Raw genomic sequence first — 113,032 nt, forward strand, 5'->3', positions numbered from 1 at the left:
GCTTGCCCGCGAAGCAAGCACCGCGCCGAGTGACACGGGCTTCGCCCGTGTTCGCGGGTAAACCCGCTCCCACAGGAATTGCGCCGGTCTTCAGATTTTCAACAAGACAGTTGCTCCTACACAGAGCGCGTTGCTCCGGAAAGGCCTGGGCGGTACAGCACGAGGTAGTAACACGCCAAGCCGATCAACCAGCAGAACACCGCCGTCCAGGCATTGTGCGAAAAGAAATGCGCGCCCTGCAGCATCCGCCCAAGCGACAGCACGCTGCCGAGGGTAAACGCCAGCAGCAAAGCGCCTCGGGCCAACCGCGGTCGGCGATCACGCAACGCAAAAAACAACGCAAACAGGCTGAAACCGGTCGCCGCATGGCCTCCGGGCCAGCAGCGTCCGGGTTTGTCGGTTTGTGGCCTGGCTTCGAGCAATTTGCTGTAGGTCTGCTCACCGCCAAATTGGCTCAGGCTCCACGGGCATTGCACTGCCGTGGCAACCTTGAGCGGGGTGACAAAGCTGGTCGACAGGGCCAGCGACAGTACCAGGCAGCCAAGCTCTCTGCGCCAGGCAAACAGCCGCGGCCAGAACAGGCTGGCAAAAAACGCCAGCACCGCCACCAGTGCCAAGCCAATGACCACTTGCTTGACGCCATCGTGGAGGACGTTTTCCAGAACATAGCTGTGCCTGCCGATGAACTGCCCGGCGCCCGGATCGAAGGCGAGGGCGGCCAGGGACATGTCCAGTGATGTCGATTCGAGCAACAGCAGTGCGAGTGCGCAGCCCAGGGGAATTCCCAGGTACAACCACAGATTGAGCGGACGCGGGCGGACGGCGGGGGGCATGGTGACTCCAGGCGCAGGAAAAGGCGGCGATTGTCTGCCTGGGGCTATATTTGCGCTGTGAAGTTTTGGTGAAAAATATGTCAGCAGCAGTGATCAGCCGGCAAGGCTGGCGCCGCGCCAGCGATGCCCGTAAGCTGCGCCTGCCGCGCACTGCGAAAGCGCCGCACAGGAGAAACCGATGCGCATTCTTTTGGTTGAAGACAACCGCGATATCCTCGCCAACCTGGCTGACTATCTAGGTATGAAAGGCTACACGGTCGATTGCGCCCAGGACGGTCTGTCCGGTTTGCACCTGGCCGCAACTGAGCACTATGACCTGATTGTGCTCGACATCATGCTGCCCGGCATCGATGGCTACACCCTGTGCAAGCGCTTGCGCGAAGATGCCCGGCGCGATACCCCGGTGATCATGCTCACGGCTCGCGATCAGCTCGATGATCGTTTGCAGGGGTTTCGCTCGGGCGCCGACGACTACCTGCTCAAACCGTTCGCGCTGTCGGAGCTGGCTGCGCGCATCGAAGCGGTCCTGCGCCGCGCGCAGGGCGGTGGCAGGCGCACGCTGCAGGTGGCCGACCTCAGTTACGACCTCGACACCCTTGAGGTCACACGCGAGGGCAAGCTGCTCAAACTCAACCCGGTCGGCCTCAAGCTGCTCGCGGTACTGATGCAGAAGAGCCCCCACGTACTGCGCCGGGAAGTTCTCGAAGAAGCTCTGTGGGGCGATGACTGTCCCGACAGCGACAGCCTGCGCAGCCATGTGCACCAGTTGCGCCAAGTGATCGACAAACCGTTTGAAAAGCCCCTGCTGCACACCGTGCATGGCGTTGGCTACCGCCTCGCTGAGGGTCGCGATGGAGTTTAAGCAAAGCCTCGCCCAGCGCATCATTATCGCTTTTGCCTTGATGAGCGCATTGGTCGCAGGCGCTTTCGCCATCGGCATCGTTTCGACGGTGCACCTGGTCGAAGAACGGCTGATTTCAACCGTGCTCGGTGGTGATCTGCAGCGCCTGTTGCGCATGGACAGCGTCAGTGACTGGAGCCACAGGCCGCGGCCCGATCAGCTGTTCTATTTCAGCGGCGGGCGCGATGACTTCGAGCTACCCAAGGATCTGCATCACCTCTCGCCTGGTTTTCATGAAGTTTTTCGCGACCAGCTTTCGTACCACGCGATGGTCGAGGTAGTAGACGGACGCCGTTACGTACTGCTGCAGGACCAGAGCGATTTTGAAGAGCGCGAACGGCTACTGTTTGCGGTGGTGGTGGTGGGTTTTGTGCTCAGCCTGGTACTGGCAGTATTCCTCGGCTGGCTGCTGGCACGCCGGGTGATGGCGCCGGTCATCCGCCTGGCACGGCAGGTGCGCCATCGTGACCAGTTGCTGGGTCTGGCTCCGCCGTTGGCGCCGGACTACGCCGCCGATGAGGTAGGGCAGCTGGCAGTGGCGTTCGACGACACCCTTGGCCGTCTGCGCGATGCCCTCAACCGCGAGCGGTTGTTCACCAGTGACGTCAGCCATGAGTTGCGCACGCCCTTGATGGTGTTGGCGACGTCCTGCGAACTGTTGATCGAGAACCCCAGCCTGGACACCCGTTCGCGGGCCCAGGTCGAACGGATTGCTCGCGCCACCGAAGAGATGCAGGAGCTGGTCAAGACCTTCCTCATGCTCGCCCGGGCGCAGCATGACGAGGGCGCCGTGGCCTCACGGGCCAGCCTGCGTGAAGTTGGCGATGACTTGATCGGTGTCTGGCGCGACACCATCGAGCAAAAGGGCCTGACCCTGCACTACGACGGCCGCGCCAACGCCAGCCCGGTGCTGTACAACGCCACCTTCCTGCAATCGGTGATGGGTAACCTGCTGCGCAACGCAGCGCACTACACCGATTCGGGTTACATCCGCTTGACCCTCGATGCCCAGGGCTTCAGCGTCGAGGACAGTGGTGTCGGCATCCCCGAAGAGCAGCGTGCAGAGATGTTCAAGCCCTTCGTGCGTGGCGGTGAGCGTCGCGGTGAGGGCTTGGGGCTAGGCCTGTCGCTGGTGCAGCGCATTTGTGATGATCAGGGCTGGCGGGTGACGCTGACTGCAACAGCGCCACACGGCTGCCGCTTCCAGGTCGACCTCAGCCCCAGTGCTGCGCAGACGCCGCCCGACGACAGTGCCTGATATCGGTAATCGCTTGTAATGATGTAGGAAAAGGCTTACAAGTTTTTCACATCTGCATCACCTGAGCCCGACGCGCGTCTTTCTAAATTGCGCGCATCAGCTCAGGAGATGCCCGATGCGCAGCCCGATAAAACTTGAATTTTCCGAAAAGTACGATCAGCAACACGCACAGGATTACTTCCACAAGCATCAGAATGGTCTCGCCCGGCGGCTGTCCCATCTGCGCGATGAGCAATTGGCTCGGCGCGCGTTGGCACTGGCTGGCGACCCTGGCCTGGTGTTGGATCTGCCGAGTGGGGCGGGGCGCTTCTGGCCGCTGCTGGCGGAAAAGGCCAACCGGGTGATCATCGGCGCAGATAACTCCAAGGCGATGATCGAGACAGCCTGTGCCGCGCAACCGCCAGCCGTAGTGGCACGGGTACGGCCCTTGCAGACCTCTGCTTTCGCCATTGATCTGCCGGACAATGCAGTAGATAGCATTTTTTGCATGCGGCTGTTTCACCACATCGGTGAAGCCAGCCATCGGCGCACGATTCTCTCGGAGTTTCATCGGGTTAGTCGCGACAGCGTGATCGTTTCATTGTGGGTGGATGGCAACTTCAAGGCCTGGCGGCGCAAAAAGCTGGAAAAGCGCCGCAACAACCGGGCCGACAAGGACAGTTACCAGAATCGTTTCGTGTTACCTGCTGACACAGTTGAGCAGGAATTTGTTGCGGCCGGCTTTCGTATCCAGGAGCGCCTGGATTTCCTGCCGCTCTACGCCATGTGGCGGGTCTACGTGTTACGCAAGGGGTAGAGAATATGGTAGTGACTCAGGGCCGTGAATCGCAGTTCGATTTCTACTGGCAACAGCAGGGCGAGTGGGTCGAAGAGCCCAATCAGCGCCGCGGTGGCGAAAGCGGCGTGCAGCGGCTGAACGCCCCCAGCGGCCAACTGCTGTATGCCAAGCGCCAGATCGGCCATACCTACCGCAGCCTGCTGCACCCGTTTGGCCGGCCGACCGTGCTGCGTGAGCTGGATGCGCTGCACAGCTTCGAGCAGCTCGGCGTGCGCGTGCCACGCATCGTCTATTGCGGTGCACAGCGCGATGCGGAGCACCAGTGGCGTGCGCTGCTGGTCAGCGAAGCGCTGGATGGCTTTGTCGACATGGAGACCTGGTACGCCAACGGCGCCCGTGAGGCGTACCCGGCTGTCCTGCATGAACGCATGCTCAAGGACCTGGCCGAGAACCTCGCGCGTATGCACCAGGGTCATTGGCAGCACGGCTGCCTGTACGGCAAACATGTATTCATCAAGGTCAGCGGTGAAGGCGAGCAGGCCACCGCCGAAGTCGCTTTGCTCGACCTGGAAAAGTGCCGGCGGCGCATCAGTCGCCAGCGCGCGGCGCTGAACGACCTCGGTCAGCTGAGGCGCCATTCGTCACTCAACGACACCGAGTGGCAAACATTGCTCTACTTTTACCAGACGGCGTTTGGCAGCGCAGTCAAAGGTTTAGGTCAATGAAACTAGAAACCGCTCGAACTCTGTTCCTGGTGTCATCGCTGTTGGTGACCAGCGTCGCGTTTGCCGCCTGGGAGCAGCCGCGACCGACGGTATTCAGCAAGTCGGATCTGCTCAGCCAATGCGCGCCACCGCGTACCGTGAAGGCTCAAGCCACGGTGCAGCCGGATCAGGACCTGTTGCTGCTGTTGTTTGGCCTGCGCCAGGGCGCGCGACCGTTCGGTTGAAGTGCACTGCGGTGTTGGTGATGTAACTGTCGCGCAGGGGAAAGGCGCACACGGGGTAGGGGTGATACGGTCTTGTCTCGAGCCCGGTTCGTCCGTGTGCCTTTCCACAACGACAGGACGACGCACTCTCTATGGAAATTCGCCTGCTGCATGGCGCGGCGATCGCGCCCTACATCGCAGAGCTTGGCCAGTTACGTCTGCAGGTTTTGCGTGAATATCCGTTTCTGTATGACGCTACGCCGCAGGATGAGGCAACCTGCCTGGGCGCCTGCCTGAGCTCCGAGCGCAGCCTGCTGGTAATGGCGCAGGATCAGGGGGGACTGGTTGGTGCGGCCCTTGGCCTGCCGCTGACGGAAGCCGCGGCGGATATACAGGCAGCTTTCAGCGCTCGCGGGCATGACCCTGCCAAGGTCTTCTACTTCGCTCAATCAGTGGTGCTGCCGGGTTATCGCGGTCAGGGCCTCGGTGTACGTTTCTTCATCGAGCGTGAGGCCTATGCGCATAAACTCGGTGATTTTGATTGCTGTGCCTTTTATGCCGTCGAGCGACCAGGCGGGCACCCACTGCGGCCCGCCGAATACAAGCCGTTGCATGGCTTCTGGCGCAACCGGGGATTTTGTGACGATCCCTCCCTACGCATGCACGCAAGCTGGCGGGATGTGCATCAGCCGGATGCAACTGTGAAGCAGGTGTCCTTCTGGCTCAAGCAACTGACAGCCTGACCCAACGTGTATGAGCCTCGCGCTTTGGCTTCAGCGCTCAAGGCTTGCGAGGCAAGAAGATATTCCACACAGGGTCAACTCGATCTTTGGGGGGTAGAGCGCTCTGCAGTTTTCCGGGCAGGCTTGAGTATGGGGTGGAAACGTTTCTGTATGGGAGGCCTTGTATCATGGCCTCCACTGCCGCATCAAAATTGCCTACGGTCAGTTCACCCATGGGCGCTATAACTCGCATGCCTAGTGTATCGCTGACCCGTTGCGCTGCACCGGATTCCCCCGCATAGCATGCCAGCAGCAGTAAAGGGCGGTCGATGTCGGTCTTGCCTGCCAATGCAAACTCCTCGATCTGCGGGGCAATTACTGTAGTTGCCAACTCTTCCGGCGATATCATCGCCCCACTCATGTCCATCAACGTCCCATCGGTACCGCCGTGGGTGACAAAGACGGGCGATCGATGACCGTCGTGATTAGGTAGGAACGCGATCTCATTGTTGACTGGCTGGGCCGGCGGTTGAGCCACTCCTCTGTTCGGCAAGCTTGTTGGACTCGTAGCCTTGGATGTGATCGATGATCCCCTGCCGATCGTTCGGCCTGCTTTGGCCGCTGCGCTCGCTGCTCTGGGCGCCAAGTGCAGTGCTGCACTCGCTACGCCCAGTCCGAACGAAACCCAGCCCAATATGCTGGCAGTTTTCGTGTCATTGAATCCTCCCTCAATGACCATGGCAGCAGCACCGGTGGCCAAGGAAGCGACTCCAAGCACAGCGCTACCAATCGCGGCGGCCCCGCTCACGGTAAGGCCGGCCAGGCCCGTGCTGGAAAGCCCCGCGATAGCTGCGCCCGCAGGCGCTCCGACGCCGAAGCTGGCGATCGTGACTGCTGCCCCGATCAGCATGCCTGCACCGGCCAGGAGCCATGCCCACCAGGCGTGTCCATCCGGGTCGATACGGTTGACCGGGTCGCCGGCACAGTAGCTATAAGGGTTGATGCCGCCTCGGCCAAACGGGCTTTGGCTATCTGCTGCGATGAACGTCATCAGCAATGGATCATAGGGCCGGTTTCCACCGGCGATGTACCATTCGGTGAGCGGCTCGCGGCGTTCTCCGGCAAATCCGTAGGGGTTGTCTTGCTCTGTGGACTGCTCTGCCCCATGGGCAGTGTAGTGACGGCTGCGCACGCCGTTATCAAGCTCGATCCGCACACTGCCTTGGGCATCGCAGCCGAGCAGGGTTGCATTGCCTTGTTGGACGCCGGCCGTAACGCGGCCAATAGCGAACAACTGGCCGGCGTCGCCCAGCAAGCGTAGTACCTCCTCACCGCTCTGCTCGTGAGTGACCTGCCCGTCGCTGTGGAAGCTTCGAGTAAGCTGATTGTCGACCGTACGATCACAAAGGTTGCCGCTGGGGTCATAACCATAGATACAGCTACTACCTTTATAGTCGACCCGGACAAGGCGATCTTGCGCGTCCCAACTCAGCGTGCGCCCGAGGCTGTCTGACTGCAGTCGTCCACAAGCGTCATAGTTGAGCTTGATCAAACGGGGCCAGCTCTCATGAGTGTGGGTTATCGAGCTGACCTGGCAGGGATCCTCGGAATTGTCATAGTTGAAGCTGGCTACGTCGTGAGTACCGTCGGCAAAGGTGCTGACTACCGTTTTGTAGCCATCGAGTACATTGAGGGAGAAAACTTGCTTAACGACCCGGTTGCCGAATGGGTCCACAGGTGCAATGGCGCTGTCGGCGGTGTAGCTACGCAAGCGGCCGAGGAGATCGTAGGTGAAGGTTTCCTCGCCTTGCCGGGTATCTTCCTCCCAGCGTCGCGTGTGGACCTGGTCGAGGTCTGTGTAGGTCAGTGTCTGGCGCTGGGTCCGGTTGACTCCGGCCAAGGTCGAGACGAAGGTGCGCGTGTGCTCTCGGTTGAGGCTGTCATAACAGATGGTCTGCACCAGCTTGCTGCCACTGCTCTTGTCTGTGGTGGTGTAGCTCGCTGGTAGGGAAAAATCATTGTAGGTAATAGCACAGCTAACCGCACCTGCCTCGATACGTACCAGGCGACCGAAGCGGTCAATATCGCGTTGGTGATCGACGTTACCACTGTCTACGAAACCCAACAGCACGCCGGCCAGGCTTTGACGCCAGGTAGTGACATGCTCTGCAGCATCGACATCCCATGTGTCGCTTATACGCAAACCACCTGTGCTGAATGTCGTACTTTTTTCGCCAAGCGGGCCTCTGGCGCTTTCGAGCACGCCTAGTTTTGGATGGTAGCTGAAGGTGTGGACCGGTTCGTTGGCCGGGCGGATTTCCCTGATCAGATCGTCCAGAGCGTGTACGTAATCGAAACTTATCTCACGACCGTCAGACAGCGTGTTGGCGCTGACGGGCAGCTGGCCGCTTACATAAGTAAAACCAGTACGGCGCCCGCATACGGTGACGCTGCGCTGACGCCCCAGACCATCGAATGTTTGTTGGCCGATCACGATGTCGCTCATGCTGTGGGCTCTCCAGTGGCGAGAATGACGAGAGGTGCGTTGAAGGCTCGATATCGCTTCTCGCCTACGAATGCGGTAGGTAGATGTTCCAAACCGCATGCACACGCAGCTCCTGGGGGCCGCCTACAGGCAGGCCCGGAGGCAGGCTGGGTTGTGTAGACAAAAAATTACTGAAAGGCACACCGGCATTTATGCCAGGAGCACCAGGCGCGCCTATTGGCACAGTCATTTTGCCGACCGGCGCTATTACAGGCATGCCCAATGTCTTGCTGAGTCGCTGAGCTGTACCAGATATGCCTGCGTAATCAGCTGCCAGTAGCAACGCACCTTCGGTATCGGTAGCGCCGGCCAAAGCATTGGCCGTGATTGACGGCTCAAGGAGCCTTTGCGCGAGTTTTTCAGGGGAGTACATTTCGCCGTCAAGGCCCATGAGCTTTCCGCTCAAGTTACTGCGTGTTAAAAACGCCGGAGTAAGCTCGGTATCGTAATTCACAAAAAATTTAGCGGAAAGATTACTCGGCAGCGGCGCAGCATTAAGCCCATAACGACTACCCTCGTTTAAGCGGTGAGTAACCACGCGAGCTGCTCTGCCAATTTTTTCGCCTACTTTTGACAGGATATGTCTCATCCCATAAACGCCGGTAACCAACCCTATGGCCCCTGAGATGTAGCCGAGTATTGCCGCTCCCTGCCACTCGCTGTCCACAAGCCTTCCAACCGACGCAGCTGCGCCAGTCGAAATTGAAACAGCGCTTAGGGCCGCAACACCAATGGCGACTGCCTGGGTGACGGTCAGGCTCGCCACGCCCACATTCGTGGCTGCAATGATGGCCGCGCCGGCCGGCGCGGCTGCGCCGAAGCTGGCCACGATTGTAGCGAACCCGCTCACTATACCGAACCCTGCTATCAGCCATGGCCACCAAGACTGGCCATCCGGGTCGATACGATTGACCGGGTCGCCGGCACAATAACTGTAAGGGTTGACGCCCCCTTGGCCGAATGGGCTTTTGCTAAGACTATCCGGGGCAATGAACATCATCAGCACCGGATCGTATGGGCGAAACCCACCAGCCATGTACCAGCCGGTCAACGGCTCTCGCCGCTCCCCGGCAAATCCGTACGGGCTGCCGGCCTGCTCTTCGGTTGGTGCGGCACCATGGGCGGTGTAATGACGAGTACGAGCGGCCAAGTCGACTTCGAGACGCACGCTGCCCTGCGCGTCACAGCCAATCAGGGTCGCATTGCCCTGACGTATCCCGGAGGACAGTCGGGCCAGGGCAAACAGTTGGCCGGCGTCGCGCAGCATGTGCACGACATCATCACCACACTGTTCATGGGTCATTACGCCGTTGTTGTGAAAACTGCGTGTGCGTTTTGTATCGACGGTGCGATCACACAGGTTACCGCTTGGATCGTAGCCGTAGGTGCAGGTCTTGCCTCGGTAATCGACCCCCTTCAGGCGACCTTGTACGTCCCAGCTCAGCCGACGGCCAAGACTGTCTGCCTGCAGGCGCCCGCAGGCATCGTAATCTAGGCTGATCGCCGCCGGCCAGCTGGGATGGCTATGGCTGATGGCGCTGACCTGGCAGGGGTCCTGCGGATTGTCGTAGCTGAAGCAGGCCTCGTCGCGGCTGCCGTCGATGAAGGTAGTGATTACCCGCTCGTAGCCATCGAACATGTTGAGGGTAAACACCTGCTCGACAATTCGGTTGCCGAATGGGTCTTCAGGGGCAATGGTGCCGTCGGCGGTGTAGGTGCGCAAGCGGCCAAGCAGGTCGTAGCTGAACGTTTCTTCGCCTTGGCGGGCGTCTTCCTTCCAGTGCCGGCTCTTGAGCTGGTCGAGGTCGGTGTAGGTCAGGGTCTGCACATAGGTCTGACTGATGCCGGCGGTGGTCGCAACGAAGCTGCGGATGTGTTCGCGGTTGAGACTGTCGTAGCTGACGGTTTGCAGCAGCTGGTTACCGCTGGCGCTGTCGATGGTGGTGTAGCTGCAAGGCAGGGAAAACTCGTTATAGCCAATCTGGCATGAAATCTCGCCCACTTCCATCCGCTCAAGGCGGCCAAACACGTCATGGTAGCGCTTGTGTTCAGCGTTGCTGCTGTCTTCATATCCCAACAGCACCCCGCCCAGGCTGTGGCGCCAGTGCGTGATGTGTTCGTCCTTGTCGACGTTCCAGATATCGGTGGCGCGCAGGCCATCTGTGCTGAAGGTCACGTTTTGGTCACCAAGTGAACCTTTAGCGTGATTTCTCACGCCCAGTTGGGGGTGGTAGTCGAAAGTCTCGACAGGTTCATCGGCTGGGCGTACTTCCTTTAGCTGGTCCTCCAGTGAATGGACATATTCGAAGCCGATCTCGCGGTTGTCAGGCAGGATGTTGGCGCTAGGCGCGAGCTGCCCGGCGACGTAGGTCGAGTGGGTAAGGCGTCCGCCTACCGTGATGCTGAGCTGGCGACCCAGCCCGTCGAAGGTTTGTTGACCGACAACGTGCGCACTCATTTGGCAGGCACCCCTGGAATGTGACTGACAGCAATGGACACCGGATGATCCGCGTCGCTGTGGGGCGCGTAGACTTTGCTTATGCGACGGGCACAGGTTGCTGATTGCTCCTGGTACCACGTGGTGCTTGTGCAGACTCGGCTATAGGCATCGTGAGTGAAGTCTTTTATCAGCCTGGCGCCATCGGCGAGTACCACGCATTCCTGCATTACACGGTCCAGACCGTCGCGTTCAAGGAAGGTCGTGCGGACCTTGCGTCCATTCTGGTCATATAATTCGGTGCGGATCGGACTGCCAGCGATGTTGCTCTGGGTCAGCGTCTTGCTGCCCGGCTTGCCGGCGGCGTCTGTCTGCCACTGCTCGGTAAGCATGAGAACGGGGTCATGGCGAGTATGTGCAGCCACGCCAGTGGGTGCCTCCTCGCGGCACAGGTTGCCCCAGTCATCGTAGGCTGAGCGCGTAGTCAGGCTGAACAGGGGAGCGCCTGCCTGCCAATCATGTGCTGTGTGTTCGGTGGTCCGCCCCTGTGCATCGTAGACAGTTTCGCTCACGGTACGGAAGGTGCCTGCACTGTGGTCAAGGTCTTCGAGCCGAACCAGCAGCACCCGCCCATGACCATCGAGCCAGGACTGTTTGCGCCGTCCCAGGGCATCAATTTCTTCCTGGCTTGCAGTGCTAGGGAGTGGCTCGGAGCCATCCCTCGTCGTTCGCAACGGCCTGTTGCTTTGAACAAACGCGTCGTCCACATGATAACTGCAGCTTCGTTCGACCGCGTAGGGCGTGCCATGAGCAATCTGGGTGAGTACGATACGCCCAAGCGCATCGTACTGGTAGTTGGTCACGGCACCCGCAGCGCTGGTTTCCTGCACCGTTAAACCCGTTACCAACGAGCGTTTCTCACTGGTTGTTGAACTGTTGACTGCATCGCCTTCGAAGCCTTGAATCCTGGTTTCGGTGGTCAACTCGGTGGGCGTCATGACATCGTCGAATAGATAACTGTAGAAGGTGCTGGTCGTGGAGTCGGCGCTGCCCACTGGCCCGAGGGTGGTCACTGCTTCCGCTATCCTGCCGTAGTGTGCAGGGTCCTTCAGATACTTCTGGGTAGTTGTCTCGACAACGGTGTCTTCGGTGTCATTGTACAATTGCTCCTGGCTGACCACGGCGTGGGGCGGTTCGCCGTCGATCAGCGACGGCAGGTCTTCGTAGTTGTAGTGAATACTCAATACGGGTGCCGCAGGCACCACTCGCACCACTCGCACCACGCTATCGGGCCCCGGCGTCACTGTTTTTGACTTCATCAGGCGGACCATTGCCGAGTTGTCTGCTGGTGATCTGCCCGGCTCTCCTTGCACGGGGAAGTACTCGAATGTCTCTGTGACGCCAGTGGGCAGGCGGGTGAAGGTGATATTGCCGTAGTCATCGTAGTGATGCTCGGTGACTTCTTCGCGCGATTGCTCGGTTGACAGGTCCGTGTAGCGGGTACGGGCGTAACGTACCAACTGGCAATAGGCTGGCTGATCTGCCCACGATTTCTGATAATCGACGTGGTACTCGCTGAGCTTTTCGGTCTGGCAATTGCCGCTTACAGTGGTCTCGGCAAGCAGCAGATGATGCCGGTCCCAGCGCCGCGTGATGGTGGCAAGCAAGCCGCTGCCATCCGACTGTTCTTCGGTAACTTGATACTCATATTGAATGCGTAGCTGGTACAGGTTATCGCGGCCCTTTTGCCAATTGAAATCATGCTGAGCGTTGCCGAACCCAAGGAAGTTACGCGTGCCCTGCCAGGTGTAGCGACGTGTAAGTACAGGCAGTGCAGCACCACTTCTGTGCTCCCACCGGGTGACTCGCGGCAGGAAACCCAGCGGCGCATCGAGCGGCAACTGATGCGAGTTTTGCGCGGTATTGCTCCAAAATATCTTGTCTTGCGCACCAAGCGGGTTGGTGCAGGCGGTCGGAAACAACAATTGCTGGTTGTTGCCCACCGATTTCGATTCGTAGGTGAAACGAAGAGGCGTAGCTACCTCGGGCAGCTGGATACGTGAAAGGCGCCCATTGGTCAGATAAAACCGATAGACGCTTTCATTTACGGAGCCAGGCTCGAGAATCAAGCGGGCGTTGCCTTGGCGCTCCAGGCGGGCCAAAGTGCGGGTTTCATCACGCACCGCCTCCAGGTAGTCGACACCGTTGGTCTGAGTCCAGTCCAGATAAACCCTGCGTCCTTCCGGGCTGCGCAGCTCCTGCAGAACATAACGTGCCCCACGGTCGTAGACCCGGCGCAGTATTTCCGATTCGCCAGATTTGTGCTCGATCTTGAATGTATTGGCGTCGACAACCGTTACGTGCATGGCCCTGAGCTTGTAGTCATGAAAGCTAAGTTTGCTGCCAACACCTGTGTCTTGTCGGGTGTCGATGGCAAATTGCTCACCGCTGGACAACTGCAAGGTCCACACGTCCTGATCCTTGATCAATTGCGAATACGTCAGGCTCCAGCCCAGGCCATAGCCGCTAGCGCTATGCGACGCCAGGCTACTGAACGCCCAGGTGATGGCGAATGTGGGGCCGGTCATGCCATTGACGGCTCCCAGCGGCACACTGAACTGCAGCGGGAATTGGCCTGTACGCGGGTCGACCGAGGCTTGCATTGACTGGAGGAAGTTATCCGCCTGGGTGTGAATTCCGCCCACATTGAGGGGCACAATAGCGTCGTTCAGCGGAGCGCCAGACATGAAGTATTCTCCTTGCTTGATACGGCCTTTGACGAGCAGCCGGAAACGACCCGTTTACCCCAGCAGCAACTGGAAGCGATTTTCTGGATCGAAGCTGATCGTCACCTCGTGCTCATTACCGAAGTTGTCATGCAGCCTAAGCACGCAGGGGCCGCCCTGCTCGAGCTCACTGGCACTGTGGTACGGGATGGTGTTTCCACCTTCGATGATCAGCGTGACGTGATCACCCACTGGCCACTGCACGGTTGGTTCGGGCCGAAAGTTAGGGCCCAATACAATGGCCGTGTTGTAAAGATAGGTGCGGGACCGAGGCGGCGCGAAGCCAACGTGCGATGCACGGCGCTCGCTCTGGTTTCTGTCGGCCCACTTGATCATCCCCGCTGGAGCCATGTTGGCCTGCACTATGCGTAATGCTGGAGCTGTTCCTCCGGCCACCGCCAAGGTGTATTCATATACCGAAAGATCGCCATTATCGCGCCTGACGTGCTCTACGAAGTCGAAGTTACCCGGCTGCAGTGGAATGGCACGTAACGTTGAAAGCTCGACCATCGAATCGAAGTCGTCACCATCCGAATAGTAGTCCCGTTCACCTTCGCCAGCGGTGAGGCCGATGGTGGCGTATAGCTCAATTTTTTGCTCGATGGCGCGGCTAGAGACGTACAAGGTTTTCCGGACACGTGGCTGGAGCAAAGAATCTGCGTGCGCTGATTGCTCTGTGAGCACGTCGATGTCGGCTGCGGGTATGAAATCGTAACCGTTGCGGTCGGTAGTGACGAACCATGGGTGCAGACCATCGTCATTAAAAGGTAGGCGGCGGTATTCGCCTCGATCATCACGCCAGCCAATGGACAAGCTGGCAGCCTCACCCTCAGTGAAGCCTTCCTCTCCTGGATGCACTTCTGCGGTCACCGTCAGTGCCACCTGCTGCAGAGCGTTGGCGTACAAGGACGGTGACGGTGACGCCAGTTCTATCTTGAACTGAAACAGGCGATCATGTTTATTTTCATCAGCGGACATGTGACACCTCGGATGTTCACGCTTAGAGAAACAAGTGATATTGGCGGCGAAGTTTTAGTGGTCACGCCGCTTGCCGAATCGCTCGACGGTTGCTGACCACACGACGCCCTTGAATACTTACAAAGTACTGGTAGAAAGGGTGAGCTTGTATAATTCCCAATAGGCAGGCTCGGTGGTTCTCTCAGAGACAAGATGCACATTCAGCGAGACCGGGTTCCCGTATACATCCAATGGCCCCGAAAAAACGCTTTGCTCGCGGGCGGTGAAAGTATCATCAACACGCGACCACGCAGAAATGAGGATTGAGTAGTCCTCTGGAGTGGGGGTGTATTTTTTAAACAGCTCGTGAGTCGCGCTGGACAGGCTTGCTGGAAGGTTTGGAATAGCCGCTTTTATCGAGTTGAAGTAAACCCCGCTCGCAACTTTATTGTGATGGGTCGAAGCAAAGTTAGTGACTGGGGCAGAAGCATACAGGCGCGCGGGCTGACCCGTAGTGGGGTGGGTCAGGGTCAACGCGACACGCTTCAGCGATCCTGTAAATCCATTCACTGTGCCTCGAAATATCTCTTGGGCAGGCGCCTCGCTAACTCTGTATTTTTGAGCAGGGACAGACTGTAGCTTGAAACTGCTGTTAAACTTTCCAGCGTCGCCACTGCCGCCATACTCTACGTCAGGATGATTGGTCCTGAACGCCAAGCCTCCCCAGGTCACTTGAACCGCGAAACGGTCACTGAGGGTGCTGGTAGTAGCATTGTTATTATAAATATAGAGCTTGAACTGCTGATTCTGCGGGTCGGGGGCAATCGCTTGTACTACGGCAGTGCGTTCGGGAAATACTTCGAAGTCAGAACTGGCGTTGGTGACTTTCCACGTTCCGGAGTAAGCACCTACGTAGGGTATCAATTCTACTTTGGCGTTGCTGGGGAGTCCCACTGCTTCGCCGTTGCTGTCGCGAGCTTGAAGGGTGACAAGCACAGTCGAGTGTTGTTTGCCGTTGGCATAGAGACTTGCAGTCGCATCGTTGTGCCCTGTGAATGCTTCACTTTCGACTAGCAGATATGAAAGCGTAACGGCCGCTTCGGCGGTGGCATGAGTGTGCATTTTCTTTTCCTCGCAGCGCAGGTAGCCTGACGGTGGCAACTAATCATGGTTCGGGAGGGTAGATGACTTTTACGCATGAAACTTTACCTGAAAGATTTCCTTTATTAAGACTTCCATATGCGTGCAGCCCCCGCGTGATCATTTCGTTACGGACGAGATTGAAGCTGGTCTCAACGCCGGTCATGGGTATCCCTTCACCCGGCAAGGGATCTCTTAATACGTATCCGGCCCATCCATCTTTTTCATGGCAATCACCATTGTTCATGATTCTGAATTCGTAGCCTTCCGATGCCTCGCTAATACTGAAATAATAGTCGTCATCATTGGTGCAGCCGCCCCGCTCGCGAAATTTATGAGAGCCAGGCTTTAAACGAAAGTTGCAGTCCGGTTTGATGCTGCCTTCCTTCTTATAGAATTGAATTAGCGGGTACGGTGGTACCGCCTTGGGTGGGTCGATTTTTACAGTGTCTCGCTGGAATGTGCAGGCGGCGAGTAGTATTGATGACAAAAAGTAGATGATGATTTTAATCTGAATGGGCATGCCAGACTCCTCCCGGTTCTATTAATTTTAAGTATCGATAAGTACCTGTGTGTTGGCAAACGCGCAGGCCGTGGTATTACGTTAGGCGGATAGGGTGATGTTGGAAACTAGCATTTTTGTCAGGTGTTGGCGTGATAGCGGCAGGGTAAACTCAGGGGCTGATCTGCCCACCTGCATATATACCCTAAAGCAAAACGCCCGGCATAAGCCGGGCGTTTTTCTAGCACGTATCTGCTTACTTCACTTCCACCGCCAAACTCTGGGCAATCTTGCTCTGCCACAACGCCGGCCCGGTGATATGCACCGACTCGCCATTGCTATCAACCGCCACCGTCACTGGCATGTCCTTGACCTCGAACTCGTAGATCGCTTCCATGCCCAGTTCGGCAAAGGCCAGCACCTGCGATTTACGAATGGCCTGAGCGACCAGGTAGGCAGCGCCACCGACGGCCATCAGGTAAACAGCCTTGTTGTCCTTGATCGCTTCGATGGCGGTCGGGCCGCGCTCGGATTTGCCGATCATGCCCAACAGGCCGGTTTGCTCGAGGATCTGCCGGGTGAACTTGTCCATCCGCGTAGCGGTAGTCGGGCCGGCTGGGCCGACCACTTCGTCGCCTACCGGGTCGACCGGGCCGACGTAGTAGATGAAGCGGCCTTTCAGATCGACCGGGAGCTCTTCGCCACGGTTGAGCATCTCGACCATGCGCTTGTGCGCAGCATCGCGGCCGGTGAGCATCTTGCCGTTGAGCAGGATGGTCTCGCCTGGCTGCCAGCTGGCGACTTCTTCCGGGGTGATGCTGTCGAGGTTGACCCGACGCGCGCTCGGGCCGGCTTCCCAGACGATTTCCGGGTAGGCATCGAGCGACGGCGCTTCAAGCTCTGCCGGGCCGGAGCCGTCGAGCACGAAGTGGGCGTGACGGGTAGCGGCGCAGTTAGGAATCATGCACACCGGCAGCGAAGCGGCGTGGGTCGGGTAATCCATGATCTTGACGTCGAGCACAGTGGTCAGGCCGCCCAGGCCCTGGGCGCCGATGCCCAGCTGGTTGACCTTGTCGAACAGCTCCAGGCGGATCTCTTCGATGCGGTTTTGCGGGCCGCGGGCCTTGAGCTCATGGATGTCGATGGATTCCATCAACACTTCCTTGGCCATCACCGCAGCTTTTTCGGCAGTACCGCCGATGCCGATGCCGAGCATGCCAGGCGGGCACCAGCCAGCGCCCATGGTCGGCACGGTCTTGAGCACCCAGTCGACGATCGAGTCGGACGGGTTGAGCATGGCCATCTTCGACTTGTTCTCGGAGCCGCCGCCCTTGGCTGCGACGTCGACTTCCAGCTTGTCGCCGGGGACTACCGAGTAGTGGATGACGGCTGGGGTGTTGTCCTTGGTGTTCTTGCGCGCACCGGCCGGGTCGGCCAGGATCGAAGCACGCAGGACGTTCTCCGGCAGGTTGTAGGCGCGGCGCACGCCCTCGTTGATCATGTCGTCGACGCTCATGGTGGCGCCATCCCAGCGCACGTCCATGCCCACGCGCACGAACACGGTGACAATACCGGTGTCCTGGCAGATCGGGCGGTGGCCGGTGGCGCACATGCGCGAGTTGATCAGGATCTGCGCAATCGAGTCACGGGCAGCCGGCGATTCTTCACGCAGGTAGGCTTCGTGCATCGCCTGGATGAAGTCAACGGGGTGGTAGTACGAAATGAATTGCAGGGCATCGGCGACGCTCTGAATCAGGTCGTCTTGCTTGATCACGGTCATGCAGCGCGCTCCTCTTGAAGACGGGAACATCGGTAAAAGGCTTTTCGACCACCCGCGTGGCGAAACGCCTGGCAACGCGGCGGCAGGTCAGGCCGACGCAAAAAAGGCGCGGCAGTATAGCGCGCATACCGGTGCGACACACCACCGCATGCGCGGGACCAAGGTCTGAAGCGGGTTGGCAGTGTTGTTGCGTGTGTTCTGTAGAATGCAGACAGAACCCTGGAGGTCTTTGACCCATGCCCGATGTCTACGTGGGCGCGCAGCGAATCAGCGTGCCTGCCAGCAGCAACTTGCTCGACGCTCTCAATGACGCAGGCTGCAACGTGCCCTACAGCTGCCGCGCCGGCAGTTGCCACGCGTGCATGGTGCGCTGTGTCGACGGTCAGCCTGATGATCGAATGCCAGAAGCATTGACCGCAGCTCAGCGCGCACAAGGCTGGCGCCTGGCCTGCCAGTGCAGGGTGCTCGGTGACCTGCAGGTAACCCTGTTCGACCCGCAGGTCGATGCTCTGCCCGCCAGCGTCTGCGCGGCAGACTGGCTGGGTGAGGTACTGCGCCTGCGCGTGCTGGCGCAACGACCGTTGCGCTATCGCGCCGGCCAGCATCTGCTGTTGTGGCTTGGCGCTGTCGCACGGCCGTACTCGCTGGCGAGCCTGCCCGGTGAGGACGACTACCTGGAGTTTCACATCGACTGTGGGCGTGCGGGAGCATTCTGCGATCAGGCCCGGCGGTTACAGGTGGGGGACAGCCTGCGCCTTGGCGAGCTACACGACGGCGCGCTGCACTACGACCCGGATTGGCAAGCGCGGCCACTCTGGTTGCTGGCATCGGGTACAGGCCTGGCGCCGCTTTGGGCGGTCGCGCGTGAAGCGCTGCGCCAGGGCCACACCGGTGAAATCAGGCTGTTGCATGTCGCGGGCAGTGGCGCCGGCCATTACCTGGCCGAGGCCGTGCAGCGCTTGCCCGGGGTTGCCGTTGAGCTGGTGCTGGCGGATCAGCTGGACAGCGTATTGGCCCAGCTGCGGCTGAGCTCGCGGCAGACTGTAGCCTTGCTGTGCGGCTCGCCGAGCAGCGTCGAGCGGTTTGCCAAACGCTTGTTCATTGCCGGCGTGCCGCGCAATCAGGTGTTGGCCGATATATTCGTCGCGCACGCCTGAGTCATTGCGGCAAGTACAGCTGCGCCGTTGCGATCCGGTAGCGCCGGGTATCGCTGAAGTCAGCCTGGCCAAACCAGCGCTGCCACAAGGGCGCCTTGAATACCGGCACGTTGGTGCTGTGCAGGGTGCCGCCCAGTGTTCGCTGCGACTGCAGCGAAGCCAGGCTCTTGACGAACAGTTTTTCACCATAGGCGTCGACTGGCCGGCCCAATACGTTGGCGATCTGTTGCGCGGCGCCGCTTTTGCCACCCCAGCATGACAGCAGCACGACCTTGCGGCCATCGGCGTAGCCCATCTGCGCCAGCCTGGGTAGCAGGATATCGCTGGCGACGTTGACCGCATCGTCAGCCAGGCCTTGCGCATTCATCAGCTTGCCCAGCAGGTTGCCGTGGGTTACCAGTGCCGCGTCACCCTCGCCAAACAAGCTTGGAACGAAAGCCACATCCTGGCCGTTCCTGCTGGTGCCATACAATACGCTGGCCGGTCGAGCAGTGCCGCCAGGGCCGAGCTTGTAGGGTTGGAAGTTGGCCATCTTGCTCGCGCTGCGGCCCGCGGCCTGGCGCATGTGCTCAACGCTTTGCGCCAGACGCGGGGCGATACTGGTCAAGGCGCTGGCAAGCCCGCTGCCCAGCGATATCCAGCCCAATACGCTGGCTGCCTGCTGATCCTTGCCGCTGGCTTGCAGGGCCATGGCGGCGATACCCGTGCCGAGCGAGACCACATTGAGGGCGGCGCTGCTGACGGCCAGTGCTGCACTGGCACTCAAGCCACCGCCGCCGAGCAGGGCCGCGATGGCGGGCAAGGCCGTACCCAGGCTGGCCAGCGTGGCGCCAATGCCCAGGCCGATACCGATACCGGCGGCGGTCCAGGTCAGCCAGCTGTGGCCGTCGGGGTCGATGCGGTTGACTGGGTCGCCGCCGCAGTAGGCGTAGCCGTTGATCCCGCCGCGGCCGAACGGGCTGTCGCTGTCTGGGGCCAGAAAACACATCAGCAGCGGGTCGTACGGGCGGTAACCGGCGGCGATGTACCAGCCGGTCAACGGCTCACGCCGCTCGCCGGTGTAGGCGAAGGGCACCTGTGGCTGCGGCTCGGCGCTGCTGCCATGGGGGCTGTAGCGGTCACTGTGCAGGTTCTCGCCGAGCTGCAGCCTGATGCTGCCCTGGCCGTCGCTGCCCAGCAGGCAGGTCTGGCGGACGCTGTCGGCGATGTGAGTCAGGGCGAACAGGGAGCCGCCATCGCCGGCCAGCGCCAACCGATTGGAGCCGTGCTGTTCGTGGGTCAGTTGCTCGGCACTGTAGAAGCTGCGCTGCACTTCACCGTTGAGCTGGCGATCGCGCAGGCGACCGCTGGCATCGTAGCGGTATTCGCAGGTTTGTCCGGCAAGCGTCACGCGGCTCAGCCGACCCTGCTCGTTCCAGGCCAGCTGCCGACCGAGGCTGTCGGCGATCAGCCGGCCACAGCCGTCGTAGTGCAACTCGATGCGCGCGGGCCAGCTGGGGTGGCTGTGGCTGATCGCGATGACCTGGGTGGGATCATTCTCGGCGTAAGCGAACGAGGCAAGGTCCTGGCTACCATCGGCGAATACGCTGAGCACTTCGCGGTAGCCGTCCAGCGCATTGAACGCAAAGCGCTGCTCGACCAGCTGATTGCCGAACGGGTCACGTATATCCGCCTCAGGGTTGACCCGGTAGTGCGTCAGGCGCTGGCGCAGGTCGTAGCTGAACTGCTCAACATGTTCTTGACCGGCCTCAGACCAGCGGCGCGTGCTGAGCTGGTCGAGGCCGGTGTAGCTCAAGGTCTGGCTGAAGCTTCGGTTCACCCCTGCCTGAAGGGTTGCAAAGCGGATGCTGGCCAGCCGACCTATGCTGTCGTAAGCAAAGGCCTGGTGCAGGCGATTGCCACTGGCGGGGTCAAGGCTGTCGACACTGGCGGGACGTGACAATGCATCGTAGCTGAAGCGGGTCTGCAGATCGCCAACCGTCAGCAGGCTGAGTCGGCCGCATCCGTCGTACTCGCGTGCGTGCACGGCGCCGGCACTGTCGGTAAGGCTCAGCACGCGCCCGCCAAGTGAATGTCGCCAGCTGCTGCGGTATGTCTGGTGGTCGACCTGCCAGCGCTCCTCGAGCAGATGGCCTGCCGCGGAGTATTGCCACGTCAACGAGCCCAGGCCTGCGTCCGCTTGCTGAGGCAGGCCGAGGACGGGGTGATAGGCCAGCTGTTCAGCCTGCTGATGCTGCACGCGGGTACTGAGCAGGGCGTTATCCAGCTGTCGCTCGTAGCTGAAATGCAGCTGGCTGCCGTCGGCCAGCGTATTGCTCTGCGCGGGTAATTGACCGGGGCAGTAGTGGTGCTGGGTCAGGCGAGGGCCGACCTCGACCGTGCGTTGTCGGCCAAGGCCATCGAAACTCTGTCGGGCCAGAACGTGGGGTTGGTTCATGCTTGCGCCTCCGCTGCCTTGACGCTGATGGTTTCTGGGTGCTGACCGTCGCTGTACGCGGCGAACGCCCAGCTCAGGCAAGTGCCATCAGGCAAGCCTTTCTCGACGATGCGCGAGTAATGGTCGTAACGGTAGGTCGTGATCAACGGCGGTGAGCCCACAGCGCTGATGTGCTCTTCGATAACCCGGTCCAGGCCATCACGCAGCAGTTTCACTGTGCGCAGCAACTGGCCGTTGCTGTCCAGATGGCGGTGCTCGATCGCGCTTCCAGCTGCATTGGCTAGGCTGATCAGTTTGGGCCCCAGCAACCCTTCGGCGCTTTGCCATTGCTCGCTGCATTGGCCGATCGGGTCGTGGCGCGAGTGGCTGCTGACGCCGTCCGGGCCAACGCTGAGGTGTGACTGACCCCAGTCGTCAAAGCCGCGCGTGGTAGTCAGGCGCAGCGGGCTGGCGTGACCATCACCCAGCCAATCCAGGCTGGTGTAGGCAACTTGCCGGCCAAGGGCGTCATATTCGCAGCGCATCACTTCACGCAGCACGCCAGGGGCGTGATCGAGGTCTTCGAGCAACGTGCGCAGCACTCGACCCTCTCCGTCCAGCCACTGCCGTTGACGGCGTCCGCTGGCCTCGATCTGTTCGATCACCATCGCGGGTGTGCCGGGCTCATCCTGTTGGCCCACGGCAAGCTCATCGCCAAGGTGATAGCGCACCTGCTGCTCATGCTGGTAGGGGCTGTCGGCGGCAGTCAGGGTACGCAGCAGGCGGCCGATACGGTCGTACTCGTAGCGACAGACAGCACCGCTCTCGCCGCTCTGCCACAGGGTCTGGCCAGTGAGCAGTGACTGTGCGCACCGGGTGCTGGAGCGGTTCAGTTCATCGGCCTCGAAACCTAGGGTTGTGGTGCGGGTAATCACTTGCTCAGCCGTCAGGCTGTAGTCGAATTCAGTGGTGGTGGCTTGGTCGCCAAGGGTAACCACGCGTTTCTGAATACGGCCGCACGTCGGTCCAGGTGCGCTGACATAGTGATGGCTGGTCTGCTCAAGCAGGACTTGCAGTGGTTCGTCGAACAACTGCTCCACAGCGATGACCAGGTAGTCTGGCGCCTGCTCGCAGGCTGCTGCACACGCGGTATAGGTGTAGACCGCGCTCAAGGTCGGCGCGCCGAGGTGAGGCTCGGCAGGCTTGGTGACTTTCTTCCTGAGCTGGCGAACCATGCCCAGTGGGTCTGCTGGGCAGCCTTCGGCACCACTGGCGGGGTAGTAGCTGCTCGACTCCTCGAGGCCGCTGGGGTAGCGCACATGGGTGATGTTGCCAAACCCATCGTAACGGTAGCGGGTGGTCTGGGTGCGGCTCAGGCCATCGCGGGCGTGATCGATGTAAGTGGTGCTGACATCATGCGGCAACTGGCACCACGGCGGCTGTTGCGCCCAGTCCAGCGACGGTTCGACGCCATAGCGGGTGCTGGTACGGACCTCGCAGTCGCCGCTGCGGTGGCTCTCGCTGAGCAGCAGGTGAAAGCGGTCCCAGGTTCGCTCGATGCGATCCAGAACGCGCCCGTGGGCGTCGCTGAGGGTCTCGATGACTTGATACTGATAGTCGCTCTCGACCTGATACAGGTTGTCCAGGCCGTTTCGCCAGTCATAGGCCTGATCGCTGCCATAGCCGAGAAAGTTGTGCTCGCCAACCCAGTGATAGTGGTGCTGCAACTCGACGTCCTTGACGCCGCTGGAGTGCGTCCACCAGCTGACCCGAGGCAGATACCTCAAGGGCGCGCCGACAGGCAGCTGATGACCGTCGCCCGCGCTGGCCCAGTGGACGATGTCTTGCGCGCCGAGCGGACCGTCAACACGGATCGGCAGCTGCAATTGCGCTGCGCTACCGTCCAGCGAAAGCGCTTGGTACTCGAAGGCAAATGGGTTGCTGATCCCTGGCAGCTGGATCTCGCTCAGCAAATCGTTGCTGAGCAGGAGCGTGATCGAAGCCGCTTGATCAGTCTGGGGATTGAGCGTGATGTCGAGCTGGCCGCTGTCGCCGTCGAGGCTCAGCAGGGGGCGCTGTTCGTCGCGGACCTGCTGTAGCACAAAGCCGTCATCGGCATACGCCAGCCAATCGAAATACAGGCTGTGGCCTTCCTGCGAGCGCAATTGCGAGAGTACATAGTGCGGGCTGCCGGGTGCTACCGGGCGCAGTATCTCGGTTTCGCCGGATTTCTTATCGACGCGCACGCTGCCGTCCGCCTGCCAGGTCAGCCTCAGCGTGGCCAGCTTGCAGTCGCTGAGCGTCAACGGCCCGTCCGGGACTTGCGCGCTGTTGGCAAGGTCGATGGCATAGCGCTCGCCCGAGCCTAGGCTCAACTGGGCGCTGGCCTGATCGAACTGCAGGTGCGAAAGCCCCAGTTGCCAGCCCAGGCCGTAGCCACGATTGACGCTGGAAGCCAGGGTGCTGAAAGACAGGCTGATGGACAGCGCAGGGCCGCGCAAGTGGTTGGCTGGCGGCAACGGCAGGGCAATGGCCAACGTGAACTGGCCGCTGCGCGGATCGACGCCGGTTTTCACGAAATCTGCAAAGTTGCTTGCTTGAGTGTGCAGGCTGGACATGACGAGGTCCCAAGCGGTGTGGTGGGTGGGTTACGTCGCGCTTTCAACAACGCGAAAGTCTACTGATCGTCCACTCTCGCCAGGCAGGAAGTGGACGGTGTAGGCATTGCCGTGTTGATCGATCAGGGTCCAGGCGCTGAGCTCGACCCAGCTGTCATTCCAGTGCCGCGAATAAAAGCGGCGGTGGAACAGGTGCAGGAGCATCTGGTGCGCGCGAGGGATAGCGGGCAGGTCTTCGGCCGGGTGGTCAGGTTGGTAAGCACAGATGAAGCACGTCTGGCTGTAGTGGTTGGTCAACTCGAACGAGATCAGCGCTTCGTCGAAGTTGTTGCGCTCGTAGAAGCGAATACCAGAGCTGATGCCATGGGCAACAGTGGCGACAATCTTGCGCTGCGGGTCACTGAAGCCGAAAAAGCCGATCTGCTCTTCGATCTCGTCGTCCCAGTAGTTCGCCGAACTTTTCTTGTAGGCCCGCTTGGGTTCCAGCGACAACTGGAACAGTGAGCGATGGGCGACGGGCGGGGCAATCGACTCGATCACTACCGATGACTTGAACGGGGCGGTGTCTGTCGCGAACTGCGCATCGGCATCGTATTGGATGCCGGCATAGACCGTGTGCAGGGATCCGCCGGGGCATATGGAACTCACGTAGAACGTACGCCGACGTGTGCGGTTGTTGGCGTCGGGCAGCGGCTGCACCACACCGCCGCTGGCTGCATGATAGTCAAAGCGAAAGTCACGCTCGCGCTCGGCCAGCAGGTCGTTGTCCAGCCGTTGGTATTGACCGTCTTGATCGATTTCAAACAGGTAAATACTGTCCAGCTGTGCTTCGCTGATGGCCTTGCCGTCGCGCGCGGCGAGCGTCACGGTAACCTGCAATTGCTGGCGGCCATTGGCAAATACACGGTTGGAATTTGAGGTGATGTCGACTCGAAAGCGGCTGAGCCACTGGGTAGCCTGGATGTTCATGACCAAGTTCCATTGAATGGGTGTGCCCATTGAAACGGTTGTACGAGGGGCATGAGCGCTATATAAAGCTTGATCGCGCGGGCTACGGGCGAAAAAAAACCGCTCACCAGGAGCGGTTTTTCTGTGGTTGCGAGCAATCAGCCAACCAGCGGATCACCGACGTGCAGGATCTTCATGCCATTGGTGCCGCCGATGGTGTGGTAGCTGTCACCCTTGGTCAGGATTACCCAGTCGCCTTGCTCGACCAAACCGCGCTGCAGCAGCTCGTCCACGGCAGCCTGGCTGACCTTGTCGGCCGGCAGCGAGGCCGGGTCGAACGCGATCGGGTAGACGCCACGGAACATCGACGCACGTGCCTGGGTAGCGCGGTGCGGAGACAGGGCGTAGATCGGCACATGCGAGCGCAGGCGCGACATGATCAGCGGGGTGTAGCCACTTTCGGTGAGGGCGATGATCGCCTTGACGCCGGGGAAGTGGTTGGCGGTGTACATCGCCGCCAGGGCGATGCTCTCGTCGCAGCGCTCGAAGGTGGTGTGCAGGCGATGGCTGGAACGCTGGTTGGTTGGGTGCTTTTCAGCGCCCTGACAGATGCGCGCCATGGCCTGGACGGCTTCGATCGGGTAAGCACCGGCAGCACTTTCAGCCGAGAGCATGACCGCATCGGTGTTATCCAGCACGGCGTTGGCCACGTCGGAGACTTCGGCGCGGGTCGGCATCGGGTTCTGGATCATCGACTCCATCATCTGGGTCGCGACGATCACCGCCTTGTTGTTGCGGCGGGCGTGCTGGATGATCTTCTTCTGGATACCAATCAGCTCGGCATCGCCGATTTCCACGCCCAGGTCGCCACGGGCAACCATCACTGCGTCGGAGGCAGCGATCAGGGCGTCGAGGGTTTCGTCGTCGGCAACCGCTTCGGCGCGTTCGATCTTGGCCACCAGCCAGGCGCTGCCGCCGGACTCGTCACGCAGCTTGCGCGCGTATTCCATGTCTTTGGCATCACGCGGGAAGGACACGGCCAGGTAGTCCAGGTCCATCTCGGCAGCCAGCTTGATGTCGGCCTTGTCTTTCTCGGTCAGGGCCGGGGCGGTCAGGCCGCCACCTTTGCGGTTGATGCCTTTATGGTCGGACAGCGGGCCGCCAACCAGCACCACACAGTGCAGGGAGTCGGCGGTAGCGGTCTCGACGCGCATGACCACACGGCCATCGTCGAGCAGCAGCTCGTCGTTCACGCCGCAGTCCTTGACCAGGTCGGGGTAGTCGATGCCGACGATATCCTGGTTGCCTTCGGTCAGCGGGTGCACGGTGGAGAAGGTGAACTTGTCACCGATCTTCAATTCAATGCGCTTGTTGCTGAACTTGGCGATGCGGATCTTCGGACCCTGCAGGTCGCCCAGCAGTGCAACGTGACGGCCGTTCTTGGCGGCGATCTCACGGATCAGGCGGGCGCGAGCCTTGTGCTCGTCCGGCGTGCCGTGGGAGAAGTTCAGGCGGGCAACGTCGAGGCCGGCGAGGATCAGTTGTTCGATCACTTCCGGCGAGTTGCTGGCAGGGCCAAGGGTGGCAACGATTTTGGTACGGCGGATGGTCATGCATAGACTCCTGTAGTGAAGCGCAGCGAGAGGCTACTCCTCAATTGCGCTGTAGTCATTGTTCCGTTGCACTACCTCGCGTCTTGCGGGGGTGGCATTTGTACGGTCGGGCTATGCTTGCAAAAGCGTGTGAAGATTTGCCGCGCCGGGCCGATACACTGCCTATCAAAGGAGAATCCCCATGCGAACCCTGATCGTTCTGGCGATTGCCGCCAGCGTCGTTGGCTGCACCCGTTGGTCGATGGACCATCATCTGAACAACGCCTACCGCGCCTATGATCGCGGCGATTGCCAGCGGGTGATGCTCGAACTGTCCCAGGTCGATCGGACCAGCCGCGCGCGGCCGTTCATCCATCCTGAAGTGGCCCTGCTGCGTGGCCAATGCCTGGAGCGGCAGAAGCTCTACGTCGATGCTGCGCAGACCTACGAGTACCTGGTCCAGCGCTACCCGCAAAATGAGTACGCCTACCGCGCCCGTGCGCGTCTGCTGACCCTGGAAAAGCTCGGCCACTATCGCCAGCCTGCCGTGGCCAGCCCGGTGCACACCACGCCTTGGCGCTAATGCCAAGGTGTCATTGATTTCACGAGATTCGCCACAGCGGCTGGGCTAAGCTGTATCTTAGCTGTAACAGCAACCGCCAGTACCTCGTATTCCTGGCCGCGGAAACGGGACACTACCTGTCATCATGTTTATCCAGCGCCACATCCAGCGTCACCAGTTGCCTTGTGTACTCAAGGTTTACAATCGCTTTACCGATCAGCAGATCGGCTACCTTGGCAATGCCTCCGAAGACGGCCTGATGCTGATCAGCTCGCTGCCGGTCCTGGTCGGCCCCGACTACGAACTGCAGCTGCGCGTGCCCTTGCCCGGCGGCGCCTTGCAGTTCATCAATCTGACCGCAAGCTGCCTGTGGTGCCGCGAAGACCAGACGCCCATGCATTACGACTCGGGCTTCATGTTGCTGCAGGCGCCGCGTGAGTACGATGAGTTCGTGCACTCGTTACGTGATTTCTTCAGTTTTCGCCCAGCCGCGAATGCCTCTGCCTGACCCTTGGCGACACATTCTGCCTGCATTAGAGGTGCGAACTGCCCGCCCGGGCCGCTAGACTCACGGTCGACCTAGCTACAGGACCACTCCGTGAGCTCCAGCATCTTCTGGCACGACTACGAAACCACTGGCATCAACCCGCGTTGCGACCGGCCGTTGCAACTGGCGGGGCTGCGCACCGACTTCGACCTCAATGAGATCGAAGAGCCGGTCAATCTGTTCTGCCAACCGTCGGCAGATATCTTGCCGCATCCGATGGCCTGCCTGGTAACCGGCATCACCCCTGAGCAACTGGCCAGCAACGGCCTGTGTGAAGCCGAGTTCATGACCCGTGTGCATGAGCAACTGGTGCGCCCTGGCACCTGTGGCGCCGGCTACAACACACTGCGTTTTGACGACGAGGTGACCCGTTACAGCCTCTATCGCAACTTCTTTGACCCGTATGCACGCGAGTGGCAGGGCGGCAACAGCCGCTGGGACCTGATCGATTTGGTGCGCACGGCCTATGCCCTGCGCCCTGAAGGCATCGTCTGGCCGCAGCAGGACGGGCGCACCAGCCTGCGTCTGGAGTTGCTCAGCAAAGCCAATGGCATCGACCATGGGCATGCTCACGAAGCGCTTTCCGACGTGCGGGCAACCATCGCCCTGGCGCGATTGATTCGGGATAAACAGCCGAAGTTGTATGACTGGTTATTTCAATTGCGCAGCAAGCATAAAGTCATGGAGCAGATTCGGCTGTTGCAGCCGTTGGTACATATTTCCGGGCGTTTCTCCGCTGAGCGAAATTACCTCGGCGTGGTACTGCCGCTGGCCTGGCATCCACGTAACCGCAACGCACTGATTGTGTGCGACCTGCAGTTGGCAACCTCTCCGCTACTGGATGAAAGCGCCGAAACATTACGCAAGCGTTTGTACACCCGGCGTGACGAATTGTCCGACACGCAATTACCGGTGCCGCTCAAGTTGGTGCAAGTCAACCGCTGCCCGGTATTGGCACCGCTGTCAGTATTGCGCCCGGTTGACCAACAACGCCTGGGGATTGATCTGTCCCTGCTGCAAGCACGCGGCGAGCAACTGGCGCAGCAACAAAACGTCTGGCGAGACAAACTCGCGGCTATTTACAGCGCTGATGAGTTTGGCGCAAGCGACGACCCCGAGCAGCAGTTATATGCAGGCTTTATTGGCGACCGTGATCGCCGCCTGTGCGAACAGGTGCGCGTGGTCGACCCGGCGCAACTTGGCCGGTCACAGTGGATGTTCGATGATCCGCGGCTGCCTGAACTGTTATTCCGCTACCGTGCGCGAAACTTCCCCGAGACCCTGGATGAGCCGGAGCGACAGCGCTGGCTGCAGTTCTGCCAGCAGCGCCTTGGCGACCCTGCGGCGGGCGCACCGATCACCCTGGAGGGTTTCGAAAAGGCCCTGCAAAGCGCCTGGGCGACGGCTGACGAAGGCGGGCGGCAGGTACTGCTTGCCTGGCAGCAGCATGCCGAAAAAGTGCAGCAGTCGTTTGTGTTGTAATGTGTTGAGGCAATAAAAAACGCCGGCAATAGCCGGCGTTTTTTTCAAGGCAGCACAGGGGACTTATCAGTCCAGCAGGGTTGCCCAGCCTTCAACCACATCGCCACCCCATTTGGCTTTCCATTCTTTCAGGGTCTTGTGGTTGCCGCCTTTGGTTTCGATGACTTCACCATTGTGCGGGTTCTTGTATTGCTTGACCTTGCGCGCACGCTTGGTAGTGGTGGTCTTGACGCCGCCACGTGGGGCCTTGCTCAGTTTCGATTCCGGGTCGAGCAGGGCAATCACATCACGCAGCGATTTGGAATATTCGCCCATCAGGGTGCGCAGCTTGCCTTCGAATTCCAGCTCTTTCTTCAGCTTGTCGTCTTGCGACAGGTTGGCCAGACGAGCTTGAAGTTCTTTGATGGCTTCTTCGGTGGCGCGGTATTCGTTGATCAAAGACATGAAGTGTTCCTTAATAGTGCATATACAGGGAGTCAGTGACCTAATAATAGACAGCCGCTAGTCTCAAGTAAACAATAATCAAGGCGCGTTTGCTTAAATAGCCGAGTGTTAACAATGTATTCAGGTTAAGAAAAATTTACATATCACTGGCGGCGTCCGCCGCTGTCCTGCTCGGCGCCGCAGCGATGCCTGAACAATGGCCGCGCGGCGCGGCCCGAACGGCGGCTGTTGATGATTACTGTGTTTTTTCTGCCAGCTCGCTAGAATATGCGCCTTTGCGAAGTTCCTGGAGTCTCATTCATGCGCACCTATCGACTGGTGATTGCCTGCCCCGACCGTGTCGGCATCGTGGCGAAAGTCAGTAATTTCCTGGCCCTGTACAACGGCTGGATCAATGAAGCCAGCCACCACTCGGACGAGCAGAGCGGGTGGTTCTTTATGCGCCATGAGATCCGCGCCGAGTCCTTGCCGTTTGGTATCGAGGCCTTCCGTGAAGCGTTCACGCCGATTGCCGAAGAGTTCTCGATGATCTGGCGGGTCACCGACTCGGCGCAAAAGAAGCGTGTGGTGCTGATGGCCAGCCGCGAATCGCACTGCCTGGCGGACCTGCTGCACCGCTGGCACACCGATGAGCTGGACTGTGATATCCCTTGCGTGATTTCCAACCATGATGACCTGCGCAGCATGGTCGAGTGGCATGGCATCCCGTTCTTCCATGTGCCGGTCGACCCGAAAGACAAGCAGCCGGCGTTTGCCGAAGTCTCGCGTCTGGTAGAAAGCCATGGAGCTGATGTCGTGGTGCTGGCGCGCTACATGCAGATCCTGCCGCCACAGCTGTGCCAGGCCTATGCAGAAAAAGTGATCAACATCCACCACAGCTTCCTGCCTTCGTTCGTCGGTGCCAAGCCTTACCACCAGGCCGCCCTGCGTGGCGTCAAGCTGATCGGCGCGACCTGTCACTACGTCACCGAAGAGCTGGATGCCGGCCCGATCATCGAACAGGACGTGGTGCGCGTCAGCCATGCCGACAGCATCGAAGACATGGTGCGCTTCGGTCGCGATGTAGAGAAGATGGTGCTCGCCCGTGGCCTGCGTCATCACCTCGAAGACCGCGTGCTGGTGCACGGCAACAAGACCGTGGTGTTCGACTGAGAGGAGGGCGGGCCAATGGCGGATCCACTCGACAAGGCCGCGGCCAGTGCGTTGCCGACTTTGGGTGAGGGCTGTCTGGCTCGCTTCGATCCTGACGCCATGAGCGACGAGCACGGCACCGAGTTCGTCGGTGCCGCCGAACTCTGGCGGCAACTCAATCCAGCTGCTGACGGCGCGAGCGCTGCAGCAGCGGTCGCCCCAGCAGGTAGACAAACACCGGCCCCCCGGCCAGTAGATAAAAGTAATAAGTAACAGCGCGCCAGAGCAAGATCGCCGCTGCTGCCGTCGAGCTGCCCACCAGTGGCGTCAATAAGCTCGCCGATGTCAGTTCGGCAGCGCCGGCCCCGCCCGGCAACAGGCTGAACTGGCCAGCACTCAGCGCCAGCATTTGCACCAGAAAGCTGGGTATCCACGCCAGCTCCACGCCAAGCCCGCGAATCACCAGATACAGCACACTGAAGCGCAGGCTCCAGTGCAGGCAGGTCAGGCTGAATACCAACGCTAACGTGCGTTTTGGCAGCCGCCAGGTGTGCGCCAAAGCCTTGATGAAGCTCAGCAGTTTGCGCGCCCAACGGCGCCGGCGCTGTTCGGCCATGCCGAGCCTGCGCAGCAGGCGGCCATTGAGCCGCATGATCTGCCGCCGATAGCGCAGCAACAGCACGATCAGCACCAGGGCTGCACACAGCATCATTGCACTCCCCATGAGCATGCCTTGTTGGCTGCGGCCCAGGCTGTGGCTGAGCGCATAGCCGGCAACGGCGAGCATGGCGCAGAAGAAAAACAGCAGGTCGTTCAGCTGATCGATTGCGAACACCGCGCCGCTGCGGGCCGCACCGATACGCTCACGGGCCAGCAGCGCCATCAATGCCAATGGCCCGCCGCTGCCGCCCGGCGTCGTGCAGATGGCAAACTCGGTGGCCATGATCACCCCAAGACTGCGCCAACGCCCCAATTGCGCACCTTGCTCACCCAGCAGCAGGCGCAGACGTGCTGCATTGATGATCCAGCACAGCAGGATCATCCCCAGCAGGGTCGCCATCAGGCTCGGGGAGAAGCTCTGCAGTCTGGGCAGCAGCTCGGCGCCGCCGAGAAATGCCGGCACCAGCAGGGCCAGCCCCAAGGCCAGCCCAAGCCAGGCAAAGCGCTTCATGCCGCGACCTGGCGGTCCAGCCAGGCTGACTTGGTCAGAGGCTCGCGGCCTTGTTCGATCAGCGTTTTCAGCGTCTGCAGCCAGTAATCACGAGAGCTGCGATGGCGCATGTCGACTGGGTGCAGGCCCAGGCGCAAGGTCGGCGCACTCTGCCAGCGTTGCAGCTGCGAATTGCACAGTGCCCGCGACAAGCCCCGGCGCCAGGCGCTGCGGGCGCTCCAGACCAAGCCAGGGGCGTCTATCGCGGTGAATTCTGGCAAGCGATAAAGGTGCTGAGGTGTGCTGGTGTAGCGCAATGGCAACTGGCGCAAGGCCTGACGGGTGCCCTCGCTCATCAGCCAGGCCGGGGCGACGAAGCCCGCCACCGGCCACCCCTGGCTATTGAACAGCTGCAGGCCCGCTTGCAGGCGCTGCAACGCCTGGGCTTGTTCCAGCGCATAGAATTCGCCTTCATGCGTATAGATCCGGCGCATGAAGAAGTCCCGCGGCGTGCGTGGCGTCGGGCCGAGGTCGGCGTGGTAATAGCCATGCAGTGCCAACTCGTCGCCTTGCTGCAGGCGCCAGTCGAGCAGGCGGCAGAAGGTCGGCGAACGCTCGAGGGCATTGCGCTGATGAAAGTCGGGCACCACCAACCAGGTCATCGGCACGTTGCCCAGTTGGTCGACCGCCTCGACAAACGGCTGATAGTCGGGCCAGGTCTCCGGCGCCACGTCGTGCAGCACCAGCATCACGCTGCGCTGCTGGGTGGTCTGCTCAAGCATGTGCACGCACCAGTGGCTGGTGGCCGAGCACGGCCTGGTAGTGCTGCAGCAGGCCGTTGACCACGTTGTCCCACGAATAATGTTGCTCGACATGCCGGCGCGCCTGCTGGCCAAGCCGGCGCACGCCGTCCTCGAATACCTCGCGAACGGTGGCGGCCATCGCCTGGCCGTCGTTCGGCGGGCACAGGCGGCCACATTGGTCGGTGACTATTTCGCTGAACGCGCCGGCACGCACTGCGACAACCGGGGTGGCGCAGGCCATGGCTTCGAGAATGACCAGGCCAAAGGTTTCCTGATCGCCGGCATGCACCAGCAGGTCGGCACTGGCCATCAGCCGCGCGACTTCCTGCAAGGGGCAGAAGTGGTTGATCACGCTGACGTTGGCGGGCACGTTGCTGGGCATGGCCGAGCCGACCAGCAGCAGGTGATAGTGAGGGCCGAGGTGGCGCATGCAGTCGAGCAGTACCGGCAGGTTCTTCTCGCGCGAGCCGCGCCCGGCAAACACCAGCAGGCGGGTGGTATCGGGGATGCCCAGCTCGGCCCGCAGGCGGTTATCGCGCTGATCAGGGTTGAACGTGCTCAGATCTACGCCCAGCCGCTGCACATGCACATCGCGCACGCCAAGCCGACGCAGCTTGTCGGCCATCACCTGGCTTGGCGCCAGGACCCGGTCGAAATTGCCATAGAGCTTGCTGACGTAGGCCTCGACATTGGGCGTGAACCAGTTGCCCATGCGGTTGCCGACCAGCAGCGGCAGATCCGAATGATAAAAGCCTATCACCGGCACTTCCAGTTTGCGCCGCGCTTCCAGCGCTGCCCAAGCGGTCATGTAGGGGTCGCCGACTTCGATCAGATCAGGCTGCAGCTCGCGCAACACCTTGCACCACGGTGCCAGGCGGACCGGAAAGCGATAGCCCTTGCCGAACGGCAGTGGCGGCGACGGCACCCGGTAGACGCCATCGGCGTGGCTGGCGCTGGCGCCTGGGATCAACAAGCTGTGGTGAACGCCGGGCATGGCGTCGAGACGGCGGTGTTTGGCATCAAGATAGGTACGCACGCCACCACTGGCGGGTGCGTAGAACATGGTGATGTCGGCAATGTGCACGATCAGCATCCCTCCGGGGATCGACTTCAGGTCTGTCATGCGCGGTAACAAACCGGCGATGACATGCCTAGAGGTGGACCTTCAGGAAGAATAGTTTGTTCGATCGAGATTGGGCTGGGAATCGAGCAGGCGCTGGTGTGCTGATCGGATAGTTCTTTGATCAAAAGCTCGGATAGTCGTTGAGCCAAATGAGGTTGGGAGGTCCGCAATGCGAGGATGGGGTGGTTGCCGTGATATGGGCCCGTACTGAGATTGCTGGGGCCGCTGCGCGACCCTTTCGCGACACAAGGCCGCTCCTACAGGGATCGCGCCATATCGGCACACACCGCTCCCTGTAGGAGCGGCCTTGCCGGAGCGCCGGACCGGTCGGAAAGGGCTGCGTAGCAGCCCCGGCAATCTGAAGGTCACGAGTACCCCAGCGAGGCGTATAGATAAACGAATCATCCTTCCACGACACTGGCGGCCGGGCCGCTGCGGCCTTTTGGCAAAACTAGATGCGGAAGCTACCGACCAGTTGCTTGAGGCGGCTGGCTTGTTGTTCCAGGTCCGAACATGCGCGCAGGGTCGCTTGAAGGTTTTCCACGCCTTCCTGGTTGAGCATGTTGATTTCGCTGATGTCCATGTTGATCGAATCGACCACAGCCGTCTGCTCCTCGGTCGCCGTGGCTACCGACTGGTTCATGCCGTCAATCTCACCGATGCGCACCGTCACGCTTTCCAGGCGCTCCCCGGCTTGATTGGCAATCTGCACACTGTCCTGGCTGTGACGCTGGCTCTGACCCATGGTCTCGACCGACTCCCGGGCGCCGACCTGCAGCTCTTCGATCATGCCCTGAACTTGCTGCGCCGACTCCTGCGTGCGGTGGGCGAGGTTGCGCACCTCATCGGCGACGACGGCAAAGCCGCGGCCGGCTTCGCCCGCGCGGGCAGCCTCGATAGCAGCGTTGAGCGCGAGCAGGTTGGTCTGCTGCGAGATGCTGGTGATCACTTCGAGGATCTGGCCGATGTTGACGGTCTTGCTGTTCAGCGTTTCGATCTGCGCGCTGGAACCAACGATCAACTCCGACAGGCGATTCATCGCGGCAATGTTGCGGTCGACTACCTGCTGGCCTTCTTCGGCAAGATGCCGCGCCGAGGTCGCGTGCTGCGAGGCCTGGGCAGCATTGCCGGCGATTTCCTGGGCGGCGGCGCCCAGTTCGTTGATGGCGGCGGCGACGCTGTTGGTGCGGTTGGACTGCTCGTCGGAATTGGTCATCGACGAGTTGGAGGCGCTGATCACCCGTAATGCCACTTCGTTGACCTGTTCGGTGGCCGAGGACACCTCGCGGATCGAGCCGTGAATACGTTCGACGAAGCGGTTGAAGGCGCTGCCGAGCACACCGAATTCATCCTGGCTGTGAATGGTCAGGCGTTTGGTCAGGTCACCTTCGCCCTGGGCAATGTCTTCCATGGCGCGGGTCATGGTGTGCAGTGGCTGCAGCAGAACCCGAATCAGCAGGCCGAGCAGGGCAATGATGATCACCACCGCGACGACCGTGGCGATCACCGCCGAGGTGCGGAAGGTGCTGAGCATGGAGAAGGCTTTGTCTTTGTCGACCGACAAGCCGATGTACCAGTTGGCCGCAGGCAGGCCTTTGATCGGGGTGAAGGTGACCAGACGGTCCTTGCCATCAGCGCTGACCTCGGTCAGTTCGCCAGAAAGCCTCGGCGTGTTCTGTGGGAACAGATCCGACAGCGGTTTCATGACCAGGTCTTTGTCCGGGTGCACGAGGATCTTGCCTTGGTCGTTGACCAGAAAGGCGTAACCCATACCGCCGAAGTTCAGCGAGTTGATGATCTCGACCAGGCCGTCGAGTGCCAGGTCGCCGCCAACCACGCCGACGCTGGTCGAAACCTTGCTGATGATGCCGATGACCATCTTCTGGGTGGCCATGTCGATGTACGGCTCGGTCAGGATCGCGCCGTTGGCAGCCATGCCATCCTTGTACCAAGGCCGCACACGCGGGTCGTACCCAGCCGGCATCGGCGAGTCGGGGCGCACGCTGAAACCGCCATCGACCTTGCCCACATAGACCGTGAGGAAGCTTGAGATCAGGGCATTCTGGCCGAGCAGGGTCTCTGCATCAGCGGGCGCCTGGGCGATGTTCTGCGCGAGGTTCTCTACCAGCTTGATCCGGCCATCGAACAGATTGCGCACGTTGGTTGAGGTTGATGCGCCCATCTCTGTCAGATAGTTTTCCAGATCCTGGCGAATCGCATTACGCTGCAGGTAATCGTTGTAAAGGGTGAACAAGCTGAACGCGAGTATCACGATAAGCGATGCGGCAATAAGAATCTTGTGGCTGAAACGAAGGCTTTTGTTCATGGCGTGATCGGTTCCGCTAAGGTGATATCGGGTCGTTCGCACAAAGCGCTGAAAACAGTGCAACTAGTCCCGCAAGTCACTTTGGGGATGTTCCTGTCTTTAAGGCAATTATCACCACGACATATCGGCCGTTATTCGGCAAAGCTTGAGGAGAGGATGAAACAACATGTCAGATTCTTCGCAAATCGTTGTAGGGGCGGGAGCTGACGGCCAGCCTGTCAGCCAGGCCATGCGCCTGGCCAACCGCCACGGTCTTGTGGCCGGAGCCACCGGTACAGGCAAGACCGTAACCCTGCAGCGCCTGGCCGAGGTCTTCAGTGACGCCGGCGTGGCCGTATTCGCTGCCGACGTGAAAGGCGACCTGTGCGGCCTCGGTGCTGCCGCGACGCCGCAGGGCAAGGTCGCCGAGCGCATTGCCGGGATGCCATGGCTGGGACACAGCCCGAAGGCGTATCCGGTGACCCTGTGGGATATTGCCGGCAAGTCGGGCCATCCGCTGCGTACCACCCTTAGCGAAATGGGCCCATTGCTGCTGGGCAACCTGCTGGAGCTGACCGACAGCCAACAGGCTGCCTTGTACGCAGCGTTCAAGGTGGCAGATCGGGATGGTTTGCTCTTGCTCGATCTGAAAGACCTCAAGGCCCTGCTCAATCACCTCAAGGACAATCCGCAGGTGCTTGGTGACGACAGTGCGCTGATGACCAGCAGCTCCACCCAGGCGTTGTTACGGCGTCTGGCGACGCTTGAGCAGCAGGGTGCCGAGGCATTGTTCGGCGAGCCGGCCTTGCAACTTGAAGACCTGCTACAGCCGACGGCTGATGGCCGTGGGCGGATTCATCTGCTCGACGCTAGCCGCTTGGTGCATGAAGCACCCAAGGTTTACGCGACCTTCCTGCTGTGGCTGCTGGCTGAGCTGTTCGAGCAGTTGCCGGAGCGCGGGGATGCGGAAAAACCACTGCTGGCGCTGTTCTTCGACGAGGCGCACTTGCTGTTCAATGGCACACCCAAGGCGCTGCAGGATCGCCTGGAGCAGGTGGTGAGGCTGATTCGCTCGAAAGGCGTTGGGGTGTATTTCGTCACTCAATCGCCTGCAGATCTGCCCGATGCGGTGCTGGCTCAGCTCGGCTTGCGCATTCAGCATGGCTTGCGGGCATTCACCGCCAAGGAGCAGAAGTCGTTGAAGGCGGTTGCCGATGGATTCCGGCCGAACCCCGCTTTTTCCACCCTGGGTGTGCTGACCGAGTTGGGCATAGGTGAGGCGCTGGTCGGTACCTTGGAGGACAAAGGCACGCCGGCGATGGTCCAGCGCGTGCTGGTCGCCCCGCCACAGTCGCGGATCGGGCCGTTGAGCAGTGCCGAGCGCGATGCATTGCTCGCAGCCTCCAGCCTCCGGGGCCGTTACGACCAGCCGATTGACCGCGAGTCTGCCTATGAAATGCTCACCCAGCGTAAAGGTGAGCCAGCCGAGCCGGTGCCGCAGGCCAAGCCTGAGCAGGACAGCTTCGTCGACAAGGCGGGGGAGTTTTTGCAGGGGGCGGCAGGGCAGGCGATCAAGTCGGCGGTGCGCCAGGCGGCCAATCAACTGGGTCGGCAGTTGATGCGCGGGTTGATGGGGTCGTTGCTGGGCAACAAGCGGCGTTGATGATTGTCAGTTAAGACAAATTGGGGCCGCTTTGCAGCCCTTCGCGGCGGTCCGGCGTCCCGGTAAACCCGCTCCCACAGGTACAGCGCAAACCCTGACTTTGGCGCTGTTCCTGTGGGAGCGGGTTTACCGGGACGCCGGACCGCCGCGAAGGGCTGCAAAGCAGCCCCAAAATGAGCAATCAAAGCTCAACTTTCATGTCACTTCAGCTGATCGCCTTGGTGGCTAGCCAGAACAACCCGGCAGCCAGACCTACCGTTGCCGGCAGGGTCAGTACCCAGGCCAGCAGGATGGTCTTGACGGTGCCGCCTTGCAGGCCGCTCTTGTTGGCGACCATGGTCCCGGCTACGCCCGAAGACAATACATGGGTGGTCGACACCGGCAGGCTGAACACGTTGGCCATGCCGATCGCACAGGCTGCGGTGATCTGCGCCGACATGCCCTGGGCATAGGTCATGCCCTGCTTGCCGATCTTCTCGCCGACGGTCAGTACCACGCGCTTCCAGCCGACCATGGTGCCCAGGCCCAAGGCCAGTGCTACCGCGACGATCACCCAGAACGGTGCATATTCGGTGGTGGCGGTGAGGTCTTTGCGCAGTTTTTCCAGGTCGGACTTCTCGCGCGGCTCAAGGCCCGGCAGCTTGCCGACCTTTTTCGCGGTGTCGTCCAGGCACAGCAGGTAGCGGCGCACTTCGACGCGCTGCTCGGCGCCCAGCGCGCGGTAGTCGGTCACGCCTTGCAGCGACGACTGCAGCGCGGCAATGGTCGGCTCGGTCTGCTGCGGGTTGCAGCTGAACTTCTCCGGCAGATCGCCCGCCTGGGCTTTGCCCAGGGCCAGGAACTCACCCAGCATCGCTTCATTGCGCTGGTAGAACTGGCTCAGGTGCAGGGTTGCATCACGGGTGCGTTCGATCTGGTAAGTGGTGCTGTTCAGGTCGAGCACGAACTTGTCCGGGACGATGCCGATCAGCACCAGCATGATCAGGCCGATGCCTTTCTGGCCGTCGTTGGAACCATGCACAAAGCTCACGCCCATGGCCGAGATCACCAGTACCAGGCGGTTCCAGAACGGTGGATGCTTCTTGTCGTCGAGCTTGCGGCGCTGCTCCGGCGTCTTGTGCATCTTCGACAGCGGGCGCCACCACTTCAGCCCCAGCAGAACCAGCGCCGCCACGGCAAAGCCGGCCAGTGGCGAGAGCACCAGCGACATACCGATGTCGATTGCCTTCTGCCAGTTGACGCCATCACCCAGCGGGATGTCGCTGATCAGCGCGTTGGCCAGGCCGACACCGAGGATCGAGCCGATCAGGGTGTGCGAACTCGAGGCCGGGATACCGAAGTACCAGGTGCCCAGGTTCCAGGCGATGGCCGCGGCCAGCAACGAGAAGACCATGGCCAGGCCGTGACCGGTGTTCACGTTGATCAGCAGTTCCACCGGCAACAGGTGGACGATGGCATAGGCCACGCCAACGCCGCCAAGCAGCACGCCGAGGAAGTTGAACACGCCGGAGAAGAACACGGCGAGGTGCGGGGGCATGGCTTTGGTATAGATGACAGTGGCTACCGCGTTGGCGGTGTCATGAAAGCCATTGATGAACTCGAATGCGAGTACAAAGGTGAGCGCGAGCACCAGGCTCACTACTACCCAGGCATCCAATCCGCTGAATAAATCGATCATGAAGGTTTTCTGGCGGTCGTAGGGGGGCCGGATTATGCCAGAAAACCATGGCAGCCGATGCACCCCCGGCAGACCGATGGCAGCAAAAAAAGCCCGGTACCGTTACCAGTGCGCTGCACCATGATCGATATTTTGCAGGGTAAATTCCGTCAAGTGCGTTAAACGGCGGCGATTTTACCCAAAGCACGTGCCGCCACGTTCATTCAAACGTCTGTATGAAATTTGTGTAATTCCATTTCATGGGCAGTTAGGACGCTGCCTTGGCGCTACTCGACACAGTCAATGCCTGGCCTGAATGTTCAGGCCTCGTCGCCGCGCAGGTCCTTTTCCATCTTTTCCAGTTCCTGGGCGAATACCTGGTCCTGGACAGTCGCGCGTTTGCGCCACGGTTTGCGCTCGGGTTCGGATTGAGCGGCGTAGGTGGTGACTTCACCACCGTACACATCCTTGAAACGTTCGGCCTGACGCTCAAGCTCGGCGCGCAGTTCATCTTTCGTCACAGTAAATACCTGACTAGTTAGAGTAAAGACTCCGGCTTCGGCATGCAGTATCGGGCATGCGGCCACGCAACCAGAGCGAGTGTGCTGTCGCAGCGACAGGGTTCAAGCAAGCAAGGGCATCAGAGCATGCGATGTGAGGATCAAGGCTATATAGGGAGGCGGGGAGCCGGCTATCGCCGATCTGGCATGCTCGAGCAGTGATTCAAGTGACTCAAGTGTAGCAACCGGCTGAAGTTTGATCATCGGTCTTTACTGATAGTGAAGCAAGACTTTGGCGATGAGCAAGTAGCAGGTGATTTCATCATTTGTACTGCAAGAACTTGGAGTGGAGAGAAGCGATTAAGTTCGTATTGCAGCACAAGAGGAATAATAAACGGCCCCGCGTCAGCGAGGCCGTGCCTGGGGACTTCTACGGTGGGTACCTGACCAGTCTCTCCAAAGAAGCCACATGTGGCAGGAGAAAGGTATAAGCAAAAGTGTCAGCGGTCAATTGCGATTATCGGCCGTTCGTTCGATAATCGCACGAAGCGCCCATTATTTTTCGAGGTCAGCCATGAGCGACGAAAGCTTGCCCACCGTTTCCCCGATGCCTGAGCGCGCCGGCTCTGCAGCAATGGCGCCGCCCATCGTTGCGTCGCCGGCCAAACGCATTCAGGCCTTCACCGGTGATCCGGACTTCATGACCTCGCTGGCGCGCGGCCTGGCGGTGATTCAGGCGTTTCAGGAGCGCAAGCGGCACCTGACCATCGCGCAGATCAGCCACCGTACCGAGATCCCTCGTGCAGCAGTGCGGCGCTGCCTGCACACATTGATGAAGCTGGGTTACGCCACGACCAATGGGCGGACCTATTCATTGCTGCCCAAGGTGCTCACGCTTGGCCATGCCTATCTGTCGTCGACGCCGCTGGCGATGTCGGCCCAGCCGTATCTGGACCGCATCAGCGACCAACTGCACGAAGCCGCCAACATGGCCACCCTCGAAGGCGATGACATCCTCTACATCGCACGTTCGGCCACGGTCGAGCGGCTGATCTCGGTCGACCTCTCGGTGGGTGGACGACTGCCCGCCTATTGCACCTCGATGGGGCGGATTCTGCTGGCCGCGCTGGACGACGCCAGCCTGCATGAATACTTCGATCGCGCCGATCTCAAGGCCCGCACCAGCCGTACACTGCATGACAAGGAATCGCTGCTTGCCTGCATCCAGCAGGTTCGCGCGCAGGGCTGGTGTGTGGTCGATCAGGAACTGGAGCAGGGCCTGCGTTCGATTGCCGTGCCTATCTATGATGCTTCGGGGCAGGTACTCGCGGCGCTCAACGTCAGTACCCATGTCGGCCGGGTCACCCGCAGCGAGCTTGAGCAGCGATTCCTGCCAATCCTGCTCGCTTCAAGCCGGGACCTGTGTACCCAACTGTTCGGCTGAACCCGGCAGCTGCGCAATCTACTGTTCGATAAACGCCCATACTTGCGGCCAACGAATTGCGCAGCCTACGCGCGCTGATTAATGTCTCTCGCAACGGTCGGCTGTGCCGACCGAACAAGAACAACATGCGAGGCAACACCATGATCACTGTCTTTTCTGAGCTGCGGGCGTACCCGCATCCAGTGTCGTTGTATCCAGGCTGACGCCAGGCCGTAACCGTCTCTTCGCAACCTGCGCCAACAGTGCGCCGGGGTTTTGCTTGCGCCGACTTTCTGGATAACAACAATGAACAAACCGCAAACCAACGTCGGCAGCTGCCTCGACGTTCAGTCCTTTATCAATCAGCAGCCGCTGTCGCGCTATCAATGGCGGGTAGTGATCCTGTGCTTCCTGATTGTCTTCCTCGATGGCCTTGATACTGCCGCCATGGGCTTTATCGCTCCGGCGCTGTCACAAGAGTGGGGTATCGACCGGGCCAGCCTCGGCCCGGTCATGAGCGCCGCGCTGATCGGCATGGTATTCGGCGCACTGGGCTCAGGCCCGCTGGCTGACCGCTTTGGTCGCAAGGGTGTGTTGGTCGCTGCCGTGCTGGTGTTCGGCGGCTTCAGCCTGGCGTCGGCCTATGCAACCAATGTCGACCAGTTGCTGATCCTGCGTTTTCTGACCGGCATTGGCCTCGGCGCCGGCATGCCCAACGCGACTACGCTGCTGTCTGAATACACCCCCGAGCGGCTCAAGTCGCTGCTGGTGACCAGCATGTTCTGCGGCTTCAACCTGGGCATGGCCGGTGGCGGCTTCATGTCAGCCAAACTGATCCCGGCCTACGGCTGGCACAGCCTGCTGGTTGTCGGCGGCGTGCTGCCGCTGATCCTGGCAGTGGTGTTGCTGTTCTGGCTGCCGGAGTCGGCGCGTTTTCTGGTAGTGCGCAACCGCAGTATCGACAAGATCCGCAAGACCCTGGCGCCGATTGCGCCGGCAATCGTGGCCAAGGCGGCCAGCTTCAGCGTTCCGGAGCAAAAAGTCGTCGCCGCGCGCAGCGTGTTTGCGGTGATCTTCTCCGGCACTTACGGGCTGGGCACCCTGCTGTTGTGGATGACCTACTTCATGGGTCTGGTCATCGTCTACCTGCTGACCAGCTGGCTGCCGACGTTGATGCGCGACAGTGGCGCGAGCATGGAGCAGGCGGCGTTCATCGGTGCGCTGTTCCAGTTTGGCGGTGTGCTCAGTGCGGTCGGTGTCGGTTGGGCGATGGACCGTTACAACCCGCACAAGGTCATTGGCGTGTTCTACCTGCTGGCCGGGATATTTGCCTACGCGGTTGGCCAGAGCCTGGGCAACATCACCCTTCTGGCAACGCTGGTGCTGGTCGCCGGTATGTGTGTCAACGGTGCGCAATCGGCCATGCCGTCGCTCGCAGCCCGGTTCTATCCGACCCAGGCGCGGGCTACCGGGGTATCGTGGATGCTCGGCATCGGCCGCTTCGGCGCGATTCTCGGGGCGTGGAGCGGGGCAACCCTGCTTGGCCTTGGCTGGAACTTCGAGCAGGTGCTGACTGCGCTGCTGGTGCCTGCGGCGCTGGCCACGGTCGCGGTGATCATCAAAGGCTTGGTAAGCCACGCCGACGCAACCTGATGCAGCTTGGGCAATCGTCCGCAGGCCGCTTGTACCGCGGCTTTGCGGCGTTGAACAGCAATGGATAGCACAACAACAAAATGTTCGATAATCGAACAAGTAATCGATTATCGGATTGTGCGGCGTGTCCAGCTTGCTTAATCTGAGCTCAACGCAGCATCCTGACCAGGAGTCTCCAATGGCAGCAATCCTCTCGCTTCACGAGGCCGTGAAGCAGTTCATCCAGGACGGCGACACCGTCGCTCTCGAAGGCTTCACCCACCTGATCCCGACCGCCGCTGGCCACGAGATCATTCGTCAGGGCAAACGTGACCTGACGCTGGTGCGGATGACCCCGGACCTGATCTACGATCAGTTGATCGGCGCCGGTTGCGCCAGCAAGCTGATCTTCTCCTGGGGCGGTAACCCAGGTGTCGGTTCGCTGCACCGCCTGCGTGACGCCGTGGAAAAACAATGGCCGCACGCGATCGAGATCGAAGAGCACAGCCACGCCGACCTGGCCAACGCCTACGTCGCCGGCGCTTCGGGCCTGCCCTTTGCCGTGCTGCGTGCTTATGCCGGTTCCGACCTGCCCAAGGTCAACCCGCTGATCCAGAGCGTTACCTGCCCGTTCACCGGCGAAGTGCTGGCAGCGGTGCCGTCGGTGCGCCCTGACGTGACCGTAATTCACGCGCAGAAGGCCGACCGCAAGGGCAACGTCCTGCTGTGGGGCATTCTCGGCGTCCAGAAAGAAGCAGCACTCGCGGCCAAGCGCTGCATCGTCACCGTCGAAGAAATCGTCGACGACCTGCAGGCACCGATGAACGCCTGCGTACTGCCGACCTGGGCGCTGTCTGCCGTGTGCCTGGTGCCAGGTGGCGCGCATCCGTCCTACGCCCACGGTTACTACGAGCGCGACAACCGCTTCTACCAGGCCTGGGACCCGATCGCCCGTGACCGCGCGACGTTCACCGCCTGGATCGACCAGTACATCCGCGGCACCGCCGACTTCAGCGAATTCAAGGCCAAGCTGGCCAGCACCACGGAGGCCGCACAATGAGCTACTCCACTTCCGAAATGATGACCGTCGCCGCTGCCCGCCGGCTGCGCAATGGCGCGGTGTGCTTCGTCGGTATCGGCTTGCCGTCCAAGGCCGCCAACCTGGCACGCCTGACCTCGTCGCCTGACGTGGTGCTGATCTACGAATCTGGCCCGATCGGCGCCAAGCCGACTGTACTGCCGCTGTCGATTGGTGATGGCGAGCTGGCCGAAACGGCCGACACCGTGGTGCCGACCGGCGAGATCTTCCGCTACTGGCTGCAGGGCGGGCGCATTGACGTGGGCTTCCTTGGCGCTGCTCAGGTCGACCGCTTCGGCAACATCAACACTACCGTCGTCGGTGACTACCACGCCCCGCGCACGCGCTTGCCAGGTGCCGGCGGCGCGCCGGAAATCGCCGGTTCCGCCAAGCAGGTGCTGATCATCCTCAAGCAGTCGCCGCGTGCATTCGTCGACAAGCTCGACTTTATCACCTCGGTCGGCCACGGCGAAGGCGGCGACTCGCGCAAGCGTCTAGGCCTGCCCGGTGAAGGCCCGGTGGGGGTCATCACCGATCTGTGCATCATGGAGCCGGAAGCCGGCAGCAATGAATTCGTGGTCACCTCGATTCACCCAGGCGTGACCCGCGAGCAGATCATCGCCGCCACTGGCTGGGCCATTCGTTTTGCCGACGACGCGCTGATCACTGCTGCGCCGACCGAGCTGGAACTGACCGCGCTGCGTGATCTGGAAGAGCGCACCGCTGCCGCCCACGGCCAGAAGCCAGGAGAAGCGTGATGCGTGAAGTATTCATCTGCGACGCCATCCGTACCCCCATTGGCCGCTTCGGCGGCGCCCTGGCCAGCGTGCGTGCCGACGACCTCGCGGCAGTGCCGCTGAAGGCGTTGATCGAGCGCAACCCGTCGGTGCAATGGGATCAGGTCGACGAGGTGTTCTTCGGCTGCGCCAACCAGGCCGGTGAAGACAACCGCAACGTTGCGCGCATGGCGCTGCTGCTGGCCGGTTTGCCGGCGAGCATTCCCGGGGTCACCCTGAACCGCCTGTGCGCGTCGGGCATGGACGCCATCGGCACAGCCTTCCGCGCCATCGCCAGCGGCGAAATGGAGCTGGCAATTGCCGGCGGCGTTGAGTCGATGTCGCGTGCGCCGTTCGTCATGGGCAAGGCCGAGAGCGGTTACTCGCGCAACATGAAGCTGGAAGACACCACCATCGGCTGGCGCTTCGTCAATCCACTGATGAAGAGCCAGTACGGTGTCGATTCGATGCCCGAGACGGCCGACAACGTTGCCGACGATTATCAGGTATCGCGTGCCGATCAGGACGCCTTCGCCGTGCGCAGCCAGCAGAAGGCCGGTGCCGCGCAGGCGGCGGGTTTCTTCGCTGAAGAGATCGTGCCGGTGCGCATCGCCCACAAGAAGGGCGAGACCGTGGTCGAGCAGGATGAACACCTGCGACCTGACACCACCCTTGAAGCGCTGACCCGGCTGAAACCGGTCAACGGCCCGGACAAGACCGTCACCGCCGGCAACGCCTCGGGCGTCAACGACGGTGCTGCGGCGCTGATTCTGGCCTCGGCCGAAGCGGTCAAGAAGCACGGCCTGACCCCGCGTGCGCGCTTGCTCGGCATGGCCAGCGCTGGCGTTGCGCCGCGGGTGATGGGCATTGGCCCGGTGCCTGCGGTACGCAAGCTGACCGAGCGCCTGGGCATCGCCGTGGCAGATTTTGATGTCATCGAGCTGAACGAAGCCTTTGCCAGCCAGGGCCTGGCGGTCCTGCGCGAGCTGGGTGTGGCGGATGATGCGCCGCAGGTCAACCCGAACGGTGGTGCTATCGCCCTTGGCCACCCCTTGGGTATGAGCGGCGCACGCCTGGTGCTGACCGCACTGCATCAGCTGGAAAAAACCGGCGGGCGCAAAGGCCTGGCGACCATGTGTGTAGGCGTCGGCCAAGGCCTGGCGTTGGCTATCGAGCGGGTCTGAGCAAGCGCAACATGCAGCCTGGCCGTTTTGTCCCGCCGCGCCAGCAGTGCTCAGGTCCACGCAACCTGAGCACTGCTGGTCTGGGTTCGCAACGCGGCCAGACTGCCCTTCAACCCCGACCAAAGCCGGGCTGGCGGAACATGAGTGTTACTGAGTATGTCTAGACTTGACGGTAACCCTCAGGAGTAATCCCACCATGACCTCAATTCATTACACCGGTGAAGAGCGCAGCAAGCGCATTTTCGCCATTGTCGGTGCATCATCAGGCAACCTGGTGGAGTGGTTCGACTTCTACGTCTACGCCTTCTGCGCAATTTATTTTGCGCCGGCCTTCTTTCCCTCCGATGACCCTACGGTGCAGTTGCTCAACACCGCCGGAGTATTCGCTGCGGGCTTCTTGATGCGGCCAATCGGTGGCTGGATCTTCGGTCGCTTGGCCGACCGCAAAGGCCGCAAACACTCGCTGATGATCTCGGTGCTGATGATGTGCTTCGGCTCGCTGATCATCGCCTGCCTGCCCACCTACGCCAGTATTGGCGCCTGGGCACCGGCGCTGCTGTTGCTGGCGCGGTTGATTCAGGGCCTGTCGGTGGGCGGTGAATATGGCACCACCGCCACCTACATGAGCGAAGTGGCGTTGCGCGGCCAGCGCGGCTTCTTTGCCTCGTTCCAGTACGTGACCCTGATCGGCGGCCAGTTGCTGGCAGTGCTGGTGGTGGTAATCCTGCAGCAGCTGCTCAGCGAAGATGAGCTGCGTGCCTGGGGCTGGCGCATCCCGTTCGTGGTCGGTGCCGTTGCGGCGTTGATCTCGCTGATGCTGCGCCGCTCGCTGCACGAGACCAGCACCGCCGAGGCGCGTCAGGACAAGGACGCCGGCAGCGTCAAAGGCCTGTTCCGCAACCACGCCGCAGCGTTCATCACCGTGCTCGGTTACACCGCCGGTGGCTCGCTGATCTTCTACACCTTCACCACCTACATGCAGAAGTACCTGGTCAACACCGCCGGGATGAACGCCAAGAGCGCAAGCTTCGTCATGACCGGGGCGCTGTTCCTGTTCATGATCCTGCAGCCGGTGTTCGGCATGCTCTCCGACCGGATCGGCCGGCGCAACTCGATGCTGTTGTTCGGCGCCCTGGGCACCGTGTTCACCGTACCCCTGTTAATGGCGCTGAAGACCGTCACCAGCCCGTTCATGGCCTTCGTGCTGATTACCCTGGCGTTGTGTATCGTCAGCTTCTACACCTCCATCAGCGGCCTGGTGAAGGCCGAGATGTTCCCGCCGCAGGTGCGCGCCCTTGGCGTCGGCCTGGCGTATGCGGTGGCCAACGCGCTGTTTGGCGGCTCGGCCGAGTACGTTGCACTGGGCTTGAAGACCCTGGGCATGGAAAACACCTTCTACTGGTATGTCACGGCAATGATGGCGATTGCCTTCCTGTTCAGCCTGCGCCTGCCCAAGCAAGCGGCGTACCTGCACCACGATGACTAAGGATCGACAATGACCCACCGAGCGGACAACCAGCTGTTCGACGCCTACTTCACCGCGCCGGCCATGCGCGAGGTCTTCTCTGACCGTGGCCGTCTGCAGGGCATGCTCGACTTCGAAGCAGCCCTGGCGCGCGCCGAGGCTGGCGCCGGGCTGGTGCCGCACACGGCTGTGCCGGCGATCGAGGCGGCGTGCAAGGCAGAGCGTTATGATGCCCATGCGCTGGCCGATGCCATCGCCACTGCGGGTAATTCGGCGATACCGCTGGTCAAGGCATTGGGCAAAGTGGTCGCCAGCGGCGTGCCCGAAGCCGAGCGCTATGTGCACCTTGGCGCCACCAGCCAGGACGCCATGGACACCGGCCTGGTCCTGCAACTGCGCGATGCATTGACGCTGGTCGAGGCCGATCTGGCCCGCCTGGCCGACAGCCTCGCGCGCCAGGCGCTGCAGCATGCCGATACGCCGCTGGTTGGCCGAACCTGGCTGCAGCACGCGACGCCGGTCACGTTGGGCATGAAGCTGGCCGGTGTGCTCGGCGCGCTGACCCGCCATCGGCAACGGCTCAAGGAGCTGCGTCCGCGCTTGCTCTGCCTGCAGTTCGGCGGCGCCTCGGGCAGCCTCGCGGCTTTGGGCAGCAAAGCGCTGCCGGTGGCAGAAGCGCTGGCCGAGCAGCTCAAGCTGAACCTGCCTGAGCAGCCTTGGCATACCCAGCGTGATCGGCTGGTCGAGTTCGCCTCGGTGCTGGGCCTGGTGGCCGGCAGCCTGGGCAAGTTTGGCCGTGATATCAGCCTGCTGATGCAGACCGAAGCCGCTGAAGTGTTCGAACCCTCGGCGCCCGGTAAAGGCGGCTCGTCGACCATGCCGCACAAGCGCAATCCGGTTGGTGCGGCTGTGCTGATCGGCGCGGCCACGCGGGTGCCGGGCCTGCTTAGCACGCTGTTTGCCGCCATGCCGCAAGAGCACGAGCGCAGCCTCGGCTTGTGGCATGCCGAATGGGAGACGCTGCCGGATATCTGCTGCCTGGTGTCTGGCGCCTTGCACCAGGCCCAGGTGATTGCCGACGGCATGCAGGTTGATGCCGAGCGCATGCGCAGCAACCTCGACCTGACTCAAGGCCTGGTGCTGGCCGAGGCGGTGAGCATTGTGCTGGCGCAGCGCCTGGGTCGGGACCGCGCGCATCATCTGCTCGAGCAGTGCTGCCAGCGTGCAGTAGCCGAACAGCGCCACTTGCGCGCCGTGCTCGGTGACGAGGCGCAGATCAGCGCCGAGTTGTCCGGCGAAGAGCTCGACCGCCTGCTCGACCCCGCTCATTACCTTGGCCAGGCCCGCGTGTGGGTGGCGCGTGCTGTGGCTGAACACCAACAATTCATTGCCTGAGGAGACCGCTGTGGCGCATTTGCAATTGGCTGATGGCGTACTGAACTACCAACTCGATGGCCCCGAGGGCGCTCCGGTGCTGGTGCTGTCCAACTCGCTGGGCACCGACCTGGGCATGTGGGACACGCAGATCCCGGCCTGGAGCGAGCACTTCCGGGTGCTGCGTTACGACACTCGCGGCCACGGTGGCTCGCTGGTGACAGAAGGCCCATACCGCATCGAGCAACTCGGCGCCGATGTGCTGGCGCTGCTGGATGCGCTGGACATCCGCCAGGCGCATTTTGTCGGCCTGTCGATGGGCGGGCTGATCGGCCAGTGGCTGGGGATAAATGCCGGCGAGCGTCTGCTCAGCCTGACGCTGTGCAACACCGCCGCCAAGATCGGCAGCGATGAAGTGTGGAATCCCCGTATCGAAATGGTCCTCAAGCAGGGCCGTCAGGCCATGCTCGACCTGCGTGATGCGTCGATCGCGCGCTGGTTCACCGCAGATTTCGCCCAGACCCAGCCAGCGCAGGCGCAGCGCATCACCGAGATGCTCGCGCAGACCTCGCCGCAGGGCTACGCCGCCAACTGCGCCGCTGTGCGCGATGCCGATTACCGTGAGCAGCTGACCGCGGTGAAGGTGCCGACCCTGATCGTTGCTGGCACTGCCGATGTGGTCACCACGCCTGAGCACGGCCGCTTCATGCAGAACGCCATCGCCGGTGCGGAGTTTGTCGAATTCCCTGCTGCACACCTTTCCAACGTCGAAATCGGCGCGCCGTTCACGGCCCGCGTACTCGACTTTCTGCTGGCCCGCTGAGGAGCGCACCATGGACGAAAAACAACGTTACGACGCTGGCATGCAGGTGCGTCGCGCCGTGCTTGGCGATGCCCATGTGGACCGCAGCCTGGAGAAACTCACCGACTTCAACGGCGAGTTCCAGGAAATGATCACCCGCCACGCCTGGGGTGATATCTGGACACGTCCTGGCTTGCCACGGCACACCCGCAGCCTGATCACCATCGCCATGCTGATCGGCATGAACCGCACCGACGAGCTCAAGCTGCACCTGCGTGCCGCTGCGAGCAACGGTGTGACCCGTGAAGAGATCAAGGAAGTACTCATGCAGAGCGCGATCTACTGCGGGATTCCGGCAGCCAATGCCACCTTCCACCTGGCCGAGTCGGTGTGGGATGAGCTGGGCATCGAGTCGCGTCAGTAAGCACCTGAGCTGGCTTGCCTCACCCGAGGCAAGCTGCACCGGCTGTTACGCCGCCGCCTTTTTCTGGCGGATGGCGACTGGCCCGGCATTCGCCTCCACGGCCTGTTTCAATTGCGGGCACAGCCCGAGCATGAACGCCGCTTCCGCTACCACGAACAACGGCCCGATGATCAAGCCAGTGAGATCATCGACAAACGCCGGCTTGCGCCCCTCGTAGTAATGCCCGACGAACTGGATGATCCAGCCCAGCACGAACGTGCCCAGCCCTGCGCTCAGCCACACGCCGGTGCTCTGCACCGCCAGCGCCTGGCCGAGCCACAGGCACAAGCCCAGCAGCAGCCCCATTACCAGGCCGAAGCGCAGGTCCAGGCGCAGGTAGAACCACACCGACGCCGCCGCTGCCAGCAGGGCTGGTGACAACCACAAACCCGCCAGCTCCCAACCCGGCCGCGACAGCAGCACGGTCACCGCCAGCACGATCAGCGGGATACCGACGAAATGGGTAGCGATGTTGCGTGGGTCGCGATGGTAGTTGGCGTACTGGCTGAGGTGTTCGACGAGGCTTTTCATTGTTATCGCTCCGTGGCGGCGCCTGGCTGATGGTCAATCAGTGAATGCCAGCATAGCCCCTGAACCGGAACGCCGGAACCGAGTATGGGTGATGCGCTGCTATCAGTGCGGCGAATGAGTGGCGCGCAGACCGGCATTAGGTGCCCGCTGGGCAGGCAGCTCTGGCTGATCCAGCCTGATCAGCGTATCGATCATCGCCCTGGCCGCAGCAGTCAGCCGGTAGCCACTGCGGCTGACGATACCGCAACGCACGCTGAGCACCTCCAGACCCGGTGGCAGGTTGCGCCAGTGCAGCCGCACCAGGCGCCCTGCGCTGAGGTCTTCGGCCACTGCTTCCTCGCTGGCCGCGCCTATCGCGTCGCTGCCCAGCACCACGCTGCGCAGCACCGGCAGGTGTTCGGTCTGCAGGTGTGCGCTGAAGTCACTGCGCCCGCTGAGGTTGGCCAGGCGCTTGCGCACGCCAGGGGCGAACAAGGCGCTGGCCAGCGGGTAGGCGAAAAGGTCGTTGGTAGACAAGCTGTCTTTGCTCAGCAACGGGTGGCCGGCGCGGCAGAAGAATAGCCCCGGGCGTGGCTTGAGTGGCTCTGTATGAAAGTACGGATCGGCCTCGAATGGGCGCACATCATCGATAAAGAACTCGATCTGCTCGCGGCGCAGGGCCTGACCCAGGCGTTCGCCATTGTCGACCTGCAGCGCAGTGCGGATCCCGGGATGCAGCTTGATGAACTGCTGCAAGGCGTCGGGCACCAACTGCACGGCCAATGCTGGGCCACAGCCAAACTGCAGCTCCCCCGCGTCGAGCTTGGTCATCTGTGAGACATCGATGCTCAGTTGGGCAGCGCCCTGGACCAGCCTTCGGGCATGCTGCAGTACCACCAGGCCTTCCGGTGTTGGCTGCAGCGCCTTGCTGGCGCGGTCGACCAACGGGCAGCCGAGGGTTTGCTCAAGGCCTTGAATGGCTCGGCTGAATGCAGGTTGGGTAATGCCCATGGCTTCAGCGGCACGAACGAAACTGCGGTATTCGCTGAGGGCAATGAAGTAGCGCAGTTGGCGAAGATCCATGTCGAGCTCTGCGGCGGGCGGGATGGATCTTTTTAGCTTTTGTTACATATTCCGTCAATGATGGTTGATGGTGGTATATAGATCTTTGTGTTCTATGGATAAGCGCTGCGGCCTCTGCGCGATATTGGTGATCACGCAGAGACCGCTAGCGGCTTACAGCAGGTTGAATGGATAGCTGACGATTACCCGGTTTTCGTCAAAGGTATTGGTGCTGTAGTCGCGGCGCATGGTCGAGTTGCGCCATTTCATGGTCAGGTCCTTGAACGTACCCGACTGCACCACATAGGCCAGCTCGCTTTCACGGGCCCATTCCTTGCCGTCATCGACGGTGGCGGTGTGTACGTTGTCGCCTTTGATATAGCGGTTCATCAAGGTCAGGCCAGGCACCCCGACGCTGGTGAAGTTGAAGTCATGACGCACCTGCCAGGAGCGCTCCTTGGCCTGGTCGAAGCTTGAGTTGTAGCTGTCGTTGGCCAAGGTGCCGCCACTGGTGCCGTTGATCCGCATCCAGCCATCATCACCGCTGACCTTCTGCAGGCCGACGTAGAAGGTGTTGCCTTTGTAACGCGCCGAAAGCATGGCCGAGGCGGTGCGGTTGTCCAGTTCGCCGGCACGTTCGGCGCCATCTTCCTTGCCGATGAAGTAACCCAGGTTGGCCCCCAGGGTCCATTCGCCGATGGGCTGGCTGTGGCTCAGGTTCAAGTATTGCTGGCGGTAGATGTCTTTGAGCTGGGCATCCCACAGGCCGATCATCGTGCGTTTGTCGTTGAAGGTGTACTCACCGCCAGCGAAGTTGAAGCGGTCGGAGACAAACGCCCCGCGGCCGTTCAGCGACATGTCTTCCATGCTGGCGTCGTTACGCGGGCTGTTGCCGCGGAACTGGCCGCCGTATAGGGTCAGGCCGTCGATTTCCTTGGAGGTGATCTGGCCACCGCGGAAGGTTTGCGGCAGTGAGCGGCCATCGTCGGAACGCAGAATCGGCAGTACCGGCATCCACTCGCCGACTTTCAGCTCGGTTTGCGACAGACGCGCCTTGAGGGCAACGCCGAGGCGGCCGAAGTCATCTGCCGGGCGACCATCGTCGTGGATCGGCAGCAAGGCAGTGTTGCCGGTGCCCTTGCCACCGTCGAGCTTGACCGAATACAGACCGAGGACGTCGACGCCGAAGCCGATCGTGCCTTGGGTGAAGCCTGAGCGGGCATCGAGGATGAAGCTCTGCGTCCACTCTTCGGCCTTGCCTTGCGGGTTGGCAGGATCGACGAAATTGCGGTTGATGTAGAAGTTGCGCAGGTTGAGGCTGGCCTTGGCGTCTTCAAGAAAACCGCTTTCGGCGGCGAAGGCGGGCAGGGCGCAGGTCATGGCCAACAGGCCGGGCAGCAGCTGGCGTGCGGAGTGCGAAGTGCTCATCTGTTGGAGATCTCTTGTTTTTATGGTTGAGCCGGTGCTTGGATACATCGTGTCCGGGTACGGGGAAGATGTTGCGGCGCATGTCAGGGGCGGGGCAATTCGTCGCACGCGGTATTGGGCGGTTATCGAACGGAATGTTCCAGTTAGTTAATTCTTTTGGATATCGCGCGGTCCCTGTAGGAGCGGCCTTGCCGGGGCGCCGGACCGGTCGGAAAGGCCAGCGGAGCTGGCCCGGCGATGTCAGCGGCGGAGCTGAAAATTTGGGGGCGCTTCGCACCCCTTTCGCGACACAAGGCCGCTCCTACATGGACCGCGTCGCTGTGGTACGCGCGCACAAAAAAGCCCACCGCGAGGGTGGGCTTGTTGCAGTGCCTTGGGGATCAGCCTTTAGGCGATTGCAGCGACGCCTGCTGGTTGGCTTCGCCGGTGCGCTCGTACCAGCCGCCCCCTAGTGCCTTGTACAGGTTGACCTCGCTTGTCAGCTGCGACAGCCGATCGCTGATCAACGCCTGCTGGGCGCTGAACAGGTTGCGCTGGGCATCGAGGAAGGTCAGGTTGCTGTCGATCCCGATGCGGTAGCGGCGTTCGGCCAGGCGGTAGTAATCCTGGTTGGCTGCAACCAGATCGCGCTGCGCCTGCAACTGCTCTTCAAAGGTCTTGCGTGCGGCCAGGCCATCGGAGACTTCCTGGAAGGCGGTCTGGATGGTCTTTTCGTAACGCGCGATGTTGATGTCCTTCTGGATTTTCGAGTAATCCAGGCTGGCGCGCAGGCTGCCGGCGTTGAAGATCGGCAGGTTGATCTGCGGCTGGAACAGCCAGGTACCCGAACCACCGCTGAACAGCCCGCTCATGTCCGGGCTGAGGGTGCCAGCATTGGCGGTCAGGCTGATGCTGGGGAAGAACGCTGCGCGGGCGGCGCCGATATTGGCGTTGGCCGCCTTGAGCAGATGCTCGGCTTCCTGGATGTCCGGCCGGCGCTGGAGCAGGTCGGACGGCAGGCCCGCTGGCACTTCGGCCAACTGGTCGGCGTCGAGCTTGAGCGGTGTCGGCAGGTTGGCCGGGATGCCGGTACCGAGCAGCACGGTCAGGCTGTTGAGGTCCTGGGCGACCAGCCTTTGGTACTGTGCAAGCTTGACTCGGGCGCCTTCTACAGCAGTGCGTGCCTGGCTCAGATCGAGCGCCGAAGCCACGCCAACCTCATTGCTGCGACGGGTCAGATTGAAGCTCTGGTCGTAGGTCTTGAGGGTTTCTTCGGTCAGCTTCAGCAGCGCCTGGTCGGCCTGCCAGGTGTAGTAGGCATTGGCCACGCTGGCGACCAGCGCGATCTGCGTCGAGCGCCGCGCCTGCTCGCTGGAGAGGTAAGTCTCCAACGCCTGCTCGCTCAGGCTGCGCACGCGGCCAAACAGGTCCAGCTCGTAGGCGCTGACGCCGACGGTGGCCGAGTACTGGCTGGTGATGCCGGCCTGGCCGGTTTGCGACATGTCGGCAGGGACGCGCTGACGGCTGCCGCTGCCGGTTGCCGAAACTGCCGGGAACAGGTCAGCCCGCTGGATGCGGTACTGGGCGCGGTAGGCGTCGATATTCAACGCCGCCACACGCAAGTCACGGTTGTTCACCAGCGAGGTCTGGATCAGCTGTTGCAGCGCCGGATCGGTGTAGAACTGGCGCCAGCCTTGCTCGGCCGCCGCCACTTCTGCCGATTCGGTCGGCGAGTAGGCAGGGCCTTGCGGCCACTGCGCTGCCACCGGTGCTTCCGGGGTTTCATAATCAGGAATCAGCGAGCAGCCGCTGAGAATCAGCGCGGTGACCGCCAGGGACAGCAAAGACTTGGTCATTGCCCAGCCTCGATACGTGGAGTTTCAGGGGTGGCATCGGCTTCCGGCTTTTTGCTGCCGAACAGCGACGACACTGCGACGAAGAACAACGGTACCCAGAAGATGGCCAGCACGGTCGCACTGATCATGCCGCCGATCACACCGGTACCAATGGCGTGCTGGCTACCCGAGCCTGCGCCGCTGGCGATGGTCAACGGTACCACGCCGAGGATGAACGCCAGCGAGGTCATGATGATCGGGCGCAGACGCATGCGGCACGCTTCGATGGTCGCGTCGTACAGGCTCTTGCCTTGTTCATGCAGCTCTTTGGCGAATTCGACGATGAGGATCGCGTTCTTCGCCGCCAGGCCGATGGTGGTCAACAGGCCGACCAGGAAGTACACATCGTTGGACAACCCGCGCAGGCTGGTGGCAACCAGTGCACCAATGATACCCAGCGGTACTACCAGCACGACCGCGATCGGGATCGACCAGCTTTCGTACAACGCTGCCAGGCAGAGGAACACGAACAGCAGCGACAGGGCGAACAGCGCTGGCATCTGCGAACCGGAGAGTTTCTCCTCGTAGGAGGTACCCGTCCACGAGTAACCGATCCCGGTTGGCAGCTCGCCGGCAATACGCTCGACTTCGGCCATGGCGTCACCGGTACTGTAGCCAGGTGCTGGCGCGCCAAGGATCTCGACCGCTTCTACACCGTTGTAGCGCGACAGTTTTGGCGAACCGAACGACCACTCACCCGTGGCGAAGGAAGAGAACGGCACCATCTCGCCCTGGCTGTTGCGCACGTACCACTTCTTCAGGTCTTCAGGATTCATCCGCGCACTGGCGTCGCCCTGGATATAGACCTTCTTGACCCGACCGCGGTCGATGAAGTCGTTGACGTAGCTGCCGCCCAGAGCGATCGACAAGGTGCTGTTGATATCAGAGATGGTCACGCCCAGTGCGCTGGCGCGCTCGTCGTCGACAATCAGCTGATACTGCGGCTCATCGTTCAGGCCGTTAGGGCGTACCTGGGTGAGGATCTTGCTCTGCGACGCCTTGGCCAGGAACTGGTTGCGCGCGTCCATCAACTTCTCGTGACCGAGACCGGCACGGTCTTGCAGGAACACGTCAAAGCCGGTGGCGTTACCCAGCTCCAGTACTGCAGGTGGAGCAAAGGCAAACACCATTGCATCGCGGAAGGTGAAGAAGTGCTGCTGAGCCCGACCAGCTAGGCCGAACACACTGTTTTCAGCCGTACGCTCACCCCATGGTTTGAGCATGATGAAGGCCATGCCCGAGCTCTGCCCGCGGCCGGCGAAGTTGAAGCCGGTAACGGTGAACACCGACGACACGGTATCGGCCTCGTCCTTGAGCAGGTACTCACGCATCTGGTCGACGACGGCCTGGGTGCGCTCGGCGCTGGAACCGGCCGGAGTCTGCACCTGAGCAAACAACACGCCCTGGTCTTCTTCAGGCAGGAACGCCGTCGGGATGCGCATGAACAGGTAGATCATGCCGACGATGATCAGCGCATAGGCCAGCAGGAACGGCGCCTTGTTGCGCAGGATGGTGCCAACGCTACGCTCGTAGCCTTGAACGCTGCGGTCGAAGTTGCGGTTGAACCAGCCGAAGAAGCCACGTTTGGCGACATGGTGTTCGCCCTTTTTCACCGGCTTGAGCATGGTGGCGCACAGGGCGGGGGTGAAGATCAACGCGACCAGTACCGACAGGCCCATGGCCGAGACGATGGTGATCGAGAACTGCCGGTAGATCACCCCGGTCGAGCCGCCGAAGAAGGCCATTGGCAGCAGTACTGCCGAGAGCACCAAGGCAATACCGACCAGCGCACCCTGGATCTGCTCCATCGAACGTTTGGTCGCCTCTTTGGGCGGTAGCCCCTCTTCGGACATCACCCGCTCGACGTTCTCTACCACCACGATGGCGTCGTCCACCAGCAAGCCGATGGCCAGAACCATGGCGAACATGGTCAGGGTGTTGATGCTGAAGCCGGCTGCGGCAAGGATGCCGAAGGTGCCCAGCAGTACCACCGGCACCGTCATGGTGGTGATCACCGTGGCGCGGAAGTTCTGCAGGAACAGGTACATCACCAGGAACACCAGCACGACCGCTTCGATCAGGGTATGGATAACCCCGCTGATCGACTCGGTCACCACCGGCGTGGTGTCATACGGGAACACCGCTTTCATCCCAGGCGGGAAGAACGGCTCGAGGTCGCTGATGGTCTTGCGCAGCGCCTTGGCGGTATCCAGGGCGTTGGCGCCGGTGGCCAGTTTGACCGCCAGGCCCGAAGCCGGCTTGCCGTTGAACTGGGCGCTTACCGAATAGTTCTCGCCGCCCAGACCGACCTTGGCGACATCGCCCAGGCGCACCTGGGAGCCGTCCTTGTTGACCTTGAGCAGGATTTTCTCGAACTGCTCGGCAGTCTGCAGGCGGGTCTTGCCGATGATGGTGGCGTTGAGCTGAGTGCCCGGCAGTGCTGGCAGGCCGCCGAGCTGACCGCTGGAAACCTGCACGTTCTGCGCGGTGACTGCGGTGCGCACGTCGACCGGGGTCAGCTGGAACTTGTTCAGCTTGGCCGGATCGAGCCAGATACGCATGGCGTACTGGGCGCCGAACACCTGGAAGTCACCCACACCCGCGGTGCGCGAAACCGGGTCCTGCATGTTCGAGACGATGTAGTTGGCCAGGTCATCCTTGGTCATGCTGCCGTCTTCGGACACCAGGCCGATCACCATCAGGAAGTTTTTCACTGCCTTGGTTACGCGGATACCCTGTTGCTGCACTTCTTGCGGCAGCAGCGGGGTGGCCAGGTTGAGCTTGTTCTGCACCTGCACCTGCGCGGTATCAGCGTTGGTGCCCTGCTCGAAGGTGGCGGTAATGGTCATGCTGCCGTCGGAGTTGCTCTCCGACTGCACGTAGCGCAGGTTGTCGATACCGTTGAGCTGCTGCTCGATCACCTGAACCACGGTGTCCTGCACGGTTTGCGCCGAGGCACCCGGGTAGCTCACGGCAATCGCGATGGCGGGCGGGGCAATGCTCGGGTACTGGTTGATCGGCAGCTTGAGGATCGACAAGGCGCCGACCAGCATGATCACCAGGGCAATCACCCATGCGAAGATCGGGCGATCGATAAAGAACTTCGACATGGTTTACTCCGCTTTGGCGTCAGCTTTCGCCGCGTTGGCCTGGTTGGGGTTAGCCGCAGACTTGACGTTGGTCGCTTCGCTGACCTTGACCTCGACGCCAGGGCGAACGTACTGCAGGCCTTCGGTGATCAGACGGTCGCCCGGGTTGAGGCCTTCCTCGATCAGCCAGTCGCTGCCCAGGGTGCGGCTGGCCTTGAGCTCACGCAGTTCGACCTTGTTGTCCTTGTTCACGACCAGCGCCGTAGGCGTGCCTTTCAGGTCGCGGGTGACGCCTTGCTGCGGTGCCAGGATGGCATTGGCGGCGACCCCGGACTGCAGGCGGGCGTGGACGAACATGCCCGGCAGCAGGGTATGGTCGGGGTTGGGGAACACGGCACGCAGGACCACCGAACCGGTAGTTTCGTCGACCGACACCTCGGAAAACTCCAGGCGGCCTTTTTGCGCGAAGGTGCTGCCATCTTCCAGGATCAGCTCGACCTGAGCGGAGTTCTCGCCGGATTTCTGCAGTTGCCCGCTGGCCAGCTCACGGCGCAGCTTGAGCAGCTCGGCGGTCGACTGGGTAACGTCGACGTAGACCGGATCGAGCTGCTGAATGGTCGCCATGGCGTCGGCCTGACCGTTGCTTACCAGTGCACCTTCGGTGAACGCAGAACGACCGATACGGCCGCTGATCGGCGCCAGCACCTTGGTGTAGCGCAGGTCGATCTGGGCACTCTTGAGCGTTGCCTCGGCCTGCAATCGTTTGGCATTGGCGTCGTCGTATTCCTGCCTGGATACGGCCTGTTCATCGATCAACTGCTTGTAGCGATCGGCCAGCGAGCGGGTCGCTTGCACGTTGGCCTGGGCGTTGGCCAGGGTCGCTTCATAAACAGACGGATCGATCTGATACAGCTGTTGGCCTTCCTTGACGTCACTGCCTTCTTTGAACAGGCGCTTGAGGATGATGCCATTGACCTGCGGCCGCACTTCGGCAACGCGGAAGGCGGTAGTGCGCCCCGGCAGTTCCGAGGTCAGGGTAAAGGCTTGCGGTTGCAGGGTAACCACCCCGACCTGAGGAGTCTGCGGTGCAGGCGCAGCTTCTTCTTTCTTGCTGCAGCCACTGAGCAGGGTTGCCAGGGCGACGGCGGAAACCAGGGCTGTGACAGCTGGCTTGAATTGCATGAGGATCCTCGGGTCGCTAGAGCTGGGAGATGCTCAAGAGTAATGGAAGAGTCTTGTCAGAATAAATCATTCAGCTGGATAAGTAGCTTACTAACGAATATACTTACATTCATGGTTGTTTGTAAATAGTCATTTGTAGCGGTCTGTTGCCACAGCGCAGACCAGAATTGTGTTGAGAAACGCCCATCCAGAGGTGTTCCACGCTGGCCTTCCAGGCGCAGATCATGCGCTGGGATCTTGATGAGGTAGAGCTGCCATGGTCCGTCGAACCAAAGAGGAAGCCCAGGAAACCCGCGCCCAGATCGTTGCGGCTGCGGAGCGTGCTTTCTACAAGCGCGGTGTTGCGCGCACTACGTTGGCTGATATCGCGCAGCAGGCGGGGGTCACCCGCGGGGCGATCTACTGGCATTTCAGCAACAAGGCCGAGCTGGTGCAGGCGCTGCTCGACAGTGTCCACGAGAGCCACGACCACCTGGCGCGTGCCAGCGAGAGTGAGGATGAACTCGACCCACTCGGCTGCATGCGCACACTGCTGTTGCAGGTGCTCAACGACCTGGTGCTGGACGCGCGAACCCGGCGTATCAATGAGATCCTGCATCACAAGTGCGAGTTCACCGATGAGATGTGTGAGATCCGCCAGCAGCGCCAGGGCGCCATTGCCGATTGCCATCAAAGCATCGTGCTGGCGCTGGGCAATGCAGTACGGCGCGAACAGTTGCCCGCCGACCTGTTGGTCGACCATGCTGCGATAGCGATTTTTGCCTACATCGACGGCCTGATTGGCCGCTGGTTGCTGCTGCCAGACAGTTTCGATCTGCTGGGCAATGCCGAGCGCTGGGTCGACACTGGCCTGGACATGCTGCGCCTGAGCCCGGCCTTGCGCAAATAAGACTTTGTGAAGGATTGTGCGCGAGCTTGTTAGGCACGGATTAACCGGCGATTAACAGCCGGGCGCGGGTTCAATGCCCGCGCAGTTGTCGGTCGGGCAATGCCACTGCGGCAATCAAGCCCAGCAGCGCAACAGCGGCACTGCCCATCAGCAGATAGCTGAAGGTCTGCAGCAGCTGCGCCTGGTGCAGCGGGTCGGCCGTTCCCGTTTGGACATTCGCCAGCAACGGATTACCCAGCAACTCAATTCCACCCCTATTCAGCAATGCCAGCAGCACGCTGGACATGCACGCTACACCTACCGCGCCGCCCAACGAGCGGAACAGGTTGGTCGTGCTGGTCACCACGCCGATATCCTGCGCTTGTACCGCGCTCTGGCTGGCCACCAGCGATGTCGGGAACTGCAGGCCGCCAGCCACGCCGACCAGAATCATCGCCAGCGCGCTGAGCAGCGCTGAGTCAGGTGGAGTCAGTGCCATCACCAGGATTGCCATAGGCATCAACGCGGCGCCAGCGAGGATCTGCGGCTTGTAGCGACCGGTGCGGCTGGTCAGTCGACCGCCGCAAAATGCCCCCAGCGGCAGGCCGATAGCCAGCGGCAAGAGGTGTAGCGCAGCGCTGTCGGCGCTGGCGCCGGTGATGCTCTGAAAACGCAGCGGCATCAGCATGGTCAGCGAAATCGACTGGAAGCTGGCAAAGAAGATCACCCCCCAACTGGCCAGCGCGACGCGGTTGCCGAACAGCTTAAGAGGCAGCAGCGGCTCTGCGCAGCGGCGTTCCTGAACAATGAACAGCAGTAGACCCAGGCCGGCGCAGCCGAACAAAGCCACTACCGGCGTTGACAGCCAGGCACGCCCTTGGCCGATCAGGGTAATGCCCAGCAGCAGGCTGCCCAGGCCGACGATCAACAGTAGCGCTCCTGGGTAGTCCACCTTGGCCGCACGATGGCGGCTTGGCATGCCGTTCAGCGCTCGGCCGATGACCCACAATGCCAGCAGCCCCAGCGGCAGATTGATCCAGAACACCCAGTGCCACGACAAGTAGGCGGTCAAGCCGCCGCCCAGGACCGGCCCGGCCACGCTGGCCAGGGCGTACATGCTGCTGAAATAACCCTGATACTTGCCGCGATCGCGCGGTGCCACGTAATCACCAATGATCGCCTGGCTTACCGAGACCATGCCGCCGGCACCGATGCCCTGCAGCACCCTGGCCAGGATCAACTGCTCGATATTCTGCGCGAGCGCACAGAACACCGAGGCCAGGGTGAACAGTGCGGTGCCGGTGAGAATCATCCTTCGGCGCCCGTACAGGTCACCCAGCTTGCCGTAGATCGGTACCGCAACCGTCATCGCAACCATATAGCCGGCGATCACCCAGGCCAGCAGTTCGACTTCATTGAACTGCGCCGAGATCGCGGGCAGCGACACGGCAACGATGGTCTGGTCGAGGGCACCCAGAAAGATCGCCAGCATCAGGGCGGTCAGCACGCGGCGCAGGGCAGCAGGAGGGAGTGCGGCAGTCACGGTCATACCTTGTATGAAAATGTCCAGGTCAGGGCCATCAGGCGCAACCCAAGTGTAACCTGACTTAGGTAGCTTCCTATCCAGTATGTGCATCACCTATGCACGATCGGCATACGCGCTTTCAACCGAAGCGAAGTGGCTGCGTGATATCGTGGCGGAGCCGCAGTGGCTGATTCCGGGGCTTTGCACCAGCATGGTGCAGCAAAAAGTCGCAGTATCCCGCGCCGCTGTAGCCCACGCCTTTTATTCCTCTGCCTGCATGTCGAGCATGACCGCCCAGATGGCGACGGTTGGAACGGGTCAGGTAGACCCCACATTCAAGGGTCGGTTTTCAGCCAGTTCAATTACAAGTTTATTGCGGAGTGATCATGCCCAGGGCTTCCCACCAGGATTTACGTTTTGCCTTCCGCGAGCTGCTCGCTTCCGGTTCGTGCTTCCACACAGCTTCCGTGTTTGACCCCATGTCGGCGCGCATCGCGGCAGACCTGGGCTTTGAGGTGGGTATTCTCGGTGGTTCGGTCGCCTCCCTGCAGGTGCTGGCTGCGCCTGACTTTGCCTTGATCACCCTGAGCGAGTTCGTCGAACAAGCCACCCGCATCGGCCGCGTTGCGCAACTGCCGGTCATGGCCGACGCCGACCATGGTTATGGCAATGCGCTCAACGTCATGCGCACCGTGATCGAACTCGAGCGCGCCGGCGTGGCGGCACTGACCATTGAAGATACGCTGCTGCCAGCTCAGTTCGGGCGCAAGTCGACCGACCTGATCTCGGTCGACGAGGGCGTCGGCAAGATCCGCGCAGCCCTCGAAGCCCGGGTCGATTCGTCGCTGTCGATCATCGCGCGGACCAACGCCGGCGTCCTCAGCACCGAAGAGATCATCGTCCGTACCCAGAGCTACCAAAAGGCCGGTGCCGACGCGATCTGCATGGTCGGGGTCAAGGACTTCGACCACCTAGAGCAGATCTCCGAGCACCTCAACGTGCCGTTGATGCTGGTGACTTACGGCAACCCGAACCTGGGCGATGACGAGCGTCTGGCGCGCTTGGGCGTGCGCATCGTGGTTGATGGTCATGCTGCCTACTTTGCTGCGATCAAGGCCACCTACGATTGCCTGCGCCTGCAGCGTGGCCAGCAGAACAAGTCGGAAAATCTCAGCGCTACCGAGCTCTCGCACACCTATACCCAGCCGGAGGACTACATCCGCTGGGCCAAGGAATACATGAGCGTCGAGGAGTAACCGCGGCTATTGGCTGGCGCGTGCTTGCAGCCACTCCAGCAACTCGATCAGTCCCGCAGGCATTGGCCTGTCCGGGCTGGTCAGATAATAGCTGCTGCCGGTGCTCACCTTCAGGGCAAACGGCATGCACAAGCGTCCTTCGCGCAGATCATCGGCAATCAATGCCCAGTCGCCAATCGCCACCCCGGTACCTTGCGCAGCCATCGCCACAGCCATATCCAGTGTCTCGAAATGCTGGCGTCGGCCATGCACCTCGGTTGAGCCCGCCGCCGCTAGCCACAGGCGCCAGTCGTGCTCGTCGCGGGACGGGTGGAGCAGCATGTGTGCAGGCAGGTCTGCAAGTTGCTGTAGGGGCAAATTACCGTTCAATAGCGAAGGCGCGCAGACCGGCGTAAGTTGCTCATCAAACAGTTTTCGCGTGTGCGGGCCAGGCTCGGGTGCAGGTCCGTAGAGCACCGCCGCATCGAACTCCTCATGCTGAAAGTCGACGCCGTGCTGGACCGAACTGGTGACTTCAACCGGGATCTCCGGGCGCAGGGCCTGCCACTCGATCAAGCGCGGCAACAGCCAGCGCATTACACAGGTCGGCGCCTTGAGCTGCAGCACTGCACTGCGCACGGCGACTTCGCGCACCCCCTGTTCCAGCAGCGCGAACATCTGCTGCACCCGCGGTAACCAGTCCTGGCCCTCGCGGGTCAGGCGCAGGCCGCGTGCCTGACGAATGAACAAGGCATAGCCCAAATGCGCCTCAAGCCCGGCGATCTGCCGACTCACCGCGCCTTGGCTGATATGCAACTGTTGGCCGGCGTGGGTGAAGTTGCAGTGCTGCGCCGTGACCAGAAAGGTCTGCAGGGCGGGTAGGGGAGGGAGTCGAGTCATTACGCGCAGCCATGTTCTGAGATCATGGCTAGTATGTGTTTTTTTGCATTGTGACGATAGCGGCCGCGCAGGTTCAATACGCTCATTATTTGAACAACAAGCGGGTATCTGGCGATGGCAACCTGTGGCGAAGTGCTGGTCAAACTCCTCGAAGGCTATGGCGTCGACCATGTTTTCGGCATCCCCGGCGTGCATACAGTAGAGCTCTACCGCGGCCTGGCCGACTCGTCGATTCGCCATATCACCCCGCGCCATGAGCAAGGCGCCGGGTTCATGGCCGACGGCTATGCACGCACGCGCGGCAGGCCTGGCGTGTGCTTCATCATTACCGGCCCAGGCATGACCAACATCATCACCGCCATGGGCCAGGCGTATGCCGACTCGATTCCGATGCTGGTGATCTCCAGTGTGCAGTCGCGCACTGCTCTTGGCGGTGGGCGTGGCAAGCTGCACGAGTTGCCGGATCAGCGCGGTCTGGTGGCCGGAGTCAGCGCATTTTCGCAGACCCTGATGAGCGCCGATGACTTGCCGCAAGTGCTGGCGCGTGCGTTCGCCGTGTTCGATGGCGCCCGGCCACGGCCCGTGCATATCGAGATCCCGCTGGATGTGCTGGTCGAGCCGGCCGATCATTTGTTGCCGGGCCGACCGACCCGGGTCAGCCGCGCAGCAGCGGCGCCGACCACCGTTGCGCAGATGGCAACACGTCTGGCCCAGGCGCAACGGCCATTGATCCTCGCCGGCGGCGGTGCGCTCGCAGCCGGCGCGGCCTTGGCCGAGCTGGCTGAATACCTGCAGGCGCCGGTAGCGTTGACCATCAATGCCAAAGGGCTGTTGCCGGCGGATCATCCCCTGCAGATCGGTTCGACCCAGTCGTTGCCCGCTACCCGCGAACTGATCGGTGAAGCCGATGTTGTGCTGGCGATTGGCACTGAGCTGGCCGAAACCGACTATGACGTGACCTTCCAGGGCGGTTTCAAGATCCCCGGTAGCCTGCTGCGAATCGACATCGATGCGGACCAGACGGTGCGCAACTATTTGCCGGAGCTTGCCTTGGTGGCCGATGCCGAGCAGGCCGCGCAGGCCTTGCTGGTTGCAGTGCAGCAGCAGCCAGAACCGCAGCGTCAGGCCAGTTGGGGTACTGCTCGGGCCGCGCGCCTGCGCCAGGCCTTGGCGGCCAGTTGGGATCAGCCCAGCCTGAGCCAGACCCGCTTGCTCAAGACATTGTTGCAGACGCTGCCAGAGGTGGTGCTGGTCGGTGACTCAACCCAGCCGGTCTACACCGGTAACCTGACCCTGGACATGCCTGCGCCGCGCCGCTGGTTCAATGCTTCGACCGGCTACGGCACGCTTGGCTATGCGCTGCCAGCAGCGATGGGCGCCTGGCTGGGCGGCTCGGCCGAGATCAAGCAACGCGCGCCAGTGGTCTGCCTGATTGGCGATGGTGGCCTGCAGTTCACCCTGCCGGAATTGGCCAGCGCGGTAGAAGCGCGGGTGCCGCTGATTGTGCTGCTGTGGAATAACCAGGGCTATGAGGAGATCAAGAAGTACATGCTCAACCGCGATATCGAGCCAGTTGGGGTAGATATCCATACCCCAGACTTCATTGCCGTGGCGCAGGGTCTGGGCGCGGCCGCCGAGCAGGTCAACGACGTCGCGCAGTTGCAGGCGGCCTTGGCCCGTGCCGTCGAGCGCAACAAGCCGACGCTGCTGCAGGTCGATCAGGCGCAATGGCAGCAGGCCGTGCGCGAATGATTCGGGCAGTGCTCAACTGGCGCTGGCGCGTAAGCGGGCAACATCGCGAATCGGCGGCGCACCATACAGGCGGCTGTATTCGCGGCTGAACTGCGACGGGCTTTCATAGCCGACACGGTAAGCCGCTACTGCCGCTTCGACACCGTCATTGAGCATCAGCCGGCGCGCCTCCTGCAGGCGCAGCTGCTTCTGATATTGCAGCGGGCTCATCGAGGTCACGGCCTTGAAGCGGTGGTGCAGGGTCGAGGTGCTGAGGTTGACCTCGCGGGCGAGCTCTTCGATACGCAGCGGCTGCTGATAATGCCGGTTGAGCCAGGCGATGGCCTGGCACACGCGATGGGTCTGGCTGTTGGACAGGGCGATTTCATACAGCCGATAGCCCTGCGGGCCGCGCAATACTCGATACAGCAGTTCGCGCCGCACCAGTGGCGCCAGTACTGGAATGTCGCGTGGTGAATCGAGCAGCCGTACCAGCCGCAGCAGGGCATCGAGCAGCTCGCCATCGCTGCGCTCGACGAACAGGCCACGGCCCGAGGGTTGGCTGGGCACCAGCATCGGCCCGCTCTCGGCAATCAACTGGCTGATCTCGGCAGGGTCCAGGTCCAGGCGCAGGCCCAGGCAAGGATTGTCCGGGCTGGCATCCAGGCTGGCGCCGGTGATTGGCAGGGTTACCGATACCACCATGTAATGCAGTGGGTCGTAGGTGTAGCTTTCATCCCCTAGAAACAGCGTCTTGCTGCCTTGGGCGAGAATGCACAGTGCGGGCTGCGCCAGGGTCGGCATGGCGCGCAGATTTTCCTCGTAGCGACTCAGGTATAGCGCGTCGATCGCCGACGGCCCGCCCCCGGCGTGGCGCAGGATCAACCCGGCGAGTTCCTCGCGGCGGGCTTCAAGCGTGGGGTCCAGTGGCGATGGCGTGGTCATGACGGGTTTCCTCTGCTGAGGGGAGCAGGATAGGTTTGGGCAAGCTCGGGCGCTAGTCGAATGCTGCCGGTCGCTTGCCTGATCCTGCCGCGGCGCAGGATCAGGCAAGTGGCTCGCAGTAATGACCTAACGGCGCAGGTCCTGCTGGGCATAACCTTGGTTGCCTGGATCTTCCGTCTGGCCTGTTTCAAGGAGCGCATTCATGACACCACGTCAACCGGTCACCCACTTGGCTTTCATCCGTGCCAGCAACGGCCGCTCGTCCGAGCTTGGCTCGCGTCTGCGGGACCTGCTCGAACCCTCGTTACGCATGCCCGGCTGCCTGAGCTTCAGCGTGCAGCGCTCACAGGCCGATGACGATCTGTGGCTGCTCAGCGGCAGCTGGCACGATCAGCAGGCAATGACTGGCTACTTCGCCTCGGCCAATCTCGACCTGCTGGGCGAACTGGTGCAGGCGCAGGTGCTGGCAAGCCTGGATCTGCATACCTTCAGCGAGTGATCAGCAGGGTACAATGCCGCCTTTTCGACAAGGAAACGCAGCATGGCACGTAGAGAATTTGCCCATTTTGAAGCGGTTTCAGCGATGGTCCCGGTCGAAGGCGGCGGTTATCACGCTGCCATCGCGGTCAAGGCACTGGGTGGCATGGGCACGCCGCGTTTTCACAAGGTGCTTGATGGCCAGCTGTTCAAGGGCGCAATCGCGGCCGATGAGGCCGCTTGCGCCGAGCTCGAACGCTTGCAGGGTGTGAGCGAAGAGGGCGAGCTGATCTGGTGATCAGCCGTCGCTGCGCGGCCGCGCCATCTTGAACAGATTGCCCAGCTCGAAATAATCCTGCGGGCCGCCGCCGCGCAGAATCGGCTCACCGGCCGCGGTATCGTAGATGCCGTCCTTGAGCAGGTGTTCGGCGATGTGCACAGCCACCACCTCACCAAGGATCAGCCAGCTGGGTACCAGCTCCTGATCGGCGCGCTTGAGCTGGATGATCTGGCTCAGCTTGCACTCGAACGCCACCGGGCTTTCGCCCACTCGCGGTACGCCGACGATGCGCGATGCCGTCGGCGTCAGACCGCTCAGGACAAACTCGTCGACATCGGCTGCAACCGCAGCGCAGCTCTGGTTCATCTGCTCGGCCAACGGTCGGGTGGCCAGGTTCCAGACGAATTCGCCGGTCTGTTCGATGTTGTTCAGGCTGTCTTTGCGGCCAACACTGCAGAAGCCGATGATCGGCGGAATGTAGTTGAAGGCGTTGAAGAAGCTGTAGGGCGCCAGGTTGAGCCGGCCCTCGCTATCGTGCGAGGAGATCCAGCCGATCGGCCGCGGGCCGACGATGGCGTTGAAGGGATCGTGGGGCAGGCCGTGGCCTTTTGCAGGTTCGTAGTAGTACATCTGATCAGGGCCGCTCTGGGATGGACAAGATGCCTAGTGTGCCGGTTCTGCGCGCTGCTGCAAATGATCAAGCCCGGCAAGGCCGGGCTGGGTGCTCGCAACAGGGCTTAGCTGAAGCGATGACCTTTGGTGTTGTCGAAGCCGTCTTCGGCAAAGCGTGCGCCGTTGGTGCGGTCGAAGCCGTCTTCGGCAAAGCGTGCGCCGTTGGTGCGGTCGAAGCCGTCTTCAGCGAAGCGTGCGCCGTTGGTGCGGTCGAAGCCGTCTTCAGCGAAGCGTGCACCGTTGGTGCGGTCGAAGCCATCTTCTGCGAAGCGTGCGCCGCTGGTACGGTCGAAACCGTCTTCGGCGAAGCGTGCGCCGTTGGTGCGGTCAAAACCATCTTCTGCGAAGGCTGCCGACTGTGTGCTTGCAGTTGCAAAGGTGTGGGCATTGGTACGTTCGAAGCCATCTTCAGCGAAAGCGCCAGTGGCCAGAACGGACATTGCGAGGGTGAGGATCAGTTTGTTTTTCATGGTGGTTGCTCCGGTGGGTTTCAGGTTGTTTGTTTCCATGAATCAAATGCTACTCCGATAAATTTGATTAAAAAGCGCAAAAATATGCACATTTAAATCGTATTAATCGATGTATTTGCATGCGACTTACACTGGCTGTGGATCTATGCCATCGGCAGGCCTGGGTGATTGGTCAGCTTGTGCAGACTAGGTGCTTGAGATTAATGAGAAATTAACAGGCCGAAACTGGCGCGAAGACAACGAGCGGCGAAAATGAAAAAAGGGCCCACCGATTGCCGGTGCGCCCTTTTCGGATTGCTACTGCGGGATCAGTCAGTAGTGATCCGCGAGTGAGTCTTGGTGTCTTTCATGGTCGCGTACACCAGCAGCGAGCAGGCGATACACGCGGTGACGTACCAGTAATAGCCGCTTTCCATGCCAGCGCTTTTGAACCACAGCGCGACATATTCAGCGGTGCCGCCGAAGATCGATACAGTCAGCGCGTACGGCAGGCCAACGCCCAAGGCACGGATCTCGGTCGGGAACAACTCGGCTTTGACCACGGCGTTGATCGAGGTGTAGCCACTGACGATGATCAGCGCCGCCATGATCAGGAAGAACGCGCCCCACCAGGTCTGGATGGTGTGCAGGGTGGTCAGGATCGGTACCGTGAAGATCGTGCCGAGCACGCCGAAGGCGATCAGGATCGGACGTCGGCCGATCTTGTCCGACAGCCCGCCGATCACGGGTTGCAGGCACATGAACAGGAACAGCGTGGCGGCCGAGATGGTGGTCGAGTCGCTGATGCTCATGCCGACGGTGTTGACCAGATACTTCTGCATGTAGGTGGTGTAGGTGTAGAAGGCCAGGGTGCCGCCCATGGTCAGGCCAACCACGGTCAGCAGCTCCTTGGGATGGCGCATCAGGGTGCGCATCAGGCTCTCTTTGGACTTCTCTTTCTTGGTGAACGATGCGGTTTCTTCCATGCCGCGACGCAGGTACAGCGCAACCACGGCACACAGCGCGCCGATCACGAACGGCACACGCCAGCCCCACGAGTACAGTTGCTCGGTGGTCAGGGTCTGCTGCAGGACGATCAACACCGCCAGGGCAATCAACTGGCCGGAAATCAACGTCACGTACTGGAAGCTGGAGAAGAAGCCGCGACGCTCCTTGCTGGCCATCTCGCTGAGGTAGGTGGCCGAAGTGCCGTATTCGCCGCCGACCGACAGGCCTTGCATCAAGCGGGCGAGTACCAACAGGATCGGGGCTGCGACGCCGATGGTTTCATAACCTGGGGTCAGCGCGATCACCAGCGAGCCTGCGCACATCAGCAGTACCGATGCCATCAGTGCCGCCTTGCGGCCCTTGCGGTCGGCATAGATACCCATCAGCCAGCCGCCGATCGGGCGCATGAGGAAGCCCACGGCGAAGATCGCAGCGGTATTGAGCAATTGTGCGGTGGTGTCGCCGGCGGGGAAGAAGGCCTTGGCGAAGTACAGCGAGAATGCGGCGTAGACGTACCAGTCATACCACTCGACCATGTTGCCGATCGAGCCGCTGAAGATCGACTTGAGGCGGCTGGCGGTGGTTTTTTCGGCGGCCGGCGCTGTGGCCGCCCCGGTTGGCAGGGAGGTGGCGTTATCCATCGGAGGTAACCTTCTCGTTGTTTTTGTGGAGCGCGCCGGAGCGCTGCTTGAGAAGGGGTAGTGCACGAGGTGTGCCAGGAAGATTTTGGGGGCGCTTTGCGCCCCTTTCCGACCGGTCCGGCGCTCCGGCAAGGCCGCTACAGACGGCGGCGCCACGGGGCCTTGCGGCTTTTCTGTAGGAGCGGCCTTGCGTCGCGAAAGGGCTGCAAAGCAGCCCCCGATCCCCAACAAGATAGGCAGATTCACGCCTATCCAATACCCCCAATAAGCAAGATTCCGCCTACTGACGTTCAAGAAAATCCTCCCGCACCAACCCATGCCGCTGCATCTTCTCGTTAAGCGTGCGCCGCGGCAGTTGCAACGCTTCCATCACCGCCTTGATCTCCCCGCCAGCCTGGCGCAGCGCCGCGCGCAAGCACTGCGCCTCGAACGCTTCCATCTGCTCAGCCAGCGACGGGCCTGCTGGGTCGCCGTCATGGCCGGCCGACGCCAGCCCCAAGGCATGCCGTTCAGCGGCATTGGCCAACTCGCGGACATTGCCCGGCCAGTCATGGCTGAGCAGCTGCGCCAACTGCGTACCGTTCAACGGCGGCACACTGCGCTGCAAACGCTCAGCCGCGGTACGGGCGAAATAGTCGAATAGCAGCGGGATGTCCTCGCGCCGCTCACGCAGCGGCGCCAAGCGCAGTTCAGCCACATTCAGGCGGTAGGCAAGGTCTTCGCGAAAACGCCCGGCGCGGGCCTCGACGAGCAGGTCCGGCTTGGTGGCGGCAATGATGCGCAGGTCGACGCTGATGCTCTGGTTGGCGCCCAGCCGCTCCAGCTTCTGCTCCTGGATCACCCGCAACAGCTTGGCCTGCTGGGCCAGCGGCATGCTCTCGATCTCGTCGAGGAACAACGTGCCGCCGTTGGCGTATTCCAGCTTGCCGATGCGTTTGCCCTGAGCGCCAGTGAAGGCACCGCTCTCATGCCCGAACAGCTCGGCCTCGAACAACGCCTCAGGAATCGCCGCGCAGTTGAGCGCAACGAACGGCTTGGCCGCACGCGGGCCAAAATCATGCAGGCAGCGGGCAACCCGCTCCTTGCCGCTGCCGGTTTCGCCGCGCAGCAGCACGTTGACCGGCAGGTTGGCCAGATCGAGCACTTGCCGGCGTAACTGCTGCAGGCCCTGGGACATCCCCAGCAGGGTGGTTTCCAGGCGCGCCTTGAGGTCGGCCTGCTCATGCAGGCGGCGGTTCTCCAGCACCAACTGGCGTTTTTCCAGAGCGCGGCGCAGGCTGCCGAGCAGATGCTGAGGGGTGAACGGCTTTTCCAGAAAGTCATAGGCGCCGTTGCGCATGGCCTCGACTGCCATCGGCACATCGCCGTGGCCGGTCAGCAGAATTACCGGCAAGTCCGGGTCGCGTGCCTGCAGCTCGGCCAGCAACTGCAGGCCGTCCACGCCAGGCATGCGCACATCGCTGATGATCACCCCGGGGAAATGCTCGGGCAGCTGTGCCAGGCATTCGTCGGCGCGGGCGAACAATTGCACGGCAAAGCCTGACAGGCCCAGCCACTGTTCCACCGCACTGCGGATGCTGGCTTCATCATCGACGACTATCACTGAGTTCAACATGCAGGCTCCAGGTCGCGTGGCAATATCAGGCTGAAGCGAGCGCCGCCGGGCAGGTTGTCGACCTGCAACTGGCCGCCGGCTTCGCGGACGATGCCATAGGAAATGGCCAGGCCCAGGCCAAGCCCTTCGCCTACCGGTTTGGTGGTGAAGAACGGATCGAAGACCTTGGCCAGGTCAGCTGCATCGATCCCGCCGCCGGAATCGAGCACGCTCAGGTGCCAGTCATTGGCGTGGTTCTCGATGCGAATCTCCAGCCGTTTGTAGCGTTTGTCGGCCATCGCATCGAGGGCATTGTGCAGCAGATTGATCAGCACCTGCTCAAGGCGAATGGCATCGCCGCGCACCCACGCTGGGCGAGCCAGGTACAGCGCTACTTCGACCTCTTCACTGCGGATGCGGGTATCGAGCAAGTGCAGCGCCTGATCGACCACCGTGGCCAGATCCAGCCGTTCGCGCAGGCCGCCAGGGCTGTTGCGGGCGAAGGTTTTCAGGTGGCTGGTGAGCGCGGCCATGCGCGTGAGCATCTGTTCCAGCGGCTCCAGCGCCTGGCGCGCTTCGTCATACCGGCCGTGGTCGAGCAACAGCCGCAGGGTTTCCAGTTGCATGCGCTGGGTGGTCAACGGCTGGTTGATCTCGTGCGCCAGCGCCGCCGACATCTGCCCCAGGGCGGCTAGCTTGGCCGATTGCACCAGGCCCTCCTGGGCTGTGCGCAATTGCCGGGTGCGCTCTTCGACCTGACGCTTGAGCGCCTCGCGGCTGCGCTGGCGCAAACGGGCCAGGCGCAGGCGCTGGCTGACGAACAGGAGCGCGAACACCAGGCTCAGCCAGATGGCGGCAGCGGCCAGCCCGGCGTTGCGCACGTCTTCACTGACCTGCGGCTTGCGCAGCAAATGCAGAGTCCAGCCCTCGCTAGGCAGTGGCAGGCTCTGCCACAGGTATTCGACCGGGCCATCAGGGCCTTGCACCCGGCTCAGTTGGCTGTGTTCGTCGAAGCGGGTCAGTGCCTGGTGTTGCAGCGCCAGCAGTGGCTGCTTGTCGTACTGGCGGGTGGCAGCCAGTTCGGCGCGGTCGGCGCCGGACAGCGGGGTCAGTTCGCGGTAACGCCAGCCGTCCTGATTGGCGATGAAGATGATCCCGCGGGCATCGCTGACCAGCAGCACATCGCTGCCCTGACGCCACTCGCGCTCAAGCTCGGGAAACTCCAGCTTGACCACCATCGCACCGAGGAAACGCCCTTGCAGGTCCTTGACTGCGCTGGAGAGGAAATAGCCCGGGATACCACTGGTGACGCCGACGGCATAGAAGCGCCCGCTGCCCTGGCTGCGGGTCTGTTTGAAATACGGTCTGAAACCGTAGTTGGAGCCGACGTAGGTGCTCGGTAGCCGCCAGTTGCTGGCCGCCACGGCCAGGCCGCTCTGGTCGAGCAATTCCAGGGTCGATGAGTTGGCCGCGCCGTTGATCCGCTCCAGCTTGATATTGAGCGCATGCTGAACCGCCGGCTCGACCGGCCCTGCCAGCGCCGCAATCAACTCCGGGTCCAACGCCAGCACCGCCGGCAGGGCACGATAACGTTCGATCAGGGTGTGCAGCGAGTTGGCATACAGGCCCAACTGCTGCGCCGCACGCTGGGCGTCGGTCTGCATCGAATGGCGTTTTGCGTGATGCATCGCCCAGCCTGCGCTGAGCGCAGTGCCGAGCAGGATCAGCAGCACGACCAGGCTCAGACGCAAGGCTCGAAACGAAGAAGGCATGGGGCGGTTCCTGAGAGGTTCAGCTGAGCCAGAGGTCGCCGCTGGCGGCCTTCATTGCAGGGTAATCACGCAATGAAGGTGCCGCAGCGCCAGGGACCGGGTTACTGCAATTCGAAGCTCTGCTGCTGCACCGCTTCAGAGTCCAGGCCAACCTGAACGTTGAACTGGCCGGGCTCGGCGACCCGCTGCAACTGGCTGTTGTAGAACTTCAGGTCATCCTCACTGATGTTGAAGCTGACAGTGCGCGACTCACCCGCCTTGAGCAGCAACTTGTGGAAGTTCTTCAGCTCTTTGACCGGGCGGCTCATCGATGCGCTGACGTCCTGCAGATACAGCTGTACCACCGTCTCGCCGTCACGCTTGCCGGTATTTTTCACGGTGACCTTGGCTTGCAAGGTGTCGCCGCGCTTCAGGGACTTGCTGTTCAGGCTCAACCCGGACAGTTCGAAGCTGGTATAGCTCAAGCCATAACCGAACGGATACAGCGGGCCATTGGGCTCTTCGAAGTACTGCGAGGTGTAGTTGCCCGGCTGCCCCGGTGTGTACGGCCGACCGATGCGCAGGTGGTTGTAATACATCGGGATCTGCCCGACCGAACGCGGGAAGGTGATCGCCAGTTTGCCCGACGGGTTGTAGTCGCCGAACAGCACGTCAGCGATGGCGTTGCCGCCCTCGGTGCCGCTGAACCAGGTTTCCAGCATGGCGTCGGCCTGTTCCCGTTCCCAGCCAATCGACAATGGTCGGCCATTCATCAGGACCAGCACCAGTGGCTTGCCGGTGGCTTTCAGCGCCTTGATCAGGTCACGCTGCACGGCGGGGATTTCCAGGGTGGTACGGCTTGATGACTCGTGCGACATGCCGCGCGATTCACCGACTACCGCCACGACCACGTCAGCCTGTTGTGCAGCCTTGACCGCTTCGTCGATCAACACTGCAGCAGGGCGCAGGTCGTCGACGATTTCCGGGGCATCGAAATTGAGGAAGTTCAGGTAGTCGACCATCGCTTTGTCGCCGCTGACGTTGGCGCCTTTGGCATAGATCAGCCTGGCCTGATCGCCAACGGCGCGACGCAGACCTTCACGCACGGTGACCGAGCGGTTTGGCCGGCCAGCGGCGGCCCAGCTGCCCATCATGTCGATCGGTGCATCGGCCAGAGGGCCGACCACGGCGATGGTGCCGGCCTTGCGCAGGGGCAGGGTCTGCTGGCGGTTTTCCAGCAGCACCAGGCTGCGCCGGGCGACATCCCGAGCGGCGTCACGGTGCAGGCGCTCGTCGGCATACACGTCCTTGGGGTCGTCCTTGGCCTGGCCGATACGCAGGTAAGGGTCTTTGAACAGGCCCATCTCGTACTTGGCACCCAGCACTTCGCGCACGGCCTGGTCCAGTTCGGCCTGGGTCACTTCGCCCGACTTGACCAGACCCGGCAGTTCTTCGGCATACAGCGAGTCGTTCATGCTCATGTCGATGCCGGCCTTGATCGCCAGCTTGGCGGCTTCGCGGCCGTCCTGGGCGACGCCGTGGCGGATCAGTTCCTGAATCGCGCCGTGGTCACTGATGGTGACGCCCTTGAAGCCCCAGTCCTTGCGCAGCAGGTCGTTCATCAGCCAGGTATTGGAGGTGGCCGGCACGCCGTTGATCGAGTTCAGCGCGACCATCACGCCGCCTGCGCCGGCATCGAGGCCGGCGCGGTACGGCGGCAGATAGTCGTTGTACATTTTCGGCAGGCTCATATCGACCGTGTTGTAGTCGCGCCCGCCCTCAACCGCGCCGTACAGGGCGAAGTGCTTGACGATGGCCATGATGCTGTCCGGGTTGGCCGGGCTGCTGCCCTGCAACGATTCGACCATGACCTGGCCGATCCGCGAGGTCAGGTAGGTGTCTTCGCCAAAGCCTTCGCTGGTACGGCCCCAGCGCGGGTCACGGGCGATGTCGACCATCGGTGCAAAGGTCATGTCGATGCTGTCGGCAGCCGCCTCAGCGGCCGAGGTGCGACCGACCTTGGCGATAGCCTGCATGTCCCAGGTGGCCGCCAGGCCCAGGCTGATCGGGAAGGTGGTGCGGTGACCGTGAATCACGTCATAGGCGAAGAACATCGGGATCTTCAGGCGGCTGCGCATGGCGGCGTCCTGCATCGGCCGGTTCTCGTCGCGGGTGATCGAGTTGAAGGTGCCGCCGATGCGCCCGGCCGCAATTTCTTCGCGGATCTTCTCGCGGGGCATTTCCGGGCCGATGCTGATCAGGCGCAACTGGCCGATTTTCTCGTCGACGCTCATCTGGCTGATCAAGTGCTCGATGAATGCCTGCTTGTCCTGCAGGGGCGGGGCAGCAGTGGCGGCAAACGTTGCCTGACTGGCGAAGGCCATGGCCAGGCCGAGCATGGACAGTTTCATCATCAATTCCGTATTCGAGGCCTGCGTCATGGCCACACTAATGTGTGTGGCCGAAGGGTTCAGGCGGCTATTGTTCTTGGCCAAAGGCGATCGTTGGTTGATCGGCCCTACAGCATTGGCGGCTGCGGTGGATTATGCCTGATGTCTGGTAGTTGTTGAGATACACTCGCGCCAGCCCGGTGCCGGGACAACAACTATAAGAACGATCGAGAGACCAACGGCATGAGTGTGTTTAGCGAATATGAGCAACGGCTGGTCGCCGAAGCGATAGCCCGTGCTGAACGGCGTACCGACGTCGAGCTGGTCAGCGTGCTGGCGCGGCGGGCGGACGAGTTTGCCTACCTGCCGCTGTTTTGCGCGGCGCTGCTGGCATTGCTGTTGCCAGGGCTGCTGCACTTACTGGTTGGCTGGCCAAGCGTGCGCGGCCTGCTGGTGGCGCAACTGCTGATTTTCGTTGCCCTGTGCCTGCTGCTGCGCCATCCACGGCTGGGTCATCGGCTGGTGCCAAGGCGCGTGTGCCAGCGCACTGCGCTGAGCCTTGCGCGCCAGCAATTTCGAGCCCTTGAACGGCAACGTGATCATGGCACCGGCAGCGTGCTGATCTTTGTCAGCCAGGCCGAGAACTTTGTAACGATTCTGACCGACCGCGGCATTGAACAGCACTTCGACCCGCATGTACGCGCCGCGTTGATTGCCCGCTTTACCGAACAGGTCCGCCAGGGCCAGGCCCTGCAGGGCTTTATCGAGTGCATCGACGCCTGTGCCGAGCAGCTCAGCCGACCCTTGCCGGCCACCCAGCGACGCAACCAACTGCCCAACCGACTGGTGATCCTCGAGTGACCACGGCTGTCGAGAAAACTTCGCGAAGGCCGGGCGGCAACGTAGAATGCCGGCCACTGCGCACTGCGCTCCCGGTTATTCGAGGCCCCACCGTCCCATGTCTGCCACGCCTTCCACTTCGTCTGCGGCTGATCCGCTTGCCCAGTTCCTGCGTCTGCTGGCCGACTCGCTGGAGGCCGGCAGCCTGGCTAAGCTGGTGCTGGCCAAGCATGTTGGCGCCGAGCAAAGCCTGCAGCGGATCATTGCCAAGCCGCTGCTGATCAAAGGCCAGGCCAGTCTGTCCCTGGTCTATCGCTATGAGACCCGCGACATCACCCGCAATCTACCCAACGAGCAAGCGCAGGCGCTGGTCGCCGAGCTGCTGCCGGCGAGCTTTCGCAACGCCCACCTGTTCACCAGCGAAGGTGAAGTGCAGTTGGCCTTCAGCAAAAAGGGCAAGCCGATGCTGCAGCGCCACCTCGCGCAGCCAGCTCGCGAGGCAGCTCCGGCAGGGCATGACCGCGAGAAGAAACGCTACCTGCACCTGACCCGGCCGTTTTTACGTGATCTGGGCGTTACCGACGCGCAGGCCGCGTTGATCCCGTCGATGTCGCGCAAGTGGAAGCAGATCAACAAGTTCATCGAAGTCTTCGACCATGCCCTCAGCAGCGCACCACTGGCTGCCGAGCAGCCGCTGAAAGTTGCCGACTTTGGTTCAGGCAAGGGCTACCTGACCTTCGCCATGCACGACTACCTGAGCAACACCCTTGGCCGCCAGGCGCAGGTGACCGGCGTCGAGTTGCGCCCGGACATGGTCGAACTGTGCAACGCCGCAGCGGCACGCCTGGAGCACCCGGGCCTAGTGTTCGAGTGCGGAGACGTACGCAGCGTGGTGCCCGCCGCCATCGACGTGATGATCGCCCTGCATGCCTGCGATATCGCCACCGACTACGCCATCCATACCGGTATCCGCTGCAACGCCGCGATCATCATGTGCTCGCCGTGCTGCCACAAACAGATTCGCCCACAACTGCAAAGCCCGGGCTTGCTGCAGCCGATGCTGCAATACGGCCTGCACCTCGGCCAGCAGGCCGAAATGCTCACCGACAGCCTGCGCGCGCTGTACCTGGAAGCCTGCGGCTACGAGACCAAGGTGTTCGAGTTCATCTCGTTGGAGCACACCAACAAGAACAAGATGATCCTTGCGGTCAAGCGCAAGCAGCCGGTGGATGCCACGGCGCTGCTGGAGAAGATCGCCGAGCTCAAGCGCTTTTATGGGGTTAAGGAGCACTGCCTGGAGACGTTGTTGCAGGGGGATGGGTTGATTGCTGGTGTGGGTGATTAAGCCACAGTGGGCTAAGGCTCAAGCAGTGTCATTTTTTGTAGGACTATTCCCAAGTGTGTGCGTCGGACACCTGCTTAGGTCTGTCCACCTGTAGTGTTATCGCTGCATCGCTGTTCAGCGTTGCAGTGAAGAATGCGCAGAGGGATATGAAAGTGGTCGAATACGTATTCATACTCCGATATCAATTCGATCATCAAGACACCGATGCTCTGCTGGAGCGTTTGGGTGCTTCGAACTGTGGCGATGCGATAGTCGGAATCGGACAGGCAGGCCGACTGGCACTTGAGTTTGCGCGCAAGGCTGGATCCGCAAAGGATGCAGTGCATAGCGCCCTTATGGACGTGCGACAAGTATTACCGCAGGCGCGGCTTATAAGTGCGACTCTACCGGCATAGCTAAGGTGGCCATGAGATTCGGCGTGGTCCGCGCGTCTGGGCAATCAAGTGGCTAGGCTGAATGAATTCTTCCAGCGAGCTGTTTAGTTAGCCACCGGGAGCAGCTGACTTGTCGAGTGGCTCCGTACATGTAAAAAAAGCCCGTGGGCTTCCGGGCTTGCGGTCATAACGGCACAGGCCATACCCACTGCAGCAATCATCACCAGCCGCCGTGGTGATCGCTGCGCCACAGGCGCGGACGGATGGGCGGCCTGCTTGAGCGCTTCCAGGTCTTGCCACAGGTGTTCGAGCTGGCGATAGGCGCGGGCGTGCTCTGGGTCGCGCAGCCATTGCTTGAACGCCTTGCGATTGTGCCTTGATGAATCATAGCGATTGCGCACCAGCCAGCCTGCGGCCTGAGCATCGATCGAATCTGCCTCGAAATCGTCTAGCGGGTTCATCTGCCGGGTTCCTGCGCTTGTCACTGTCGGGTGCTGTCGCACACTCGCTGGTCAGCGCCGGCGGGCGAAGTCGACAGGCACTTCGACTGCCAGGTCTGGGGCGCCGAGCAGATGACTGCTGGCGTCGAAGAAATGCACCGAGGTCTCGGGCATATCGCCGAAACGCTGCAGAAAGTGCTGCTTCTGGTTGATGATCGACGCCTCGCTCAAGGGGCGAATGGCAATGCACAGATGAGCCGGGCGGGCCTGGCGGATGGCATCGAGCAGGTGTTGATCCGTGCTGTCCAGATGCTGGCCGAACAGGCACAGGCCCTCTCGTTCGCTGGCCAGCTGGCCAAGGCCCCAGCTCAGGTAATCCGAACTGCGAATGGCGCGCAGCTTGTGCTCGCTGCGGTCTTCATTGATGAACAGCGGCACCTCGCCAGGGATATTCACGGCAAAGCCGTCAAGCAACTCGCCGTTCTCGGCGCTGCGTTGGCGCGTGCTGCCGTCTGGCAGCTTGAGCAGGTGCAGTCCACCGTGCAGGTGCAATACCCGAGTGCCCTCGGCGTGAGTGCGGCGGACGTCGAAAAACCCTTCTTCGTCGAACAGCGCAGCAAAGCCTTCGGGCGCTTGGCGTACTGCCCAAGGCACAAGCAGATCGTAGTTGCTGGTGTAGACGCTGCGGTAGGCTCTGAGCGCCTGATTGATCGCACTCAGGTTGGCGCTGGGCAGCAGCGGCCAGGGGATGTGCACCGAGCGGATCGCGTGAATCAATGCTTCCTTGATCGAGTAATAGCGATTGAGCGGCGCAGTCGAATTGATCGCCAGGGCGGCGTTGGCCCGCACGGTGGTGTTGAGCGTGCTCAGCAGCGGCTCGAACAGCTCGCTGGCCAAGGCTTTGAACAAGGCCTGGTCACTGACGCCCAGGCCTTTGTGGCGTACCTTCTGTGCCTGCTCGAACAACGAAAAATAACCAAACGGCTTCCACAGTGCACGGCTGGCGCCGTTGCCCAGGAGCAGGGCCTGGCACGGCTGGCGTTGCTCGAGCTCGGGCCAGGAAGTCAGATGGGCGTCAACTGGGGGCATGCGGGGTCCGTGGTTTGGCAGGGAAACACCGCGACTTTAGCATGTCACGCCGATGTGCTGTATTCACCTGCTCAGCACCGTCAGCCGCTTAACTGTAAGGAAGCGACCATGAACTCTCGCCTGTACCTGTTCGGCCTCTTGCTGCTGGCTACTTGGGGTGGCGCCAATGCCGCCGAGGGCGAGCGCCTGGCCCGTGCCGTGAATATCCCCTATCCAGCGGTGATCGCTCACCGGGGTGCATCATTTGATGCACCGGAGTCGACGGCACCTGCCTACTTGCTGGCGCGGGATCTGGGCGCTGACTATCTGGAACTGGACCTGCAACGCAGCAGTGATGGCGTGCTGGTGGTCGTGCATGACGACGTGCTGGCGCGTACCAGTGACGTTGCCGAGCGTTTCCCTGAGCGCGCCAGCAGCCCGGTCAGTGCGTTTACCCTGGCTGAACTGAAATCACTCGATGCCGGCAGCTGGTTCAATCGGGCTTATCCCGAACGCGCTCGCGCGGCGTTTTCCGGCTTGCAGATATTGACCCTGGATGAGGTGATCGATGTCGCCGAGGGCAATCCCGAGCGCCAGCCTGGGCTGTACATCGAGACCAAGCTGGCCGGGCAGTTTCCTGGCATCGAGCAGGACCTCGCCGCGCGCCTGCAGGCTCGCGGCTGGCTCGACCAGACGGGGCGCGTGGTGTTGCAGACTTTTGACCGCAACAGTCTGGGCCTGCTCCACACGGTCATGCCGCAGGTACCCAAGGTGCTCTTGCTGTGGGTTGGCAAAGGCAGCATCGAACCGGCCTCCGGGCAGTCGTTTGCCGAGTCAGGCGAGCAGGACAAGGCGGCGTTTTACGCGCGTCAGCAACCTCGCGATCGCGCTGAATACGAGCGCTGGATCGACCTGGCCAAGAACGCCGGAGCGGTCGGCATTGGCCCATCAGCAACGCGCAGCAGCCTGGGTGAGCAGAGTTATGCCGACCTGATCCAGCCCTGGATGAACCAGCTCAGCCATCAGCGTGGCTTGCTGGTGCATGTATACACGCTCGATCAACCGGTCGATTTCGGCAAGGCCATGCAGGCCGGCGTTGATGGCATTTTCACTAACCGCAGCGGGGCCTTGCTGCGCTTTTATCAAAGGCCTGCCGCCCAGACTGAACAGCAGCTGTTGCAAGGGCTTGGTTACTGAGCTGGCGCTTCGCGCTGTGGTGCAGACGCCTGGCGTTCCCGGTTGCTCCACACGCGATAGGCACGAATACCGGCGCGCACTGAGCCAAACAGCAGCTTGTCTTCCATTTCCCGGGCCATGCCCGAGCGCACCAGCATGCGCAAGAACGTCCCTCGCGCCCGCGCGATGGCGAAATGGATACCTTGCGCGGCGAGGGTGTCGCGTACTTCACGCAGGGCCGCGATACCGCTGACATCGATGCTGCTCACCGCTTCGGCATCGAACAGCACCGCGCGCGGCTGGCTGTCGCGCTGCACCGCCTCAAGCAGGCGCATCTTGAAGTAGTCGGCGTTGAAGAACAGGATCGCGTCATCGAAGCGGTACACCACCAGGCCCGGCACCGTGCGTGCGTCGGGGTGTTGCCGGACGTCGACCTGGCCTTCGATCCCCGGAGCCCAGCCCAGCACGGCATCGGTGGGTTGATAGATGCTGTAGAGCAAGCGCAGGATGGCCAGGGTCACCGCGAAGATGATCCCGGGCAGCACGCCCAGGCCAAGCACACCAATCGTGGTCAGCAGGCACAGCCAGAACTCGAAGCGGCTGAGCCGGTAGATCTTGCCCAGCGAACGCACATCGATCAGCCCCCAGCCGGCCATCAGCAGCACGGCGCCGAGCACCGCCTGTGGAATCCAGGCCATGGGCGCGGTGAAGAACAGCAGAATCAGCGCAATCACCAGCGCGGCGATGATGCCGACCAGCTGGCTTTTGCCACCGACCATGTCGTTGACCGCCGTGCGCGAGTCGGCACCGCTGATGGCAAAGCCCTGGGAGAACCCGGCAGCCAGATTGCTCACACCCAAGGCAACGAACTCATGATTGGCATTGATCGCATAGCCATGCCGCGCGGCAAAGCTGCGTGCCGTGAGCATTGCACTGCAAAAGCTCACGGTGGCGATCCCGAGGGCATCGCGCAGCAGGCTCTTGGTTTCTGCCAGAGAGCTCTGCGGCCAGGCCAGCTGGGGCATGCCGCCGGGCACCGGGCCGAGGATGGCGACGCCAAGATGGTCCAGGCCAAACACCCCCGCAATCAAGGTGAACAGCACTACGGTCACCAGCGCTCCCGGCAGGCGCGGGTAGCGCCTTGGCAACCCGATCAGCAGGCCCAACCCAGCCAGACCAATCACCAGTGTCAGCCAGTGGATTTCACCCAGGCGCTGGGCGAAGTTGATCAGGCTGAGGATAAAGCCGTCCCCTTCGATCTTGAAGCCAACCACTTTGCTCAACTGGCCGGCGATCAGGCTCAGGCCGATACCATTGAGGTAACCGATCAGGATCGGTCGCGAGAAGAAACTGGCGATGAACCCTGCGCGGGCCACCCCGGCGGCAATCAACATGACCCCGACCAGCACGGTGACGATCACCGACAGCTCGGCAATCCGCTGTGGATCACCCAGCGCCAACGGCGCCACGGCCCCGGCGATCATGGCGCAGGTGGCGGCGTCGGGGCCGACCATCAACTGCCGAGAGCTGCCGATCAGGGCGTAGACGATCATCGGCAGCACGCAGGCATACAGCCCATATTGCGGCGGCAGGCCAACAATCTGCGCATAGGCGATAGCGATCGGGATCTGGATCGCGGCCACTGACAAGCCAGCCTGCACGTCGGCGTGCAACCACTCGCGGCGGTAATGCAGCAGGTTGGCCAGGCCCGGAAGCCAGCGGGAGAGAAACATGCGCAGTCCTTTGGAAATGTTTCACACAAAGCACGAGCTTATCCGCCTGCTGCGGCTGCTGTGCAAGCTTTTTGCGCGCAGCGCGTTGCAGCCGACAAGGGCCGGCAAGGTCTGCAGCAAATCGATGGAAGGGCAGAAACGAAAAAAGGAGCCAAGGCTCCTTTAGACAGGCTATGACATTGCGCAAATGTCATGCGGTGCAACGGTGGACGAGGTGGAGCGGGTAGAGGGAATCGAACCCTCGTCGGAAGCTTGGGAAGCTACTGTTCTACCATTAAACTATACCCGCTTTACGCGTACATCCTTGCCAGCGAAGCGGCGTGCGCTTTGCAGCTCGACTTTGTACCAGAACCCTCTGGTGAATAAAAGCCCAGCCTTGAAATTTAGCTGTCCGGCGGCTTGTTGCGCGTGGCTGTGGCACGGGCAAAAGCACGCCGGCAGGCTCAGATCGCCAATGCATGCTGGCCCTGCACATAGTGACTGCGCGGGCGCGGCTCGCGTTGGCTCGGTTTGAGGAAACCGAGCATGGCGCTGCGTTGTGCATCGCTGGCGGTCTTGTGCTCCATGTCGAGGAAGTGCCCGGCGCCGTTGATCACGCTGAAGTGGCTCTGGTCGACATGACGGCCAAACTGGCGAGCGTCGTCGGCGGTGGTGTACTCATCGCGATCACCGTTGATGAACAGTACCGGGATGGCAATGTTGGCCGCGCTCTTCAGGGCCCGCTCCAGGTCATGCTGCAGCACCTGGTTGATGTGAAACAGCATCTGCGCATATTCATGGCTGTCGAGGCTGCTGACGTGCCGGTAGTTGAAGCGCTTGAACAGCGACGGCAGGTGCTTGCCGATGGTGTCGTTGACCAGGTTGCCGACCTGGTAGCGATCGCAGGCAGCGAGGTATTCGCAGCCGCGCTCGAGGTAGTCGCGCATCGGTTCGTTGATCACTGGCGAGAATGAGCTGACGATGGCCTTCTTCACCAGTCGCGGCTGGTGCGCCAAGGCCAGCAGGGTGCAGGCGCCACCCCAGGAAAACGAGGCGACGTGGTCGGCCTGAAAGTGCTCGATCAGCTCCAGCAGGATGTGCGCCTCGGTTTCCTTGGTCAGCAGCCGCTCGTGGTGATTGTGCGGCTTGGACTTGCCGGCATAGGGCTGGTCATACAGCACTACGTTGAATTGCGGGTGCAGGCTGCGCACCGTCTGAGCGAAAGAAGCCGTGGTCGCCAGCGATCCATTGATCAGGATGATCGTCTTCTCGGCGCCGTCGGCGCGATGCAACTCCGTGTAAACCCGATACTGACCTTGGATATCAAGTACAGCGATTTCTGGCCTCATGTCATCGACTCCTGGCGCAAAAAGGGTATTCGCGTCACCTAGGGTGCACGTTCTTTATGACAGGTAGGCATACGCCTGAAGAGGTTACAGAGCCCGGTGTCGATCCTTCGCACACGTGTCGACGCTGTTGTTGTAGGCGGGGCAATCTGCCGTGCCCCCAAGGTAGCGAGACCGTGGGTGGCCAGCAAAAAGGTGTCTTGGACTGCAGGTGTGACTGGGGAGTCACATGCGGACTGACGATTTCGATTCAAGCAGCCTGAAGCTATTCCCGCAAGTGCCGTTGAGCAATTGCTGAATAAAAACGCTCGGCGGTCTGACTTGGTGATACTCGGTGTTTACAGCCATCCCTTCCCTCTGATTTGAGATTGCTGGGGCCGCTGCGCAGCCCATTCCGACCGGTCCGGCGCCCCGGCAAGGCCGCTCCTACGCCGGCTGCGCAACGCCAAGGCAACGCGGTCAAATGTAGGAGCGGCCTCGTGTCGCGAAAGGGCCGCAAAGCGGCCCCAGCAGACTCAAGCCGAGAATCAATTCCGAAGACCTTGAAAGAGATGCTGTTTACAGCGCGATTTCGTCGGCTGTCAGCGGCCGGAATTCGCCAGGGGCCAGCTCAGGGTCGAGCTGGATGCCGCCCATCGACTCGCGATGCAGGCCAACGACCTTGTTCTGGAAGTAGCCAAACATGCGCTTCACCTGGTGATAGCGGCCTTCGACAATCGCCAGCCTGGCCAGCCGAGGGCCGAGTACATCCAACTGGGCGGGCAAGGTGGTGAGGTCTTCGAAGGCGAAGTAGAAGCCCTCGCTGAACTTGGCCGGGTAGTGCGCGCCGATCTCGTCTTCGGTCTCTACGCGATAGACCTTCGCCAGTTTCGTGCTGGGCTGGGTCAGGCGCCGCGACCACTGGCCATCATTGGTCAGCAGGAGCAGCCCGGTGGTGTTGAAGTCCAGCCGCCCGGCGATATGCAGGTCAGCGCGCAGCTCGGCCGGGAGCAGGTCGAGCACGGTCCGGTGCTGCGGGTCGTGGGTGGCGCTGACACAGCCGGCCGGCTTGTGCAGCATCAGGTAGCGCGCCGGGCGACCGACCTGATGCACCTGCTGATCGACCTCGACCCGGCTGAACTCGCGAACCTCGTGCAGTGGGTCGGTGCAGACCTGGCCATCCACACGCACACGCTGCTGGGCCAGCAGCAGGCGCACCTGCTGGCGGTTGTAGCAGGGCAGATTGGCGAGGAAGCGATCGAGGCGCATGGTGGCAACAGCACAGGAATTGGCCGCGCAGTTTACCCAATTGGCGGCTGTTGCGCCGCTTTGAGCTGGTCGTCCACCGCCGCGCAGCGCGGGCACAGGCAGGCTTTGTTGCGCAGTTCGGCGGGCAGGGCGGCGAGTACTGCCGGGTCGATGCTGACGCTGAAGCACCAGCAGTTCTGCGTGGCGCTGCGTGGATCAGCCAGGCTGCAGCCGTTGCTTGCGCCGCAGGCGGGGCAGGATTGTGGGTCAGGCATGGACTGCTCCGGGCATCTCGCTGCAGACGCGATTGCGTCCGCCCTGCTTGGCCCGATAAAGGGCATGGTCGGCACGGGTCAGCAAACTGTGCAAACTGTCGTCGGGTTGCAGTGCACTGAGCCCGATGCTGGTGGTCAGGCGCAGCGGTTGGTCGTTGTAGCTGAAGATCAACTGCTCGGTGCGGCGGCGGACCTTCTCGGCGACATCGATGGCCTGGCGGCCTTCGGTCTCGCGCAGCAGCACGATAAACTCTTCCCCGCCCCAGCGGCAAAGGATATCCGACTGGCGCAGGCTACCCTGTAGCACGTTGGCAAACTGGCGCAGCACTTCATCGCCGGCCAGGTGGCCATGGGTGTCATTGAGCAGCTTGAAGTGATCAAGGTCGATCAGCAGGGCAACCAGCGGCGCATTTTCGCGTTTGGCTTGCTGCAGTGCCTGCCCGGCCAAAAGGTCAAAGCTGCGGCGGTTGGGCAGGCCGGTCAGGCTGTCCAGCGTGGCCAGCGACTCGATGCTTTGCTGATGGCGTTTGACCATCGCATGCAGCAGCGACAACACCACCAGGGTGATCATGGCGCAGATCGCCAGGTTCAGGTACAGCGACTGGCGGACCCGGTCCAGCGCGCCGCTCTCACGTTTGTCGACCAACAAGTACCAGTCCAGTTCGGGGATGGGCCGCACGTTGAGAAAGTGGCTGTGGCCTGCTTCGTCCTGATATTCGTGGCTGCCAGGCGAGGGCACCGCCATGCGCGCCAGTAGCGTCTCGAAGGCTTTGCTGTCGGCCAGCTGCTGGCCTGCGCGCAGGCCATGCATGCTGCCGTCCGAGCCGGTCAGGATGACTTTGCCGTTGGCATCGGTGAACAACACGGCGCGCTGATAGCGTTGCTGATAAGCGTCGATCAACTCGACCACAGATTCGACACTCAGGCCGACCCCGGCTGCGCCGATGAAGCGCTGGTCATAATCGAGCACGCGGTAATTGATGAATACCGTGAGCTTGTCATGGTTGGCCATGTCCAGATCGACGTTGATCTCGTAAGGCGCCTGCGACTCGCGCACGCGGTAATACCAGGCATCGCGCCAGGCATCCGGCTTGACTTGCTTGAGCACGCCCTTGGCCTGGTAATAGGTATGGCTGCGCTCGGAGACGAAAAACGCGGTGCAGGTGTTCTGCTGGCTGAGGATTTCATCCAGATAGCGAGTGATCCGCTCTGGCTCCTGCTCGCCGGCCAGCACCCAGTCACGCAGGAAGGTGTCCTGCGCGATCATCGATGAGATCAGCACCGGCCGGATCAGATCCTTCTGGATTTCCGAGTAGACGGTGTCTGAGGTCAGCGGCAGTTCGGTATTGACGATGCCATCACGGATTGCGCCACGCGAGGAAAAGTAGCCGAGCAGAGACGTGGCAAGAAAACCGCAGGCCAGCAGAATCAGCAGCGCGAGGATCAGCGAGCGCTGCGAGAACAGGGCGGAACGTGACGGCATGATCTTCCCGTGATGTGTGCCAGTGGCGACATTCTAGAGAGCTGGCGGGAAAATAACTGCATGTTTTTCAGGGTTACCTGAGTTGTTGCAAATCTTTACACATACCGCACTGGATCGAGTTGTGAGTGTCTTAACCCATGTCGATATTCGTTTGCCGATCGACGCCCGCCAGCGCCGCTGTGTCGGGCACCTCAGCGGTCCAGGAGGCCGCCATGTCCTATCGAATCCCAATCATTGTCCTGCTCGCAGTGTTGACCAGCGCCTGTACGCCTTATTACGCCGGCGGCGGGTATTCTCGCTCGCAGTACTACAGTGGTGAGCGTTACGGTTATCCCGGCTACCAGCGCTACGAGCGTGACTATTACGTAGTGCCGCAGCCCCGTTACTACTATCAGCCTGCACCGCGCTATTACCGCCCGGCACCGGCGCCGCATTATCGGCCGCAACCGCGTCCAGGGATGAACCAGCAGTGGTACGGCAACCCACGCAACGATTACGGTAATCGGCAGCGTTACGAATACCGTCGTGACCGAGAGCGGCATGATTACCGCAACGATGACCGTCGATCGCAGGAAGGGCGTTGGCATTCAAGGGGCCATGGCGACCGTGATCGGCGCCCGGATGGCGGGCGCGATGATCGCAATCGGCATCGCTGAAGCCCTGCCCTAGACGTGATCGGCCAGCGGATGGCGGCCCTCCCAGGCTTTGGCAAAGTGCGCCTCGACCACCGCCGCTGGCACTTGGGCCACATCCGGCCAGTGCCAGCGCGGTGTGTTGTCCTTGTCAATCAATCGCGCCCGCACGCCCTCGCTGAATTCAGGATGCCGACAGCAATTCAGGCTCATCGCATATTCCATCTGCAGCGCCTGCAACAGCGACATGTGCCGTGCTCGCTGCAATTGCGCCCAGACCAGATGAGCACTGAGCGGGCAACCGTCGTGCAGGCGCTGCCCGGCAGCCGCCAACAACGGGTCACTGTGCTGGCGCAGGCTGGTGATAGCGCGCCAGGCGGCAACCGGATCTGCCACATCCAGCACCTCGTCGATCAGTGCTCGCCGCGGCAACCACTGCGCCTGTGGCAGGTCTGCAAGGGCGCGGTGCTGCTGGCACTTGAGCAGGCTGTTCAACTGCAAGGCGGTTTGCTCCTGCCAGTTCAACTGCAGCAGTTCATCAATCAATGCTGCCTGCTGTTGTTCGCCTAGGAATCGATCGGCCAGGCCCAGGTCCAGCGCATCACGGGCGTTGATCGGCGACCCGGTCAGGCCGAGAAACAACCCTAGCTTGCCTGGCAGACGGCTTAGGAACCAACTGGCGCCTACGTCCGGGTACAGGCCTATGCTGATCTCCGGCATGGCCAGCCGACTGCTCGGCGTCACGAGGCGGACCCCAGCGCCTTGCAGCAGGCCCATGCCTCCGCCCAGCACGTGGCCGTGGCCCCAGCACAGCAATGGCTTTGGATAACAGTGCAGGGCATAGTCCAGGCGGTACTCGGCGGCGAAGAACTGCCTGGCCAATACCGGCACCTGGCCCGGTTGCGCGCGGCATTGATCGACCAGCGCACGTACGTCGCCACCGGCGCAAAACGCCTTGGCACCGTTACCGCGTAACAGTACGCAGACGATACCAGGATCACTCGCCCACTCGCGCAGCAGCGCCTCGAGCTGCTCGATCATCGCCAGGCTCAACGCGTTGAGGGATTTCGCTGCATCCAGTGTGGCGATGCCGATTCGCGCACCGTCGACGCCGGTTAGTACTTCGCTGGTTACGGCCATGAACTACCTCGCACAGGTCATCCGCTCAGTATGGTCGGCTCTGCTGCAGGCTGCCGGTCGTCGGTCGGATCGATTGACAAGCTCGGGCAGCTTTCCTAGTGTCGCGCCCCTCAGTTTCAGGACCACACCGATGACCGACGACGACCGCATCAAGCTTGAGCCCAGCTGGAAGGAAGCGCTGCGCGCCGAGTTCGAACAGCCCTACATGCAGCAGCTGCGCGAGTTCCTGCGCCAGGAGTACGCCGCCGGCAAAGAGATTTATCCGCCGGGACCGCTGATCTTCAACGCCCTCAACAGCACGCCGCTGGACCAGGTGAAAGTGGTCATCCTCGGCCAGGACCCTTACCACGGCCCAGGTCAGGCGCATGGCCTGTGCTTCTCGGTCCAGCCAGGCGTACCGACGCCGCCATCGCTGGTGAATATCTACAAAGAGTTGCAGCGTGACCTGAACCTGCCAATTCCTGCCCATGGCTATCTGCAGAGTTGGGCAGAGCAGGGCGTGCTGCTGCTCAACACGACCATGACCGTGCAGCGGGGCAATGCCGCATCGCATGCCAAGAAAGGCTGGGAGTCGTTCACTGACCGGATCATCCAGCTGGTCAGCGAGCGGCAATCGAATGTGGTTTTTCTGCTGTGGGGCGCACATGCCCAGAGCAAGCAGAAGTTGATCGACGGCACCAAGCACCTGGTGCTCAAGTCGGTGCATCCGTCGCCGTTGTCGGCTTATCGAGGGTTTATCGGCTGCGGGCATTTCAGCCATGCCAACCGCTTCCTGCAGCAGCACGGCATGAAACCTGTGGAGTGGGCGCTGCCTGCGTGACTGCCTGAATGGGCGTTAGTGGGGCGCGCGCTGCGCCCCTTACTGGTTCTGATCCCGCGCATTCCACAGCCGAAACAATGGTTCTGCCAAAAACAGCACAAACAGCAAGCGCATCACCTGCATCGCTGTCACCAACGGTACCGACAACTGCAGGGTCTCCGCCGTAAGGCTCATCTCGGCGATCCCCCCAGGCATCATGCCCAACGTCAGCGAACGCAAGTCCAGCTGGCTCAGGTTGCTCAAGCCCCACGCCGCAAGTGCTGCAATCACCATGCTCAAGGCGGTAGCCAGCAAGGTGCGGCCCAGAAACGACGGCGCGCGGCGGAAGAACGCCCGGTTGAAGTGACAGGCAAGGCCACTGCCGATCAACCACTGGCCCATCTGGCTGGCGCCATCCGGCAGGGTGATCTGCAAATCAGCCGCCAGGCTTACCGTTGCCGCCACCAACAATGGCCCGAACAGCCATGGATTGGGTTGGCGCAACCGTTGCCAGCCATACCCGACCAACACCGCCATCGGCGTGATCAACGCCAGCCAGCCCCAATCGACACTGCTGGCATGGCTGACCGGCACGCCATCACCGAGCAGCAGCTTGAACAGGGCAGGGACGCACAGTACCACCGCCAACACACGCAAGCTCTGCGCCGCAGCAACCTGGCTGAGCACCGCGCCATTGCGCGCACCGAGGTTGACCATCTCACCGGAGCCGCCCGGCATGCTGGCAAAAAACGCAGTCGCGCGGTCTTCCCCAGTGCGCCGTAGCAGCCACACACTGATGACGCTGGAGGCGGTGGTGAACAGCGCCCCGAACAGAATCAGGCCGAAGTGCCCGGACACCTGTTCGATGATCGCCGGGGTGAAGTGCAGGCCGATACCAACGCCGATGATCCACTGGCCGCATTTACGGCCGTTGGGGATTTCCGGCAACTGCCAGGGGGTCAGGCAACGTACCAGGATGATCGCCAGCAGCGAGCCGACCATCCACGGCAAAGGCCAGCCGACCTTGCTGGCGAGAAATCCGCCAGCAAGACCGACCAGCCCGGTTGCCCAGAACAGCGGCAACGATCGATCAGGCATCCGCAACAGCCCGACGTTGCAGGCTGCGGCGGCGCCAGATGCGCAGCAGCGGCAGGCACAGCATGCAGATGGTCAGGCCCCACACGCTCATGCTGATCGGGCTCGAGTAGAGAATGCCCAGCTCACCGTTGGAGATGGACAAGGCGCGACGCAGGTTCTGCTCCATCAGCCCACCGAGGATGAACCCGAGCAGGATCGGCGACAGCGGGAAGTCCAGCTTGCGCAGGATGTAACCCATGATGCCGATACCGACCATCAGGAACAGGTCGAAGGTGGTCGCATGCACGGCGTACACGCCGATTGCGGTGATGATGGCGATCACCGGCACCAGCGCCCAGTTCGGCACGGCGAGGATGCGGGTGAAGATGCGGATCATCGGGATGTTGAGGATCACCAGCATGATGTTGGCGATGAACAACGAGGCGATCAGGCCCCAGACGATGTCGGGTTGCTGTTCGAACAGCATCGGCCCTGGGGTGATGTTGTACAGGGTCAGTGCACCGATCATGACCGCAGTGGTGCCCGAACCGGGTACGCCGAGGGTCAGCATCGGCACCAGTGCACCACAGCAGGAAGCGCCGATGGCGGTTTCCGGTGCTGCCAGGCCACGTGCATCGCCCTTGCCGAACTTGCCGCTGGTGCCAGCGATTTTCTTCTCGGTCATGTAGGCAACCGCGCTGGCTAGAGTTGCGCCGGCGCCGGGCAGTACGCCCATGATGAAACCGAGCAGGCCGCAACGGATGTTCACCGCGAATACCGAAGCCGCTTCCTTGAAGTTGAACAGCATGCGCCCGGTGGCTTTTACCGCCTGGTGGCCATGATGGGTTTTCTCCAGCAGCAGGAGGATCTCGCTGATCGAGAACAGGCCCAGCACCAGCACCACGAACTGAATGCCGTCAGCCATGTGCACGCTGTCGCCGGTGAAGCGGTACACGCCGCTGTTGGCATCGATACCAACTGCCGACAGGAACAGGCCGATCAACGCCGCGATAAACGTCTTCAGTGGCTTGTCGCCGGCCATACCGCCCAGGCAGACAATGGCGAACACCATCAGCACGAAGTATTCAGCGGGTCCGAAGGCAATCGCCCACTTCGCCAGCAACGGCGCGAACAGGACCATGCCGCAGGTGGCGATGAAGGCACCGATGAACGAGCTCCACGCCGACAGCGACAGCGCGACCCCAGCCAGACCCTGGCGAGCCATTGGGTAACCGTCGAGGGTGGTCATCACGGTCGAAGCTTCGCCCGGGATGTTGAGCAGGATCGAGCTGATCCGGCCGCCGTATTCGCAACCCAGGTACACCGCGGCCAGCAGAATCAAGGCAGATTCAGGCGGCAGCCCCAGGGCAAAGGCGATCGGGATCAGCAACGCCACGCCGTTGATCGGGCCCAGGCCCGGCAGCAGGCCGACTACGGTGCCGATCAGGGTGCCGCACAGGGCGGTAACCAGGTTGTACGGGCTCAAGGCGACGCCGAAGCCCTGGCTGAGATAGCCTAAAGTATCCATCTGTCAGTTCTCCAGCACGTCAAGCAGGCCAAGGGGCAGGGGTACGTCCATCACGCGATCGAACAGCCAGTACAGCAGCACGCTCATCGCCACCACTACCACTGCGCTGTGCAGCCAGCGGCCGCCATACAGGCGCGCCATCGGCACGCCGATCAATACCGCACTGACGATGAAGCCCAGGCTCTCGAAGGTGGCGGCGAACAGGATCAGCAAACCGGTGCAGATCGCAATCTTGATCAGGGTCGGGCGATCCAGCGGCGGCTCATCCTCTTTATGCACGATCGGCGTCGGCCGAATCGCCAGGTACAGCAAGGCCAGGCCCATCAGGCCAAGCATCAACAACGGGAAGGCGCGCGGGCCCACCGGTTCGTAGGAAAACGCGGCCTGGTAGGGCCAGGCCATCACTGCCAGGACGGCACACACCGCCAGCAGGATCAGGGCAAAAATGCGTTGCAGGATCATGGAGAAATCCTCGAGAGGGCTGCCTTGCTGCAGTTTTGCGGGAGCGGTTCTACCCGCGCAGGCGTTGGTTTTTACACCGATGCCTGCGCGGGCTGACCTGCTTCAACAGGTGCTGCAGCTGTAGGGTGTTACTGAATCAGGCCGAATTCCCGGGCCAGGGTCTTGTAGTCGGCAACCTGCTTCTTGACGTAGGCGTCCAGCTCCGGCCCGGTCAGGGCGAACGGGAACAGCTCGCGCTGGTCACGCAGCTTGGCGAAATCCTCGGAGGTCAGCAGCTTGTCGAACGCTTCTTTCCACCAGGCGTAGTCCTCGTCGCTGACTTTTGGCCCCAGGTAGAAGCCACGTACCACTGGCCAGACGATGTCGTAGCCCTGTTCCTTGGCCGTCGGGATGTCCTTCATTTCCGGCTCGTCGAGACGGTTCTCGGCGAACACGGCGAGGATGCGCATGTTGCCGCTCTGAATGTGCGGCATGGAGTCGGAGATATCGGTGGAGCCAACCTGAATGTGGCCGCCGAGCAATGCCGTGGCGATTTCGCCGCCGCCTTCCAGGGCAACGTAGCGCAGGTCACGCGGGTTGATCCCGGCGGCCTTGGCGATCAGCGCGGTCTGCATCCAGTCCTGGCTGCCGACGGTGCCGCCGGAGCCGATCACCACTTTGCTTGGGTCTTTTTTCAGTGCGGCTACCAGGTCAGCCAGGTTTTGGTAAGGCGAGTCCTTGTTCACCGCGATGGCGCCGTAGCTGGTGCCCACGGCGGCCAGCCACTTCACTGCGTTTTCATCGAAACGACCGAACTTGCCCTGGGCCAGGTTCAGCAGCGAACCACTGGACCAGGCCACCAGGGTGCCGGCATCGCCTGGGCGCTGGGCGACCACGGCGTTGTAGGCAACCGCACCGACGCCGCCAGGCATATAGGTAACGCGCATCGGTTTGCTGAGGATCTTCTCGTTGACCAGGGCGCTTTGCACCAGCTTGCAGGTCAGGTCGAAGCCGCCGCCGGGCGAAGCCGGAGCGATACATTCAGGGCGTTTCGGTTCAGCAGCCAGTGCTTGACCGGCCAACAGCAGGCAACCGGTAGCGAGGACGAGGCGGCGCAGGGAAAAGTTCATCGTCTATCTCCGTAAGTATTGTTGTTATGGGTTACCACAGGGCCACGCTGTAGCTCACCAGCAGCCGCACTTCGTCGGCGTCGCGGGCAAAATTCGAGCGGAAGGTGGCGTTACGCAGACGCACCGCGACGTTTTTCAACGGCCCGGTCTGGACTACGTATTTGAACTCGGTGTTGCGCTCCCACTCCTTGCCTTCGCTGCCATCGGCGCGGCTGACGTTGTCGCCACTGAGGTAGCGGGTCATGAAGGTCAGGCCGGGAATGCCCAGGGAAGCGAAGTTGTAGTCGTAACGCAGCTGCCAGGAGTGCTCGTCGGCACCGGCAAAGTCGTTGATCTGGACGAAGTTGACCAGGTACGGGTCGGCGCCATCGACGTAGGGGAAGGCGCTGTCGCCCGAGACGTGCTGATAAGCGCCGCTGAGCTTGTGGCCATCGAGGGCGTAACTGAGCATGCCGTTGGCGGTGGTGTTGTCGATCTTGCCGGCGCGGGCCTGGCCCTGGTCGTCACTGATCGCCAGGCGCAGGTCGGCGCCGAAGGTGCCCGGGCCCCACGGCTGGGTTGCGACCATGCCAACGAAGTGCTGACGGTAGATGTCGTCGAGCTGGGCAACGTGGTAGCTGCCGGTGATGCGGTCGGTGAATTTGTAGTCAAGGCCGGCCAGGTCATAGTTGTCGGCGGCAAAGGTCCCGCCGAAACGGCCGTTCTTGTTGTTGAGGGCGATGTCTTCCCAATTGGTATCGTTGCGGTCCTTGGCTTTTTCCAGGCGCCCGGCGGTAACGGTCAGGTTGCTGATGTCGTTGGAGGTCAGCAGGCCGCCCTGAAAGGTCTGCGGCAGGATCCGCCCATCGTTGGGCTGCAGGGTCGGCAGTTCAGGGATCAGCGAGCCAACTTTGAGCTCGGTCTTGGAGATCTTGACCTTGCCGGTCAGGCCCAGCTTGGAGTACTCGTCGGCGGCCTTGCCGTCGTCATGGGTCGGCAACAGCCCGGTGCCGGTGCGGTCTTCGCTGGAGTCGAGCTTGATCCCGACCATGCCCAGTGCGTCCAGGCCAAAGCCGACAGTGCCCTCGGTGTACCCGGATTCGAAATTGAGCATGAAGCCCTGCGCCCACTCGTCACGTTTGGACTGCTGGCTGCTGGTGCCGTCACGAAAATCACGGTTGAAGTACATGTTGCGGGTTTCGAAGGTGGCGCTGCTGTCTTCGAAGAAGGCTGCCTGGCTGACAGGCGCGATACCGGCGAGCGCAAGGGCGCTGGCAATGGCAGTGGGGCGAGGACGAATGGAACGGGTAGGCGCGAACGCCTGCGGCTGTGATGACAGCATCGTCGAGTGACTCCGTTTATTGTTTTTATTGGTCTGCACCTTGCTGGTGCTTGTGGACGCTCGGGGCATCCTTGATCCGATGCTAGGCCGCCAACCTTTCGCTAACCTTTCAACATGAAAGGTTTGTCATATTGGGGCTTCACAGGTGTGCCGACGGCGGTACACTCCGCGCCAACTAACGCGCCCCCCACCTCACCGAAGGGAGAAACCGATGCGAGTGCTGCTGGTTGAAGATCACCTGCAACTGGCCGAAAGCGTGGCTCAGGCGCTCAAGAGTCAGGGCCTGACTGTGGACGTGCTGCACGACGGCATCGCCGCTGATCTGGCGTTGACCAGTGAGGAATACGCGGTGGCGGTGCTTGATGTCGGCCTGCCGCGGATGGACGGTTTTGAAGTGCTGGCGCGGCTGCGCGGCCGCGGCAAGACACTGCCGGTGTTGATGCTGACTGCCCGCAGTGACGTCAAGGATCGTGTGCACGGGCTCAATCTGGGTGCCGACGATTACCTGGCCAAGCCATTCGAACTGACCGAGCTGGAGGCGCGGGTCAAGGCCCTGCTGCGGCGCAGTGTGCTCGGTGGCGAACGCCAGCAGCGCTGTGGTCCGCTGGTCTACGACCTCGACACCCGTCGTTTCAGCCTGGGTGACGAGCACCTGACCCTGACCTCTCGCGAGCAAAGTGTGCTGCAGGCGATGATTGCCCGGCCCGGGCGAGTGATGAGCAAGGAGCAACTGGCGGCCCAGGTGTTTGGCCTCGACGAAGAAGCCAGCCCTGATGCCATCGAAATCTACGTGCACCGGCTGCGCAAGAAACTCGACGGTCATGCGGTTGCCATCGTCACCTTCCGCGGGCTTGGCTACCTGCTGGAGCATCGTGATGCGTGATGGCGCCAGCCTGCGCGGGCGGCTGCTGGGCAATCTTGCGTTGCTGCTGGTGGTGCTGATGCTGGCCAGCGGCCTGAGCGCCTACTGGAACGGCCGCGAAGCCGCCGACACTGCCTATGACCGTACCCTGCTGGCGTCGGCGCGGACGATTGCTGCGGGCTTGTCCCAGCGCGACGGCACCCTGAGTGCCGATGTGCCCTATGTGGCGCTGGACACCTTCGCCTACGACAGTGCCGGGCGCATCTACTACCAGGTGCTGGACATCAACCAGCGCTTGATCTCGGGCTACGAAAAGCTGCCACCACCACCGCCCGGCACGCCTCGCACTGACGACTATCCGGCCTTGGCGCGTTTCTACAACGCCTCTTACCTGGGCCAGGATGTGCGTGTGGTCAGCCTGCTCAAGGCGGTCAGCGAGCCGAACATGAACGGCATGGCCGAGATTCGCGTGGCCGAGACCGAGGAAGCACGGGTGAGCATGGCCCGCGGGCTGATGGCCGATACCCTGTTGCGGCTTGGCATGCTGGCGCTGGGTGCGCTGGTCATGGTCTGGTTTGCCGTCAGTGCAGCGCTGCGTCCGCTTGAGCGCTTGCGCAGTGCGGTAGAGGAGCGCCAGCCGGACGACCTGCGTGCCTTGCCAACAGTGCAGGTGCAACATGAGCTGGGGCCGTTGGTACGCGCGCTCAATCACTTTACCGAGCGGCTGCGTGCGCAGTTCGAGCGCCAGGCGCAGTTCATCGCCGATGCCGCGCACGAGCTGCGTACGCCGCTGGCAGCGCTCAAGGCGCGGGTCGAGTTGGGCCTGCGCTCGCAGGATCCGCAGGAATGGCGTCAGACCCTTGAGTCGGCTGCCCAGGGCACTGACCGGCTGACCCATTTGGCCAACCAGTTGCTTTCGTTGGCGCGGGTTGAAAACGGCGCGCGGGCGATTGCCGAGGGTGGCGCGCAGCGGCTTGATCTGAGCCAGCTGAGCCGGGAGTTGGGGATGGCCATGGCGCCGTTGGCGCATGCCCGTGGTGTATCGCTGGCGCTGGAAGCTGAGTCACCGGTGTGGCTCAAAGGCGAGCCGACCTTGCTCAACGAGCTGCTCAGCAACCTGATCGATAACGCGCTGGCGCATACGCCGGTTGGCGGCAATGTGATCTTGCGTGTGCTGGCGCCGGCGGTGCTTGAGGTTGAAGATGATGGCCCGGGCATTCCTGAAGCTGAGCGGGAGCGGGTGTTCGAGCGCTTTTACCGGCGTAGTGCGCAGGGCAGTGGGCTGGGCTTGGCGATTGTCGGGGAGATCTGTCGGGCGCATCTGGCCCAGATCAGTTTGCATGACGGTGAGAATGGCGGGCTGAGGGTTAGGGTTAGCTTTATTGCTGACTAGCGGCTGGTCGGGTAAACGGATTGTCGGCTCTGGATTGCCGGGGCCGCTTTGCGGCCCAATCGCGACACAAGGCCGCTCCTACAGAACCGCGCAACCCGCAACGTACGCGGTCACTGTAGGAGCGGCCTTGTGTCGCGATTGGGGCGCGTAGCGGCCCCGGCTGTCTTGGTCCTATCAGCGCAACATGCTCCGCGCTTCAAGCAGCTCGGCAACATCCAGCTCCGTGCCCTGCGGCAAGCGCAGATGCTGATAGGCGGGCAGTGCCGCCAGTGGCCGGCTGCGGCCGCGCTGGCTCAGGCAGCGGGCGATTTGCACCACGTCTATGTAATCGACCTTGTCGGTGCGCCGATCCAGGTCCTGGATTTGCCCAGGCAGTTTGACCAGTTGCTCGGGGAACTCCCAGTCACTGAGGATCTTGTCGCCGAGGACCGGCTGGATCTGCTCGATCACATAGTTCAGGCAGACCGGGTCGGACAGCAACTCGTTGTGCTCTTCGGCATAGATCAGCACCGGCAGCGCGCCGATCTGATGGACCAGGCCACCGAGGGTCGCCTGATCGGGCTTGAGGTCGGTGTAGCGGCGGCACAGTTCATAGCTGATGCCGGCAACTTCGAGGCTGGTGGCCCAGATATCGCGCAACTTTTGCTCCACGGCAGGCGAGCGGGCATGGAAGATCTGCTCGATCACCAGCCCGATCGACAGGTTGCAGCTGTAGTTGATGCCCAGCCGGGTAATCGCTGTGTGCAGATCGGTGACTTCGACGGCGGCGCGCAGCAGGGGGCTGTTGACCACCTTGATCAAGCGCGCAGATAGCGCGGCATCGCGGCCGATCACCCGGCTCAGTGCCGAGACGCTGATCTCGCTGTCTTCAGCAGCCTCGCGGATGCTCAGAGCCACTTCCGGCAAAGTCGGCAGGACCAGGTCGTCATTGGCGATGGCAGTGAGTAATTGCGCCTGGACCATCTCGGCCAGTCTGTTCATTGAGTTTCTCTACCGCAGTGTGGCAGCCCCGCACTGTGCGGGGCAGGCTGGTCAGCGCTGGATTTCCCGGTCGCGGTCCAGTTCGTAAGGCAGGCTCAGCAAGGTCAGACGTGGGCCTTCGAGGCTGAGCAGGTGCAGATTGTCATCTTCTACTGCGTCGGCGCTGAGCACCGCCAGCAATTCGCAGCCTTGTTTGCTGGCAGCTGCCAGCACCACTTCGCCAACCGAAGAGCCGTGTGTGGGCGAAAAGATCTGGCTGCCCGGCGCAGGCACATCCGTAGCGGCCAACGCAAGGCGGTACTGACGGCGTTTGAGCTTGCCCAGGTACTGCATGCGCGCGACGATTTCCTGGCCGGTGTAACAGCCTTTCTTGAAACTCACGCCGCCCACTGCCTGCAGATTGATCATCTGCGGAATGAACAGTTCACGGGTCTGCTCGAAAACCTGGCCAATACCGGCGCGGATCTGGCCCAGCAGCCAGTCGTTGAGGCTGCCTTCGCTGAGCGTAGCAGCGAGTTCCTGCTGCACCTTGCTGGCCTGTTCAGCCGGGACCCACAGTTCAACGCGGCCGGGCGAAACGCGGATAGCGATCAGGCCCTGTTCACGGACCGTTGCGCCATCTGCAGCGGGCACATCCAGGCCAAGTGCGAGCAAGGCCTGCTCGGCGTGCTCCAGCCCAAAGCGGACCCAGTTGGCGCTTTCGTCGGTCAGCGTAGCTTTGGAAAAGACCGCGTATTTTTTCAGGTCGGCCAGCTGCGCGTCGATCAGGCCGCTGGCCATGGCCAGCAGCAGGCCGTTGCCTTCGGGCACGATGCGGAAGCTCGACTGCATACGGCCTTTGACCATGCAGCGCGCGCCGAGGCTCGATTGCTCCTGGCTTAGGTAGTTGAGGTTACAGGTCAGCTGGCCTTGCAGGAACTTGCCAGCGTCGGAGCCGCGAACGGCGAGGATGCCCTCGTGGGCAAGGGGGCAATAGAAAGCAGAGTCGGCCATGGGTCATCGCGGTTGCTTGAGACTGGTAGCCATCATAGAACGCTGGTAACAAAATAGGTAGGTGACTAGACCAACGCCTTGTGCCGCTGTCTGCCTGGCGCGGTATACTCGCCGCCCATTCGAGGAGGGTCCCATGGTCGAACAAACTGAAATCAACCGGCTTTTCTGGCACAGCCGCCGCGGCATGCTGGAGCTCGACGTGCTGCTGGTGCCCTTCACCCAGGAAGTCTACGCCACCCTGAACGAAGCGGACCGCGAGCTTTACGTGCGCTTGCTGGCTTGTGAAGACCAGGACATGTTCGGCTGGTTCATGGAGCGCAGCGAGTCTGAAGACCCTGAGCTGCAGCGCATGGTTCGGATCATTCTGGACCGTGTCCAGCCCAAGTGAGCAGTTCCAGTGTCGTTGGCAGGGCTCACGCCGGCTGCTGACGGCCTATCTGGCGAGTCTGGCGCTGGCATTGCTGGCGCTGTGCCTGAGCGAGCCGCGCTGGTGGCTGCTGCCACTCGTCGCTGGCTGCCTGGGCCACGCCTGTTGGGTCATTCCCCGACGCATCCTGCTTACTCATCCTGACGCCATCACCGGCCTGCGCCGCGACAGCCAAGGCTGGCAGCTGTACAGCCGCAGCCAGGGCTGGCAGGCGGTGCGCCTGCTGCCGGACAGCATGGCCCTGCCGGGGCTGGTGATATTGCGTTTCGTGCGAGCGGGGCGGCGCCTCAGCGAAAGTCAGTGCGTTTGTCCTGACGCACTGGCGCTGGAGCAACACCGGCGCCTGCGCCTGCGTTTGAAGTTCAGTCGCAGGCGCTGGGCGCAGCCTTCCTGAGCCCGCTCAGAGCGGGCTGAGGATGGTATCGCGCGCTTCGGGCAGCATCGCCGGATAGTCTAGGGTGTAGTGCAGGCCGCGGCTTTCCTTGCGCTGCATCGCCGAGCGAATCATCAATTCGGCGACCTGGGCCAGATTGCGCAGCTCGATCAAGTCGCGGCTGACCTTGTAGTTGCTGTAGAACTCGTCGATCTCATCCAGCAGCAGGCGCACGCGGTGTTCAGCCCGTTGCAGGCGCTTGCTGGTGCGCACGATGCCAACGTAGTCCCACATGAAGCGCCGCAGTTCGTCCCAGTTGTGCGCAATGATCACGTCTTCGTCCGAATCGGTAACCTGGCTGGCATCCCAGCAAGGCAACGCCTGCGGCATTTCAACCCGGTCCAGGCTCGCTTCGATGTCGGCAGCCGCCGAGCGGCCATAAACAAAGCACTCCAGCAGCGAGTTGCTGGCCATCCGGTTGGCGCCGTGCAGGCCAGTGAAGCTGGTCTCGCCAATGGCATACAAGCCGGGCACGTCGGTGTGACCGCGATCGTCGACCATCACCCCGCCGCAGGTGTAGTGCGCAGCAGGGACCACCGGAATCGGCTGGCGAGTGATGTCGATGCCGAAGGTCAGGCAGCGCTCGTAGACGGTCGGGAAGTGGCTTTTGATGAACTCGGCTGGCTTGTGGGTGATGTCCAGATAAACGCAGTCCACACCCAGGCGCTTCATTTCGTGGTCGATAGCGCGCGCGACGATATCCCGTGGTGCCAGCTCTTCGCGTGGGTCAAAGCGCGGCATGAAGCGCTCACCATTGGGCAGGCGGAGCAGGGCGCCCTCGCCGCGCAGGGCCTCGGTAACCAGGAAGCTCTTGGCCTGCGGGTGGTACAGGCAGGTCGGGTGAAACTGGTTGAATTCAAGGTTGGCGACCCGGCAGCCCGCGCGCCAGGCCATGGCAATGCCGTCGCCGCAGGCGCCGTCGGGGTTGCTGGTATAGAGGTAGACCTTGGCTGCACCGCCGGTTGCCAGCACGGTGAAGCGTGCGCCAAAGGTATCCACCTCGCCGCTGTTGCGGTCCAGTACGTATGCGCCGAGGCAGCGCTCGCCGTCCAGGCCCAAGCGGCGCTCGGTGATCAGGTCGACGGCGACACGCTGCTCCAGCAGGGCGATGTTGGACCGTTGCCGGGCGCGCTGCAGCAGGGTGGTAAAGATCGCCGCTCCGGTAGCGTCGGCCGCGTGAATGATACGCCGGTGGCTGTGGCCGCCTTCGCGGGTCAGGTGAAATTCGAAGCTGCGCTCATCACCCGGTGGGTGTTCGTCGCGGGTAAATGGCACGCCTTGTTCGATCAGCCACTCGATCGCTTCGCGGCTGTGCTCTACGGTAAACCGCACCGCGTCTTCCGAGCACAGGCCGCCGCCGGCATTGAGGGTGTCCTCGACATGCGACTGCACAGTGTCGGTGTCGTCAAGCACGGCGGCAACGCCGCCCTGGGCCCAAAAGGTCGAGCCATTGGCCAGGTCGCCCTTGCTCAGCACAGCGATGCGCAGGTGATCCGGAAGGTTGAGTGCCAGGCTGAGGCCTGCAGCCCCACTGCCGATCACCAGGACATCGTATTGGAATTGTTTGCTCATGTCGGGGCACTAGTAATCTAGGGGAGGGGAACGGCACAATAGCGATGCGCAGATGGCATTGTGAAACTATCGTGAAAACGTTGCCGGGTTGCCTTTATAGCAGCCCCGGGTGCCTGATTTCCAATGGCGCTTGTCACGCAACGGCGATCTTCCGGGAACTTTCCAGTCTGGCTGGAAATCCTATGAAGGCTACCCATACGCCACGAATGCCAAGGCGACGCATGGCAGTAGCTCGAAATGGGCTGATACCTGCGTAAATCAAGACCAGATCAATGACGCGGCCGGCCGTGACCGTACTGCGTCTTTTTCGTGCGAGCCGACCAGAGGCCGCAGGAAACTTGCTTGGAGGGGAGAACTTTTGCGCAAAGCCCGAGTCTATGTTTGCAAGCCTGAACGGTGGCTGTTGCAATGCTCCTTCAAGTTCACTGAGGAGTATTCATGCTAACCCAGGAAGAGGATCAGCAGCTTGTCGAGCGCGTGCAGCGCGGCGACAGGCGAGCGTTCGATCTGTTGGTGCTGAAGTATCAGCACAAGATTCTCGGGTTGATCGTGCGCTTTGTACACGACACCCATGAAGCCCAGGATGTGGCGCAGGAAGCCTTCATCAAGGCATACCGGGCGCTAGGCAATTTCCGCGGTGACAGCGCGTTTTATACCTGGCTGTACCGCATCGCCATCAACACGGCGAAAAACTATCTGGTGTCCCGCGGTAGAAGGCCACCTGACAGTGATGTGAGCTCCGAGGATGCGGAGTTCTATGACGGCGATCATGGTCTCAAGGATCTCGAGTCCCCAGAACGCTCGTTGTTGCGGGATGAGATCGAAGGTACCGTCCATCGGACCATCCAGCAACTGCCAGAAGATCTGCGCACGGCACTAACTTTGCGCGAATTTGATGGTCTGAGTTACGAGGACATTGCGAGCGTCATGCAATGTCCGGTGGGGACCGTGCGCTCAAGGATTTTCCGCGCTCGGGAGGCCATTGATAAAGCCTTGCAGCCGTTGCTGCAGGAATCCTGAGACAGCGGCTACAGCCAAGAGAGGAACCGCCATGAGTCGTGAAGCTTTGCAGGAATCGCTGTCCGCCGTAATGGACAACGAAGCGGATGAATTGGAGCTGCGTCGTGTTTTGAGCGCCACTGATGACGCCGACACCCGTGCTACCTGGTCGCGTTACCAGGTCGCCCGTGCAGCCATGCACAAGGAACTGCTGCTGCCCAAGCTGGACATCGCTGCGGCGGTTTCTGCTGCACTGGCCGATGAGGCTGTGCCAGCCAAGGTCAAACAAGGCCCTTGGCGCAGCATCGGCCGTCTGGCCGTAGCTGCCTCGGTTACCGTTGCAGTATTGGCCGGCGTGCGTCTGTATAACCAGGACGAAATCACCGGTAGCGAACTGGCCGCGCAGCAGCCTGCTCAGCAAGGTCTGACCATGCCGCAAACGCAAGGTCCGGCAGTTCTGGCTGGCTACAGCGAGAGCAGCGAGCAGACCACCGGGCCGATGGCCAATGGTGTCTTGCAGAGCCAGGAAGGCTGGGACAAGCGTCTGCCGGGCTATCTGAAACAGCACGCTCAGGAATCAGCGCTCAAGGGCACTGAAACCGCACTGCCATACGCCCGCGCCGCTAGCCTGGAAAACCGCTAGTTAAGGAGCATCATGCGCGCGCTACCTCTTCTGTCGCTGCTGGTAGGCAGTTGCATGATGGTGCCAGCGTTGGCAGCCAACTCTTCGCCCCAGGCGAATGAGTGGCTGAACAAGCTGGCACGAGCCGAGCAATCCCAGAGCTACCAGGGTTCGTTCGTTTACGAACGCAACGGCAGCTTCTCTTCCCACGATATCTGGCACCGAGTTGCCAATGGATCGGTCAGCGAGCGGCTGTTGCAGCTCGATGGCACGGCTCAGGAGATCGTGCGCGTGGATGGCCAGGTGAAGTGCGTAAGTGGCGATCTGGTGAGTGGCGTTTCGACGCCGCCCAGCTCTGCACCGCGGGTGCTGGACCCTCTTAAACTGATGAGCTGGTACGACTTGAGCGTTGCCGGCAAATCGCGGGTTGCCGGGCGCGATGCGGTGATCATCACGTTGACCCCCCGTGACCAGCATCGTTACGCCTTCGAACTGCATCTGGACCGCCAGACCGCATTGCCCTTGCGCTCGTTGATGCTCAACGACAAGGGTCAATTGCTCGAGCGTTTTCAGATGACCCGCCTGGATACCACATCGCCAACCGAGCAAGCGATGCGCCCTAGTGATGCGTGCAAACCCGTTGAGCATGCCGTTGCAGCTTCGGCGTTGCCGGCAGTAGGCGGTTGGCGCTCCGATTGGTTGCCGCCAGGTTTCGAGCTGGTCAACAGTTCGGTACGCAGTGATGATTCGCGCAAGACCACGGTCAGCAGTCTGATGTATGACGACGGGCTGACGCGTTTTTCGGTATTTCTGGAGCCGGTCAAGGATGATTCAGGTAACGATACCCGCGTGCAGCTCGGCCCGACCGTGGCTGTCTCGCGCTACCTCAATACCCCCAAGGGCAAGGTCATCGTCACGGTGGTTGGCGAGATCCCGTTGGGTACAGCCGAGCGCGTTGCCTTGTCCATGCGTGCCCAGGATGCCCAGGCCAGCCAGTAGCGGCGCGCCTGCGTTTGCAGCCCTGCACGTAATCGGCTGAAATGAAATTAACGCAATGTCATTTGCAATCCCTTCGTAAATTTTCTATAGGTCAGAGTCCTCGGGGTCTGGCCTTTCCTGCATCTGCAGGGGTCTTAATGCAATTTACGCTCGTTGTGACGGGAGCCGTATGTCAATACCACGCTTGAAACCCTATCTCTCCATGTTCGCCGCCGTGCTGATGCTCGGCCAGGTGCTGACGGCCCAGGCCGAGGAAGCACTGCCGGACTTCACCACGCTGGTCGAGCAGGCTTCGCCGGCAGTGGTGAACATCAGTACCAAGCAGAAACTGCCGGATCGGCGCATCGCTGCCGGGCAGATGCCTGACCTTGAAGGCCTGCCGCCGATGTTCCGTGAATTCTTCGAGCGCAACATGCCGCAGCAGCCGCGTTCGCCGCGCGGCGATCGCCAGCGTGAAGCGCAATCGCTGGGCTCGGGCTTCATCATTTCCAGCGATGGCTATGTGCTAACCAACAACCATGTGGTCGCCGACGCTGACGAGATCATCGTGCGTCTGTCCGACCGCAGCGAGCTGCAGGCCAAGCTGGTCGGCACTGACCCGCGCACCGACGTTGCCTTGCTCAAGGTTGAAGGCAAGGACCTGCCGATCGTCAAACTGGGCGATTCGGAGAAACTCAAAGTCGGCGAATGGGTACTGGCTATCGGCTCGCCATTCGGCTTTGATCACTCGGTAACCAAAGGCATCGTCAGCGCCAAGGGCCGGACCCTGCCTAACGACACCTATGTGCCGTTCATCCAGACCGACGTGGCGATCAACCCGGGTAACTCCGGTGGCCCGCTGTTCAACATGAAAGGCGAAGTGGTCGGCATCAACTCGCAGATCTTCACCCGCTCCGGCGGCTTCATGGGCCTGTCGTTCGCGATCCCGATCGACGTGGCGCTGGATGTCTCCAATCAGCTCAAGAAAGACGGCAAGGTCAACCGCGGCTGGTTGGGTGTGGTGATCCAGGAGGTCAACAAGGACCTGGCTGAGTCGTTCGGTCTGGACAAGCCCGCCGGGGCCCTGGTAGCCCAGGTACTGGAAGACGGCCCAGCCGCCAAAGGTGGTTTGCAGGTCGGTGATGTCATCCTCAGCATGAATGGCCAGCCGATCGTCATGTCGGCCGACCTGCCGCATCTGGTCGGCAGCCTCAAGGATGGCGCCAAGGCCAAGCTGGAAATCATCCGCAACGGCAAGCGGCAGAACCTCGATGTCACCGTCGGCGCCTTGCCTGATGAAGATGCCGATATCACCACACCTGGCCAGGGCGGCGCCGAGCGCAGCAGCAACCGCCTCGGTGTAGCGGTATCGGACCTGACCGCCGAGCAGAAAAAAGCGCTCGAACTCAAAGGCGGCGTAGTCATCAAGGAGGTGCTGGATGGCCCAGCGGCATTGATCGGTCTGCGTCCGGGTGACGTCATCAGCCACCTCAACAACCAGGCCATTGGCTCGGCCAAGGAGTTCACCGAGATCGCCAAGGACCTGCCGAAGAATCGCTCGGTGTCGATGCGGGTGCTGCGCCAGGGGCGCGCCAGCTTCATCACCTTCAAGCTGGCTGAATAAGCACGGCGGCAGGGCAGTAAAGGGCAGCTTCGGCTGCCCTTTTTTGTAAACGGATGAAAATTTCATGGCGGTCTGCCCAGCCACGCGGGATTGCAGCCGATCAGGAATCTCCCACAAGGCTGCGGCTTAAGGTACAATTCCCGGCTATTTTTCAGCGGGCGTCCGGCTCGCAGCCATTTCGAGTAGTGACCCGTGAGTGATTTGAGTCATATCCGCAATTTCTCCATCATCGCCCACATCGACCACGGCAAGTCGACGCTGGCCGACCGTTTCATTCAGATGTGCGGTGGCCTCTCGGCGCGCGAAATGGAAGCCCAAGTGCTCGATTCGATGGATCTCGAGCGCGAGCGCGGCATCACCATCAAAGCCCATAGCGTCACCCTGCATTACAAGGCGCAGGACGGCAAGACCTACCAGCTGAACTTCATCGACACCCCCGGCCACGTCGACTTTACCTATGAAGTCAGCCGGTCGCTGGCCGCCTGTGAAGGCGCATTGCTGGTGGTCGATGCTGGCCAGGGCGTCGAAGCCCAGTCCGTGGCCAACTGCTACACCGCTATCGAGCAGGGCCTTGAGGTCATGCCGGTACTGAACAAGATGGACCTGCCCCAAGCCGATCCAGACCGCGTCAAGGACGAGATCGAGAAGATCATCGGTATCGACGCGGCCGACGCCGTAGCCTGCAGCGCCAAGAGCGGCATGGGCGTGGACGAGGTACTCGAGCGCCTGGTGCAGCAGATCCCGGCGCCAACCGGTGATATCGACGCGCCGCTGCAAGCGCTGATCATCGACTCCTGGTTCGACAACTACCTGGGCGTCGTGTCCCTGGTTCGCGTGCGCCACGGCCGCGTGAAAAAGGGCGACAAGATCCTGGTCAAGTCGACCGGCAAGGTCCACCTGGTCGACAGCGTCGGCGTGTTCACGCCAAAGCACACCCAAACTGCCGACCTCAAGGCAGGCGAAGTAGGCTTCATCATTGCCAGCATCAAGGAAATTCTCGGCGCGCCGGTCGGCGACACCCTGACCTTGAGCTCCACCCCCGAGGTGGAAGTGCTGCCAGGCTTCAAACGTATTCAGCCGCAGGTCTATGCAGGCCTGTTCCCGGTGTCTTCCGATGATTTCGAAGACTTCCGCGACGCGCTGCAAAAGCTGACCCTGAACGACTCGTCGCTGCAGTACGCGCCTGAAAGCTCGGATGCATTGGGCTTTGGCTTCCGTTGCGGCTTCCTCGGCATGCTGCACATGGAAATCATCCAGGAGCGCCTCGAGCGCGAATACGACCTGGACTTGATCACCACGGCGCCGAGCGTAATCTTCGAGATCAAGCTCAAGACCGGTGAAACCATTCACGTCGACAACCCGTCGAAACTGCCGGATGTCTCCGCAGTCGAAGACTTCCGTGAGCCGATCGTGCGCGCCAATATCCTGGTGCCGCAAGAACACCTGGGTAACGTCATTACCCTGTGCATCGAGAAGCGCGGTGTTCAGCGTGACATGCAGTTCCTCGGTACTCAGGTGCAGGTGAGCTACGATCTGCCAATGAACGAAGTGGTACTGGACTTCTTCGACCGTTTGAAGTCGACCAGCCGCGGTTACGCGTCGCTGGACTACCATTTCGATCGTTACCAGTCGGCCAACCTGGTCAAGCTGGACGTGTTGATCAACGGCGACAAGGTTGACGCGCTGGCGCTGATCGTGCACCGCGACAACGCCCACTACAAAGGGCGTGCGTTGACCGAGAAGATGAAAGAACTGATTCCTCGGCAGATGTTCGACGTCGCGATCCAGGCCGCCATCGGCGGGCAGATCGTCGCCCGGACCACTGTCAAGGCGCTCCGAAAGAACGTACTGGCCAAGTGTTATGGCGGCGACGTCAGCCGTAAACGCAAACTGCTTGAAAAGCAGAAAGCCGGTAAGAAACGCATGAAACAGGTCGGTAACGTGGAAATTCCACAAGAAGCCTTCCTCGCCGTGCTCAGGTTGGATAGCTAGGTCCTATGTCGCTAAATTTCCCGCTGTTGCTCGTCATCGCCGTTGCCGTCTGTGGCTTGTTGGCTCTGATCGATCTGCTGTTCCTGGCTCCGCGCCGGCGGGCGGCGATTGCCACTTATCAGGGCAGCGTCAGCCAGCCAGAAATGGCCGTGGTCGAGAAGCTGAACAAGGAGCCGTTGCTGGTTGAGTACGGCAAGTCGTTCTTCCCGGTGCTGTTCATCGTGCTGGTGTTGCGCTCGTTCCTGGTAGAGCCGTTCCAGATTCCTTCCGGGTCGATGAAACCGACGCTGGAAGTGGGCGACTTCATCCTGGTGAACAAGTTCTCCTACGGCATTCGCCTGCCGGTGATCGACAAGAAGGTCATCGAGATCGGTCAGCCGCAGCGGGGCGACGTGATGGTGTTCCGCTACCCGAGCGACCCCAACGTCAACTACATCAAGCGTGTGGTTGGCCTGCCGGGCGATCAGATCGGCTACACCAGCGACAAGCGCCTGTTCGTCAACGGCAAGCAGGTCGCCGAGCAGTTGGTCGGCACCGAGCCAGGCACCCTGGGCAGCGCTGAGCTGTACAAGGAGCAACTGGGCGCGGCCGAGCACATGATCCGCAAGGAAATGAGTCGCTACCGCATGCCGCCTGACCAGCAATGGACGGTACCCGCCGGCCATTACTTCATGATGGGCGACAACCGCGACAACTCCAACGACAGCCGTTTCTGGGATGATCCAAACATTCCCAAGGAACTGCACGGCATGGTTCCGGACCGCAATATCGTCGGCAAGGCGTTTGCAGTCTGGATGAGCTGGCCAGAGCCCAAGCTCAGCCACTTGCCCAACCTGTCGCGAGTCGGCCTTATCCATTGATACCCATCGGCGCTGTCTGCAGACAGCGCCGAATGCTTTTCTGACATAGGCTGTGTACTCAAGGTCGAGAGCGTCTTGAAACACGGGGGCGCTACCAACTGGCAGCGATTCACAGCCACACCGTCTTTTCAGGATGTTGATTTGAACAACGCGTTGAACAACAAACGGGTGGCCGCATGAGTGCTTCCCTTGCACGCCTGGAGCGCAAGCTCGGCTATACCTTCAAGGATCAGGATCAGATGTTGCTGGCCCTGACCCATCGCAGCTATGCCGGGCGCAATAACGAGCGCCTGGAGTTTCTTGGCGACGCCATCCTCAACTTCGTCGCCGGCGAGGCGCTGTTCGAGCGCTTCCCTCAGGCCCGCGAAGGCCAGCTGTCGCGCTTGCGCGCACGCCTGGTCAAAGGTGAAACCCTGGCCCGGCTGGCGCGCGGGTTTGACCTGGGCGAATTTCTCCGGCTGGGTTCAGGTGAGCTGAAAAGCGGTGGTTTTCGCCGTGAGTCGATCCTTGCCGATGCCCTCGAGGCGCTGATTGGCGCCATCTATCTGGATGCCGACATGCAGACCGCGCGCGAGCGCATTCTGGCCTGGCTGACCGATGAGTTCGAGAGCCTGACACTGGTCGACACCAACAAAGACCCGAAAACCCGCTTGCAGGAGTTTCTGCAGTCGCGTGGTTGCGATTTGCCGCGTTATGAAGTGGTCGACATCCAGGGCGAACCTCATTGCCGGACCTTCTTCGTCGAATGCGAAGTGGTCCTGCTGAACAACAAGAGCCGTGGCCAGGGCGTAAGCCGGCGTATTGCCGAGCAAGTCGCCGCCGCCGCTGCACTGATCGCCCTGGGCGTGGAGAATGGTAATGACTGAGAACAACCCAACCCGTTGCGGCTACGTAGCCATTGTCGGTCGCCCCAACGTTGGCAAGTCGACCTTGCTCAACCATATCCTCGGGCAAAAGCTGGCGATCACCTCGCGCAAGCCGCAGACCACCCGCCACAACATGCTCGGGATCAAGACCGAGGGTGACGTGCAGGCGATCTACGTCGATACCCCAGGCATGCACAAGGCCAACGACAAGGCGCTCAACCGCTACATGAACCGCACCGCTTCGGCCGCCCTCAAGGACGTCGACGTGGTCATCTTCGTGGTTGACCGTACCCGCTGGACCGACGAGGACCAACTGGTGCTCGAGCGTGTTCAGTACGTCACCGGCCCGCTGATCATCGCGGTCAACAAAACCGATCGGATGGACGAGAAGGCCGAATTGATCCCGCACCTGAAATGGCTGCAGGAGCAACTGCCGAACGCCGAAGTCGTGCCGATCTCTGCCCAGCAGGGGCATAACCTCGAAGCGCTGGAAGCACTGATCGCCAAGCAGCTGCCGGAGAACGATCACTTCTTCCCGGAAGACCAGATCACCGACCGCAGCAGCCGTTTCCTCGCCGCAGAACTGGTCCGCGAGAAGATCATGCGCCAGCTCGGTGCCGAGCTGCCGTACCAGATCACCGTCGAGATCGAAGAGTTCAAGCAGCAAGGCCATGTGCTGCACATCCATGCCCTGATTCTGGTCGAGCGTGATGGCCAGAAGAAGATCATCATTGGCGACAAGGGCGAGCGTATCAAGCGCATCGGCTCCGACGCGCGCAAGGACATGGAAACGCTGTTCGACGCCAAGGTCATGCTCAACCTCTGGGTCAAGGTCAAAGGCGGGTGGTCCGATGATGAGCGCGCCCTGCGCTCGCTGGGCTACGGCGACCTGTAACACACCCCAACGGCCCGGATTGTTCCGGGCCGTTCTGCATCCGGGCCATCCCCATGGAACAACCTCAAGGTCAGCCGGCGTACGTGCTGCACAGCCGTGCGTACCGCGAGACCAGCGCGCTGGTGGACTTTTTCACGCCGCAAGGTCGCGTGCGGGCTGTGCTGCGCCGGGCGCGGGGCAAGGGCGGCAGCCTGGTGCGCTCGTTCGTGCCATTGGAAGTCGAGCTGCGTGGACGCGGCGAGCTGAAGAACGTCAACCGCCTCGACAGTGCCGGTATTGCTGCCTGGCTCAATGGCGATGCGCTGTTCAGCGGCCTGTATCTGAATGAACTGCTGATGCGCCTGCTGCCGGCCGAGGCACCTTACCCCGCGTTGTTCGAGCACTATGCCCTGACCCTGCAGGCGCTGGGCCAGGGCCGACCATTGGAGCCCTTGCTGCGGGCCTTCGAATGGCGCCTGCTGGAACAGCTCGGTTACGCCTTTGCCCTGGATCACGACGTCAACGCCGAGCCTATCGCCGCCAGTGGTCTGTACCGGCTGCAGGTCGACGCCGGACTTGAGCGGGTCGAGCTGTTCCAGCCCGGTTTGTTCAAGGGCGATGAACTGCTCGCACTGGCTCACGCCGAGTGGGAAGCGCCTGGCGCATTGCTGGCAGCCAAGCGTCTGATGCGCCAGGCCCTGGCCGTCCACCTGGGGCCAAAGCCGCTGGTGAGTCGGGAGTTGTTTCGCAAGCGCTGAGCACGTCGTATGCTGTGCGGCTACACCTTCAGGAGAGCCTTTCGTGACTCAGAGCAACCGCATGCTTCTCGGCGTCAACATCGACCACGTGGCGACCTTGCGCCAGGCCCGCGGCACCCGCTATCCAGATCCGGTCAAGGCCGCGCTGGACGCGGAAGAGGCGGGGGCCGATGGCATCACCGTGCACCTGCGGGAAGACCGCCGGCATATCCAGGAGCGCGACGTGCTGTTGCTCAAGGACGTGCTGCAGACGCGGATGAACTTCGAGATGGGCGTTACCGAAGAGATGATGCTGTTCGCTGAGCACATTCGCCCGGCGCACATCTGCCTGGTCCCGGAAACCCGTCAGGAACTCACCACTGAAGGTGGCCTTGACGTGGCCGGCCAGGAAGCGCGGATCAAGGCCGCCGTCGAGCGCCTGGCCCGCACCGGCGCTGAAGTGTCATTGTTCATCGATGCCGACGAGCGCCAGATCGAAGCTTCGCGGCGGGTCGGCGCGCCGGCCATCGAACTGCACACCGGTCGCTATGCCGATGCGCTGACCCCAACCGAGGTGGCCGATGAACTCAAGCGCATCGCCGACGGCGTCGCGTTTGGCGTCGGCCAGGGCCTGATCGTCAACGCCGGCCACGGCCTGCACTACCATAACGTCGAGGCGGTCGCAGCAATCAAGGGCATCAACGAGCTGAACATCGGCCACGCGCTGGTGGCGCATGCGCTGTTTGTCGGCTTCAAGGCCGCCGTGGCTGAAATGAAAGCGCTGATCCTGCAGGCTTCACGCTGATCGGCGTCACTCGGCACGCAACAGCAAGGTAAACCGGGTCGGCCCCTGCGCCTGGCTGCTGACCTCGACCTGGCCGCCGTGCAGTTGCATGATCGACTGCACGATCGCCAGGCCAAGGCCGGTGCCGCCATCCAGCCGCGAGCGACCGCTGTCGGCGCGGTAGAACCGCTCGAACAGGTGCGGCAGGTGCTCATCGCTGATCCCCGGCCCGTGGTTCTCAACCCATACCCAGGCCTGCTGTGCATGGCGGCCGATGCCAATGGTCACCACGCTGCCCTCGGGGCTGTGCCGTAGCGCATTGCTGAGCAGGTTGGACAAAGCCCGCTGGCACATCAACCGATCGCCCAGCGCGGTGGCCCAGCCGTGACGCCTGATCTCGATATCCTTCACTTCAGCGCTGATGGCAAACAGCTCGCTGACCCGCGCGACTTCGTCTGCCAGCGCCAGCGGCTTGAGTTCGACCTGGGCCTGCGGTTGGCTGACCTGGGCGAGAAACAGCATGTCGTTGATGATGCGGTTGAGCCGAGTCAGTTCTTCGATGCTGTCTTCCAGCACCTCGCGATAGTCGCCGCTGTCGCGTGGGCGGGCGAGGGTCACCTGAGCCTTGCCCATCAGGTTGCTCAGCGGCGTGCGCAGCTCATGCGCGAGGTCGTCGGAGAACTGCGACAACTGGCGCACGCCCAGATCAAGCCGATCCAGCATCACGTTGATCGAGCGCGCGAGGTCGGCCAGTTCCTGCGGCAGGCCGCTGGAGGGCAGTCGATGGTCGAGCGCCTGCGCAGAGACCTGGCCGGCGATCCGGCGAAAACGCCGCAGCGGCTTCAGGCTGCGCTGCACCAGCTTCCACGCACAGGCGCCGATCAGCAACAACAACAACGGCAGGGCCAGCAGGGTCGAACGCAGGTAGGCGTGCAACAGGTCGTGATCGTCGGCGCGATTGAGGGTCATCATTACTCGCACCGGGGTGTCATCGCGCAGCCGCATTGCCTGCGTCACGCTGAGAAATTGCGCGCCGCTGCTGTCCTTCCATTCCTGAAAGGTCTGGCCGCCGCCCCACTGCAGCTCGCGCAGGCGCTGTGACTCCAGGGCCGGGCCGAGGCTGAGCAGGGCTGCATGGCGGCCATTGAGGGCGATCACGCTGAGGCTGAGGTTGTCATGGCCCATGACCAGGTCGAGCAGTGGGTGGG

General features: G+C 61.7%; 97 protein-coding genes, 1 tRNA gene and 1 pseudogene (1 of these 99 cut by a window edge). 46 read left to right on the forward strand and 53 right to left on the reverse strand.

What is annotated here, in order from left to right:
- Nucleotides 1-116: 116 nt before the first annotated feature.
- Nucleotides 117-833: a phosphatase PAP2 family protein gene (locus ACQZ2L_RS15685; protein WP_430326876.1), complete on the reverse strand. Its 717-nt coding sequence runs from the start codon at nucleotides 831-833 to the stop codon at nucleotides 117-119.
- 178 nt (nucleotides 834-1,011) lie between these two features.
- Between ACQZ2L_RS15685 and colR the strand changes: the two genes are divergently transcribed.
- From colR to ACQZ2L_RS15715, 6 genes are all read left to right on the forward strand, one after another.
- Nucleotides 1,012-1,695 carry a two-component system response regulator ColR gene (colR, locus tag ACQZ2L_RS15690; RefSeq protein WP_101321966.1) on the forward strand — a complete coding sequence of 228 codons (684 nt, stop codon included), beginning with the start codon at nucleotides 1,012-1,014 and terminating at the stop codon, nucleotides 1,693-1,695.
- On the forward strand, nucleotides 1,685-2,992 hold the full coding sequence (locus ACQZ2L_RS15695) for a sensor histidine kinase (protein WP_430326877.1): 1,308 nt from the start codon (nucleotides 1,685-1,687) through the stop codon (nucleotides 2,990-2,992). Before colR ends, ACQZ2L_RS15695 begins: the two co-directional genes overlap by 11 nt.
- 115 nt (nucleotides 2,993-3,107) lie before the next feature.
- Complete coding sequence (locus ACQZ2L_RS15700) at nucleotides 3,108-3,788, forward strand: class I SAM-dependent methyltransferase (protein ID WP_430326878.1); 681 nt, start codon at nucleotides 3,108-3,110, stop codon at nucleotides 3,786-3,788.
- Nucleotides 3,789-3,793: 5 nt separating this feature from the next.
- Nucleotides 3,794-4,495, forward strand: a complete 702-nt coding sequence (locus ACQZ2L_RS15705; RefSeq protein ID WP_430326879.1) for a lipopolysaccharide kinase InaA family protein — start codon at nucleotides 3,794-3,796, stop codon at nucleotides 4,493-4,495.
- Entirely contained in the window at nucleotides 4,492-4,719 is a 228-nt protein-coding gene (locus ACQZ2L_RS15710) for a hypothetical protein (RefSeq protein ID WP_430326880.1), read from the forward strand. The genes ACQZ2L_RS15705 and ACQZ2L_RS15710 overlap by 4 nt, the downstream gene beginning before the upstream one ends.
- A gap of 131 nt (nucleotides 4,720-4,850) precedes the next feature.
- On the forward strand, nucleotides 4,851-5,441 hold the full coding sequence (locus tag ACQZ2L_RS15715; protein ID WP_430326881.1) for a GNAT family acetyltransferase: 591 nt from the start codon (nucleotides 4,851-4,853) through the stop codon (nucleotides 5,439-5,441).
- Between the two features lie 37 nt (nucleotides 5,442-5,478).
- Here the strand turns inward: ACQZ2L_RS15715 and ACQZ2L_RS15720 are convergent, their stop codons facing one another.
- The 7 genes from ACQZ2L_RS15720 to ACQZ2L_RS15750 all read right to left on the reverse strand — a co-directional run bounded on the left by ACQZ2L_RS15720 (nucleotide 5,479) and on the right by ACQZ2L_RS15750 (nucleotide 17,567).
- Nucleotides 5,479-7,926, reverse strand: a complete 2,448-nt coding sequence (locus ACQZ2L_RS15720; RefSeq protein WP_430326882.1) for an RHS repeat domain-containing protein — start codon at nucleotides 7,924-7,926, stop codon at nucleotides 5,479-5,481.
- A gap of 64 nt (nucleotides 7,927-7,990) precedes the next feature.
- A complete protein-coding gene (locus tag ACQZ2L_RS15725) occupies nucleotides 7,991-10,423 on the reverse strand; it encodes an RHS repeat domain-containing protein (RefSeq protein WP_430326883.1) in 2,433 nt (810 codons plus the stop codon).
- Entirely contained in the window at nucleotides 10,420-13,149 is a 2,730-nt protein-coding gene (locus ACQZ2L_RS15730; RefSeq protein WP_430326884.1) for a hypothetical protein, read from the reverse strand. The genes ACQZ2L_RS15725 and ACQZ2L_RS15730 overlap by 4 nt, the downstream gene beginning before the upstream one ends.
- Nucleotides 13,150-13,203: 54 nt before the next feature.
- Nucleotides 13,204-14,166: a hypothetical protein gene (locus ACQZ2L_RS15735; RefSeq protein WP_430326885.1), complete on the reverse strand. Its 963-nt coding sequence runs from the start codon at nucleotides 14,164-14,166 to the stop codon at nucleotides 13,204-13,206.
- 117 nt (nucleotides 14,167-14,283) lie between these two features.
- Entirely contained in the window at nucleotides 14,284-15,267 is a 984-nt protein-coding gene (locus ACQZ2L_RS15740) for a hypothetical protein (protein WP_430326886.1), read from the reverse strand.
- 43 nt (nucleotides 15,268-15,310) lie between these two features.
- Entirely contained in the window at nucleotides 15,311-15,808 is a 498-nt protein-coding gene (locus ACQZ2L_RS15745) for a hypothetical protein (RefSeq protein WP_430326887.1), read from the reverse strand.
- A gap of 235 nt (nucleotides 15,809-16,043) precedes the next feature.
- A complete protein-coding gene (locus tag ACQZ2L_RS15750) occupies nucleotides 16,044-17,567 on the reverse strand; it encodes a fumarate hydratase (protein WP_430326888.1) in 1,524 nt (507 codons plus the stop codon).
- Between the two features lie 236 nt (nucleotides 17,568-17,803).
- On the opposite strand from ACQZ2L_RS15750, the gene ACQZ2L_RS15755 reads away from it, so the two are divergent.
- Nucleotides 17,804-18,724: an iron-sulfur-binding ferredoxin reductase gene (locus ACQZ2L_RS15755; RefSeq protein WP_430326889.1), complete on the forward strand. Its 921-nt coding sequence runs from the start codon at nucleotides 17,804-17,806 to the stop codon at nucleotides 18,722-18,724.
- A 1-nt stretch (nucleotide 18,725) separates the two neighbouring features.
- On the opposite strand, the gene ACQZ2L_RS15760 is transcribed toward ACQZ2L_RS15755, so the two are convergent.
- The 4 genes from ACQZ2L_RS15760 to pyk form a co-directional block, all read right to left on the reverse strand.
- Nucleotides 18,726-21,161 (reverse strand): RHS repeat-associated core domain-containing protein, encoded by a 2,436-nt coding sequence (locus ACQZ2L_RS15760; protein WP_430326890.1) that lies wholly within the window; start codon nucleotides 21,159-21,161, stop codon nucleotides 18,726-18,728.
- A complete protein-coding gene (locus tag ACQZ2L_RS15765; RefSeq protein ID WP_430326891.1) occupies nucleotides 21,158-23,758 on the reverse strand; it encodes a hypothetical protein in 2,601 nt (866 codons plus the stop codon). Before ACQZ2L_RS15765 ends, ACQZ2L_RS15760 begins: the two co-directional genes overlap by 4 nt.
- A 30-nt stretch (nucleotides 23,759-23,788) precedes the next feature.
- Nucleotides 23,789-24,727 (reverse strand): hypothetical protein, encoded by a 939-nt coding sequence (locus ACQZ2L_RS15770; RefSeq protein WP_430326892.1) that lies wholly within the window; start codon nucleotides 24,725-24,727, stop codon nucleotides 23,789-23,791.
- Nucleotides 24,728-24,864: 137 nt separating this feature from the next.
- Nucleotides 24,865-26,319 (reverse strand): pyruvate kinase, encoded by a 1,455-nt coding sequence (gene pyk / locus ACQZ2L_RS15775; protein WP_101321958.1) that lies wholly within the window; start codon nucleotides 26,317-26,319, stop codon nucleotides 24,865-24,867.
- A gap of 181 nt (nucleotides 26,320-26,500) precedes the next feature.
- Between pyk and ACQZ2L_RS15780 the strand changes: the two genes are divergently transcribed.
- The 3 genes from ACQZ2L_RS15780 (at nucleotide 26,501) to sbcB (ending at nucleotide 28,889) form a co-directional block, all read left to right on the forward strand.
- Nucleotides 26,501-26,881 (forward strand): hypothetical protein, encoded by a 381-nt coding sequence (locus ACQZ2L_RS15780; RefSeq protein ID WP_101321957.1) that lies wholly within the window; start codon nucleotides 26,501-26,503, stop codon nucleotides 26,879-26,881.
- Nucleotides 26,882-27,005: 124 nt separating this feature from the next.
- Complete coding sequence (locus ACQZ2L_RS15785; protein WP_430326893.1) at nucleotides 27,006-27,368, forward strand: PilZ domain-containing protein; 363 nt, start codon at nucleotides 27,006-27,008, stop codon at nucleotides 27,366-27,368.
- 90 nt (nucleotides 27,369-27,458) lie between these two features.
- Complete coding sequence (gene sbcB, locus ACQZ2L_RS15790; RefSeq protein ID WP_430326894.1) at nucleotides 27,459-28,889, forward strand: exodeoxyribonuclease I; 1,431 nt, start codon at nucleotides 27,459-27,461, stop codon at nucleotides 28,887-28,889.
- Nucleotides 28,890-28,955: 66 nt separating this feature from the next.
- Here the strand turns inward: sbcB and mvaT are convergent, their stop codons facing one another.
- Complete coding sequence (gene mvaT / locus ACQZ2L_RS15795; RefSeq protein WP_101321954.1) at nucleotides 28,956-29,333, reverse strand: histone-like nucleoid-structuring protein MvaT; 378 nt, start codon at nucleotides 29,331-29,333, stop codon at nucleotides 28,956-28,958.
- 300 nt (nucleotides 29,334-29,633) lie between these two features.
- Here mvaT and purU point away from each other — a divergent pair, with 300 nt between their 5' ends.
- The gene (purU, locus tag ACQZ2L_RS15800) at nucleotides 29,634-30,485 is read left to right on the forward strand and encodes a formyltetrahydrofolate deformylase (RefSeq protein WP_430326895.1); all 852 of its coding nucleotides are present in this window, start codon (nucleotides 29,634-29,636) and stop codon (nucleotides 30,483-30,485) included.
- A 154-nt stretch (nucleotides 30,486-30,639) separates the two neighbouring features.
- Here purU and ACQZ2L_RS15805 read toward each other — a convergent pair whose 3' ends face one another.
- The 5 genes and pseudogenes from ACQZ2L_RS15805 to ACQZ2L_RS15825 all read right to left on the reverse strand — a co-directional run.
- Entirely contained in the window at nucleotides 30,640-31,635 is a 996-nt protein-coding gene (locus ACQZ2L_RS15805; RefSeq protein ID WP_430326896.1) for a lysylphosphatidylglycerol synthase transmembrane domain-containing protein, read from the reverse strand.
- Complete coding sequence (locus tag ACQZ2L_RS15810) at nucleotides 31,632-32,396, reverse strand: DUF2334 domain-containing protein (RefSeq protein WP_430326897.1); 765 nt, start codon at nucleotides 32,394-32,396, stop codon at nucleotides 31,632-31,634. The genes ACQZ2L_RS15805 and ACQZ2L_RS15810 overlap by 4 nt, the downstream gene beginning before the upstream one ends.
- Nucleotides 32,389-33,510, reverse strand: coding sequence for a glycosyltransferase family 4 protein (locus tag ACQZ2L_RS15815; protein WP_430327018.1), 1,122 nt, complete (start codon nucleotides 33,508-33,510; stop codon nucleotides 32,389-32,391). The genes ACQZ2L_RS15810 and ACQZ2L_RS15815 overlap by 8 nt, the downstream gene beginning before the upstream one ends.
- 481 nt (nucleotides 33,511-33,991) lie before the next feature.
- Nucleotides 33,992-34,756, reverse strand: coding sequence for a methyl-accepting chemotaxis protein (locus ACQZ2L_RS15820; protein ID WP_371411621.1), 765 nt, complete (start codon nucleotides 34,754-34,756; stop codon nucleotides 33,992-33,994).
- Between the two features lie 93 nt (nucleotides 34,757-34,849).
- Nucleotides 34,850-35,866 (reverse strand): annotated as a pseudogene (locus ACQZ2L_RS15825) (HAMP domain-containing protein); the annotation flags it as partial.
- A 166-nt stretch (nucleotides 35,867-36,032) separates the two neighbouring features.
- Between ACQZ2L_RS15825 and ACQZ2L_RS15830 the strand changes: the two are divergent.
- On the forward strand, nucleotides 36,033-37,508 hold the full coding sequence (locus ACQZ2L_RS15830) for a helicase HerA-like domain-containing protein (RefSeq protein WP_430326898.1): 1,476 nt from the start codon (nucleotides 36,033-36,035) through the stop codon (nucleotides 37,506-37,508).
- Nucleotides 37,509-37,713: 205 nt separating this feature from the next.
- Here ACQZ2L_RS15830 and ACQZ2L_RS15835 read toward each other — a convergent pair whose 3' ends face one another.
- Together ACQZ2L_RS15835 and ACQZ2L_RS15840 are read right to left on the reverse strand one after the other, a co-directional pair.
- On the reverse strand, nucleotides 37,714-39,186 hold the full coding sequence (locus tag ACQZ2L_RS15835) for an inorganic phosphate transporter (protein WP_101321946.1): 1,473 nt from the start codon (nucleotides 39,184-39,186) through the stop codon (nucleotides 37,714-37,716).
- A 299-nt stretch (nucleotides 39,187-39,485) separates the two neighbouring features.
- Nucleotides 39,486-39,686, reverse strand: a complete 201-nt coding sequence (locus ACQZ2L_RS15840) for a hypothetical protein (protein WP_101321945.1) — start codon at nucleotides 39,684-39,686, stop codon at nucleotides 39,486-39,488.
- A gap of 553 nt (nucleotides 39,687-40,239) precedes the next feature.
- On the opposite strand from ACQZ2L_RS15840, the gene pcaR reads away from it, so the two are divergent.
- The 9 genes from pcaR (at nucleotide 40,240) to pcaC (ending at nucleotide 49,823) form a co-directional block, all read left to right on the forward strand.
- Complete coding sequence (gene pcaR / locus ACQZ2L_RS15845) at nucleotides 40,240-41,109, forward strand: pca regulon transcriptional regulator PcaR (protein WP_430326899.1); 870 nt, start codon at nucleotides 40,240-40,242, stop codon at nucleotides 41,107-41,109.
- A 285-nt stretch (nucleotides 41,110-41,394) separates the two neighbouring features.
- Nucleotides 41,395-42,741 carry an MFS transporter gene (locus tag ACQZ2L_RS15850; protein ID WP_430326900.1) on the forward strand — a complete coding sequence of 449 codons (1,347 nt, stop codon included), beginning with the start codon at nucleotides 41,395-41,397 and terminating at the stop codon, nucleotides 42,739-42,741.
- 178 nt (nucleotides 42,742-42,919) lie between these two features.
- Nucleotides 42,920-43,780 (forward strand): CoA transferase subunit A, encoded by an 861-nt coding sequence (locus ACQZ2L_RS15855; RefSeq protein ID WP_101321942.1) that lies wholly within the window; start codon nucleotides 42,920-42,922, stop codon nucleotides 43,778-43,780.
- Nucleotides 43,777-44,556, forward strand: coding sequence for a CoA-transferase subunit beta (locus ACQZ2L_RS15860; protein WP_430326901.1), 780 nt, complete (start codon nucleotides 43,777-43,779; stop codon nucleotides 44,554-44,556). Before ACQZ2L_RS15855 ends, ACQZ2L_RS15860 begins: the two co-directional genes overlap by 4 nt.
- Complete coding sequence (gene pcaF / locus ACQZ2L_RS15865) at nucleotides 44,553-45,758, forward strand: 3-oxoadipyl-CoA thiolase (protein WP_430326902.1); 1,206 nt, start codon at nucleotides 44,553-44,555, stop codon at nucleotides 45,756-45,758. The genes ACQZ2L_RS15860 and pcaF overlap by 4 nt, the downstream gene beginning before the upstream one ends.
- 196 nt (nucleotides 45,759-45,954) lie before the next feature.
- A complete protein-coding gene (locus ACQZ2L_RS15870; RefSeq protein WP_101321939.1) occupies nucleotides 45,955-47,244 on the forward strand; it encodes an MFS family transporter in 1,290 nt (429 codons plus the stop codon).
- 9 nt (nucleotides 47,245-47,253) lie between these two features.
- Complete coding sequence (locus ACQZ2L_RS15875; RefSeq protein ID WP_430326903.1) at nucleotides 47,254-48,618, forward strand: 3-carboxy-cis,cis-muconate cycloisomerase; 1,365 nt, start codon at nucleotides 47,254-47,256, stop codon at nucleotides 48,616-48,618.
- 10 nt (nucleotides 48,619-48,628) lie between these two features.
- A complete protein-coding gene (gene pcaD / locus ACQZ2L_RS15880) occupies nucleotides 48,629-49,420 on the forward strand; it encodes a 3-oxoadipate enol-lactonase (RefSeq protein ID WP_430326904.1) in 792 nt (263 codons plus the stop codon).
- 10 nt (nucleotides 49,421-49,430) lie between these two features.
- Nucleotides 49,431-49,823, forward strand: coding sequence for a 4-carboxymuconolactone decarboxylase (pcaC, locus tag ACQZ2L_RS15885; protein ID WP_430326905.1), 393 nt, complete (start codon nucleotides 49,431-49,433; stop codon nucleotides 49,821-49,823).
- A gap of 45 nt (nucleotides 49,824-49,868) precedes the next feature.
- Here pcaC and ACQZ2L_RS15890 read toward each other — a convergent pair whose 3' ends face one another.
- The 6 genes from ACQZ2L_RS15890 to ACQZ2L_RS15915 all read right to left on the reverse strand — a co-directional run bounded on the left by ACQZ2L_RS15890 (nucleotide 49,869) and on the right by ACQZ2L_RS15915 (nucleotide 59,007).
- Entirely contained in the window at nucleotides 49,869-50,393 is a 525-nt protein-coding gene (locus ACQZ2L_RS15890; protein WP_430326906.1) for a DUF962 domain-containing protein, read from the reverse strand.
- 102 nt (nucleotides 50,394-50,495) lie between these two features.
- Nucleotides 50,496-51,455, reverse strand: a complete 960-nt coding sequence (locus tag ACQZ2L_RS15895; RefSeq protein ID WP_430326907.1) for a LysR family transcriptional regulator — start codon at nucleotides 51,453-51,455, stop codon at nucleotides 50,496-50,498.
- Nucleotides 51,456-51,608: 153 nt separating this feature from the next.
- Nucleotides 51,609-52,862 carry an OprD family porin gene (locus ACQZ2L_RS15900; RefSeq protein WP_430326908.1) on the reverse strand — a complete coding sequence of 418 codons (1,254 nt, stop codon included), beginning with the start codon at nucleotides 52,860-52,862 and terminating at the stop codon, nucleotides 51,609-51,611.
- 380 nt (nucleotides 52,863-53,242) lie between these two features.
- Nucleotides 53,243-54,697, reverse strand: a complete 1,455-nt coding sequence (locus tag ACQZ2L_RS15905) for an AdeC/AdeK/OprM family multidrug efflux complex outer membrane factor (protein ID WP_430326909.1) — start codon at nucleotides 54,695-54,697, stop codon at nucleotides 53,243-53,245.
- A complete protein-coding gene (gene ttgB, locus ACQZ2L_RS15910) occupies nucleotides 54,694-57,846 on the reverse strand; it encodes a multidrug efflux RND transporter permease subunit TtgB (protein ID WP_430326910.1) in 3,153 nt (1,050 codons plus the stop codon). Before ttgB ends, ACQZ2L_RS15905 begins: the two co-directional genes overlap by 4 nt.
- 3 nt (nucleotides 57,847-57,849) lie before the next feature.
- Nucleotides 57,850-59,007: an efflux RND transporter periplasmic adaptor subunit gene (locus ACQZ2L_RS15915; RefSeq protein ID WP_430326911.1), complete on the reverse strand. Its 1,158-nt coding sequence runs from the start codon at nucleotides 59,005-59,007 to the stop codon at nucleotides 57,850-57,852.
- Nucleotides 59,008-59,263: 256 nt separating this feature from the next.
- Between ACQZ2L_RS15915 and ACQZ2L_RS15920 the strand changes: the two genes are divergently transcribed.
- Nucleotides 59,264-59,896 (forward strand): TetR family transcriptional regulator, encoded by a 633-nt coding sequence (locus ACQZ2L_RS15920; protein WP_430326912.1) that lies wholly within the window; start codon nucleotides 59,264-59,266, stop codon nucleotides 59,894-59,896.
- Between the two features lie 70 nt (nucleotides 59,897-59,966).
- Here the strand turns inward: ACQZ2L_RS15920 and ACQZ2L_RS15925 are convergent, their stop codons facing one another.
- Nucleotides 59,967-61,418, reverse strand: a complete 1,452-nt coding sequence (locus ACQZ2L_RS15925; RefSeq protein ID WP_430326913.1) for an MDR family MFS transporter — start codon at nucleotides 61,416-61,418, stop codon at nucleotides 59,967-59,969.
- 368 nt (nucleotides 61,419-61,786) lie between these two features.
- Between ACQZ2L_RS15925 and ACQZ2L_RS15930 the strand changes: the two genes are divergently transcribed.
- On the forward strand, nucleotides 61,787-62,656 hold the full coding sequence (locus ACQZ2L_RS15930) for an isocitrate lyase/PEP mutase family protein (RefSeq protein ID WP_430326914.1): 870 nt from the start codon (nucleotides 61,787-61,789) through the stop codon (nucleotides 62,654-62,656).
- A gap of 6 nt (nucleotides 62,657-62,662) precedes the next feature.
- Here the strand turns inward: ACQZ2L_RS15930 and ACQZ2L_RS15935 are convergent, their stop codons facing one another.
- A complete protein-coding gene (locus tag ACQZ2L_RS15935; RefSeq protein WP_430326915.1) occupies nucleotides 62,663-63,535 on the reverse strand; it encodes a LysR substrate-binding domain-containing protein in 873 nt (290 codons plus the stop codon).
- A 114-nt stretch (nucleotides 63,536-63,649) separates the two neighbouring features.
- On the opposite strand from ACQZ2L_RS15935, the gene ACQZ2L_RS15940 reads away from it, so the two are divergent.
- Nucleotides 63,650-65,287, forward strand: a complete 1,638-nt coding sequence (locus ACQZ2L_RS15940) for a 5-guanidino-2-oxopentanoate decarboxylase (protein ID WP_430326916.1) — start codon at nucleotides 63,650-63,652, stop codon at nucleotides 65,285-65,287.
- A gap of 12 nt (nucleotides 65,288-65,299) precedes the next feature.
- On the opposite strand, the gene ACQZ2L_RS15945 is transcribed toward ACQZ2L_RS15940, so the two are convergent.
- Nucleotides 65,300-66,211, reverse strand: a complete 912-nt coding sequence (locus tag ACQZ2L_RS15945; protein ID WP_430326917.1) for an AraC family transcriptional regulator N-terminal domain-containing protein — start codon at nucleotides 66,209-66,211, stop codon at nucleotides 65,300-65,302.
- 202 nt (nucleotides 66,212-66,413) lie between these two features.
- Between ACQZ2L_RS15945 and ACQZ2L_RS15950 the strand changes: the two genes are divergently transcribed.
- Nucleotides 66,414-66,710: an antibiotic biosynthesis monooxygenase family protein gene (locus tag ACQZ2L_RS15950; RefSeq protein ID WP_430326918.1), complete on the forward strand. Its 297-nt coding sequence runs from the start codon at nucleotides 66,414-66,416 to the stop codon at nucleotides 66,708-66,710.
- Between the two features lie 42 nt (nucleotides 66,711-66,752).
- A complete protein-coding gene (locus tag ACQZ2L_RS15955) occupies nucleotides 66,753-66,986 on the forward strand; it encodes a hypothetical protein (RefSeq protein WP_430326919.1) in 234 nt (77 codons plus the stop codon).
- On the opposite strand, the gene ACQZ2L_RS15960 is transcribed toward ACQZ2L_RS15955, so the two are convergent.
- The 6 genes from ACQZ2L_RS15960 to bglX all read right to left on the reverse strand — a co-directional run bounded on the left by ACQZ2L_RS15960 (nucleotide 66,987) and on the right by bglX (nucleotide 75,497).
- Complete coding sequence (locus tag ACQZ2L_RS15960) at nucleotides 66,987-67,598, reverse strand: flavin reductase family protein (protein WP_430326920.1); 612 nt, start codon at nucleotides 67,596-67,598, stop codon at nucleotides 66,987-66,989. It lies immediately after the preceding gene.
- Between the two features lie 107 nt (nucleotides 67,599-67,705).
- Complete coding sequence (locus ACQZ2L_RS15965; RefSeq protein WP_430326921.1) at nucleotides 67,706-68,110, reverse strand: heme utilization protein; 405 nt, start codon at nucleotides 68,108-68,110, stop codon at nucleotides 67,706-67,708.
- A gap of 308 nt (nucleotides 68,111-68,418) precedes the next feature.
- The gene (locus tag ACQZ2L_RS15970) at nucleotides 68,419-69,738 is read right to left on the reverse strand and encodes an MFS transporter (protein ID WP_430326922.1); all 1,320 of its coding nucleotides are present in this window, start codon (nucleotides 69,736-69,738) and stop codon (nucleotides 68,419-68,421) included.
- Nucleotides 69,739-70,018: 280 nt separating this feature from the next.
- Entirely contained in the window at nucleotides 70,019-71,353 is a 1,335-nt protein-coding gene (locus ACQZ2L_RS15975) for a sigma-54-dependent transcriptional regulator (protein ID WP_430326923.1), read from the reverse strand.
- Nucleotides 71,347-73,104, reverse strand: coding sequence for a sensor histidine kinase (locus ACQZ2L_RS15980; RefSeq protein ID WP_430326924.1), 1,758 nt, complete (start codon nucleotides 73,102-73,104; stop codon nucleotides 71,347-71,349). Before ACQZ2L_RS15980 ends, ACQZ2L_RS15975 begins: the two co-directional genes overlap by 7 nt.
- 101 nt (nucleotides 73,105-73,205) lie before the next feature.
- Nucleotides 73,206-75,497, reverse strand: coding sequence for a beta-glucosidase BglX (gene bglX, locus ACQZ2L_RS15985; protein ID WP_430326925.1), 2,292 nt, complete (start codon nucleotides 75,495-75,497; stop codon nucleotides 73,206-73,208).
- A gap of 219 nt (nucleotides 75,498-75,716) precedes the next feature.
- Here bglX and ACQZ2L_RS15990 point away from each other — a divergent pair, with 219 nt between their 5' ends.
- Together ACQZ2L_RS15990 and ACQZ2L_RS15995 are read left to right on the forward strand one after the other, a co-directional pair.
- Entirely contained in the window at nucleotides 75,717-76,334 is a 618-nt protein-coding gene (locus ACQZ2L_RS15990) for a TPM domain-containing protein (RefSeq protein WP_430326926.1), read from the forward strand.
- A gap of 97 nt (nucleotides 76,335-76,431) precedes the next feature.
- On the forward strand, nucleotides 76,432-77,658 hold the full coding sequence (locus tag ACQZ2L_RS15995; RefSeq protein WP_430326927.1) for a class I SAM-dependent methyltransferase: 1,227 nt from the start codon (nucleotides 76,432-76,434) through the stop codon (nucleotides 77,656-77,658).
- A gap of 478 nt (nucleotides 77,659-78,136) precedes the next feature.
- Here ACQZ2L_RS15995 and ACQZ2L_RS16000 read toward each other — a convergent pair whose 3' ends face one another.
- Together ACQZ2L_RS16000 and ACQZ2L_RS16005 are read right to left on the reverse strand one after the other, a co-directional pair.
- A complete protein-coding gene (locus ACQZ2L_RS16000) occupies nucleotides 78,137-78,493 on the reverse strand; it encodes a FecR/PupR family sigma factor regulator (protein WP_430326928.1) in 357 nt (118 codons plus the stop codon).
- A gap of 51 nt (nucleotides 78,494-78,544) precedes the next feature.
- Nucleotides 78,545-79,561 (reverse strand): DUF4917 family protein, encoded by a 1,017-nt coding sequence (locus ACQZ2L_RS16005; protein ID WP_430326929.1) that lies wholly within the window; start codon nucleotides 79,559-79,561, stop codon nucleotides 78,545-78,547.
- Between the two features lie 108 nt (nucleotides 79,562-79,669).
- Here ACQZ2L_RS16005 and ACQZ2L_RS16010 point away from each other — a divergent pair, with 108 nt between their 5' ends.
- Entirely contained in the window at nucleotides 79,670-80,737 is a 1,068-nt protein-coding gene (locus ACQZ2L_RS16010; RefSeq protein WP_430326930.1) for a glycerophosphodiester phosphodiesterase family protein, read from the forward strand.
- Here ACQZ2L_RS16010 and ACQZ2L_RS16015 read toward each other — a convergent pair.
- Nucleotides 80,731-82,449 (reverse strand): SulP family inorganic anion transporter, encoded by a 1,719-nt coding sequence (locus ACQZ2L_RS16015; RefSeq protein ID WP_430326931.1) that lies wholly within the window; start codon nucleotides 82,447-82,449, stop codon nucleotides 80,731-80,733. The two genes, ACQZ2L_RS16010 and ACQZ2L_RS16015, sit on opposite strands and share 7 nt — an antisense overlap.
- Here ACQZ2L_RS16015 and ACQZ2L_RS16020 point away from each other — a divergent pair.
- Nucleotides 82,448-82,615: a hypothetical protein gene (locus ACQZ2L_RS16020; protein ID WP_430326932.1), complete on the forward strand. Its 168-nt coding sequence runs from the start codon at nucleotides 82,448-82,450 to the stop codon at nucleotides 82,613-82,615. The genes ACQZ2L_RS16015 and ACQZ2L_RS16020 overlap by 2 nt on opposite strands.
- Before the next feature lie 49 nt (nucleotides 82,616-82,664).
- On the opposite strand, the gene ACQZ2L_RS16025 is transcribed toward ACQZ2L_RS16020, so the two are convergent.
- From ACQZ2L_RS16025 to ACQZ2L_RS16045, 5 genes are all read right to left on the reverse strand, one after another.
- Nucleotides 82,665-82,738: transfer RNA gene (locus ACQZ2L_RS16025), tRNA-Gly, on the reverse strand.
- A 154-nt stretch (nucleotides 82,739-82,892) separates the two neighbouring features.
- Nucleotides 82,893-83,777: an alpha/beta fold hydrolase gene (locus ACQZ2L_RS16030; RefSeq protein ID WP_430326933.1), complete on the reverse strand. Its 885-nt coding sequence runs from the start codon at nucleotides 83,775-83,777 to the stop codon at nucleotides 82,893-82,895.
- A gap of 555 nt (nucleotides 83,778-84,332) precedes the next feature.
- Nucleotides 84,333-85,022 carry a pseudouridine synthase gene (locus ACQZ2L_RS16035; RefSeq protein ID WP_430326934.1) on the reverse strand — a complete coding sequence of 230 codons (690 nt, stop codon included), beginning with the start codon at nucleotides 85,020-85,022 and terminating at the stop codon, nucleotides 84,333-84,335.
- Nucleotides 85,023-85,054: 32 nt separating this feature from the next.
- Complete coding sequence (locus ACQZ2L_RS16040) at nucleotides 85,055-85,276, reverse strand: cysteine-rich CWC family protein (RefSeq protein ID WP_101321909.1); 222 nt, start codon at nucleotides 85,274-85,276, stop codon at nucleotides 85,055-85,057.
- Nucleotides 85,269-86,759: a sensor domain-containing diguanylate cyclase gene (locus tag ACQZ2L_RS16045; protein WP_430326935.1), complete on the reverse strand. Its 1,491-nt coding sequence runs from the start codon at nucleotides 86,757-86,759 to the stop codon at nucleotides 85,269-85,271. Before ACQZ2L_RS16045 ends, ACQZ2L_RS16040 begins: the two co-directional genes overlap by 8 nt.
- A gap of 212 nt (nucleotides 86,760-86,971) precedes the next feature.
- Between ACQZ2L_RS16045 and ACQZ2L_RS16050 the strand changes: the two genes are divergently transcribed.
- Nucleotides 86,972-87,415, forward strand: a complete 444-nt coding sequence (locus tag ACQZ2L_RS16050; RefSeq protein WP_186700802.1) for a hypothetical protein — start codon at nucleotides 86,972-86,974, stop codon at nucleotides 87,413-87,415.
- 9 nt (nucleotides 87,416-87,424) lie between these two features.
- Here ACQZ2L_RS16050 and ACQZ2L_RS16055 read toward each other — a convergent pair whose 3' ends face one another.
- On the reverse strand, nucleotides 87,425-88,531 hold the full coding sequence (locus ACQZ2L_RS16055; protein WP_430326936.1) for an enoyl-CoA hydratase/isomerase family protein: 1,107 nt from the start codon (nucleotides 88,529-88,531) through the stop codon (nucleotides 87,425-87,427).
- A gap of 130 nt (nucleotides 88,532-88,661) precedes the next feature.
- On the opposite strand from ACQZ2L_RS16055, the gene ung reads away from it, so the two are divergent.
- A complete protein-coding gene (gene ung, locus ACQZ2L_RS16060; RefSeq protein ID WP_430326937.1) occupies nucleotides 88,662-89,351 on the forward strand; it encodes a uracil-DNA glycosylase in 690 nt (229 codons plus the stop codon).
- 39 nt (nucleotides 89,352-89,390) lie between these two features.
- Here the strand turns inward: ung and ACQZ2L_RS16065 are convergent, their stop codons facing one another.
- The 5 genes from ACQZ2L_RS16065 to ACQZ2L_RS16085 form a co-directional block, all read right to left on the reverse strand.
- Nucleotides 89,391-90,428 carry an AbrB family transcriptional regulator gene (locus ACQZ2L_RS16065; RefSeq protein ID WP_430326938.1) on the reverse strand — a complete coding sequence of 346 codons (1,038 nt, stop codon included), beginning with the start codon at nucleotides 90,426-90,428 and terminating at the stop codon, nucleotides 89,391-89,393.
- Entirely contained in the window at nucleotides 90,421-91,935 is a 1,515-nt protein-coding gene (locus ACQZ2L_RS16070; RefSeq protein ID WP_430326939.1) for a tripartite tricarboxylate transporter permease, read from the reverse strand. The genes ACQZ2L_RS16065 and ACQZ2L_RS16070 overlap by 8 nt, the downstream gene beginning before the upstream one ends.
- A 3-nt stretch (nucleotides 91,936-91,938) precedes the next feature.
- Nucleotides 91,939-92,397 (reverse strand): tripartite tricarboxylate transporter TctB family protein, encoded by a 459-nt coding sequence (locus ACQZ2L_RS16075; protein ID WP_101321902.1) that lies wholly within the window; start codon nucleotides 92,395-92,397, stop codon nucleotides 91,939-91,941.
- Between the two features lie 128 nt (nucleotides 92,398-92,525).
- Complete coding sequence (locus ACQZ2L_RS16080; RefSeq protein WP_430326940.1) at nucleotides 92,526-93,506, reverse strand: Bug family tripartite tricarboxylate transporter substrate binding protein; 981 nt, start codon at nucleotides 93,504-93,506, stop codon at nucleotides 92,526-92,528.
- A 31-nt stretch (nucleotides 93,507-93,537) separates the two neighbouring features.
- Entirely contained in the window at nucleotides 93,538-94,827 is a 1,290-nt protein-coding gene (locus tag ACQZ2L_RS16085; RefSeq protein WP_430326941.1) for an OprD family porin, read from the reverse strand.
- A 211-nt stretch (nucleotides 94,828-95,038) separates the two neighbouring features.
- Between ACQZ2L_RS16085 and ACQZ2L_RS16090 the strand changes: the two genes are divergently transcribed.
- Together ACQZ2L_RS16090 and ACQZ2L_RS16095 are read left to right on the forward strand one after the other, a co-directional pair.
- Entirely contained in the window at nucleotides 95,039-95,710 is a 672-nt protein-coding gene (locus ACQZ2L_RS16090) for a response regulator (protein ID WP_101321899.1), read from the forward strand.
- Nucleotides 95,703-97,082, forward strand: coding sequence for a sensor histidine kinase (locus ACQZ2L_RS16095; protein ID WP_430326942.1), 1,380 nt, complete (start codon nucleotides 95,703-95,705; stop codon nucleotides 97,080-97,082). The genes ACQZ2L_RS16090 and ACQZ2L_RS16095 overlap by 8 nt, the downstream gene beginning before the upstream one ends.
- A 174-nt stretch (nucleotides 97,083-97,256) precedes the next feature.
- Here ACQZ2L_RS16095 and ACQZ2L_RS16100 read toward each other — a convergent pair whose 3' ends face one another.
- Together ACQZ2L_RS16100 and ACQZ2L_RS16105 are read right to left on the reverse strand one after the other, a co-directional pair.
- Nucleotides 97,257-98,063, reverse strand: a complete 807-nt coding sequence (locus tag ACQZ2L_RS16100) for an HDOD domain-containing protein (protein ID WP_430326943.1) — start codon at nucleotides 98,061-98,063, stop codon at nucleotides 97,257-97,259.
- A gap of 51 nt (nucleotides 98,064-98,114) precedes the next feature.
- Nucleotides 98,115-99,056, reverse strand: a complete 942-nt coding sequence (locus ACQZ2L_RS16105) for a YgfZ/GcvT domain-containing protein (RefSeq protein WP_430326944.1) — start codon at nucleotides 99,054-99,056, stop codon at nucleotides 98,115-98,117.
- Between the two features lie 133 nt (nucleotides 99,057-99,189).
- Between ACQZ2L_RS16105 and ACQZ2L_RS16110 the strand changes: the two genes are divergently transcribed.
- Both ACQZ2L_RS16110 and ACQZ2L_RS16115 read left to right on the forward strand, forming a co-directional pair.
- Nucleotides 99,190-99,444: a succinate dehydrogenase assembly factor 2 gene (locus ACQZ2L_RS16110; protein WP_101321895.1), complete on the forward strand. Its 255-nt coding sequence runs from the start codon at nucleotides 99,190-99,192 to the stop codon at nucleotides 99,442-99,444.
- The gene (locus ACQZ2L_RS16115; protein WP_430326945.1) at nucleotides 99,428-99,877 is read left to right on the forward strand and encodes a protein YgfX; all 450 of its coding nucleotides are present in this window, start codon (nucleotides 99,428-99,430) and stop codon (nucleotides 99,875-99,877) included. Before ACQZ2L_RS16110 ends, ACQZ2L_RS16115 begins: the two co-directional genes overlap by 17 nt.
- A gap of 6 nt (nucleotides 99,878-99,883) precedes the next feature.
- Here the strand turns inward: ACQZ2L_RS16115 and nadB are convergent, their stop codons facing one another.
- Nucleotides 99,884-101,488 (reverse strand): L-aspartate oxidase, encoded by a 1,605-nt coding sequence (gene nadB / locus ACQZ2L_RS16120; protein ID WP_430326946.1) that lies wholly within the window; start codon nucleotides 101,486-101,488, stop codon nucleotides 99,884-99,886.
- A 438-nt stretch (nucleotides 101,489-101,926) separates the two neighbouring features.
- On the opposite strand from nadB, the gene rpoE reads away from it, so the two are divergent.
- The 10 genes from rpoE to pdxJ all read left to right on the forward strand — a co-directional run bounded on the left by rpoE (nucleotide 101,927) and on the right by pdxJ (nucleotide 111,845).
- Nucleotides 101,927-102,508, forward strand: a complete 582-nt coding sequence (gene rpoE / locus ACQZ2L_RS16125) for an RNA polymerase sigma factor RpoE (protein WP_011535354.1) — start codon at nucleotides 101,927-101,929, stop codon at nucleotides 102,506-102,508.
- A gap of 31 nt (nucleotides 102,509-102,539) precedes the next feature.
- Nucleotides 102,540-103,130, forward strand: a complete 591-nt coding sequence (locus ACQZ2L_RS16130; protein WP_101321888.1) for an RseA family anti-sigma factor — start codon at nucleotides 102,540-102,542, stop codon at nucleotides 103,128-103,130.
- Nucleotides 103,131-103,142: 12 nt separating this feature from the next.
- Complete coding sequence (locus ACQZ2L_RS16135) at nucleotides 103,143-104,108, forward strand: MucB/RseB C-terminal domain-containing protein (protein WP_430326947.1); 966 nt, start codon at nucleotides 103,143-103,145, stop codon at nucleotides 104,106-104,108.
- Nucleotides 104,109-104,310: 202 nt separating this feature from the next.
- Nucleotides 104,311-105,711, forward strand: a complete 1,401-nt coding sequence (locus tag ACQZ2L_RS16140) for a DegQ family serine endoprotease (protein WP_430327019.1) — start codon at nucleotides 104,311-104,313, stop codon at nucleotides 105,709-105,711.
- Between the two features lie 192 nt (nucleotides 105,712-105,903).
- Nucleotides 105,904-107,703, forward strand: coding sequence for a translation elongation factor 4 (lepA, locus tag ACQZ2L_RS16145; protein WP_103438390.1), 1,800 nt, complete (start codon nucleotides 105,904-105,906; stop codon nucleotides 107,701-107,703).
- A 5-nt stretch (nucleotides 107,704-107,708) separates the two neighbouring features.
- Nucleotides 107,709-108,563, forward strand: a complete 855-nt coding sequence (gene lepB, locus ACQZ2L_RS16150) for a signal peptidase I (protein WP_186700786.1) — start codon at nucleotides 107,709-107,711, stop codon at nucleotides 108,561-108,563.
- A gap of 176 nt (nucleotides 108,564-108,739) precedes the next feature.
- Complete coding sequence (rnc, locus tag ACQZ2L_RS16155) at nucleotides 108,740-109,429, forward strand: ribonuclease III (protein WP_103438388.1); 690 nt, start codon at nucleotides 108,740-108,742, stop codon at nucleotides 109,427-109,429.
- On the forward strand, nucleotides 109,422-110,324 hold the full coding sequence (era, locus tag ACQZ2L_RS16160) for a GTPase Era (RefSeq protein ID WP_101321882.1): 903 nt from the start codon (nucleotides 109,422-109,424) through the stop codon (nucleotides 110,322-110,324). The genes rnc and era overlap by 8 nt, the downstream gene beginning before the upstream one ends.
- 53 nt (nucleotides 110,325-110,377) lie before the next feature.
- The gene (recO, locus tag ACQZ2L_RS16165) at nucleotides 110,378-111,061 is read left to right on the forward strand and encodes a DNA repair protein RecO (RefSeq protein WP_314877429.1); all 684 of its coding nucleotides are present in this window, start codon (nucleotides 110,378-110,380) and stop codon (nucleotides 111,059-111,061) included.
- A gap of 61 nt (nucleotides 111,062-111,122) precedes the next feature.
- Nucleotides 111,123-111,845 (forward strand): pyridoxine 5'-phosphate synthase, encoded by a 723-nt coding sequence (pdxJ, locus tag ACQZ2L_RS16170; protein WP_430327020.1) that lies wholly within the window; start codon nucleotides 111,123-111,125, stop codon nucleotides 111,843-111,845.
- 6 nt (nucleotides 111,846-111,851) lie between these two features.
- On the opposite strand, the gene ACQZ2L_RS16175 is transcribed toward pdxJ, so the two are convergent.
- On the reverse strand, nucleotides 111,852-113,032 hold the 3' portion of the coding sequence (locus tag ACQZ2L_RS16175; protein WP_430326948.1) for a heavy metal sensor histidine kinase. Its footprint extends 205 nt past the window's final position; only the last 1,181 of its 1,386 coding nucleotides appear in the window; its start codon lies off the right edge, out of view — the gene reads right to left on this strand; its stop codon occupies nucleotides 111,852-111,854.

This window comes from Pseudomonas shirazensis (genome assembly GCF_050496565.1).
GTDB classification, from domain to species: domain Bacteria; phylum Pseudomonadota; class Gammaproteobacteria; order Pseudomonadales; family Pseudomonadaceae; genus Aquipseudomonas; species Aquipseudomonas shirazensis_A.

What these genes read in the sequence shown, in the direction of transcription:
- ACQZ2L_RS15685 (WP_430326876.1), bottom strand. Translation starts at nt 833, where the DNA reads ATGCCCCCCGCCGTCCGCCCGCGTCCGCTCAATCTGTGGTTGTACCTG.
- colR (WP_101321966.1), top strand. Translation starts at nt 1,012, where the DNA reads ATGCGCATTCTTTTGGTTGAAGACAACCGCGATATCCTCGCCAACCTG.
- ACQZ2L_RS15695 (WP_430326877.1), top strand. Translation starts at nt 1,685, where the DNA reads ATGGAGTTTAAGCAAAGCCTCGCCCAGCGCATCATTATCGCTTTTGCC.
- ACQZ2L_RS15700 (WP_430326878.1), top strand. Translation starts at nt 3,108, where the DNA reads ATGCGCAGCCCGATAAAACTTGAATTTTCCGAAAAGTACGATCAGCAA.
- ACQZ2L_RS15705 (WP_430326879.1), top strand. Translation starts at nt 3,794, where the DNA reads ATGGTAGTGACTCAGGGCCGTGAATCGCAGTTCGATTTCTACTGGCAA.
- ACQZ2L_RS15710 (WP_430326880.1), top strand. Translation starts at nt 4,492, where the DNA reads ATGAAACTAGAAACCGCTCGAACTCTGTTCCTGGTGTCATCGCTGTTG.
- ACQZ2L_RS15715 (WP_430326881.1), top strand. Translation starts at nt 4,851, where the DNA reads ATGGAAATTCGCCTGCTGCATGGCGCGGCGATCGCGCCCTACATCGCA.
- ACQZ2L_RS15720 (WP_430326882.1), bottom strand. Translation starts at nt 7,926, where the DNA reads ATGAGCGACATCGTGATCGGCCAACAAACATTCGATGGTCTGGGGCGT.
- ACQZ2L_RS15725 (WP_430326883.1), bottom strand. Translation starts at nt 10,423, where the DNA reads ATGAGTGCGCACGTTGTCGGTCAACAAACCTTCGACGGGCTGGGTCGC.
- ACQZ2L_RS15730 (WP_430326884.1), bottom strand. Translation starts at nt 13,149, where the DNA reads ATGTCTGGCGCTCCGCTGAACGACGCTATTGTGCCCCTCAATGTGGGC.
- ACQZ2L_RS15735 (WP_430326885.1), bottom strand. Translation starts at nt 14,166, where the DNA reads ATGTCCGCTGATGAAAATAAACATGATCGCCTGTTTCAGTTCAAGATA.
- ACQZ2L_RS15740 (WP_430326886.1), bottom strand. Translation starts at nt 15,267, where the DNA reads ATGCACACTCATGCCACCGCCGAAGCGGCCGTTACGCTTTCATATCTG.
- ACQZ2L_RS15745 (WP_430326887.1), bottom strand. Translation starts at nt 15,808, where the DNA reads ATGCCCATTCAGATTAAAATCATCATCTACTTTTTGTCATCAATACTA.
- ACQZ2L_RS15750 (WP_430326888.1), bottom strand. Translation starts at nt 17,567, where the DNA reads ATGACCGTGATCAAGCAAGACGACCTGATTCAGAGCGTCGCCGATGCC.
- ACQZ2L_RS15755 (WP_430326889.1), top strand. Translation starts at nt 17,804, where the DNA reads ATGCCCGATGTCTACGTGGGCGCGCAGCGAATCAGCGTGCCTGCCAGC.
- ACQZ2L_RS15760 (WP_430326890.1), bottom strand. Translation starts at nt 21,161, where the DNA reads ATGAACCAACCCCACGTTCTGGCCCGACAGAGTTTCGATGGCCTTGGC.
- ACQZ2L_RS15765 (WP_430326891.1), bottom strand. Translation starts at nt 23,758, where the DNA reads ATGTCCAGCCTGCACACTCAAGCAAGCAACTTTGCAGATTTCGTGAAA.
- ACQZ2L_RS15770 (WP_430326892.1), bottom strand. Translation starts at nt 24,727, where the DNA reads ATGAACATCCAGGCTACCCAGTGGCTCAGCCGCTTTCGAGTCGACATC.
- pyk (WP_101321958.1), bottom strand. Translation starts at nt 26,319, where the DNA reads ATGACCATCCGCCGTACCAAAATCGTTGCCACCCTTGGCCCTGCCAGC.
- ACQZ2L_RS15780 (WP_101321957.1), top strand. Translation starts at nt 26,501, where the DNA reads ATGCGAACCCTGATCGTTCTGGCGATTGCCGCCAGCGTCGTTGGCTGC.
- ACQZ2L_RS15785 (WP_430326893.1), top strand. Translation starts at nt 27,006, where the DNA reads ATGTTTATCCAGCGCCACATCCAGCGTCACCAGTTGCCTTGTGTACTC.
- mvaT (WP_101321954.1), bottom strand. Translation starts at nt 29,333, where the DNA reads ATGTCTTTGATCAACGAATACCGCGCCACCGAAGAAGCCATCAAAGAA.
- purU (WP_430326895.1), top strand. Translation starts at nt 29,634, where the DNA reads ATGCGCACCTATCGACTGGTGATTGCCTGCCCCGACCGTGTCGGCATC.
- ACQZ2L_RS15805 (WP_430326896.1), bottom strand. Translation starts at nt 31,635, where the DNA reads ATGAAGCGCTTTGCCTGGCTTGGGCTGGCCTTGGGGCTGGCCCTGCTG.
- ACQZ2L_RS15810 (WP_430326897.1), bottom strand. Translation starts at nt 32,396, where the DNA reads ATGCTTGAGCAGACCACCCAGCAGCGCAGCGTGATGCTGGTGCTGCAC.
- ACQZ2L_RS15815 (WP_430327018.1), bottom strand. Translation starts at nt 33,510, where the DNA reads ATGCTGATCGTGCACATTGCCGACATCACCATGTTCTACGCACCCGCC.
- ACQZ2L_RS15820 (WP_371411621.1), bottom strand. Translation starts at nt 34,756, where the DNA reads ATGACCAATTCCGACGAGCAGTCCAACCGCACCAACAGCGTCGCCGCC.
- ACQZ2L_RS15830 (WP_430326898.1), top strand. Translation starts at nt 36,033, where the DNA reads ATGTCAGATTCTTCGCAAATCGTTGTAGGGGCGGGAGCTGACGGCCAG.
- ACQZ2L_RS15835 (WP_101321946.1), bottom strand. Translation starts at nt 39,186, where the DNA reads ATGATCGATTTATTCAGCGGATTGGATGCCTGGGTAGTAGTGAGCCTG.
- pcaR (WP_430326899.1), top strand. Translation starts at nt 40,240, where the DNA reads ATGAGCGACGAAAGCTTGCCCACCGTTTCCCCGATGCCTGAGCGCGCC.
- ACQZ2L_RS15850 (WP_430326900.1), top strand. Translation starts at nt 41,395, where the DNA reads ATGAACAAACCGCAAACCAACGTCGGCAGCTGCCTCGACGTTCAGTCC.
- ACQZ2L_RS15855 (WP_101321942.1), top strand. Translation starts at nt 42,920, where the DNA reads ATGGCAGCAATCCTCTCGCTTCACGAGGCCGTGAAGCAGTTCATCCAG.
- ACQZ2L_RS15860 (WP_430326901.1), top strand. Translation starts at nt 43,777, where the DNA reads ATGAGCTACTCCACTTCCGAAATGATGACCGTCGCCGCTGCCCGCCGG.
- ACQZ2L_RS15870 (WP_101321939.1), top strand. Translation starts at nt 45,955, where the DNA reads ATGACCTCAATTCATTACACCGGTGAAGAGCGCAGCAAGCGCATTTTC.
- ACQZ2L_RS15875 (WP_430326903.1), top strand. Translation starts at nt 47,254, where the DNA reads ATGACCCACCGAGCGGACAACCAGCTGTTCGACGCCTACTTCACCGCG.
- pcaC (WP_430326905.1), top strand. Translation starts at nt 49,431, where the DNA reads ATGGACGAAAAACAACGTTACGACGCTGGCATGCAGGTGCGTCGCGCC.
- ACQZ2L_RS15890 (WP_430326906.1), bottom strand. Translation starts at nt 50,393, where the DNA reads ATGAAAAGCCTCGTCGAACACCTCAGCCAGTACGCCAACTACCATCGC.
- ACQZ2L_RS15895 (WP_430326907.1), bottom strand. Translation starts at nt 51,455, where the DNA reads ATGGATCTTCGCCAACTGCGCTACTTCATTGCCCTCAGCGAATACCGC.
- ACQZ2L_RS15900 (WP_430326908.1), bottom strand. Translation starts at nt 52,862, where the DNA reads ATGAGCACTTCGCACTCCGCACGCCAGCTGCTGCCCGGCCTGTTGGCC.
- ACQZ2L_RS15905 (WP_430326909.1), bottom strand. Translation starts at nt 54,697, where the DNA reads ATGACCAAGTCTTTGCTGTCCCTGGCGGTCACCGCGCTGATTCTCAGC.
- ttgB (WP_430326910.1), bottom strand. Translation starts at nt 57,846, where the DNA reads ATGTCGAAGTTCTTTATCGATCGCCCGATCTTCGCATGGGTGATTGCC.
- ACQZ2L_RS15915 (WP_430326911.1), bottom strand. Translation starts at nt 59,007, where the DNA reads ATGCAATTCAAGCCAGCTGTCACAGCCCTGGTTTCCGCCGTCGCCCTG.
- ACQZ2L_RS15920 (WP_430326912.1), top strand. Translation starts at nt 59,264, where the DNA reads ATGGTCCGTCGAACCAAAGAGGAAGCCCAGGAAACCCGCGCCCAGATC.
- ACQZ2L_RS15930 (WP_430326914.1), top strand. Translation starts at nt 61,787, where the DNA reads ATGCCCAGGGCTTCCCACCAGGATTTACGTTTTGCCTTCCGCGAGCTG.
- ACQZ2L_RS15935 (WP_430326915.1), bottom strand. Translation starts at nt 63,535, where the DNA reads ATGACTCGACTCCCTCCCCTACCCGCCCTGCAGACCTTTCTGGTCACG.
- ACQZ2L_RS15940 (WP_430326916.1), top strand. Translation starts at nt 63,650, where the DNA reads ATGGCAACCTGTGGCGAAGTGCTGGTCAAACTCCTCGAAGGCTATGGC.
- ACQZ2L_RS15945 (WP_430326917.1), bottom strand. Translation starts at nt 66,211, where the DNA reads ATGACCACGCCATCGCCACTGGACCCCACGCTTGAAGCCCGCCGCGAG.
- ACQZ2L_RS15950 (WP_430326918.1), top strand. Translation starts at nt 66,414, where the DNA reads ATGACACCACGTCAACCGGTCACCCACTTGGCTTTCATCCGTGCCAGC.
- ACQZ2L_RS15955 (WP_430326919.1), top strand. Translation starts at nt 66,753, where the DNA reads ATGGCACGTAGAGAATTTGCCCATTTTGAAGCGGTTTCAGCGATGGTC.
- ACQZ2L_RS15960 (WP_430326920.1), bottom strand. Translation starts at nt 67,598, where the DNA reads ATGTACTACTACGAACCTGCAAAAGGCCACGGCCTGCCCCACGATCCC.
- ACQZ2L_RS15965 (WP_430326921.1), bottom strand. Translation starts at nt 68,110, where the DNA reads ATGAAAAACAAACTGATCCTCACCCTCGCAATGTCCGTTCTGGCCACT.
- ACQZ2L_RS15970 (WP_430326922.1), bottom strand. Translation starts at nt 69,738, where the DNA reads ATGGATAACGCCACCTCCCTGCCAACCGGGGCGGCCACAGCGCCGGCC.
- ACQZ2L_RS15975 (WP_430326923.1), bottom strand. Translation starts at nt 71,353, where the DNA reads ATGTTGAACTCAGTGATAGTCGTCGATGATGAAGCCAGCATCCGCAGT.
- ACQZ2L_RS15980 (WP_430326924.1), bottom strand. Translation starts at nt 73,104, where the DNA reads ATGCCTTCTTCGTTTCGAGCCTTGCGTCTGAGCCTGGTCGTGCTGCTG.
- bglX (WP_430326925.1), bottom strand. Translation starts at nt 75,497, where the DNA reads ATGATGAAACTGTCCATGCTCGGCCTGGCCATGGCCTTCGCCAGTCAG.
- ACQZ2L_RS15990 (WP_430326926.1), top strand. Translation starts at nt 75,717, where the DNA reads ATGAGTGTGTTTAGCGAATATGAGCAACGGCTGGTCGCCGAAGCGATA.
- ACQZ2L_RS15995 (WP_430326927.1), top strand. Translation starts at nt 76,432, where the DNA reads ATGTCTGCCACGCCTTCCACTTCGTCTGCGGCTGATCCGCTTGCCCAG.
- ACQZ2L_RS16000 (WP_430326928.1), bottom strand. Translation starts at nt 78,493, where the DNA reads ATGAACCCGCTAGACGATTTCGAGGCAGATTCGATCGATGCTCAGGCC.
- ACQZ2L_RS16005 (WP_430326929.1), bottom strand. Translation starts at nt 79,561, where the DNA reads ATGCCCCCAGTTGACGCCCATCTGACTTCCTGGCCCGAGCTCGAGCAA.
- ACQZ2L_RS16010 (WP_430326930.1), top strand. Translation starts at nt 79,670, where the DNA reads ATGAACTCTCGCCTGTACCTGTTCGGCCTCTTGCTGCTGGCTACTTGG.
- ACQZ2L_RS16020 (WP_430326932.1), top strand. Translation starts at nt 82,448, where the DNA reads ATGCGCAGTCCTTTGGAAATGTTTCACACAAAGCACGAGCTTATCCGC.
- ACQZ2L_RS16015 (WP_430326931.1), bottom strand. Translation starts at nt 82,449, where the DNA reads ATGTTTCTCTCCCGCTGGCTTCCGGGCCTGGCCAACCTGCTGCATTAC.
- ACQZ2L_RS16030 (WP_430326933.1), bottom strand. Translation starts at nt 83,777, where the DNA reads ATGAGGCCAGAAATCGCTGTACTTGATATCCAAGGTCAGTATCGGGTT.
- ACQZ2L_RS16035 (WP_430326934.1), bottom strand. Translation starts at nt 85,022, where the DNA reads ATGCGCCTCGATCGCTTCCTCGCCAATCTGCCCTGCTACAACCGCCAG.
- ACQZ2L_RS16040 (WP_101321909.1), bottom strand. Translation starts at nt 85,276, where the DNA reads ATGCCTGACCCACAATCCTGCCCCGCCTGCGGCGCAAGCAACGGCTGC.
- ACQZ2L_RS16045 (WP_430326935.1), bottom strand. Translation starts at nt 86,759, where the DNA reads ATGCCGTCACGTTCCGCCCTGTTCTCGCAGCGCTCGCTGATCCTCGCG.
- ACQZ2L_RS16050 (WP_186700802.1), top strand. Translation starts at nt 86,972, where the DNA reads ATGTCCTATCGAATCCCAATCATTGTCCTGCTCGCAGTGTTGACCAGC.
- ACQZ2L_RS16055 (WP_430326936.1), bottom strand. Translation starts at nt 88,531, where the DNA reads ATGGCCGTAACCAGCGAAGTACTAACCGGCGTCGACGGTGCGCGAATC.
- ung (WP_430326937.1), top strand. Translation starts at nt 88,662, where the DNA reads ATGACCGACGACGACCGCATCAAGCTTGAGCCCAGCTGGAAGGAAGCG.
- ACQZ2L_RS16065 (WP_430326938.1), bottom strand. Translation starts at nt 90,428, where the DNA reads ATGCCTGATCGATCGTTGCCGCTGTTCTGGGCAACCGGGCTGGTCGGT.
- ACQZ2L_RS16070 (WP_430326939.1), bottom strand. Translation starts at nt 91,935, where the DNA reads ATGGATACTTTAGGCTATCTCAGCCAGGGCTTCGGCGTCGCCTTGAGC.
- ACQZ2L_RS16075 (WP_101321902.1), bottom strand. Translation starts at nt 92,397, where the DNA reads ATGATCCTGCAACGCATTTTTGCCCTGATCCTGCTGGCGGTGTGTGCC.
- ACQZ2L_RS16080 (WP_430326940.1), bottom strand. Translation starts at nt 93,506, where the DNA reads ATGAACTTTTCCCTGCGCCGCCTCGTCCTCGCTACCGGTTGCCTGCTG.
- ACQZ2L_RS16085 (WP_430326941.1), bottom strand. Translation starts at nt 94,827, where the DNA reads ATGCTGTCATCACAGCCGCAGGCGTTCGCGCCTACCCGTTCCATTCGT.
- ACQZ2L_RS16090 (WP_101321899.1), top strand. Translation starts at nt 95,039, where the DNA reads ATGCGAGTGCTGCTGGTTGAAGATCACCTGCAACTGGCCGAAAGCGTG.
- ACQZ2L_RS16095 (WP_430326942.1), top strand. Translation starts at nt 95,703, where the DNA reads ATGCGTGATGGCGCCAGCCTGCGCGGGCGGCTGCTGGGCAATCTTGCG.
- ACQZ2L_RS16100 (WP_430326943.1), bottom strand. Translation starts at nt 98,063, where the DNA reads ATGAACAGACTGGCCGAGATGGTCCAGGCGCAATTACTCACTGCCATC.
- ACQZ2L_RS16105 (WP_430326944.1), bottom strand. Translation starts at nt 99,056, where the DNA reads ATGGCCGACTCTGCTTTCTATTGCCCCCTTGCCCACGAGGGCATCCTC.
- ACQZ2L_RS16110 (WP_101321895.1), top strand. Translation starts at nt 99,190, where the DNA reads ATGGTCGAACAAACTGAAATCAACCGGCTTTTCTGGCACAGCCGCCGC.
- nadB (WP_430326946.1), bottom strand. Translation starts at nt 101,488, where the DNA reads ATGAGCAAACAATTCCAATACGATGTCCTGGTGATCGGCAGTGGGGCT.
- rpoE (WP_011535354.1), top strand. Translation starts at nt 101,927, where the DNA reads ATGCTAACCCAGGAAGAGGATCAGCAGCTTGTCGAGCGCGTGCAGCGC.
- ACQZ2L_RS16130 (WP_101321888.1), top strand. Translation starts at nt 102,540, where the DNA reads ATGAGTCGTGAAGCTTTGCAGGAATCGCTGTCCGCCGTAATGGACAAC.
- ACQZ2L_RS16135 (WP_430326947.1), top strand. Translation starts at nt 103,143, where the DNA reads ATGCGCGCGCTACCTCTTCTGTCGCTGCTGGTAGGCAGTTGCATGATG.
- ACQZ2L_RS16140 (WP_430327019.1), top strand. Translation starts at nt 104,311, where the DNA reads ATGTTCGCCGCCGTGCTGATGCTCGGCCAGGTGCTGACGGCCCAGGCC.
- lepB (WP_186700786.1), top strand. Translation starts at nt 107,709, where the DNA reads ATGTCGCTAAATTTCCCGCTGTTGCTCGTCATCGCCGTTGCCGTCTGT.
- rnc (WP_103438388.1), top strand. Translation starts at nt 108,740, where the DNA reads ATGAGTGCTTCCCTTGCACGCCTGGAGCGCAAGCTCGGCTATACCTTC.
- era (WP_101321882.1), top strand. Translation starts at nt 109,422, where the DNA reads ATGACTGAGAACAACCCAACCCGTTGCGGCTACGTAGCCATTGTCGGT.
- recO (WP_314877429.1), top strand. Translation starts at nt 110,378, where the DNA reads ATGGAACAACCTCAAGGTCAGCCGGCGTACGTGCTGCACAGCCGTGCG.
- pdxJ (WP_430327020.1), top strand. Translation starts at nt 111,123, where the DNA reads ATGCTTCTCGGCGTCAACATCGACCACGTGGCGACCTTGCGCCAGGCC.